Genomic DNA, 110,032 nt, shown 5'->3' with positions numbered 1-110,032 from the left:
GAGCAACGCGGGCAACCCGTCGCGCCACGGTCGGGGCGTGATGCCGAAGGCGTGGGTCAGGCTTTGCGTGCACAATCGGCTGTTCGCCGGCCGTCGCGCCGGGGTGGGCCATTCGGCGGACCCGATCGGCTCCACCTCGGCACTCGGCCCGCCGCGCGCGCAGCTTTGCGCGAAGAGCGCGCGGGCAAGCTCCGCCCAGCTCGCCGCGCCGGCATTGACGAAATGATGGATGCCCCCCGGCGCTCCCGCATCGTCGGCCATTCGGATGGCGATGGCGGCGGCGGTCTCAGCCAGGTCGCCCGCCAGCGTGGGCGTGCCGATCTGATCGGCGACGACGCGCACGCGCTGCCTTTCTGCGGCAAGCCGCAGCATGGCGGTCGCGAAATTGCGGCCATAAGGCGATATCAGCCATGCGGTGCGCAGGACGACGTGACGCGCCCCGCTCGCCGCGACCGCGATCTCGCCGCCCAGCTTGGACGCGCCATAGATGTTGCGCGGGCCGGGCCGGTCGGCCGGCTCGTACGGTTCTGGCTGGCCGCCGTCGAACACATAGTCGGTCGAGATTTGCACGATCGGGATGTCCTTTGCCGCACACGCCGCGCCAAGCGCCGCCGGGGCGAGCGCATTGACCCGCCATGCGCTCACCGCATCCCGCTCGGCCCCGTCCACATCGGTATAGGCGGCCGCGTTGATGACCGCCGCATAGCCGCCCCCGCCGATCTGCGCGGCGACTGCCTCGGCGTCGGTTACATCCAGCCCGCCGCGCCCGGTCGCCTCCACTCGCCACCCCGGCGGCAGGGCCAGCGCACCAAGCGCCCGGCCGAGCTGCCCGTCGCCCCCGGTTGCGAGGATCGTCCGCATCACGCCGCCAGCCCCCGCCGCGCCGCCGCCGACCGATCGGCAAGCAGCGGCCCCCACCAGCCCTCATTCTCCAGATACCAGTCGACCGTCTTGGCAAGGCCGCTCTCGAACGTCTCGGCGGGGGCCCAGCCCATTTCCCGCCTGATGCGGCGCGCATCGATGGCGTAACGGGCGTCATGCCCCGGCCGATCCGCGACATGCGCGATCTGCGCGGCATAGCTGCGCCCACCCCCGAGCGGGCGCAGATCATCGAGCAAGGCGCAGACCGCGCGCACCACGTCGATATTGCGCCGCTCGGCCGACCCGCCGATCGTGTAGCTGCGTCCCGGCTCGCCGCGCTCGAACACGGCGCGCAGAGCGCGGGCATGATCCTCCACATACAGCCAGTCACGCACCTGATCCCCCGCGCCATAGACGGGCAGGCTCTCACCCCGCAGCGCGCGCACGATGATCAGTGGGATCAACTTTTCGGGAAAATGATAGGGGCCGTAATTGTTCGAACAGTTGGTGACCAGCACCGGCAGGCCGTAGCTATGCCCCCAGGCGCGGACGAGGTGATCCGCGGCCGCCTTCGACGCCGAATAGGGCGATCGCGGGTCGTAGGGCGTGTCCTCGTTGAACAGCCCCTCCGCGCCCAGCGATCCGAAGACCTCGTCGGTGGAGATATGGTGGAAGCGGAAGCGCGCCTTGCCTTCACCCCCGATTCCTGACCAGTAGGCGCGCGCCGCATTTAGCAGGACGAAAGTCCCCTCTATGTTGGTGCGGATAAAGGCATCCGGCCCGTCGATCGATCGATCGACATGGCTTTCTGCCGCCAGATGGGTGACGATATCGGGCCGGAAATCGGTCAGAACCGCCGCCACCGCCGCCCGGTCGCAGATGTCGCCCCGCACGAAGCGGTAGCGGGGGTGGTCCGCGACGCTCTCGACCGACCCGCGTGTCGCCGCATAGGTCAGCTTGTCGAAATTCAGCAGTTCATGCCCGCTGTCGGCGATCAGGTGGCGGATCAGCGCCGACCCGATGAACCCCGCGCCGCCGGTGACGAGGATGCGCATCAGTCCGCCTCCCTGTCGAACGCAAAGGGCGGCGCGATGTCGGCCAGCCGGGGCAAGGCGGCATCCCTGGCCGACAGCAGCGGTGTGATCCCCGGCGGCAATGGCCAGTCTATGCCGATCGCGGGATCGTCCCACAGCAGCCCGGCGTCTCTCGCCGGCGCATAGGGCGCCGATACCTTGTAGAAGACCTCGCAGTCCGGCTCCAGCGTCAGAAAGCCGTGGGCGAAACCGACAGGCACGAAGAAGGACGCGCCCTCCTCAGCGCTCAATTCCACCCCGGTCCAACGCCCGAAGCCCGGCGACCCCGCGCGCAAGTCCACCGCGACGTCGAATATCCGCCCGCGCAGGCAGCGCACCAGCTTCGCCTGCGCATGCGGTTGCCCTTGATAGTGCAGCCCGCGCAGGGTGAAAGCCGCGCGCGAGAGCGAATGATTGTCCTGCACGAAGGCGCAGCCGATGCCGATCCGCGCGAAGGCGTCGGCCGACCAGCTTTCGGAAAACCACCCGCGCGCGTCCCGGTGCCGCGTCGCGGGCACCAGCGTCGGGCTTGTGAGGCAAGAAAGGGCGCTGTCCATGCGCCTGAGGGATAAGGGTAAATTCCCTATCAAGGATGAGCGGACGCTCCATAACGGATCGGATTGTCAGGCCGGGCCGCTGCTGCCCCGCGCGATCAGGGTGAAGAGGAATTCGGGCGCATCGCCCGCGCCGCCCGCCAGCGCATCGACCACCGATCGCCCCATATCCTCCAGCGGTTGGCGCACCGTCGTGAGCGGCGGCCAGGAGGTGAGGCTGGCGCTCGTATCGTCGAACCCCACGACGGACAGATCCTCCGGCACGCGCAGCCCGACCCGGTGCGCGAGGGTGAGGACGCCGAGCGCCATCTCGTCATTGGTGGCGAAGATCGCGCTGGGGCGCTCGGGCAACGCCAGCAGCGTCTCGCCGGCCTCGATCCCCGACGCGAAATCGAACCGGCCCGGTATGCACAGCGCGTCGTCAATCTTCAGGCCGGCCGCCTCCAGCCCCTCGCGAAACCCTTCCACCCGGCGCGAAGCGGCGCGGTGGCCGGCTGGCGGCGTGATGACGCCGATGCGCCGGTGGCCAAGGCCGATCAAATGGTCCGCCACCATGCGCCCCCCCACGCGCTCGGGCGTGTGAATGGTGAAGCTCGGCGCGCTCAGCGACCCGGCGATCCGCGCGCAGGGCAACCCCATCTCGCCAAGCCGCGCCAGCAGCGCCGCGTCGTCGGCCAGCGGCGGCACCAGCAGTACCCCGTCGGGGCGCAGCGCCGCGGCCAGCCGGTCGAGCACCTCGAACCGCTCGTCGGCTTGCGGCGACAGCGGCTCCACCACCAGATGATATCCCAGATCCCGACACCGCCACGCCGCCCCCATCTGGATGCGGCTGACATAGCCGGGCGCTGGATTATTGTAGAGGAAGGCGAGCATGAACGACTTGCCCCCCGCCAGCCGCCGCGCCGACTGGTTCGGCCGGTATCCCAGGCGTTCGATCGCCGCCTGCACCCGGTCGCGCAGGTCCGCGCTGACATTGGGCGCCTTGTTGACCACGCGCGACACGGTCTTGATCGACACCTGCGCGAGCGCGGCGACATCGTGGATGCTGGGCGTGGCCATGGCGGCGACCATGGCGGCTAGCCACCCGGATTGGCAAGAGGCTGCTGCGCGGGCTAGAAACAGGAACATGAGCAACGTCATCAACCTGCGTATGGCGCGCAAGGCCAAGGCCCGCGCCGACAAGGCCCGCACCGCCGACGCCAACCGTGCGAAATACGGCCGGACCAAAGCGGACCGGCTGGCGCAACAGGCGGACGAGGCGCGCCGCGACGCACTGGTCGAAGGCGCGCGGATCGAGGCCGCCGAGATCATCAAAAGCCCACCACATGATGGAGGCTGACACCTTGCCACGATAAGGCAGGGAGTGGAGCTTTACTCTCTGAACTCAACCCGATGCTGCGCCAGCGCAAGTCTAGTCACTTTGCCCGCAAATCATATGGCGCGGCATCCAAGTTGCGTATTCCATAAATATGCCGTTCATATCCGAAGCTGAACGTCTATTCATATACTCGTCTTGCCTTTGTCGAAACTCGCCCTGTCGCGATTCCGAACGATCATTGGGGATGAAACACGCAGTCGGTCGTTGACCTTGCGCTATGACTGATACCATTCGCTCAACCCGCCCCGCCAGGGCCGCGATCGCCGCTGTTCTGGCCTTCAGTGCAACCCCGTTGCTCGCGCAGGAAATCGTCGCCCCGCCGCCGGTCATGCCGTCGGCGACCGCACCGATGGCCGCCACCCCGCCAGCGTCCGAAGCGCCGCTATTCACGCCGAGCCAGCCGGTGGTGCAGCAGACGCCTCCAGTCGACCAGCGCATCGTCGAGGCCAGCGCCGCCGTCGAGGCGGAACGCGCGGCCGAGCGTCCAGCGCCCCGGGCCGAACGTCCGGCTCAACGGGCCCAGCGCATAGCGCCCTCGACTCCGGCCGCCGATCGGCCCGCGCCCGTTGCCGCGCCTGAGCCTGCCATTGCTCCTGCCCCTGCCCCTGCCGCGCGCCAGCAGGCGACCGACGATGTCGCTCAGCCTGCGCCGGCCATCCGCCAGCCCGCTACGGCGGCGGAATCCGCGCGCACCGATGACGCGCTCTTGTGGGCGCTGGGCGGCGGCGCGCTGCTGCTCCTCGGTATCGGCGGCACTGCGCTGATGCGCCGTCGCCGTGGCGATGCGCGCGCGCATGATGTCCAAGAGGAGGCCCCTGTCGCCATGCCGCTCACGCCGCAGATCGCTACGCCACCGGCCGCCCCCGCCCCCGTGCGCCCGGTCCTTGCCCGCGCAAGCGCGGACGTGGATCTCGACGCTATGGTCGCCGCGCCGCCGAGCGCCGACAATCCCTTCACCACGCGGACGAAGCGCCTGCGCCGCGCCAAGTTCCTGCTGGCCCAGCGCGAAGCCGCCGCCATGCCGCACCCCGCGCCGCAGACGATCGACGCGGAGCCGGCCGATGTCCCCGCGCGTGAGGATCGCAGCCAGACCGTCTATCGCTTCGGTGGCGAGCCCGTCCGCCCCGGCACGCTGCGCCCCAGCCGCCGCTGATCGCCGGACCATCCCCATCGGGGAGTCGGGCCATCCGCCCGGCTCCCCTTTTGCTGTCCGGTTGCGCTTTGGCGGCGTGCCTGATACCGGCGCGCGCATCGTTACCGCGCCGTTCCATCAGAAAGAGTCGCCGCAGCCCATGTCCGAAGCCATCAACAAGATCGTCCTCGCCTTTTCCGGCGGTCTCGACACCAGCGTGATCCTGAAATGGCTGCAACAGACCTACGGGTGCGAGGTCGTGACCTTCACCGCCGACCTGGGCCAGGGCGAGGAACTGGAACCCGCACGCGCCAAGGCGCGCCTGATGGGCGTCAAGGAAGAGAATATCTTCATCGACGACCTGCGCGAGGAATTCGTGCGCGACTATGTGTTCCCGATGATGCGCTCCAACGCGCTCTATGAGGGGCTTTATCTGCTCGGCACCTCGATCGCCCGGCCGCTGATCGCCAAGCGCCAGATCGAGATCGCGCGGGCTGTCGGCGCGGACGCCGTCAGCCATGGCGCGACCGGCAAGGGCAACGACCAGGTCCGTTTCGAGCTTGGCTATTATGGCCTCGCCCCCGACATCAAGGTCATCGCCCCCTGGCGCGAATGGGATTTGACCAGCCGCACCAAGCTGATCGAGTTCGCCGAACAGCATCAGATCCCGATCCCCCGCGACAAGCGCGGCGAAGCGCCTTTCTCGACTGACGCGAACATGCTGCACACCTCCTCGGAAGGCAAAGTGCTCGAAGACCCGTGGGAGGAGACCCCGGACTTCGTCTATTCGCGCACCGTTAACCCGGAAGACGCGCCCGACGCGCCCGAATATATCACCATCGATTTCGAGCGTGGCGATGGCGTCGCGATTAACGGCGTCGGCATGTCGCCCGCAACCCTGCTCGAAACGCTCAACGACTATGGCCGCAAGCATGGCATTGGCCGGCTCGACCTCGTCGAAAACCGCTTCGTCGGCATGAAGTCGCGCGGCATGTACGAAACGCCGGGCGGCACCATCTATCACCTTGCCCATCGCGGCATCGAGCAGCTGACGCTGGATCGCGGCGCGGCGCACCTCAAGGACGAACTGGCGCCGCGCTATGCCGAACTGATCTACAATGGCTTCTGGTTCTCGCCGGAGCGCGAGATGCTCCAGGCCGCGATCGACCATAGCCAGGAAAAGGTCACCGGGACCGTTCGCCTCAAGCTCTACAAGGGCGGCGTCTATGTCGTCGGCCGCAAGTCGCCTTATTCGCTCTACAGCGAAAAGGTCGTGACCTTCGAGGACGACGCCGGCGCCTATGACCAGCGCGACGCGGCCGGCTTCATCAAGCTCAACGCCCTGCGTCTTCGGTTGCTGGGACGGCGCGACGCCTAAATGCTCCCCTCCCGCAGGCGGGAGGGGCAGCGAGACTTGATGAGCGAAGCGAATTTAGTCGCAGCGGGGTGGGCCAGCGCGACAGTCCTGATACAATTTGCGACACATCCCCGTCACCTGTGACAAAGTTGCGGGACATTCTCCCTTCATAAACGGTTTCAAGGACGGCGATCGCGCCGGCCCAAGCAAACCCGAATGAAGGACAAGCCATGCTTCGCAACTATTTCCTGACGGTCGCGGCCGGATCGCTGTTCGTCGGCGGCCTCGCCGCCACCCATCTCGCCTTCGCCCAGCCCGGCCCCGAAGGCGGCCCGCGCGGACGCGGCGGCATGATGGCCATGGCCGACGCAAACAAGGACGGCAAGATCAGCAAGGCCGAAGCGACCGCCGCCGCGCAGGCGCGCTTCGCCCGGATGGACGCGGACAAGGACGGCCAGCTGACGGCCAAGGACCGCGACCTCAAGCGCGACCAGCGACTCGACGAGCGCTTCGCCGCGCTCGACACCGACCGCAATGGTCAGATCAGCAAGGCCGAATTCACCGCAGGCCATGAGGCACGTGCCGATCGGCGCGGCGGTCCCGGCGGCAAGCGCTGGGGCGGACGTCGCCATGGCGGTCCCGGCCCGATGGCCGAGGCGCGCAAGGACGGCATCGTGACCCGCGCGGAGTTCCTTGCCGGCGCGACCGAGCGCTTCGACAAGGCCGACGCCAACAAGGACGGCTTCGTCACCGCCGACGAGATGAAGGCGGCGCGCGACGCGATGCGCGGTCAGTGGCGCGCACGCCAGGCGCCTCAAGGCTGACAGCATAGCCGGCGGCATCGCGGCGCGGGGGTTTTCCCCCCTGTCCCCCAGACTGCCCCCGCCGGCGGTGAAGGGCGAAGGTTCCCCCTTCCTTCGCCCTTCCAACCTCTCCTAAGCCATGACAGACAGGCATCATGAGCGATCGTCCCCACCTCCTCCTCGTCGATGACGAGCGGTCCATCCGCGAGCCGCTGGCCCAATATCTCTCGCGCAACGGCTTTCGCGTCACCTCCGTCGACAGCGCCGCCGAAGCGCGCGTCCGCCTGAATGCCAACGCCATCGACCTCGTGATCCTCGATATCATGATGCCCGGCGAGGACGGCCTTTCGCTCTGCCGCCATATCCGCGCGACCAGCGAAATCCCGGTCATCCTGCTGACCGCCAGGTCGGAGGAGACCGACCGCATCGTCGGGCTTGAAATGGGCGCGGACGATTATGTGCTGAAGCCCTTTTCCCCGCGCGAACTGGTCGCCCGGATCAAGGTGATCTTCCGCCGCGTCGCCACCGGCGGCCAGCGCGTCACCGCGCCCGACGGCGCGACCTATGCCTTTGCCGGCTGGCTGCTGAAGTCGCAGGAGCGCACCCTGGTCGATGCCGAGGGCGTGTCGCTGCCACTCTCGACCGCCGAATATAATCTGATGCTCGCTTTCGCCACGCGGCCCAACCAGGTGCTGAGCCGCGACCAGCTGCTCGACATCACCCAGGGGCGGGAAGCGAACGCCTTCGACCGCGCGATCGACAACCAGATCAGCCGGCTGCGGAAAAAGATCGAGCCGGACCCGAAGAATCCCACCCTCATCAAGACCGTCTGGGGCGGCGGCTACACTTTGTCGGCCGAGGTCCGCAAACTGTGAAAAAGCTGCGTCTCTGGCCGCAGAGCCTGGTCGGCCAGATCATCCTGCTGGTCGCGATCGGCCTGTTCGTGGCGCAGGCGATCAATTTCGGGCTGCTGCTGCGAGAGCGCAGCCGGCTGGCGCTGACCGGCCAGACCGCGCCCGCCGTCTATCGCATCATCAATGCGCTCGATGCCCGCACCGAACGCTGGCAGGGGCAGGACGATGACCGGCAGCGCGGTCGGAACCGGCGCGACTGGCGGGCCGTCCGCTTCGCCGAGGGGCGCCCCGCGCTTCCCGGCAATCCGCGTCCCGACATCGAACGGCGCGCGGCCGACATGTTCTCCGACATCGGCGTCTCGGTCCGGTCGCTGGCGGCGGCGGAAGAGGCGCGGCCCGTGCCCATGCGCCGGTGGGACCGGATACGCGCGCGCGCCAATGGCGAACCCCCTGACAATCGCCCCGCCACGCGCCTCACGCTCGCGGTCGAATATGAACCCGGCCGCTGGGTGGTCGCGCAGGCACGCGGCGGCGACCGCTCGCCCCGCTTCCTTCCCTGGCTGATCGGCCAGACGCTGATCCTCTACATCATCGTCCTCGCCCCGCTCGTGTGGATCGGCCGGCGGATGGCGCGCCCGATGCGCCAGCTCACCGGCTCGGCCCAGCAATTCGCCCGCACCGGCGCGGCGGACCCGGTGGACGAACGCGGGCCGGGCGACGTGCGCGATCTCACCATGGCGTTCAACGCCATGCGCGCGCGCATCATCGCCATGCTGGACGAAAAGGACAGGATGCTGGGCGCGATCGGCCATGACCTGCGTACGCCGCTGGCATCGTTACGGGTACGTACCGAATCGGTGGAGGATGAGGGCGAGCGCGCGCGCATGTCGCAGACGATCGACGAGATGAACCGGATGCTGGAGGATATCCTCTCGCTCGCCCGCGCCGGCCGCAGCACCGAAAGCGCGCAGAAGGTCGATCTCGCCTCCCTGGCCGACGCGGTGGTGGAGGATTTCATCGAACTCGGATCGCCCGTCGATCTCGCCGACAGCGACCGCGCCGTCGCCTTCGTGCGCCCGCAGCAGATTCGCCGGGCGCTCCGCAATCTCATCGAAAACGCCATCGTCTATGGCGATGGCGCCCATGTATCGGTCACCCGCGAAGACGGCACGATCCGCATCGCCGTCGCCGACGACGGCCCCGGCATCGCAGAGGACCGCATGGCCGAAATGCTCGAACCCTTCACCCGCCTCGAAGGATCGCGCAACCGCGAGACCGGCGGCGCGGGCCTCGGCCTCGCCCTCGTCCGCGCCATCATGGCGGAGCATCAGGGCGAGCTGCGCCTCGCCAACCGGCCGCAGGGCGGGCTGGAGGCAAGCCTGGTGCTGCCGGCTTGAAGGCAGCACCCTCCTTTGTGGCCGTGCTGCCGGCTTGAAGGCAGCACCCTCCTTTGTGGCCGCGCTGCCGGCTTGACGGCAGCGCCCTTTCCCCTTGGCCGCTTTCGCTATAGGGGGAGCGCCATGACCAATATGTTTCTCGTGATGGGCGGCGGCGCGGTGGGCGCGGCGCTGCGCTATCAGCTCGGGCGCTTCGCCGGCCATATCGTGCCCGGCGCGACCTGGCCCTGGGGCACCTTCGCCGCCAACCTGATCGGCGGTTTCGCCATGGGCCTGCTCGCGGGCTGGCTGGCGCGTGGCGGGCAGGGTGCGGGCGAGCCCGTTCGCCTGCTGCTCGGCGTCGGCCTGCTCGGCGGCTTCACCACCTTCTCCGCGTTCAGCCTGGAAACCATGCTGATGATCGAGCGCGGGCAGGGGATGCTGGCGCTCGGCTATGCGCTCGCCTCGGTGGCCGGCGCGGTCGCGGCGCTGGCACTTGGCCTTACGCTGATGCGGAGCGTCGCGGCATGAAGGGCCGTCCTCCCGCCAAGGGCGTTGGCCCGCGCAAGCCCGCCACCGGCCGCAAGCCCGCAGGCCCGCGCAAGGACGCCAAGCCCGCCTTCAAGCCCCGCGCCCCCGCTGCCGCCAAATCCGCTGCGAAGCCGGCTCCGGTCAAGCCCGCGCCGGCCAAGGCAAACCCCCAAACAGGTGTCTCACTCGCTGTTCGCCAGTTCCGCGTCGGCGCGGACGATGACGGTATCCGCCTCGACCGCTGGTTCCATCGGCATTTGCCCGACGTGGGCTTCAACCTTGTTTCGCGCTGGTCGCGCACCGGCCAGCTTCGCGTCGATGGCGCCCGCGCCGCGCCGGGCGACCGCGTCGTCGAAGGCCAGACGATCCGCGTCCCGCCCGCCGACCAGAAGCCCGAAGCGCCTGACAAGCCCAAGCGAGTCCGCGTCATCGACCTCACCCCTGACGAGATCGCCTACGCGCAGGAGATGGTGATCCACCGCGACGCACAGGCCATCGTCATCAACAAGCCGCCGGGTCTCGCGACCCAGGGCGGCACCAAGACCGACAGCCACGTCGACAAGCTGCTCGACGGCCTGCTGTTCGACCTCGAAACCCGGCCCAAGCTGGTCCACCGGCTCGACAAGGACACGTCGGGCGCGCTGCTGCTCGCCCGCACCGCCCGCTCTGCCGCCCATTTCGCCAAGGCCTTCTCCAGCCGCACCGCGCGCAAGGTATATTGGGCGCTGGTGATGGGCGTGCCCAGCATCGAGGACGGCATGATCGAACTGCCGATCGCCAAGCAGCCCGGCACCGGCGGCGAGAAGATGCATGTCGATGAGGCGGAGGGGCTGCCCGCCCGATCGCGCTACCGCGTGATCGAACGCGCCGGCAATCGCGCCGCCTGGGTCGAGCTGCAACCCTATACCGGCCGCACGCACCAGCTGCGGGTCCATATGGCCGCGATCGGCCACCCGATCGTGGGCGACGGCAAATATGGCGGCAAGGAATCCTTCTTGAGCGGCACGATCAGCCGCAAGATGCACCTCCACGCCCGCCGCATCCGCGTCGATCATCCCGATGGCGGCCGCGTCGATGTCACGGCGCAGCTTCCCTCGCACTTCGCCAACAGCCTCGCCGACCTCGGCTTCGACCTTGCGCTCGGCGACCTGCCGCTCGACGACGAGATCGACCGTAGCCCCACCCGAGAGGATGAGAAGAAGGCGGCGCGTGCCCACGCCAAGCAGATCCGCAAGGGGCGCAAGGGCGAGCGCCGCGCGCGCGGGAGCACGCGCAAGGCATGACCAATCGCCCATGACTAATCGCCTTGTGGTGTTCGATTGCGACGGCACGCTGGTCGACAGCCAGCACAGCATCTGCGCCGCCATGACCCGCGCATTCGAGGAAGCGAAGCTGACCCCGCCCGATCGGCCCGCGATCCTCTCGGTCGTCGGCCTGTCGCTGCCCCACGCCATGGCGCGGTTGCTTCCCGAGGCTGCAAGCGATTTCCACGATCACCTGGCGGAACGCTACAAGCTCGCCTTCCAGACGCTGCGCCGCGCGGAGGGGGTGCAGGAGCCGCTCTATCCCGGCATCGCCGACCTGATCGTCGCACTGGACGAAGCCGGCTGGCTGCTGGGCGTCGCCACCGGCAAGTCCGATCGCGGCCTTCGCCTTTGCCTCACCCACCATGGCGTCCACGACCGTTTCGTCACGCTCCAGACCGCCGATCGCCATCCGTCCAAGCCGCACCCTTCCATGCTGCTGACCGCCATGGCGCAAGCCGGGGCCGAGCCCGAGACCACGGTGATGATCGGCGACACCAGCTTCGACATCGATATGGCGCGCGCGGCCGGGGTGCGTGCGATCGGCGTCGGCTGGGGCTATCACCCGCCCGCCGAGCTCATCGCCGCCGGCGCACGCGCCGTCGCCATGGACAGCGCGGAGCTGCGCGCCCATATCGACGCCGCATGACCGACCCTCATCCGCCCATCGACCCCGACAAGGTCGCGCGCCAGCGCCACTTCGCCATCTCGCTCTTCCGCCTGTCGGGCGCCTTCCTCGTGATGTTCGGCTTCCTCGCCATCGCCCAGCGCTTTTCCTGGGTGCAGGGGGGCAAGGCCAAGGCGTTCGGCACGATCATGGTGCTCGCCGGCCTGTTCCAGTTCGTCCTCGTGCCCCGCCTGCTCCTGGCGCTGTTCCGCAAGGGGCCGCCGCAATGAAGCGCTTCTACACCGATGTGGCGGTCGTTCCGATTGAAGGCGGCTGGACTATTCAGCTCGACGGCCGCCCGGTCCGCACCCCGGCGCGCGCGCCGCTGGCGCTTCCGACTCCGGCGCTGGCCGATGCCGTGGCGGCGGAATGGCACGGCCAGGACGAGAATGTCGATCCCGCCACCATGCCCATGACTGGCCTTGCCAACGCCGCCATCGATCATGTCGCGCCCAAGCCGGCCGATTTCGCCGCCGGCGTCGCCCGCTATGCCCAGTCCGACCTGCTCTGCTACCGCGCCGACGGCCCCGAAGCGCTGGTCGCGCGGCAGGCCGCGGCCTGGGAGCCGCTGCTCGACTGGGCGCGGGCGCGCTACGACGTCGCCTTCGCCGTGACGCAGGGGATCATTCCCGTGCCGCAGCCCGCTGAGACCCTCGCGCGGCTCGGCGCGGCGGTGGGGGCGCTCAATCCCTTTCGCCTCACCGGCCTGTCGACACTGGTGACGCTCAGCGGCTCGCTGGTCTGCGGGCTGGCGGTGGGGGAGGGCGGGCATGATCCCGCCGCCGTCTGGCTGGCGGCCGAAATCGACGAGGCGTGGCAGGTCGAGCAATGGGGCGAGGACGCCGAAGCCGCCGCCCGCAGCGCCCGTCGCGCGGTGGACTTCGCGACCGCCGCCGGTTTCATCGCCCTGTCGCGCGCCTGACACGGCGGAACCGGGAGGCTTCTTCGTTCATTCTCCCGCCAGCAGAGACGGGCTAGGTCCGCCTGCGGCCCCATTCATCGACGTAAGGAGACCCGGACCCATGGCCTCGACGGTCGCGAAATCCACCCTGGCCGCCCTGCTGGCGCTTGCTGCCCCGGCCTTTGCCCAGCAGACGCCCGAGGCGCCCCCTCCTGAAGTCGCCGCGCCGGAAGAATCGCCCGCGCCCGAAGCCGCGCCGGTCGAACCGCGCGAGTTGACGCCGAAGGAAATCGCCGCTTTCAACCAGGCGGTGAGCGACTTCACCGCTGGCCAGACCGCGCAGCAGGCCGGCGACAATCAGGGTGCGGTCGCTAAATATGACGCGGCGCTCCCCGCGATCCGCGTCGCGGTAGAGGCGGACCCGACCAAGATCGACAATGTCAATTTCCTCGCCAACGCCCTCTATGCCGATGCCGCCGCCTATATGGCGCTGGGCCAGATGGACAAGGTGGCGCCGCTTTACACGGAATCGCTGCCCCACTGGCGCAAGCTGTTGGAGGAGAAGCCCGAGGACGCGACCAGCCGCAACATCCTCGCCGGAATATTGATCCAGCTCGGCAATCAGAAACTCGCCGCCCTGGATAACGCGGCCGCCGACCCCTATTATCAGGAAGCACTGGCGCTGGGCCGCAAGGCGGTCGAAACCCAGCCCGACGACAAGATCGCCAAGAACATCCTCCTGTCAGCCCTGATCGGCGCGAGCCAGACCTCGATGGAGGAAGGGCTGCGCGACGAAACCCTCAATCTTGGCAAGGCGATGATGGCGGACGGCACGATCGACGCCGCCAACCGCCCGTCGATCGAGATACTCACCGGCGCCAGCGCGGGGTAGGTTGTATTCGTCACTCCGTCACCCCAGCGCAAGGCCGGAGTGACGGCGGCTGATAAGCCCCCTCAACCCCGCCCGATCTTGTCGGCATAGAGCATCCGCCCCGGCCCCATCATGCCCAGCACCTGCGGCACGATGTGCGGGGCGACCGCGAAGCAGCCTTCGCTCCGCCCGCACTTGCCCCAGGCGGCGACATGGTCCTCGCTCACATAGTCCGCGCCATGGATCACGATCGCGCGCGCCTCGGCGTTGCTGTTCGCCGGGTCGAGGCCATGCAGCCGCATCGACCGGCCATGCTGGCCGAAATACATCTCGCCGGTCTTGAACGCGCCCTGGCTGCTGGCGAGCGAATTGGGTTCGTTGGAAAAGCTGTGTAGCCAGCCCGAATGCGCCGGGTCCGATCCGCGCCCGTGCGACACCAGATAGCTGCTGGTCTGCCCGCCGATCAGGTCGACGATGTGCATCCGCATATCCTTTGACGGCGAATCGAAATCCACGATCGCCACCCGGTCACGCAACTCGAAGTGATGGGCATGGACATCGAGCGCCGCGCGGGCGCGCTCCAGCAGCGCCGCATAGGGTTTCTGCGCCACCGCGCGCGGCGTTGCCGGGACGGTCGGAACCGGAACCGGCGTCGCGGGTTCAGCAGGCACCGGCAATGCGGCCCTGCCCATGCTGTCGGAAAGAAACGAAAAGGCGAGTCCGCTTAAAGCGAACTTCGTGAAATTGCGGCGATCCATGACCGCAATATAGCAAAGCCGCCGCCCCGGTTGAAGTCCGGAGCGGACCTCTTCACTTGTTTGCCGTGCTCGATTCGTCCGCGGGCTGGCTCTGCTCGCCGCCTTCGGGCAGGCGGGACGTCATGCCGGTCGCTTCGGCGTCGTCCAGTATCTGCTGCTGTTCTGACACGGATGGCGGCGGCGCGGCCGGAGTCGCCACGGCGTTGTTCTGCGGTTCGGGCAGCGGCGCGTCGGGCTCTTCCACCACGACATTCTCGACCGGCGGCTCGACCAGATTGTTGGTCGCCTCCGGCTCTTCGGGCTTCTTCCCGCAGGCCGCGAGGATCAACGTGCCGGCGAGCGCGGCGAGGGCGATTTTACGCATGGGATCAATCCTTCAGGGCGATGGCGGGGGAGGGGGCGGCGGTGGGATCGACTCGGCTGCTCGACGCCTCGATCTTGGACGCCAGCAGCTTGTCCCACCCATAGGGATCGCTGCGGAAGCTGACCACGCCGTCATTGTTGGCGAAGGCGGTCCAGTAGAGCAGATAGACCGCGACCTGGTTGGGCAGCGACACGCGCTGCGTCTTGCCCTCGTCGATCATCGCCTGGATCTGGCCGTTGAGGCTGGGATCGGGCGCGACCATCAGTTCGGCGAGCGCCACCGGCTTTTCCAGCCGGATACAGCCATGGCTGGCGAGCCGATCGTAGCTCGCAAATTTCCCGCGCGAAGGCGTGTCGTGCAGATAGACGGCAAAGGGGTTGTTGAAGTCGAACTTCAGCCGCCCCAGCGCGCTGTTCGGCCCCGCCGGCTGGACGATCCGCTCGCCGCCTTCGGGCGTCTTGATGATCTTGTACCCCTGCCGCGCTAGCGCGGCGCGGCCCTTGGGGAACAGCTCGCGCTTGGCGATCGACATGGGGACGTTCCACGGCGGATTCACCACGATCGAATGGATGCTGGACGTCAGCATCGGCGTCTGATTGTCCGGGCTGCCGGTCACGGCCCGCATCGAGGTGACGGGCTGGTCGCCCTCGAACACGGTCAGCACGGCGGCGGCGATGTTCACCTGCACGCGGTTGACCGGCAGGCTGCGCGGCATCCAGCGCCACCGCTCCATATTAGCCATGATCGCGGCGATCCGATCATTGACGCCGACATTCAGCGCCTCCAGCGTGCGCGCGCCAAGCTGCCCCGTGGGTTCAAGGCCATAGCGGCGCTGCGCCCGCTGGATCACCTGCGCCAGCGGCTCGTCGCGCGTGACGCTGGGGTCTTCCAGCGCGATCCGCGCGCGCACAACATCGGCCGGGGAGGCGGCGGTCAGCGTCGGCCAGCCGCCCTTGTCGCGGATCGCTTCATATTTGGCGAGACCCCGGCGCAGTGTCTCATAACCCGACCAGGGCGGGGTCAGCCCCTTGGCCCATTGCGCCAGCGTGTCGTTGCTGACCGCCTGGGCGAGGCCGGGGCGCGGATCGAACGGGGCAGGGCGCAGCGCCCAGACTTGCAGGAAGTCGGCGGTATCCACCCGCCCGGTCGACAGCGCCTTGGCGCGATCGAGCAGCGCGCTCACCAGCGTCTCGCCCTTCAGCGGCCCGGCCGCCTTCTGCCGCGCCATCAGCCCCTGTGCCGCGCCCGACTTCAGCCACTCGTTCGCCCATGCCTCCTGCGCCGGCGACAGCGCGGGGATCGGCACCGGCGGGGGCGGCGCGGGCAAAGGCTGCACCGTAGGCGGGTTGAGCGTGGGCGCGACGGCAGGAGGCTGGGTCTGCGCGAAACTGGCGGTGGCGCCGAGCGCGACGAGCGCCAGCAGCGGGAAACGGATCATATCGGGACGGTTCATGCTGGACCAGATAGCGCAAAGTCCCCTAGGTTGGAATCGGCATAGCGGGAAAAGATGATGCTGCACCTCGTTCACCATCCCGCCTATGTCTCCCCTGCAACACCCGGCAACCCGTTTCGTTTCGACAAATATGGGCTGGTGATGCTGGCGCTGGAGGAAATCGGCGCGACCTATGTGCGCCACACGCCGGAGCCCATGCCCCGCGCCTGGATCGATGCGGTGCACGACCCCGACTATGTCGATCAGGTCGTGACCCTTGCCGTCCCGCCGGAAAAGGAACGCCGCATCGGCTTTCCCGTCACCGATCGGGTCATGCGCCGGTCGCTGCTGTCGCCCGGCGGCACATGGTTGGCGGCGAAGCTGGCGATGATCCACGGCTATGCCGCCAATGCCGCCGGGGGCAGCCATCATGCGCTGGCCGATACGGGCGCGGGCTATTGCGTGTTCAACGATCTTGCCATCGCCGCCAACCGGCTGATCGCGGAACGGGACGCCGCACGCATCCTGATCCTCGACCTCGACGTGCATCAGGGCGATGGCACCGCCTCGCTGCTCGCGGGCCGCAGCGACATCTTCACCCTCTCGATCCACGCGGAAAAGAATTTCCCGGTGCGAAAGGCGCCCTCGACGCTCGACATCGGCCTGCCCGACGGGACGGGAGACGATGCCTATCTCGCGATTCTGGCCGAAACGCTTCCCCCTGTGCTCGCCGACTTCGCGCCCGACCTCATCCTCTATCAGGCCGGGGTCGATCCCCATGGCGACGATCGGCTCGGCCGCCTCGCCCTCACCGATGCTGGCCTCGATGTCCGCGACCGTTATGTCATGCGGCAGGCGCGCGGGCGCGGCGTCCCTGTCGCCAGCACCATGGGCGGCGGCTATGGCGCGGACCGGATGGCAATCGCCCACCGCCACGCCGCCTGCATGGTCCGCATGGCGCAGGAGATCGCCTAACCTCTTGCAATGATAGGCACGGCGCGGAAAGATGCGACGGCAGGCGCATGGGGACGCGCCGCCTTGTTGGGGGTATCATGAAATGTCTCGCCACCTTGCTCGCCGCGACCAGCATGATCGCGAGCGCCGCCCATGCCGGCGACAAGCCCGTCATCGGCCCGGCACCCGCCTGGGTCGCCCCGTCGCCCGCGATTCCGCAGGCCGACACGGCAAACGAAGCCCCCGTCGAATGGCTGCTGTCAGACCAGCAGGTCAAGCTGGAGACCGGCCGGCAAATCTTCTATTCCAACGTCGCGATGCGGATCGGCACGCCGCAGGGGCTGGCGGCCGGCAATATCAGCTTCCCCTGGCGCCCCGACACGGACGAGATCAGCGTCCATAAGCTGCTCATCCACCGCGGCGACCAGGTGATCGACATACTTGCCTCCGGCCAGACTTTCACCGTCATGCGCCGCGAGCAGAATCTGGAGAACGCGACCCTCGACGGCGTGCTGACCGCCAATATCCAGCCCGAAGGATTGCAGGTCGGCGACGTGCTGGAATTCGCCATGTCGGTCGCCTCGTCCGACCCGACGCTCAAGGGGCATGTGGAACAGATTTCGGCGGCATGGAACGGCATTCCGATCGGCCGCGCGCGTCTGAAGATGCAGTGGCCCGCCAGCCTGCCCGCGCGGCTGCGCGCAAGCCCCGCGATGCCGGGGGTGAAGGCGGTGCGGAAGGGCGACATGATGACGGTCGACTATGCGCTCGACCGGATCGAGCCGATCATCCCGCCCAAGGGCGCGCCTGCCCGATATGGCATGGGCCGCTATGTCGAGGTGACGGACTTCGCCTCCTGGGCCGATCTCGCCGCCTTGCTAGCTCCGCTCTACGCCAAGGCGTCCGTCCTGCCCGCGACCGGCCCGCTCAAGGCCGAAGTGGACCGCATCACCGCCCTTTCGCCCGATCCCAAAGTGCGCGCGCAGGCGGCGCTGACGCTGGTGCAGGACCGGGTGCGCTATGTCGCGCTCGCCATGGGGGTGGGCGGCCTGACGCTGGCGGACGCGGAAACCACTTGGAGCCGCCGCTATGGCGATTGCAAGGCCAAGACCGCGCTGCTGCTGGGGCTGCTGCGCGAACTCGGCATCGCCGCCGATGCGGTCGCGGTAAACGCCCTGTCCGGCGACGGGATCGACCAGCGGTTGCCGATGGCGGGGCTGTTCAACCATGTGCTGGTGCGCGCGACCATCGGTGGCAAGACTTACTGGCTCGACGGCACCCGCACCGGCGACACCAGCCTCGATCGGGTGCAAACGCCCTATTATAGCTGGGGCCTGCCGCTGCTCGTCAAGGGTGCCGCGCTCGTGCCGATCGTCCCCCCGCCGATGACGACGCCCAATGAAAGCATCTCGATCACTATCGACGCCACCGCCGGCCTCGCTGTGCCCGCGCCCTTCAAGGTCGAAACCGTGCTGCGTGGCGACGCGGCGCTTTCAACCCGCAACAGCATGGCCGCCCTCACCGGCGCGACCCGCGACCAGGCGCTCCGCCGCTACTGGAAGGGACAGCATGATGCCGTCGAGCCGTCGAAGATGGGCGCGAGCTTCGACGCCGCGTCCGGCGAATATCGCCTGACGATGGAGGGGCTGGCCAAGATGGACTGGGACGATGGCTGGTACGAGACCGACGGGATGCGGCTCGGCTACAAGGCGGACTTCAAGCGCGAGGACGGGCAGGACAAGGCCGCGCCCTATGCTGTCGGCTACCCCTATTACAGCGTCGCGAGCGAAAAGATCCTGCTCCCCCCCGGCTTCACTGGAAAGGCGGGGGCGGACAATGCCGATGTCGAGGAGACTGTCGCCGGCATCGAATATAAGCGCCGCGCGACCCTTACCGGCAACGTCTTCCTGATCGAGAAAAGCGAACGCAGCGTGGCCCCGGAATTTTCAGCGGACCAGGCGACTGCGGCGGAAGCCGCGCTACGGCGGCTGGCGGACCGGATCGTCTATCTCCGCAAGCCGCCGGGCTATCGCCAGTCGGGCAAGGAACTGGCGGCGCTCGACGCGGAAAAGCCCGCCACCGCCGCCGACTATGTGCGCCGCGCGCAACGCCGCCCGGCCGACGACCATGCAGGCCGCGCCGCCGACCTTGCCGAAGCCGTCCGCCTCGACCCCAACGAGGTGAAGCTGTGGATCGCCAAGGCCGACGCGGAACGGATGGGCGGCGCTGCGGCCGATTCGCTCAAAACTTATGATGCGGGACTTGCCAAATTTCCCGGCAATGTCCGCCTGCTCGCCGGTCGCGGCCTCGCCAACGAGCGTCTCGGCAATGCGGATGCGGCCAGATCCGACTTCGACGCGGCCCGATCCGGGACCGACGACGCGGAATTGCTGAACGCCATGTGCTGGGAAAAGGCCATTGCCGGCCGGGCGCTCGATTCGGCCCTGCTGGACTGCGATGCCGCGCTCAAGCGTGCTGCCGGCGACACAGCGCTGCTCGACAGCCGGGGGCTTGTGCTCCTGCGCCTCGGCCGGCCCGACGAGGCAATCGCCGCCTATGACAAGGTGCTTGCCAGCGAGGGCAAATATCCCACATCCCTCTATGGCCGCGCGCTTGCCTGGGCGAAGAAGGGCGACAAGGCGAAAGCGCAGGCGGACAAGAGCGCCGCGCTGAACCTCGACCCCAATGTCGAAAAGGAATTTTCGGGCTACGGCCTGCCCTGGCCGGCGACCTGACCGGCTCTAGTGGAGCGTGCCGGCGCCGACTTTGTCAGCAGCCTTGCTCTCCATCACCTTCGCCGCGATCAGCCCGGCGGCGGCCAGCGCCACGAAATCGCTGAAGGCGAGGTAGAGGATATAACCCCAGGGGGCATGGTTGAACACGGCTTGGCCCACATGCATCCACAGCGCCGCCGCCACCGCGAAGATCACCGACGCGCGTGCGCGGCTGTCGAAATCGGGCAGGGCGAAACGCAGCGCCAGCGCGATCAGCAGCCCGACCACGACAGCCAGAATCGCGCCGCCGATCAGCGCCGCGCCGTCGGTCACGGGGAAGCCGCTGCTATTGTAGAAGATTTGCGCCACCGGCCCCTTGCCATAGAGGATGGTGCCCTGCGCGGTCGCGGGATCGGGGATGATATAGACGCCGGTGCCGCCGCTGTTGAGGCCCTGCGCCAGCGCTGCCTGAAGATTGGCGCTCGCCTGATCGTCGGCGCGGCTCAGCGCCAGCGCCGCCAGCGGCGTGCCCCAGAAGAGGAAACCGATGATGAACATCGCAAGGCCGCCGAGCAGCCCGCCGATGGTGATGCGGATCATGATGCCTCCCCCTGTCGCGATGGCGCGGAAAATCTGCGCCTCCAACGCGGAAGGATCAACTTCTTTCCCTCAGTCGGCGGGGCGAGACGCCTTTTCCGCGATTCCCGACACGCCTTCGCGCCGTTCCAGCTCGTCCAGCACCGCGTCGAACGGCACGCCCGCGTCGGCCAGCAGCATCATCAGGTGGAAGAGGAGGTCGGCACTTTCGCCGATCAGCCCGTCGCGATCGTCCGCCATGGCGGCGATCACCGCTTCAACCGCTTCCTCGCCGACCTTCTGTGCGATTTTGGCGCGACCGCGTGCCGTCAGCTTGGCGACATAGGAAGCCGACGGATCGGCGCTCCGCCGCTCACGGATCGTCTGTTCGAGGGTATGTAGGGTCGCGCGCATCGGCGGCATCAAGCGCCCGGCGCGCGACCCGTCAAGCCTTACTTGCGCTTGCGGCGCGCGAAGAAGACGCGCCCGGCGAGCACGGCCGCGCCCATGCCGAACAGCGCCATCTGCTCGGGCTCGGGCACCGGGGTCGGATCGCCGCCCGAGCTGCCGCCGCCCGACGAGCTGCTGCTGCCTCCCGAAGAGCCGCCGCACTTGCCGAACCAGCAACCCCAGAATGTCGCCTGCGCCGGCGAAGGGAGGGCGGCGGCCATCAGGCCGGCGGCGCCCATCGTCAGGAACATCTTGCCGAAACTCATCTGTGGAACCCCTTTCTAACGCGAAAACCGTCACATGTCTTTCGCAACCCGATATCGGTTAATGCACGGGGCGTGCCGACGCGCCGAAAGCCGCGCAAATCTGAAGATTTGCTGGTTAATGCCTTCGACCAGATCGTAGAATATGTAAAATCCGCCGACTCTTTCGGCGGCGCTTCACACGCGCCGTACCGAAACCCCGGCCGCCGCGAGCGCACGATGCGCGTCCGCCACGCTATGCTGGCCGAAATGGAAGATGGAGGCGGCCAGCACCGCGCTCGCATGGCCCTTCGTCACGCCTTCGACCAGATGGTCGAGCGTGCCGACCCCGCCGCTCGCGATCACCGGCACCGACACCGCATCGGCGATGGCGCGGGTCAGCGCCAGATCATAGCCAGCGCGCGTGCCATCCCCGTCCATCGAGGTGACGAGCAGTTCGCCCGCGCCAAGCTCCGCCAGCCGCACGCCATGCGTTACCGCGTCGATCCCGGTCGGCTTGCGCCCGCCATGGGTGAAGATCTCCCACCGATCCTCGCCGACCCGCCGGGCGTCGACCGATCCGACGATACACTGGCTGCCGAAACGGTCGGCGATGTCGGCCACGACCTCGGGCCGCGCCACCGCCGCGCTGTTCACCGCCACCTTGTCCGCGCCTGCCAGCAACAGCGCGCGCGCATCTTCGGCGCTGCGCACACCGCCGCCCACGGTCAGCGGCATGAAGCACACCTCCGCCGTGCGCCGCACTACATCCAATATGGTGCCGCGACCCTCATGGCTGGCGCTGATGTCGAGGAAGCACAGCTCGTCCGCCCCCGCCGCATCATAGAGCCGCGCCTGCTCCACCGGATCGCCGGCGTCGCGCAAATCGACGAAATTGACGCCCTTGACCACTCGCCCGTTGGCGACATCGAGGCAGGGAATGACACGGGTGCGGACGGTCATTGAAACAGCAGGCTCCCAAATCCATTCGGTTCGAGCTTGTCGAGAACCCTCTCGCACCGGTTCTCGACAAGATCGAACCGAACGGGAAGGGATATGCAGTTAAGCCGCCGCCTGCGCCACCGCCAAGGCGGTCTTGAGGTCCAGCCGGCCATCGTACAGCGCCCGCCCGGTTATCACCCCCTCGATCCCCTCGTCGGCGTGAAGGCTCAGCACCCTGATGTCGGCGATCCCCGCGACGCCGCCGCTCGCGATCACCGGAATGTCGGTCGCGCGGGCCAGGTCCACGGTCGCGTCGATATTGCATCCTTTCAGCAGCCCGTCGCGCCCGACATCGGTAAAGAGCAGGCTTGCCACCCCCGCATCCTCGAACCGGCGGGCGAGGTCGATGACCGGCATGTCGCTCTTTTCCGCCCAGCCGTCGGTCGCCACGAAGCCGTCGCGCGCGTCCACCGCCACGACGATCCCGCCGGGAAAGTCGCGCGCAGCCGCTTTCACGAAGGCGGGGTCTTTCAGCGCCGCCGTGCCGATCACGATGCGCGACACGCCCAGGTCGAACCAGCGCTCGACGGCGTCGCGGTTGCGGATGCCGCCGCCCAGCTGAACGTGGCCGGGGAAGGCCTCGACGATCGCCTCGACTGCCGCCGCGTTCACCGCATGGCCCGCGAAGCTGCCGTCGAGATCGACCACATGCAGATGCTGCGCGCCTGCGTCAGCAAACAGCAGCGCTTGGCGTGCCGGATCGTCGCCATAGACGGTCGCGCGGTCCATATCGCCCTCGGCCAGGCGCACGACCTGTCCGCCCTTGAGGTCAATGGCTGGAAAGACGATCAGCGACATTGCAAAATCCGTTCGGTTCGAGCTTGTCGAGAACAATCCGCCCCGTTCTCGACAAGCTCGGACCGAACGGGGGATGGTGCGATCACGGCCGCCACTCCAGAAAGCGGGACAGAAAGGAAAGGCCGTAGCGCTGGCTTTTTTCCGGATGGAACTGGCAGCCGATGATGCTGTCGCGCGCCACCGCCGCGACCAGCGGCCCGCCATGGTCGGTGACCGCGGCGACATGCGCGGGGTCGGCGGCGTCGAAATGATAGCTGTGCAGGAAATAGGCTTCCCCGCCATCCAGCAGCGCCGGCGCGCCCGCCGTCAACGTCACGTCGTTCCAGCCCATGTGCGGCACCTTGATCGTCGCATCGCCCGGCTCGATCAGCCGCACCGTGCCCGGCACCCAGCCCAGCCCCTCATGCCGCCCGAATTCCTCTCCGGCGTCGGCGAGCAACTGCATCCCCACACACACGCCCAGAAAGGGGACGCCGCGCTCCCGAACCGCAGCGCCCATCGCCTCGACCATCCCATCGATTCCGACCAGTGCATCGCGGCAGGCGCGAAAGGCGCCCACGCCCGGCAACACGATCCGGTCCGCCTTCGCCACCAGATCGGCGTCGGCGGTGATGACGACATCCTCCGCCCCCGCCTTGCGCAGCGCATTGTGCACCGAATGGAGGTTGCCCGCGCCATAGTCGATGAGGGCAATGGTCACGCCAGCAGGCTCTCCAGGGTGACGCCCGGCGCGGCCTTGACCGGCACGAACTCGATCAGCTCGAACGTCGCCACATTGTTGACGAAGAACGGGTCGCCCGCCGCCTTTTCCTGCAATTCCGCGCGCGCGCCCCGCGCCAGCAGCACCCCGCCCTCGCGCGGCTCGCGCGGGCCGGCCAGCAGCAGCCAGCCCTCGGCGATGCCCTGGTCCAGCCATTCGCGATGGGCCGCCCGGTAGCTGTCCAGCACATCGAGCGAGGCGGTATAGGTGATGGAAATCAGGAACATCGCCATGACCTTATAAAATGCCCTTGGTCGACGGGATCGCGTCGGCCTTGCGCGGGTCGATCTCGACCGCCTGCCGAAGCGCGCGGGCGAGGCCCTTGAACGCGCTTTCGACGATATGGTGATTGTTGCTGCCGTAAAGATTCTCGATATGCAGCGTGATGCCCGCCGACTGCGCGAAGCTGTGGAAGAAATGCTCGACCATCTCCGCGTCCCACTCGCCGATCTTCTGCACGGTGAAGGGCAGCTTGCACACCAGCCAGGGCCGGCCCGAAATGTCGAGCGCCACGCGCGTCAGCGTCTCGTCCATCGGCGAATAGACGCTGCCGTACCGACTGATGCCGCGCTTGTCGCCCAGCGCCTTCGCCACCGCCTCGCCGATGGCGATCGCCGTGTCCTCGGTCGTGTGATGCTGGTCGACGTGCAGGTCGCCCACCGTCTTCACGTCCATGTCGATCAGCGAATGGCGGGACAGCTGCTCGATCATATGGTCGAAAAAGCCGATCCCGGTCGACACGCTGTAGAGCCCGGTGCCGTCCAGATTGACGGTCACGTCGATCTGCGTTTCCGCAGTGTTGCGGTGAATCTCGGCCGTGCGCATGGCCGCGCTATAGCGGCTTGCGCCCATCATGCAATGACGCGCGCGGGGTTGACCCCGCCTTTCCCGCCGTTAGGACATGGGGCCATGAGCGACGACCTGCCCGACAGCCTGATTCCCTATGACGAGATCGTGCAGGAGGCGCTGCGCGCCGTCGTCGGCCGGGTGCTGGGCGAAGTGCAGACGACCGGCGGGCTGCCGGGCGTCCATCATTTCTACATCACCTTCAAGACGCAGGCGCCGGGGGTCGACATTCCCCGCCACCTGATCGAGCGCTTCCCTGACGAGATGACGATCGTCCTCCAGAATAAATTCTGGGACTTGAAGGTCAGCGACGTGCATTTCGAGGTCAGCCTGACCTTCAGCCAGGTCGCCGCCCACCTCGTCATCCCGTTCAGCGCGATCACCGCCTTCGTCGATCCGGCGGTCAATTTCGCGCTCCAGTTCCAGGTCCAGGGCGACGAAGCGCCCGAACCGCACGAAGCGGCCGAAAATGACGCGCCCCAGGCGGTTGCCGAAGACGGATCGAACGTCGTCACGGTGGATTTCGGCAAGAAGAAATAAGGGCCGCCCATTGCTCCGTTCGTGCCTCGTATCGAAGGAAGATTCGATACGAGGCACGAACCGTGTCAATATTTGGCCGTTTCTACCAAGTCGCGTCGATAAGAACCCATAAGCCCCTCCCCTTCAGGGGAGGGGTTGGAGTGGAGCGTTTCCCCAAACGCCTCGTCACGAGGATGGGCCCACCCCCGAAGGGGAGGGGAAGTCTTACTCAACGCATTACGGTTTCACCCGTTCAGATAATCCCACACTTTCGATATCACGACCGATCCTTCGCCGACCGAGGACGCGACCCGCTTGACCGACCCCGCGCGCACGTCGCCCACGGCGAAGATGCCCGGCTGCGATGTCGCATAGGTGGAGCCGGCCCCGGCCGCGTCGCCCGTCAGCACGAAGCCCTTGTCGTCCAGCGCCACCAGCCCCGACAGCCACGCCGTATTGGGGGCGGCGCCCACCATGATGAACAGGCCGCAGGTCGGCACCTCGCGCGTCTCCCCGCTCTCAATGTCGCGCACCGTCACGGCCTGCAGCGTGTCCTCACCGTGCAGCGCCACCACCTCGCTATGATAGTCGATGCTGATCGCCGGGTCCGCCTCCAGCCGGCTCGACAGATAGCTCGACATGGACGCAGCGAGCGAACCGCCCCGCACCAGCACGCGGACATGCTCCGCCGTGCGGCTGAGATACATGGCCGCCTGCCCCGCCGAATTGCCGCCGCCGATGACGATCGCCTCCGCGCCCGTGCAGTAGCGCGCCTCATTCTCGGTCGCCGCATAATAGATGCCTGCGCCCTCGAACTCGGCCAGCCGGTCGATCGGCAGGCGGCGATATTGCACGCCCGTCGCCACCACCACCGCCCCGGCGCGGATGCTGCGCCCATTGTCGAGCCGGGCGCAGAACGCGCCGTCCTCCATCCGCTCCAGCGCGGTCGCGCGGCAGGGGATGACGAAGCGCGTGCCGAACTTCATCGCCTGCACCTCGCCCCGCCACAGCAGGTCCGCGCCCGAAATGCCGGTCGGAAAGCCCATATAATTTTCGATCCGGCTCGACGTGCCGGCCTGACCGCCGATCGCGATATCCTCGACCACCAGCGCGCGCAGCCCCTCCGCCCCGGCATAGACCGCCGCCGCGACCCCGGCCGGACCGCCACCCACGATCAGCACGTCGAACGCCTCGCATTCGCCAATGTCGCGGTTGAGGCCCAGCAGTTGCGCCAGCTTGTGCGGGGTCGGCTCCTCGATCACCTGGTCGCGGCCGAAGATGACCGCCGGGCGGTCATCGGGCACCGCGCAGCTCGCCGCGACCCGGCGCGCATCCTCGCTGCCGAGCGGGTAGGAGGCGAAGGGCAGGCGGTTGCGGCTGGCGAACTCGGCGATGCAGCGCACGTCGCGATCGACCTCTTCGCCGATCAGCACCAGCGCGCCGTCCTGCATGTCGATCTGCCGCCGCCGCCGCGCGGCGATGACGGTGATGATGATGTCCGACATTTCCGGTATTTCGGACATCAGCCGCATCATCGCCGCACGCGGCACCTCGATCACCTGGGTATCGCGCGCCGCGCGCATCGGCATCGTCCACACGCCGCCGGACAGAAAGCCGATCTCCGCCATGAACTGGGTCGGGCCGAGCGTGGAGGCGACATGGCGTTCGTCGCCGAAGGGATTGACCACTTCGATCTCGCCATCCTCGACATAGACGAAACGGTCGGCCGGATCGCCCGGCCGCGCCAGGAATGCGCCGGCGGGATAATGCGCCGGCGTGCCCGCCGCGCGCAGCGCCTCGACATGCGCCTGCGCCAGCGGCACCCGCTGCATCTCGCGCAGATCGCGCCCGATCGTTTCCATGATGTGCCTCCTCGTGCCCGTTCTGCCGCATCCGCACGACGCCGCCTATCGCAATTTCAGCCGCCGGTGATGCTAGCCACGCTGCGGTCGGGGCGGAGCGCGATGGTGATGGTCGCGCGGCCCGGCATCTCTGCCAGCATATGCCGGGTCAGCCGCTCATAATGCTGGATGAACCGGGCAAGCTGGCCCACGCCCATCACCCCTTCGGCGTCGCCGACCCGCGCCCGCAGCGCCGCTTCCTGCTCCCCCCGCCATTGCGCCACCATCTCGAACCCCGGCGCGGCGAGGAGCACGAGCGCATCCAGTCGCGCGAACAGCTTGCGATAGTCGCCCGCCAGCGCCGCGTTGACATGGGCCCGCCAACGCCCGTCGCCATCCTCCTCCGCCTCCAGCCGGTTGACCGGCGTGACCAGCGCCTCGTCCGTCTGCGGCGTCGCGCCGACGCACCAGCCCTCCAGGATCAGCAGCCGCGTGCCCGCCGCCGCGATCGGCCATTCCGCCGCCGGTGCCCGATCGTCGCGCGCCTTGTCGAACCGGGGCAGCGCCGCCGCCTCGCCCCGTTCCAGCGCCGCGATCACCGACAGCCCCAGCGATACGTCATGCGTCCCCGGCACCCCGCGCGTCCGCAGCAGCGGATGCACGTCCACCGCCAGCCGCTCGCGCTCGGCCTTCGTGCGATACAGATCGTCGATCGACAGCAGCGCGCAGGGAAGGCCAAGGCCATCCATCCGCGCCTTCAGCTCCTCGGCCAGCGTGGACTTGCCGCTGCCCTGCGCGCCCGCGATGCCCAGCACCACCAGCCCGTCGCGCTGCGCCAGCAACCGATCGGCAAGCGCAGCGACAGGCTCCAGCGGCGTCATCGCCTATTGCGCCGCCACCAGCAGCTTGTCGATCTTGCGCCCGTCCATGTCCACGATCTCGAACCGCCAGCCCTGATCGTCGATATAGTCGCCCACTTCAGGCAGGCGGCGCATCAGCCACAGGACATGGCCGGCGACGGTCGCATAGTCGCGGTCCTCGGACAGGCTGATGTCGATCCGCTCGGCCAGCTGGTCGATCGCCATCTGCCCCGACACCAGCAGGCTGCCGTCGTCCCGCTCGACCAGATCGGGCTCGTCATAGGCGTCGCGGTCGGACGCGAAATGACCGGCGATGGCGGACAGCAGATCGGCCGGCGTCACGATCCCTTCGAAATGCCCATATTCGTCATGCACCATGACCATCGGTACGTCGGATCGGCGCAGCACTTCGAGCGCGTCCATCGCATCGACCTGATCGGGCACTACCTCCGCCCGGCGCATCAGCGCTTCAAGGTTCAGCCGCTCGCCCCGGAACAAGGCGGTCATGATGTCGCGCGCCTGGACGATGCCGATAATGTCCTCCACCGACCCGCGCCCGATCGGCAGGCGGGTGTGCGGCGTGTCGAGCAACCGCGCGCGGATCGTCGCCTCGTCGGCGGCGATGTCGATCCAGTCGACGTCCATCCGCTGCGTCATCACCTCGCGCACCGGCCGGTCGGCGAGCCGCACCACGCCGGAGATGATCGCGCGCTCGCTTTCCTCGATCACGCCCGACTTGCTCGCCTCGGCGACGATCAGGTGCAGTTCCTCGGCGGTCACATGGCTTTCGGATTCGCGGTCCAGGCGCAGCGCCTTGAAGATGAGGATGCTCGATATGTCGAGCACCCAGACGATCGGCGCGGTGATCCGGGCGAGCCACATCATCGGCGTCGCCACCACCACCGCGATCGGCTCGGGCGCGCGCAGCGCAAACTGCTTGGGCACCAGCTCGCCCACGATCAGCGAGGCGTAGGTGGTCAGCCCGATGACGATCGCGAAGCCGAGATTTTCGGCAAGATTGGGCGAGAGGCCAAGCCCCGCCAGCCGCTGACCCACCGGTCCGCCCAGGCTCGCGCCCGAATAGGCGCCGGTGCCGATGCCGATCAGGGTGATGCCGATCTGCACGGTGGACAGGAACTTGCCCGGATCGGCGGCGAGGCCCAGCGCGGCGCGCGCGCCCTTTCGCCCTGCCTTTTCCATCGCCTGAAGGCGCGGGCGGCGCGCCGACACCACGGCAAGCTCCGACATGGCGAATACGCCGTTCAGCGCCACCAGCACTAGGATGATGACGAGATCGACCCACGGGAAGGGCGTCGGGTTTTGGGGGGGGATCGTGGCCATGGCGGTCAGCGAATCGCTATAACCGCGATTCTGTCATTTTCACAACCTTGCCATCATGGACGGTTCAGTTCGCATGTGGAACAAAGTCCCCGCTCGGTCATTGGGGAGGTCACCCGCGGTTGATCAAAGACAAGACAAGGGAATATCGTCATGAGGATTTCACATCGCATCCTGGGCGCGGCCGGCCTCGCCGCCATGCTCGCCACCACCGCCTGCACCACTGATCCGACCACGGGCGAGCGCCGCGTGTCGAAGGCCGCGATCGGCGGCATCGGCGGCGCTCTGGGCGGCTATCTGCTGGGCGACCTGGTCGGCGGCCGGCGTGACCGTACCGAAAAGATCGTGGGTGCCGGCATCGGCGCGATCGCGGGCGCGGGCATCGGTGCCTATATGGATGCGCAGGAGCGCAAGCTGCGCGAGGAAACCGCCGGCACCGGCGTTGACGTCATCCGCGACGGCGACAATCTGCTGCTCCGCATGCCGTCCGGCATCACCTTCGCCTATGACCGCGCGGACGTGCAGCCGCAGTTCCAGCCGACGCTGAACGACGTCGCCTCGGTCCTGGCCCAATATCCCAAGACCTATATCGACGTGCTCGGCCATACCGACAGCGACGGCAGCGACGCCTATAACCAGACGCTCTCGGAGCGCCGGGCGCAGGCGGTCGCCAGCTATCTGGTGAGCCGTGGCGTCCAGTCGGCGCGGCTTGCGACGCGCGGCTATGGCGAGACCCAGCCGATCGCGTCCAACGCGACCGAGGAAGGCAAGGCCGCCAACCGCCGTGTCGAAATCAAGATCGCGCCCGTCACCGAAAACGACGTGCGGAGCTGATAGCCAGCGTCAGGGGCGGGCGCTGAGCGCCCGCGCCATCAACTCCAACGCCGCCCGTTCTGCTTGCGGATCGGGCGGCAGCCTGCCATCGAGCGCCAGCGTGGCGAGGCCATGCGCCAGCCCCCAGCAGGCGAGCGCGCCGGCTTCGGCCCGATCGGGTGCGAGTTGCGCCACCCGCGCCGCCATTAGCGAATAGCCGCCCTTGCAATCGTCAGCCGGCAGGGTCAGGCCCGCATCGTCCGCGAACATCAGCCGGAACAGCGCAGGCTGCGCCCGCGCAAAGGCGATGTAGGACAGCCCCTGCGCCGTCAGCGCGGCCGCCGCGTCGTCGCCGCTGTCCGCCTTCGCCGCATCCGCCTCCAGCATCGCAAAGCCGCGCAGCGCGACCGCCGCCATCAGCGCGCTCTTGTCCTCGAAATGGCGATAGGGGGCCATGGCCGACACGCCAGCCGCCCGCGCCACCGCGCGCAGGCTGACCTCCGCCTCGCCCTGTTCCACTAGCGCCAGGGCGCAGTCGATCAGACGCTCGCGGAGGGGAACGGCGGGGGCATCACCTTGGGGCATGTTTACACTGTAATCTTTCTTGCGTATGTTTACAGCATAAGCAGGAAGGAGCGAGTCGATGCAATCCCGCCAGTCGGTTGACCTCACCCCTTATCCCGACCTCATCGTCGTCATGCTGGGCTTTCGCGTGTCGAGCTGGCGCGGGTTCCTGTCGCTGATCGGCATCGGCAAGGAGCTGCGCGCGATCCAGGACGCGCCGCCCGATGGGCTGCTGGCGCACGAACAATGCCTGTTCGCGCTCAACCATGTCGGCATCCGCCAATATTGGCGCGACCTTCAAAGCCTGGAACGCTTCACCCGCTCCGCCCCGCACTCGGATTGGTGGCGCGATTTCGCCAAGCTCAGCAACGGCGCGGGCTTCTGGCATGAAACTTACGCGAGAAGCGGGGCGATGGAAGCGCTCTACGCGAACATGCCGGGGCCGATGGGCTTCGGCCGCTTCGCGCCGTCGCTGGACCCGGTCGGGCCGTTCCTGACTGCACGCGCGCGGATGGAGCGACGGGTGGGTTGAGGGGGGACGGGTGGGAAGCTCACTGTCAGCTTGCATGAAAATAATCGTCGACAACTAACGGTTCAGATGCATTTCCGCTAAGAAAACAGTGCAGCAACTTCGCCGATGATGCCGCTGTCCAAGACCATCTTGATTACCGGCAGTGCCACGAAAAAATGTGTCGCGGCCCATAGAGTCGATGAAGGTTCTTTCGACTTCCATAACGACACCCCAGTTATCAAAGCTCCAATGGCGTAGGCAAGCGGTAGAAGCATCAGGAAGCGCCATCCCGGTTTCAGCCACTGAACAGCCAGCCAGAAAAACAGCCCACTTTCAAAAACTGAGAATGCCAAAAACATCAGCGCCACGTTCTTCCGAACAAACCACTGATTTAGGCGATCTTCCGCAGAACCGGGTTTGGCGATCCATCCCATCGTGCATAACCTGCCGTAATTCTGTTCGCCGTTCAATGTCTGGCTCCCAGCGGTGCAACCAGCGACACCACTGGCAGTCATTAGCCGGCTTCCCCCCTCTTCCCTTGAGGGAGAGGGATGCGGAGACTTGGCAGCTTGCTGCCTAGTCATAGCTGGGTGAGGGGACTGGACGCCCTCGAAACCGCGCATCCTCCTCATCCAACTCCGCCTTAGCCGCTGGCCGGCAAGGCGGCATATCCTTCACCCTCCGGGGGAAAAGGATGGTGCGCCATTGTCCCGTTCCGAAAAGAGGGGTTCCCAAAACCCCTCAGAACGGCACTTCGTCGTCCAGGTCGTTGTCGAAATTCGGCCCGCCGGCCCGGCCGCCGCCATAATTGCCGCTGCCGCCCTGCGACCGGCCGCCGCCACTCTGGCTGCCACCGCCATAGCCGCCGCCGCTCTGGCCGCCGCCGAAATCATCATAGTCGCCGCCGCCAAAGCCGCTCGACCCGCCGCTCCAGTCGGACACGCCCTGGCCGCGCCCGCCGCCGCCCTGACCGCCACCGCCCGGCGCGCCGTCCAGCATGGTCAGCACCGCGCCCGGTCCCTGCAACACCACTTCGGTCGAATAGCGGTCGTTGCCGGCATTGTCCTGCCATTTACGGGTGCGCAGCTGACCCTCGATATAGACCTTGCTCCCCTTGCGCAGGAAGCGTTCGGCAACGCCAGCCAGCCCTTCGGAAAAGATCGCGACGCTGTGCCATTCGGTGCGCTCCTTGCGCTCGCCCGACATGCGGTCCTTCCAGCTTTCGGACGTGGCGATGCGCAGGTTGCACACCTTGCCGCCATTCTGGAAGCTCTTGACCTCAGGGTCCGCGCCCAGGTTCCCGACCAGAATGACCTTGTTGACCGAGCCTGCCATGATTCCTCCGATAGATTGATCGGCCCTTATAGTCCCGCTGCGGTCGCGGTCCAGTAAGTGATGCCCGCCGCGACATAGGCCAGGACGAACAGGTAGCCGACCATGAAGGCCGGCCATTTCCAGCCGTTCGTCTCGCGCCGGGTCACGGCGATGGTGGAGATGCACTGGGGCGCGAACACGAACCAGGCGAGGAAGGCCAGCGCCGTCGCCAGCGACCAGCGGCCCTGCAGCCGGTCGCCCAGCTGCTGGCTCACGGCATCCTCGTCATCGCCCGCGTCGATCGCATAGACGGTGGCGATCGCCGACACGGCGACCTCGCGCGCGGCCATGGTCGGCAGCAGGGCGAGCGAAATGTCGCGGTTGAAGCCGATCGGCGACACCAGCACATGGATGCCGGACGCGATCCGGCCCGCGATACTATATTCCACCTGGGCGCGCCCTTCGGGCGCCTGCGGGAAGCTGGCGAGCACCCACAGCACGATGTTGGTGGCAAGAATGATGGTGCCCGCGCGCTTCAGGAAGATCACCGCGCGCTGCCACAGCCCGATCACTATGTCCTGCGGCCGGGGCCACTGATATTTCGGCATTTCCATCAGGAACCCGCCGCTCTGCCCCTTGGTGACGGTCAGGCGCAGCGCCCACGCGGCCAGCATCGCGCCGACGATGCCGCTGACATAGAGGGCGAAGAGCACCAGTCCCTGCAAGCCGATGCCCCATCCCCCCCCCAAATCATAAACATCCCGCGCCGGGATGAAGGCGGCGATGATCAGGCCATAGACCGGCAGCCGCGCGGAGCAGGTCATCAGCGGCGCGATCAGGATGGTGGTCAGCCGGTCCTTCGGGTCCGCGATGGTGCGCGTCGCCATGATCCCCGGCACCGCGCAGGCGAAGGAGGAGAGCAAAGGGATGAACGCCCGGCCCGACAGGCCCACCTTCGCCATGAGGCCATCCATCAGGAAGGCGGCGCGCGCCATATAGCCGGTCGCCTCCAGCATCAGGATGAAGAAGAACAGGATCAGGATCTGCGGCAGGAAGACGACCACCGCGCCGACGCCGCCGACCACCCCCTGCAACAGGAAGTCGTGGACCAGTCCCGGCGGCAGGGTCGCCGTCACCGCCTCGCCCAGCGCCGTCACCCAGCTTTCCAGCAGGTCGGCAGGCGCCGTGGCCCAGCTGAACACCGCCTGGAACATCACGAACAGCAGCGCCAGCAGGATCAGGAACCCGGCCACGGGATGCAGCAGCACCCGGTCCACCGCCGACGTCAGCCGGCGCGAGGGCGTTTCGCGTACGATCGCTGCGCGGGCGATGCGCCGCGCCTCGGCACGGGTCGCGTCGAAATCGCGGCTCTCGCCGGCGGGATAGGCGCGCGGCGCGCCGTTCAGCAGCCCGTCCAGCGCCTCGCGCAGATGGTCGAGCCCGCGCTTTCGCACCGCGACGGTCGATACCACCGGCACGCCCAGTTCCCGCCCCAGCACATTGGCATCCAGCTCCAGCCCGTCGCGCGTGGCGAGATCGACCATGTTGAGCGCGACGATCGTCGGCAGGCCGAGCGCGATCAGCTCCAGCGCGAAGCGGAGATGATTGTCGAGATTGGCGGCATCGACCACGATCACCAGCGCGTCGGGCCGGCGCTCGCCCGCCTGACGGCCCAGCACGACATCGCGCGTCACCTGCTCGTCGGGGCTGGCGGGCTCCAGGCTATAGGTGCCGGGCAGGTCGACCAGCTCGACCGGCCGCCCGTCGGACAGCGCCAGCCGCCCGGCCTTGCGCTCCACCGTGACGCCGGGATAGTTGCCCAGCTTCTGCCGCGCGCCGGTCAATGCGTTGAACAGCGCGCTCTTGCCGGCATTGGGATTGCCGACCAGCGCCACCAAAGGCAGCGCGCTCATCCCCGCGCGTCCGCCTCTGTCGCAGCGCCGGTCCGCACGGTGACGGCGGCGGCATGGGCGCGGCGCATGGCTATGGTCATGCGGCCGATGCGGCAGGCGACCGGCCCCTTGCCCAGCAACCCGCCCCGGTGCAGCGCCTCGACGCTCGCCCCTTCGCACAGGCCGAATTCGCGCAACCGCTGGCCTTCGCTGGCGGACAGGAGGGTCCAGTCGATCAGGTCGACATAGGCGGGCTGGCGCAGGGGCAGGTCGGTGAGGCGCACGGGGTCAGGTCACTCGCAGGCGGTTTCTGCGACTGACTATCAATGTCGATAGCAAATGACCAGCGGGAATCTCAGACGGCCGGATAGCGCAGCCGGCCGATGAAGCGCGAAAGGCTCAATCGCTCGCCGCCGCCCGCGCCCTTCACCTGCGCCTTGATCTTCTCGACGCGCATCACATCCTCGATCCGCCGCGACAGGAAGGCGCGCGTGTCGGCCAGACCGTCGCTTTCGTCGTTGAGGAGGACGAGCAGGGTGGAGGCATAGACCGCCGACAGGGTCAGCCGCTTGCTGTAATGCGCGAAGTCGGTGGCGGTGTCGCCCGCCGCGCGCCACATCGCATCGGCCGCGCGCCAGCCGAGCTTCGCCGCGCGCGGGGCGTTGGTGGGCAGCGCCAGGATCGACCAGGCGCGGCGCAGCGCCTCGCGATCGCGCGCGATCCTGTCGATGCGCGCCTCGATCAGCGCGGTGATCCGGCGGCGGATCGACAGGGCCGCCAGCTTTTCGGGCGGCAGCGCCTCCAGCATCGCCGCGTCGATATGCGCGAACCAGGCGTCGATCATGTCCACAGCGCCGCCGGAGAAGGCGAGCGCGGCGATATCGGGGTCGACGCCCTTCTCCCGCGCCGCCATCTCCACCGCTTGGTGGCGCCAGCCATCGAAGGCGGCATGGCGCGGCAGCATGGGGGCCAGCAGGGCGCGGACTTCGTCCAGCGTCAGGTCGCTTGTCTCGGTCATGACCGCCAATCTAGGCGCGCGCGGGCAGCCGCACAAGCACCAGCGCGGCGGCGACCGCCACCAACCCGGCCATGTCCCCGGCGCTCAGCCACTCGCCGAACAGCAGCCACCCCAGCACCGCCGACACCGCCGGCTGAAGCAGGAGGCTGAGGCCAAGCACCAGTGGCGAGAACCAGCCGACCGCATAGGTCAGCAGCCCCTGTCCGACAAGCTGGCTCGACAGCGCGAGCAGGATCAGCGGCGTCCAGTTGCCCGGCATCACCTGCTCCTTCAGCGCCAGCGCGCACAGCAGCAGCGCCGGCGCGCTCGCCAGGCTGGACCCGGCCAGCACCGACCAGCTGTCCAGCCGCCCGCGCGCGCCCTGCACGATCAGCAGATAGGCGGTGTAGAACAGCCCGGCGAGGATGCAGAGCAGGTCGCCGTGGAGGTTGCGGATCGACAGTTCGTAGCTGCCCGCCATCATCACCATCATGCCGCCCGTCGCCAGCGCCAGCGCGATGGCCTGATTGCGGTCGGGCCGCTGGCGCAGCACCAGCAGCGCCCAGGCGGGCAGGAACAGCCCGCTCATATTGCCGAACACGGTGGCGTTGGCGACCTTGGTATAGAGGATGCCGACATGCCAGGCGGCCAGGTCCGCGGCAAAGACGATCCCCGACAGCGCGAGCGCACCCCATTCGCGCGCCGTCGGCGGGGTGCGCCGCCATCCCCGCGCCGCGAGCAGGCAGAGGAAGGGCAGGGCGATCGTCACCCGCCAGAAGGCGGCGGCGACCGGCCCCACATCGGCGAGCCGCACCAGTACCGCGCCCGCCGGCAGGATCAGGTTGGCGAGAATGAGCGCCGGGAACGCGAGACGGGGGGTTGCCATATGGGCGACAGGGGTTGAAGTCTGCATCGCGGCTCCCTAGCTGGCTTTCCGCAGCACGTCCCGTTGCATATTGCAACTATATTGGCATTTTGTGCGTATAAGGGGAGATTTCCGTGACGACCCTGTTCGATCCCATCCAGCTCGGCGCGATTTCCGCGCCCAACCGCATCCTGATGGCGCCCTTGACCCGCGCGCGCGGCACCCGCGATCATGTGCCCACGCCCATCATGGCCGACTATTACGCGCAGCGCGCCGGCGCGGGCCTTATCATCAGCGAGGCGATCGGCATTTCGCGGCAGGGTCTGGGCTGGCCCTATGCGACGGGCCTCTGGAACCAGGGTCAGGTCGATGGCTGGCGGCGCGTCACTGACGCGGTGCACGACGCGGGCGGGCGGATCGTCGCGCAGCTCTGGCATATGGGCCGGCTGGTCCATTCGAGCGTCACCGGCGAGCAGCCCGTCTCCTCCAGCCCCGTCGCCGCGCCGGGCCATGCCCATACCTATGACGGCAACCAGGACTATGAGACGCCGCGCGCGCTCCAAGTCTCCGAAATCCCGCAGTTGCTCGACACCTATGCCGTCGCCGCGCGCAATGCGGTCGCGGCCGGCTTCGACGGGGTTCAGCTTCACGCCGCCAACGGCTATCTGATCGACGAATTCTTACGCAACGGCGCCAATGCCCGCGACGATGATTATGGCGGCAGCCCGGAAAACCGGGTCCGCCTGCTGCGCGAAGTGGTCGGCACGCTGACCAGCGCGATCGGCGCGGACCGCACCGGCGTCCGCCTCTCGCCCAACGGCAACAGCCAGGGCACCGACGACAGCGACCCGCAGAGCGTTTTCCCGGTCGCGGCGCAGGCGCTCGACGCGCTCGGCATTGCCTTCCTCGAACTGCGCGAGCTGAAGCCCCACGGCACCTATGGCGCCAGCGAAGTACCGCCCCTGTCGCCGATCATCCGCCAGCAGTATCGCGGGCCGCTGATCCTCAACAGCGACTTTACGGCGGAAACGGCTCAGGCTGCGCTCGACAGCGGCGTCGCCGACGCCATCGCCTTCGGCCGGCCCTTCCTCGCCAACCCCGACCTTGTGGAGCGCCTCCGCACCGGCGCGCCGCTCAACGCGCCGAATCCCGCGACCTTCTACGCCAGGGGCGCGGAGGGCTATACCGACTATCCCGCATTGGCGCCGGTGGCGTAAAAGCGCCTTTTGCATCAGCCATCGCCATGCCCTATATGCGGGGCATGGCGATCTTTCCCCGTCCCGTTTCTCCCAAGAGCGCGCTCGGCGACTTCTGGAGCTATTTCCGGCAGCAGCGGAAGCATAAATGGCCGCTGCTCGGCCTGTCGGCGGCGCTGACCTGGGTCATCGTGTGGACCTTCGTCATCGACGCGAACACCAACACGATGCCGACGCGGAACAAGATCATCTATGTCGAAAGCTGGGACGCCAACCGCTCCGACGCGGCGATCATCCTCCAGCAGAAGATCGACTTCGCCAAGCGCGAAGCGGCGCTCATCAAGCAGCAGCAGAAGATGCAGGGCTTTGCCGACGCCTTCGGCATCGAATGGCGCGACGAGGAAAGGCGCAACACGGCAAAACGCAAGGAAGCGGTGAAGGCGATCGACGCGATGCTCGACGAGCGGCTGGCAAAGGCTGAAGCGGCGGAAAAGAGCCCGAAGGCCGGGGCTGCCCAGCCCTGAGCCGCCTTCCTTCACCGATGGACGACCGGCGCTTGATGGCCGCCGCCATCGCCCTGTCGCAGCGCGGACGCGGCCTTTCCACGCCCAATCCCAATGTCGGCTGCCTGATCGTGCGGGACGGCCATATCGTCGGGCGCGGCTGGACCCAGAAGGGCGGCCGCCCCCATGCCGAGGCGCAGGCGCTGGAGCAGGCGATGGACCAGGCGCAGGGGGCCACGGCCTATGTCACGCTCGAACCCTGCTTTCACCTGTCCCCGCGCGGGCCGCGCTGCGCCGACCTGATCGCGCGGGCGGGCATCGCCCGCGTGGTGATCGCGCTGCGCGATCCCGATCCGCGCACCGACGGGCAGGGCGCGGCATGGCTGCGCGACCGGGGCGTCACGGTCGAGATGGGCCTGATGGCGCAGGAAGCGGCGCGCGCCATGGCCGGCTTCGTGCTGCGGCAGACGCTGGGGCGGCCGCATGTGACGCTCAAGCTCGGCCTGTCGCTCGACGGGCGGATCGCGCTGGCCGACGGGCGCAGCCGCTGGATCACCGGGCCGGACGCGCGGGCGCATGCCCATATGGAGCGGTCCCGGCACGACGCGATTCTGGTCGGTGGCGGCACGCTGCGCGCCGATTCGCCTCGGCTCGATGTGCGGCTGCGCGGCCTTGAGGATCGCTCGCCGCGCCGGCTGCTGCTGAGCCGCAGCGATGCGCCGGCCGGATGGGAGCGGATCGCCGCTCCGGAAGAGATCGCGGGGCTCGACCGGGTGGACCATCTGCTGGTGGAAGGCGGCGCGGGCGCGGCGGCGGCCTTCCTGCGCGCGAATCTTGTCGACCGGCTGCTGCTGTATCGCGCGCCGATCATCGTGGGGGACGGGCTGGCCGGGATCGGCCACATCAACCTCACCGATCTCGGCGCGGCGCACGGGCGCTGGCGCCTGGCGGACAGGCGCGCGCTCGGCGTCGACCAGCTGGAGGTTTACGAGCGGGTTCGGAGCGCTTAAGGCCCCACGCAATTGCGGATGTGGTAACGGGGTAAGGCATATGTTCACCGGCATCATCACCGATATCGGCACGATCCGTGCCCATGATCAGCGCGGCGACCTGCGCCTTGTCATCGGCTGCGGCTACGACATGGAAAGCGTCGCCATCGGCGCGTCCATCGCCTGTTCGGGCGCGTGCCTGACCGTGGTGGAGAAGGGCGCGGACTGGTTCGCGGTCGATCTGTCGGCGGAAACGGTGGCGCGCACCGCGCCTGGCCTGTGGGACGAAGGCGGCCGGCTGAACCTCGAACGCGCGCTCAAGGTGGGCGATGAACTGGGCGGGCATATCGTCACCGGCCATGTCGATGGCCTCGGCACGGTGGTCGGCGTCTGTCCGGAAGGTGATTCGCACAAGGTCGGCTTTGCGGTGGATACGGCCCTCGCCCCGATGATCGCGGCCAAGGGCAGTATCACGGTGGACGGCGTATCGCTGACCGTCAACGACGTGCGCGATGTCGAGGGCGGCGCGCATTTCTCGGTCAATCTCATCCCCCACACCTGGGATGTGACAACGCTTGGCCGGCTGGCCGAAGGCGCACAGGTCAATCTGGAGATCGACGTACTTGCCCGCTACCTCGACCGTATGCAGGGCCTTCGCAATCGCACAATGTGATTGCGGCTTGCAATTTTCACATTACGATGTGATATGACGGCCATCCCCTTAGCGGGAAGGAGTCTTATCATGTCGTCCGCGCTTCTCGATACCGTCCGCAGCCTCGTCACCGATGGCGGCATGTCCCGATCCGGCCTGGCCCGCGCCGCCGGACTCCACGCCAATTCGCTGCGCCGGCTGGGGGAGGCCGACTGGAACCCGACCGCCGACACGCTTGGCAAGCTGGAAACCTATATCCTGAAGCGCGAGGGCGGCACCGCGCTCGCGAGTCCCGAAGAGATCATCAACGAAGCCCGCAACGGCCGCATGTTCATCCTGGTCGACGATGAAGACCGGGAGAATGAGGGCGACCTCGTCATCCCCGCCCAGATGGCGACCCCCGACGCGATCAACTTCATGGCGACCCACGGGCGCGGCCTCATCTGCCTGGCGATGACGAAGGACCGCGTCGATCATCTCGGCCTTGAACTTATGAGCCGTAACAACGGCACGCGGCACGAAACCGCTTTCACCGTGTCGATCGAGGCGCGCGAGGGCGTGACCACCGGCATTTCCGCCGCCGACCGCGCCCGCACCATCTCGGTCGCGATCGACGGGTCGAAGGGCCGCGCCGACATCGTGACGCCCGGCCATGTCTTCCCGCTGGTGGCCAAGGACGGCGGCGTGCTCGTCCGCACCGGCCATACCGAAGCGGCGGTGGACGTGGCGCGGCTCGCCGGCCTCAATCCGTCGGGCGTCATCTGCGAAGTGATGAAGGACGACGGCACCATGGCGCGCCTCGACGACCTCATCCCCTTCGCCGCCAGGCACAAGATGAAGATCGGCACGATCCGCGACCTCATCGCCTATCGCCGCCGCCACGACCATATGGTCGAACGCCGCGCGGAAACGACGTTCGCCAGCAAATGGGGCGGCGACTGGAAAGCGATCAGTTTCTACAATCGCGCCACCCGCACCGAACAGATGGTGCTGCAAAAGGGCCATGTCGTGCCCGACCAGCCGACCCTGGTGCGGATGCACCAGTTGTCGCTGATGGACGACATCTATGGCGCACAGGGCAAGCGCAGCGACCTGCTGGCGCGATCGATGGAGATCATCGGGCGCGAAGGATCGGGCCTCATTGTGCTGCTGACCGGATCGGACGAGAGTGATTTTCTGTCCCGATCGATCATGCGCTACGCGGCCAAGGGCGCGGTCCCCGGCGACATGGACGAACTGCGCAACTATGGCGTGGGCGCGCAACTGCTTGCGGAACTCGGCGTGCATGACATGATCCTGCTGACCAACAGCCACCACAGCCTGATCGCGCTCGACGGCTACGACCTCTCGGTGGTCGGGCAGCGCCCGATCGAACTCTGACCAAAGGACATAAGGATGGCGAAATTCCTGATCGTCGAGGCGCGCTTCTACGACCATCTGAACGACCTGCTGATCGCGGGCGCAAAGGCGGCGCTGGACGATGGCGGCCATCGGTACGAAGTGGTGACGGTGCCCGGCGCGCTGGAGATACCCGGCGCCGTTGCGTTGGCGGCGGAGACCGGCCGCTATGACGGCTTCATCGCGATCGGCGTGGTGATCCGCGGCGAGACCTATCATTTCGAGGTCGTCTCGAACGAAAGCGCGCGCGGCCTCATGGCGCTCAGCATGGACGGCATCGCCATCGGCAATGGCATCCTGACGGTCGAGAATGAGGAACAGGCGCTGGTCCGCGCCCGCCCCGACCAGAAGGACAAGGGCGGCGAAGCGGCCAAGGCCGCCATCGCCATGCTCGCCCTGCGCGAGAAATTCGGCGTGGCGTGAAGCGGGCCTGCCCCCTCATCGACATTCCCGAGTCAGCGGGTTGGCCGGAGGCATGTGACTTCGGCCAACGCGCCTAGGCGGGGATGAAGGGGGGAAGCCTCGGCCTACCGATCGGTCAAAGTGAAGCGCACCGTCAGCACCTTGGTGGAGGGCACCGGAACGCCGTCCCGCGTGGCGGCGCGGAACCGCCATTTCCGCAACGCGTGACGCTCGGTCGCCAGCCAGAAGCTTTCGTCGGTCGCGCTCACCTTCTCGATCGCGGTGACGCGCCCTTCGGCGCTGATGCTGACCCGCACCGTCACCTTGCCTTCCACCTGCTGCCGGATCATCGCGCCCGGATAGTCGGGCTGAAACGCGGGCAGGGCGCGCGGGTCGATCTGCGGCTCGGTCAGCACCGGATCGGGGATCGGTGGTGGAGGCGGGATATAGGGCGGGGTGAGCGGGGCGCTCCCGATCGGGTCTCCGGTGCCGGTGAGCGGCGGATCGGACGGCATCGACACCTCCGGCCGGGGGGCAGTCGGCCGCTCGGGTCGCGGCTGGGCCGGCGTCTTGCTGTCCACCGGCTGCGGCGGCGTCGGTTGTGGCTCGGGTGGCAGCGGAATATTCTCCGTCACCAGCGGCGGCGGTTGCCGCACGATGTCGATCACCTCCTTGGGAATCAACAGAAACGCCCCCACCACCAGCGCATGGACGGCAACCGTGCCGCCCAGCCCCAGCGACGACTTGCGTCCCGCGCCATATCGCCCCTGTACCATGTCGCCATTCACGCTCATGAGTCGCATCGTCCGGCTCCTCTTGTCCTGCGCATCCTCTCCTTATCGCCGTGCGCCGATGACTCGGCTTATTACCGCGATGAAATGATACAACATCATTTTATGATATGTTGCAACATTAAATTTGAGTGATCGAAAACCGCCAAACAACTGTCCAGCTCGCTGTACTGATCGCTCAGAACGCCACGTCGATCGCGTGGATCGCAAGGCCGACCAGACCGCCGACCAGCGTGCCGTTGACGCGGATATATTGCAGGTCGCGGCCCACCGCCTGCTCCAGCCGGCTCGTCACCGTGCCCGCGTCCCATCCGCGCACCGTGTCGCTCACCAGCCGGACGATCGCGTCGCCATAGCTCGCCGTCGCGCCCACCGCCGCCCGGCGCGCAAACCGGTTGATGACGACGCGCAGCCGCGCCTCCTGCTGCAATGTCGCGCCCAGCGCCCGCACCGCCTCGCCCAGCCGGCCCGCCATCGCCTGCCCCGGATCGCGCACCCCCCGCAACAGCCCGGCGCGCGCCTGCTCCCACATGCCCTCGATCCACCGCTGCATCGCCGGATTGTCGAGTATCTCGTCGCGTATGCCGGCGACCTTGGCCTGCATCTCCAGATCGAACTGAAGGTCGAAGGCGAGCTTCGCCATGCCTTCCTCGGCCTTCAGGCGCAGGCTATGTCCGGGGTCGGCGGCCATCTCCGCCAGCATCTTGCGCAGGCCCGACAGGATCGCATTTGCCAGATTTTCGTCCAGCCCGGTCCAGCGCAGCACCTTGCCCGCGCGTTCGGAGATCATCGCGCGGATCAGATGCTCGTTCGCCTCCAGCGCCTTGTCGGCCCAGTGGACGATGCCGTCCATCACCGGCCCGTGCCGCCCGTCGCGCATCGCCGCCTCGATCGCCTGGCCGATCAGCGGGGCGAGGTTGAGCGCGCGCAGCCGCTGGCCGATCGCGCCCTTGACCATCCCGCCCAGCCGCTCCTGGTCCAGCGCCTCCAATATGTCGGCGGCCAGCCGCGACGCCCCTTCGCGCAGCCGCCCGTCACCGCCGGAGGGACTGGCAAGAAACCGGCCCGCCGCCGCCGCGACATCCATGTGCCGCATCCGCCGCGCGACCACGGCGGGGGTCAGGAAATTGTCGCGCAGGAACACCGCCAGCGTATCGCCGATCCGGTCCTTGTTGCGCGGGATGATCGCGGTGTGGGGAATGGGCAGGCCGAGCGGATGCCGAAACAACGCCGTCACCGCGAACCAGTCGGCCAGGCCGCCCACCATTGCCGCTTCGGCGAAGGCCTGGACAAAGCCGATCGCGGGGTGGAGATGCGCCGTCGCCCGGGCCAAAGCGAACAGCGCAGCCATGGCGATCAACATCCCCGTCGCCACGACCCGCATCCGCCGCGCCGGGTGCGGGGCAGGGGCGTCCTTGGCGTGGGGCAGGCGAAGCATCGTCATGGCCGCATAACGGTTACGCCGCCGTTTCGTTCAGGCAAGCCCCGTTCGGCTCCCCGGCGTTATTCCGCCGGCTGCGCGGCTCCGCCGCCATGCTTATGCTCGGGCCGGTAGGTCAGCAGGCCGCGGCCTAGGCGCGGGCCGATCCACGCTTCCAGCCCGATCGCCAGGCTGAACACCGCCGGCACGATCACCAGCGTCAGCACGGTCGACAGGATGAGCCCGCCGATCACCGTAACGCCCATCGGCGCGCGCCACGCGCCGTCGCCCGAGAGCGAGATGGCGGTCGGCACCATGCCCGCGACCATCGCGACCGTCGTCATGACGATCGGCTGGGCGCGCTTGTGCCCGGCATCGATGATCGCCTCTTTCTTGGGCACCCCCTTCTCCATCTCCTCCAGCGCGAAGTCGATGACGAGGATCGAGTTTTTGGCGACGATGCCAAGCAGCATCAGCAGGCCGATGAACACCGGCATCGACAGCGGCTGGCCCGCGATATGCAGCGCGATCGCACCGCCCAGCGGCGCGAGCAGCAGCGACCCCAGATTGACGAAGGGCGGCATGATCCGCTTGTAGAGCAGCACCAGCACCGCCAGCACCAGCAGCACGCCGGAAAACACGGCGATTATGAAGTTCTGGATCATCTCCATCTGCCACTTGGCGTCGCCCGCGTTGATCTTCTGCACGCCTTGGATGCGGCCCTCGTTGATCGCCTTCATCGTCGGCAGCGCGTTGATCTTCGCCGTCGCCTGGCTGGTCACAAGCCCCGGCGCAAGGTCCGCGCCCACCACGACGCGACGAATCTGGTTGTAGCGGCGGATCTGCGTCGGCCCCGCCCCGAAACTGATATCGGCGACGACGCGCAACGGCACCGATCCGCCCGATACCGTCGGCACCGGCATGTTTTGGATGGTCGAGATATCCTTCCGGCTGTCTTCGGACAGCGACACCCGGATCGGAATCTGCCGGTCGGACAGCGAGAATTTGGCGACATTCTGGTCGATGTCGCCGATCGTCGCGATGCGGATCGACTGGCTGAGGGCAGCGGTCGTCACGCCCATGCTGGCGGCCAGGTCCAGGCGCGGCTTGATGATGATCTCGGGCCGCTGCATGTCGCCCTGCACCCGCGGATCGCGCAGCTCCTTCAGGCCCGCCATCTCCTTGACCAGCTGGTTGGCGGTCTTTTCCAGCAGCACCGGATCGTCCGACCCGAACATCATGATGACGTCGCGGCCGAAGCCGCCGCCCGACTGCGACTGGAAATTGACCCGGGCGTCGGCGATGGTCTGGAACTTGGGCGCCATTTGCCGCTCCCAGTCGACCGAAGACAGTGGGCGGTCCTTCTTGAGCGTCAGGAAGATGTCGGCGTTGGTCGTATTGATGTCGGCGAAGGCGGCATCGACCGTGTCGGTGTCGGCCGCCAGCATGTCCGCCACTTTGCGCGTGACGGCCGTCGTCTGCGCCAGCGTGCTGCCCGGCACGGTCTCGATCTTCACCTGGCTGAAATCGGTGTTGATCGTCGGCTGGAACGTCATCGGCAACGTGGCGAACGCAATGATCGTGCAGATGAAGGCGAGCACGCCCGCGCCCAGGGTCCAGACGCGATGGTCGGTGAAGAAGCCGGCGACCCGGTTGCGGAAGCCGCCCCGCGCCCGGCGTTCCTTCGCCTTGCGGTCCTCCAGCGACCAGCGCAATATGCCCATGTACCGGTCCATCAGCCAGCCTTCGCCGTGCGTCTCCTCTCCATGGGCCTTCAGGAAATAGGCCGCGATCATCGGCGTGATGAGGCGCGCGACGGCCAGGCTCATGAGGACCGAGACGACCACGGTCATGCCGAACTGGATGAAGAATTGCCCGGCAAGGCCCGGCATCAGCGCGACGGGCAGGAACACCGCGACGATCGCCATGGTGGTGGCGAGCACGGCAAGGCCGATCTCATCGGCGGCGTCGATCGACGCCTGATAGGCGCTTTTGCCCATCCGCATGTGCCGGACGATATTCTCGATCTCCACGATCGCGTCGTCCACCAGCACGCCCGCCACCAGGCTCAAAGCCAGCAGCGAAATGCCGTTGAGCGTGAAGCCCATCATGTCCATGAACCAGAAGGACGGGATCGCCGACAGGGGAATCGCGAGCGCCGAGATCATCGTCGCGCGCCAGTCGCGCAGGAACAGGAAGACGATGACGACCGCCAGCACCGCGCCCTCGATCATCGCGGACATGGCGCTGTGATATTGGCCGCGGGTATATTCGACGCTGGTGTAAAGCTCCTTGAACTGGACCTTGGGATTTTCCTTCTTCAGCTTGTCCAGCACCTTCATGGCTTCGTCATAGACGGTAACGTCCGACGATCCCTTTGCCTTCTCCATGCTGAAGCTGGTGACCTGGCGTCCGTTCATCAGCGACAAAGTGCGCTGCTCCGCATACATGTCCCGCACCTGCGCCAGGTCGGACAGCTTGACTGTGCGCCCGCCCGAAATCGCGATCTGGGTCTCGCCCAGCGACCGGGCGTTGCGCGCGTTGCCGAGCACGCGGATCGACTGTTCCGCGCCGGCAATTTCGGTGCGGCCGCCGGCGGCATTCAGGTTCACCTGCTGCAACTGGCCGTTCACCTGCGCGGCGGTGACGCCATAGGCCTGGAGCTTGGCGGGATCGAGGATGACGCGGATTTCACGGCTGACGCCGCCGCCGCGATTGACCGCCGCCATGCCGGAAATCGCCAGCAACCGCTTGGCGACCGTATTGTCGACATACCAGGACAGTTCCTCCAGCGTCATGTCGGTCGCTTCGGCGCTGAAATAGGCGATCGGCCCGCCATCCACGTCGATGCGGCGGACCTGCGGCTCCAATATGCCGTCGGGCAGGTCGCTGCGGATCTGGTCGACGGCGTTCTTGACGTCGTTGACGGCGCGGTCGACCGGGGTGCCGATCTGGAACTGGACGTTGGTCAGCGACTGTCCTTCGGACGCGAAGGACGTGATGTCCTCCACCCCGCTGATGCCGCGCACGGCGGCCTCGATCCGCTGGGTGACCTGGGTTTCGAGTTCGGTCGGCGCGGCACCAGGCTGAACCACTGTCACGCTGACCATCGGGAAGCTGACGTCGGGATTGTTGTTCACGTCCATCCGCATGAAGCTGACCAGCCCCGCCAGCACCAGCGCGGCGAACAGCACGAGCGGCGTGACCGGATTGCGAATTGCCCAGGCGGAAATATTGCGAAAACTCATGACGCGCTTCCTTTGCCGGACGCCGGTCCACCGGGCGCCCGTATCCTTCATCTGCGGCGGGTGAGCTTACGCCCGGCCCGTCAGCCGCCCTTTGCCAGTTCCGGCTTCACCTTCTGCCCCGGCGTCAGGAAGGCGCCGGCCGACGTCACGATCTTTTCCGCGCCGGTAATGCCGCTGGTCACCGCGACCCCGGCGTCGGACACCTGCCCGACGGTCACGTTGCGCCGTTCCACCTGATCCTTGGCATTGACGATATAGACGAAGCTGCCCTTGTCGTCGCTCTGCACCGCCGATTCGGGCAGCAAGGGCGCGCTGCCCGATCCGCTGGTGATGAGCGCGGACGCAAAGCCGCCCGGCCGCAAGGCGCTGTTATAGGGCAGGCCGATGCGGGCGATGCCCTGGCGCGACTGCGGATCGACCACCGGCGACACCTGCCACACCCGCCCGGTAAAACCCTGGCTCGACCCGATCGGGGTCACCGTGGCGCTGTTGCCCGGCCGGATTGTCAGCAGGTCGCTTTCGGCCACCTGCGCGCGCATCTCCATCTCCCCGCCCTTGGCGAGGCGGAAGAGGACGGCGCTGCCCGCGCTGACGATCTGGCCCGGCTCGACGCCGCGCGTCAGCACCAGTCCCGCCGCCGGCGCGCGGATGTCGAGCCGCCCGGTGCGGGCGCGCTGTTCGTTGAGCTGCGCGATGGCGACATTGACGCGCGCCTGCGCGGCGTCGCGCGTGGCAGTGCGCTGGTCGATGTCGGCGGCGCTGATGAAGCCGCGCGATACCAGCGCCTTGGCGCGGTCCAGCTGCGCCTGGGCGAGCTTCGCATCGGCGCGCGCCACCTCGACCTGGGCGGCGAGCGAGCGGACCTGCTCCGCCTGGACCGACCGTTCGACGCTCGCCAATATCTGGCCCGCGCGCACCCAGTCGCCCGGCTGCACCATGACCCGCGTCACCATCCCGCCTTCGCCGACGACGCCGACGGGCATATCGACCCGCGCCGCGAGCGATCCGGTGGCGCTGATCGTGCGCGCGACGGTGGACTGGCCGGGACTGGTGACGGTGACGACCGGCGCGGTCGCACCGGCGGCGGGCGCAGCCGTTTCCTTGCCGCCATACATCGAGATGGCGGCTGCCGCCGCGACCAGCAGGGCCGCCCCCACGCCGCCGACCAGCAGCAGCCGCTTGCGCCGCCGGCGCGCGGCGTCCTCGTCGATGACGATCATCGTGTCGCCCATCAGCTGCGTCTCGTAATTCATGCCGTATCCGTCTTTCCGGCGCATTGCCCCTGTTGCGGAGCTGTGTTATATGAATATAGCACCCCGCTCAACCCCATTTATCATGCTTCATGGGCAGACGGCAGAGCCATAATGATCCGCACGAGGGCGCTTGTGCATGGCGGAACGAAGGCGCATCCTTCGTTCGATGAGGGGTGCGTCTGTCGGGCGGGGGAGAGGAGCGCGGCATGGATTTTCTGGGATGGATATTCGTCGGCCTGCTGGCGGGTGCGCTCGCAAAGCTCGTCATGCCGGGCCGCGATCCCGGTGGCTGCGTCGTCACCATCTTGCTGGGGATCGCCGGCGCGCTGCTCGCCGGCTTCGTCGGCCGGCTGGCGGGCATCTACCGACCGGGGCAAAGCGCGGGCTTCATCGCCGCCGTTCTGGGCGCGATCGCCGTCCTCGCCATCTATCGCTGGTTTGCCGTGCGCCGATGATGCGCACAAAAAAGGGCCGCGCTTGTCGCACGGCCCTTTTGAAACAGTCTGGCGAACCGGTGCTTAGCGCACCGAGCCGCGACGCACGAGGTTGACGATCGCCAGCAGGATGATCGCGCCGACCAGCGACACGAGGAAGCTGTAGACGGTCAGACCTTCGTTGATCGAACCGCCGCTGAAGATCAGACCGCCGATGAAAGCGCCGACGATGCCGACCACGATGTTGAGCAGGATGCCCTGCTGCGCGTCGGTCCGCATGACCATGCTGGCGAGCCAGCCAATGACGCCGCCGACGATAAGCCACAGAATGATGCCCATGATACTCTCCTTGCCACGCCCCCAGCGGGTTGGGTGCAGGGTTTAACGGCCGATATTCCGTCGCGTTCCATGGTCGCAAAAATGATTCCGGCCCGGAAACCATCTGCCCCGGCCGCCGTTATTCACGCCCCCGAAACGAAAGGGGCCGCCGGACTTTCGTCCAGCGGCCCCTCTCAACCCGTCAGCGCGTGGCAGCGGTCAATATTTCTGCTGCCGTTCATAGAGGGACTTATAATATTGGATGCGCGTGACGCGCAGGCCATGCATCCCGGACCGGTCGACCGCACGCTGCCAGCCGGCAAATTCCTCCAGGGTCAAATTATAGCGTGCGCAGGCTTCATCGACGCTCAGCAGCCCGCCATTGACGGCGGCCACCACCTCGGCCTTGCGGCGCACCACCCAGCGCGTCGTGTCCGACGGCGGCAGGCTGTCCAGCGTCAGGGGCTCCCCGAGCGGCCCGACGACCTGGGCGGGCCTGATTTTCTGGTTCTCGATCATTCTTACCCTCAATATGCGGCACTGGCGTTGTCGAAATCGGCCGTGCAGACCTTGATACACATCAGCCCTGAACAGGGGCTAAAGCGCCACGGTAAACACCGCCTTCATCTTCCTTTGCCCCGATTAAACGGCTCGCGATCAACGGGTTGAAGCTTCCCGTCAGACGCACGGCTTCGATCATGCCGCCGGAGCGCGGCGCGAAAATTCCCGCCAGCTCCTGGATCCAGTCATCGCCCCCGTCCTGCCCCCGCAGAACGCCCGCCACCGCCTGCGCGGTAGGGCTGGCCGCCTGCGCCGCCGCCGTAGCGGCCCGCAGAAACGGCCAGGCCGGCACCTTTGGCCGACCGGCGGGGCGGGTTGCACCGGGCTTAAGCCCACCACCCCGGAGGAAACTGAGATCCATGGCTCCCTTCTACGCGGCAATGGATAAGGGTCGGTAAATGAGGTGAAAGGGCGATGGCTCGTCTGGACGGCGCAAACCCCCATCTGGTCCCGATCGGGCGTTTCGCGCGGAATATTTTGTTAACCTTTGCCCGAGCGGCGCGACACGGGTTCGGGCGGCATCCGGTGCGGGCGGCGCGGTCCATCACGCGCCATAATGTTCCGAAAACGGGCGCAAGCCGGCAGCCAATGCTTGGGACGGGTCGCTATCTCTCGGGCCAATCGATCTTTACAGGAGCCACAGGCGGCCTCGATCCGCCGGGGAGTAAGCATGGCGACAAGCATGGAAACGATGGTACGGCTGCGAGCGATGACGGTGGACGATCTGCGCGCCGCGCAGTCCCTCTCCAACGCCAGGAAATGGCCGCACCGGATCGAGGATTGGGACATGCTGCTCGGCCTCGGCTTCGGCTATGTCGCGGAAAGCGAGGACGGGATCGTCGGCACGGCGATGGCGTGGCTATACGGCGCGGACGCCGCGACGCTGGGCATGGTCATCGTGTCGCCGGATGTCTTGGAGCCGGGCGTCGACCGACGGCTTATGGACGCGGTTCTGGATGATCTTGGCGGGCGTACCGTGCTGCTGAGCGCGCCAGGAGAGGAGGAAGAGCGACTGTTCGCGGGAATGGGATTCGCCGGGATCGGCGCGGTGTTCCAGCATCAGGGCGCGGCCTTTTCCGTGCCGATCGCGGCGCTCCTCCCCGATGAACGGGTGCGTCCGCTCGGCGCCAAGGATATGCCGGTTCTGCACGAGCTTGCCCGCCGGGCGAGCGGCATGGACCGCGCCGCCCTGCTCGACGCGCTGGTGCCCGGCGCGCAGGCGGTGGTACTGACGCGCGACAACGAGCCGGTCGGCTTCTCGCTCTTCCGCCGATTCGGCCGCGGCCATGTCATCGGCCCGACGGTCGCGCCCGATACCGGCGGGGCCAAGGCGCTGATCTCGCACTGGCTCGGCTCGCAATCCGGCAGCTTCTGCCGTCTCGATATTCCCGAAGACAGCGGCCTTGGCGACTGGCTGGCTGAGCTAGGCCTGCCCCGCGTGGGCCAGGTGACGCGCATGGCGCGCGGCCGCCCGCCGCAGGCCGATCCTTCGGTACGAACCTTCACACTCACGACGCAGGCGCTCGGATGACCCTTTCACTCAACAATCCCGCTCTTCTGGTCCAGCACGCCTATATTGGCGGGCAATGGGTCGGCGCTTCCTCCGGCGCGACGATGCCGGTCGACAATCCCGCGACCGGCGCGATCGTCGGCACGATCCCCGATTGCGGCGAAACGGACACTCAGGCCGCGATCGACGCCGCGCGGGCGGCCTGGCCGGCGTGGCGCGCGCGGACGGCGGGGGACCGCGCCGCCTTGCTGGAGCGCTGGTATGCGCAGGTGATGGACAATGTCGCCGATCTCGGCCGCATCATGACCGCCGAGCAGGGCAAGCCGGTCGCGGAAGCCGAGGGCGAGATACGCTATGCGGCGAGCTTCATCAAATGGTTCGCGGAGGAAGGCCGTCGCATCGACGGCAGCATCATCCCCGCGCCCGAAGCCAACCGCCGCATCCTGATCCTGAAAGAGCCGGTTGGCGTGTCGGCCGCGATCACACCCTGGAACTTCCCCGCGGCCATGATCACCCGCAAATGCGCGCCAGCGCTGGCGGCGGGATGCCCGGTGGTGGTGAAGCCGTCGGAGCTCACGCCCTTCAGCGCGCTGGCGCTGGTCAAGCTGGCCGAGGAAGCGGGCTTCCCGGCGGGCGTCATCAACATTGTCACCGGCCAGGCCGCGCCGATCGGCGGGGTGCTGACCGCCAGCGAGACGGTGCGCAAACTCTCCTTCACCGGATCGACCCGCGTTGGCGCGCTGCTGATGCGGCAGAGCGCGGACACCATCAAGCGCCTCAGCCTCGAATTGGGCGGCAACGCGCCGCTGCTGGTGTTCGACGACGCCGACCTCGACCTGGCGGTGGCCGCCACGATTGCGAGCAAGTTCCGCAACGCGGGGCAAACCTGCGTCTGCGCCAACCGCATCCTGGTGCAGGACGGCGTCTATGATGCCTTCGCGCAGAAGCTGGCGGCGGCGGTTTCGGCGCTCAAAGTCGCGCCTGGCGATCAGGAGGGCAGCACGATCGGTCCGCTCATCAACCGCGCGGCGGTCGAGAAGGTCTCCGCCCATGTCGATGATGCGCTGGCCCATGGCGCGACCATCTTCGCCCAGGCGCCCGAGGGCGCGACGGGCGAGCGGTTCGCCACGCCGCTGATCCTCACCGGCGCGACGCGCGACATGCGCCTCGCCAGCGAAGAGACGTTCGGCCCGGTTGCGCCGCTGTTCCGCTTCCATGACGAGGCGGAAGGCATCGCCCTTGCCAACGACACGAGCTTCGGCCTCGCCAGCTATTTCTACACCGAGAACCTGCACCGCGCCTTCCGCGTCGGGGAACAGCTGGAGGCGGGCATGGTCGTGCTCAACACCGGCGGCATGGCGATGGAGATGGCGCCCTTCGGCGGGATCAAGCAATCGGGCCTGGGCCGCGAAGGCGCCCATGCGGGGATCGAGGAATATCTCGAGACCAAGGCGTTCCACATCGGCGGGCTGAAGCTCTAAGGGCAGGGATCACATGGCGCACACCTACAAGATTTCGGTCATTCCCGGCGACGGCATCGGCAAGGAAGTCATGCCCGAAGGCATCCGCGTGCTGGAGCGCGCGGCCAGCCTCTATGGCTTTGCGATCGAGCAGACATGGCAGGATTTCGCCTGCTGCGACTATTATGCCCGGCACGGCCAGATGATGCCGGACGACTGGAAGGAACAGATCGGTTCGCCCGACGCCATCTTCTTCGGCGCGGTGGGCTGGCCCGACACGGTGCCCGACCATGTCTCGCTCTGGGGATCTTTGCTTCAGTTCCGGCGCGAATATGACCAATATGTCAATTTGCGTCCGGTCCGCCTGATGCCCGGCGTGCCCTGTCCGCTGGTCGGGCGGGAGCCGGGCGACATCGACTTCTGGGTCGTGCGCGAGAATACGGAAGGGGAATATAGCGCGGTCGGCGGCAAGATGTTCGCGGGCACGGATCGCGAGGTCGTGATCCAGGAAACGGTCATGACCCGCCACGGCACCGATCGGGTGCTCCGCTACGCCTTCGATCTTGCCGCGACGCGGGAGCGCAAGCATGTCACCTCCGCCACCAAGTCCAACGGCATCGCCATCACCATGCCCTGGTGGGACGAGCGGGTGGAGGAGATGGCGAAGCATTATCCCGCCGTCACCCACGACAAATATCATATCGATATTTTGACCGCACAGTTCGTGCTGAACCCCGACCGGTTCGACGTCGTGGTGGCGTCCAATCTGTTCGGCGATATCCTGTCCGATCTCGGCCCGGCCTGCACCGGCACGATCGGCGTCGCGCCATCGGGCAATATCAACCCGGACCGCACCGCACCCTCCTTGTTCGAGCCGGTTCACGGTTCCGCCCCCGACATCGCTGGAAAGGGCATCGCCAACCCGGTCGGGCAAATCTGGTCGGCGGCGATGATGCTGGAACATCTGGGCGAAGGCGAAGCCGCCGCCGCGATCATGCGCGCGATCGAGACCGTGCTGGCGGAGCCGGGGCTGCGCACCGGCGATCTCAAGGGTAAGGCCACGACCGAACAGTGCGGCCGGGCCGTCGCCGACGCGCTCAGCTGAAGCGGCAGAGGCACGGCAGATTATGCCGCGCCGTTCCGGCTAAAGACGTGTGTCGCGCCGCCGCATGGCGCAACTTGGGCTTTCCCTCCGCGCCGCGCGCCTAGTCTGGTCGGCATGACCACAATGGCGAGCCCGCTCATGACGCTGCATTCCAACCGGTCGATCCTCGACATCGACCGCGACCATCTGATCCACCCCGTCACCTCCTTCCGCGCGCATGAAGCGCGGGGCGCGACCATGCTCCAGAGCGGCAAGGGCATGTGGCTGACCGACATGGACGGGCGGGAACTGCTCGATGCCTTTGCCGGCCTCTGGTGCGTCAATGTGGGCTATGGCCAGGATAGCATCGTCGAGGTCGCGGCCGAGCAGATGCGCCGGCTGCCATACGCCACGGGCTATTTCCATTTCGGCAACGAGCCCGCCGCCCGCCTGGCGCAACGGCTGGTGGACCTCAGCCCCGATGGCCTCGACCATGTCTATTTCACGCTCGGCGGGTCGGACGCGGTCGATGCCGCCATCCGCTACATCACCCATTATCACAATGCGATCGGCAAGCCGCAGAAGAAGCAGTGCATCGCGCTCGATCGTGGCTATCATGGATCGACCAGCACCGGGGCGGGCCTGACCGCACTCGCCAATTTCCACCGCAATTTCGACCTGCCGCTGCGCTGGCAGCATCATATTCCATCGCCCTATCCCTATCGCAGCGATCTGGAGGGCGATGATGCCGCGATCATCGCCCGGTCGGTGCAGCAACTGAAGGACAAGGTGGCGGAACTGGGCGCGGACAATGTCGCCGCCTTCTTCTGCGAACCGATCCAGGGGTCGGGCGGCGTGATCGTGCCGCCGGTCGGCTGGCTGAAGGCCATCCGCGCCACCTGCGACGAGCTTGGCATATTGATGGTCGCGGACGAAGTCATCACCGCCTTCGGCCGCACCGGCCCGATGTTCGCCTGCGAAGGGGAGGGGGTCACGCCGGATCTTATGACCGTCGCCAAGGGGCTGACCTCCGGCTATGTGCCCATGGGCGCGCTGCTCATGTCGGACAAGGTGTATCAGGGGATCGCGGACGGCGCCGCGGCGGACGTGGTGATCGGCCATGGCGCGACCTATTCGGGGCATCCGGTGAGCGCGGCTGTGGGCCTCGAAGTGCTGCGCCTCTATACCGAAGGCGGCATATTGGCGAACGGGCAGAAGGTCGGGGCGCGCTTCGCGGCGGGCCTTGCCGCCATTGCGGATCATCCGCTGGTCGGCGACACGCGCGGTCGTGGCCTGCTCGGCGCGATCGAACTGGTCGCGGAAAAGGACAGCAAGGCGCAGTTCGATCCGGCGCTCAAACTGCCCGATCGCCTCTTCGCAAAGGGCTACGCCAACGGCGTCATCTTCCGCGCGTTCGGCGACAATATCATCGGGCTCGCGCCCGCGCTCTGCGCATCGGACGAGGAGATGGACATGATCTTCGCGCGCATCCGCAAAACGCTGGACGACCTGCTGGAAGAGGCGGATATTCGCGCTGCGGTCAGATAAGAAAAAGGGGCAACGGGCATGCTGGGCGGACCTAAGCTGGACAGGATCGACCTCAAGATCCTCACGCAGTTGCAACAATCGGGCCGGGTCACCAATGTCGAGCTGGCCGATGCGGTCGGCCTGTCGCCCAGCCCCTGCCTCACCCGCGTCAAGCGGCTGGAGAAGGCCGGCTACATCACCGGCTATGGCGCGCATATCAACCTGCACAAGCTTGGCGAGTATCTGACCGTCTTTACCGAAGTGACGCTGGCCGAGCATCGCTCGGGCGACTTTTCCCGCTTCGAGGCGCGCATCCGCAAGCTCGACGAGATCGTCGAATGCCATCTGGTGAGCGGCGGCTATGATTATCTGCTGAAGTTCGTGACGCGCGGCGTCGCCCATTACCAGTCGATCGTCGAGGGGATGCTGGAAAGCGATTATGGCATCGAGAAATATTTCAGCTACGTTGTGATCAAGTCGCCCTTCATCAAGCATCATTATCCGATCCAGCATCTGTTCGGCGAACAGCGGCACGGGGCATGACATCGGTGAGCGATCTTTCCGATCTTATCGATCCGCTCGTCGCCTTCCGCCGCGATATCCACGCGCACCCGGAACTCGGTTTCCGCGAACATCGCACTGCGGGCCGCATCGCCGAGCAGCTGCGCGCGCTGGGGCTGGAGGTGCATGAGGGGATCGGCCGCACCGGTGTCGTGGGCGTGCTGCGCAATGGCGATTCCGGCCGCAGCATAGGCCTGCGTGCGGACATGGACGCGCTGCCGATCGATGAGCAGACCAACCTTCCCTATGCCAGCCGCACGCCGGGGCAATTCCATGGCTGCGGCCATGATGGCCATGTCGCCATGCTGCTGGGCGCGGCGCAGCATCTGGCGCGCACCCGTCGCTTCGATGGCACGGTGAACTTCTTTTTCCAGCCGGCCGAAGAGGGCCATGGCGGCGCGCGGGAAATGGTGCGGGAAGGGCTGTTCGAGCGTTTCCCCTGCGACCGCGTGTTTGCCCTTCACAACTGGCCGGACCTTCCCGCCGGCACCATCGCCACCCGACCCGGCCCGATCATGGGTGCGGCCGACAAGTTCGAGATCAGGCTGGAGGGGCGCGGCGGTCATGCCGCCATCCCGCAGGATACGCCCGACGCGATCCTTGCTGCCGCAGCATTGGTGCAGCAATTGAACGCCATCGTCTCCCGCCGGGTTGCGCCGACCGCGTCCGCCGTCCTGTCGATCACGCAGATCCATGGCGGCCACACCCATAATGTGATCCCCGCGACCGTGACCGTTTCCGGCACCGTGCGCACCTTCGACTCGGCGGTGCAGGATCGTATCGAGGCGTCGGTCCGCGAGATCGCCGCCGGCGTCGCGCTGGCGGGCGAAGTCACGGCGAGCGTCGAATATACCCGTTACTATCCCGCGACGATCAACGATGCAGAGGCCGCGCACGAAGCGCTGGCCGCCGCCGCGGCCGTCGGTGAAGCCCGGATCGCGCCCGATCCCGCCTTCACCTCCGAAGATTTCGCCTTCATGCTCCAGGCATGCAAGGGTGCCTATATCTGGCTGGGGCAGGCGAAAGCCCCCGGATCGCCGCCGCTGCACAACCCGCATTATGACTTCAACGACGATGTGCTGGAACTGGGCGTCCGCCTCCATGTCGCGCTGGTCGAGCGGCATTTGGGGGGCGGCGAAAGCGCCGCGCTATAATATTTCACGCGAGGGAGCCGGGCCGGCAGGAAGCGCCGGGCGGGGGCCAAACTCGATATACGCCGCTTTGTAACATCCGCATGATCGGCATGGAACGATGCCGCTTGGCGACAGGGGAAGGGCAGATGGCTAGCAATGCTTCGATGACACAGGCTATGGTCACTCCGGTCGCGACCCGGACGCCGGCGGCGGCAGTCGCCGGCCGGCTCCAGAATATCGACGCGCTGCGCGGCTTCGTCATGGTGCTGATGCTGCTCGACCACCTGCGCGAGACATTTTACATCCATATCCCGGTGACCGATCCGATCGATGCGACCACCATCCTGCCGGCGATGGGGTTCGCGCGGTTTGCCGTCAGCTTCTGCGCCCCGATCTTCGTCGCGCTGACCGGGCTGGGCGTCTATCTGTTCAGCATCCACCACACGGCGCAAGAAACGACCGCCTATCTGCTCAAGCGCGGCCTGCTGCTCATGGCGCTCGAACTGTTTCCGCTCTCCCTCTTCTACTGGGGGATCGTCCCTCAACCCACCTTATGGATGCAGGTCATCTGGTGCATCGGCCTGTGCATGATCATCCTGGCGGCGCTGCGACACCTGCCGCGCCCGGCGCTGATCGGCCTCGGACTCGCCCTGGTTTGTCTTCACAACCTGCTCGATCCGATCCGTCTGACGCCGGACGACCGATTCTTCCCGCTCTGGGCGATGCTGCACCAGCGCGACACCTTCCCGCTGGCATTCGGCCTTGTCGCCAAGACGACCTATCCCATCCTGCCATGGGTCGGGGTGATCCTGCTCGGCTTCGGCATCGGCCCCTGGTTCCGCGATGATGTACCGGCCGACGTACGCCAGCGGCGCTTGCTCGTGCTGGGCTTCGGCCTGATAGGCGCCTTCATCGCGCTGCGCCTGCTCAACGTCTATGGCGACAAGCCGTGGTTCGTGGTCGAAGGCGATCCGGTGCGCACGCTGATCAGCTTCATTTCGCTCACCAAATATCCGCCTTCTCTGCTGTTCCTGCTGCCCACGCTGGGCGGTGGCGCGCTGCTGCTTGTGCTGTTCGATCGCTTGAACGGCTCGGGGCTGATTGCGGCGCTCGCGGTGTTCGGCGGCGCGCCAATGTTCTTCTACATCCTCCATCTCTTCGTGCTGCGTATTCTCTACCATAGCGCGCTGGCGATCTGGGGGCCGAACCAGGGCCAGTATTTCGCGTTCGACAACTATAACTGGGTGTTTGTCTGGTACGCGGCGATGATCCTGCCGCTCTATATCCCGACGGCCTGGTATTCGCGGCTGAAGCGGCGCCGCCGCGACATCGCCTGGCTGAAATATTTCTGATCATGGACAGGCCCGTGGCGAACCTCATCTCCACCGATCTGTCCCGGCGGACGTTGCTGGGGGGACTGGCTGCGGTGGTGGCCGTGGGCGGCGCGCGCGCGGCGACCGGCCGGCCCAAAGTGGGCGGGCGCATCCGCGTCGCCAGCATCGCCGCCTCCACCGCCGACACGCTCGATCCGGCGAAGGGAAACCTGTCGACCGACTATATGCGGCTGTACCTGATCTACAGCGGCCTCACCCAATATGACGGCCAGCTTCGTGCGCTACCGGGCCTCGCCGAACGAATCGAGACGCGCGACAATATCGTCTGGCATATCCGCCTGCGCAAAGGCGTGCATTTCCATAACGGCAAACCGCTGACGGCGGACGATGTCGTCTATTCGCTGATGCGCCACCGCGATCCCGCCACCGGCTCCAAGGCGCTGGCCGTCGCCGAACAATTCGCAAGCGCCCGCAAGACCGGCCCGCTCGACCTGCAACTGCGGCTGACCGGCCCAAATCCCGATCTGCCCGTCATTCTGGCCCAGCCCCATTTCCTGATCGTCGAAAATGGCCGCCGCGATTTCAGCGTGGCGAACGGCACCGGCCCCTATATCTGCCGCGCCTTCGCGCCAGGCATTCGCACCATCGTGCGGCGCAATCCCAATTACTGGAAACCCGGCCGCCCTTATCTCGACGAGATAGAGGTGATCGCCATCCCCGACGAGATTTCGCGGGTCAACGCGCTGCTGTCCGGCGACGTGCAGATGATCAACGCGGTCAGCCCCGGATCGGTCAAGCGCCTGCGCGCCTCGCCCGGCCACGCCTTCATGGAAACCAAGTCGGGCCTGTTCACCGATCTCGTCATGCGGCAGGACAATCCGGTCACGGGCCATCCCGATTTCGTGCTGGCGATGAAATATCTGCTGGACCGCGAGCTCATCAAGCGCGCCCTATTCCGCGGCTATGCGACGATCGCCAACGATCATCCGGTGCCGCCCTTCAGCCCCTATTACAACGCCGACATCCCGCAGCGCCCGTTCGATCCCGATCGCGCCCGCTTCCTGCTGAAGCGATCGGGGCTGCTGGGTACGCGCCTGCCGGTCTATGTGTCGCCGGCCGCCAACGGGTCCGTCGACATGGGCTCGGTGCTTCAGGAACATGCCGCGCGCATCGGGCTGCATCTCGCCATCAACCGGGTGCCGAGCGACGGCTATTGGGCGTCGCACTGGATGAAGCATCCGCTGACCTTCGGCAACGTCAATCCGCGCCCCACAGTCGATATGATGTTCAGCCTCTTCTTCCAGTCCAAGGCGCTGTCGAACGAATCGGGCTGGAACAATCCGCGCTTCGACCGGCTGCTGCTGGAGGCGCGCCGATCCACCGACGAAGCGCATCGCAAGACGATCTATGGCGAAATGCAGTGGATCGTGCACAGCCACGGCGGCGTCGGCATCCCCGTATTCCAGAGCCTGATGGACGGGTTCGACAGGCGCCTCAAAGGCATATTCCCCATCCCGCTCGGCGGCTTCATGGCCTATACGTTCGGCGACCATGTATGGTGGGACGCATGAGCGGCGCGCCGGCCGCATCCCGCTGGCAGGGGCCACTGCGGCTCATCATCCAGCGCATCGGGCTCGCCGTCCTCACCCTGTTTCTGGTATCGCTTGTCATCTTCACGATCAGCGGGCTGCTGCCGGGCGACGCCGCGCAGGAAGTGCTGGGGCAAAGCGCCACGCCCGAGCAGGTGGCGGCACTGCGCCACGACATGGGCCTCGATCAGCCTGGTCCGGTCCGCTACGCGCGCTGGCTTCAGGGGATCGTCACCGGCGATCCGGGCCAGTCGCTCGTCGCTAACCAGCCGGTGGCGGAGATCATCTCCGAGCGCCTGCCCAACACGCTGACCCTCGCTGCACTCGCCGCTCTGCTATCGGTGCCCTTTGCCTTCCTGATCGGCATCGCTTCGGCGGTCGCGCGCGGGCAGAGGCTCGATCGCGCGCTCAATATCCTCACCCTGTCGATGGTCGCGCTGCCCGAATTTCTGGTTGCGACGATCGCGGTGCTGATCCTGTCGGTGAAGCTGCTCTGGCTGCCCTCGATCGCGCTGATCCCGGAAAACCCGACGCCCGGCGAGTTTCTGCGCGCCTACGCCATGCCGGTGATGGTGCTGGCGGTGGGCGTGATCGCGCAACTGGGCCGCATGATCCGCGCCGCCATCATCGCCGAACTCGACCGCCCCTATGTCGAAATGGCGCGGCTGAAGGGCGTCGCGCCGATCCGCCTCATCTTCCGCCATGTCCTGCCCAATGCGGTCGGCCCCATCGTCAACGCCATGGCGCTCAGCCTGTCCTATCTTTTCGGAGGCGCGATCATCGTGGAAACGATCTTCAGCTATCCCGGCCTCGCCAGCCTGATGGTGAACGCCGTCACCTCGCGCGATATGCCGTTGCTTCAGGCCTGCGCCATGATCTTCTGCGCCGCCTACCTCCTCCTGGTGCTGATCGCCGATACCGTCGCGATCCTCGCCAATCCCAGGTTGCGCCAGGGATGAAGCGCCGGGGTCTCCTTCGCCGCGCGGGCGCGCTGCCCCTGTCGGGCAAGATCGGCCTGGCGCTGGTCTGCTTCTGGATCGTCGCGGCCGTTGCGGGACCGTTTCTCGCGCCCTATCCGCCCGGCGCGTTCGTGAGCGAAGAGGTGTTCGCCGGCGCGAGCGGTCGCTTCTGGTTCGGCAGCGATTTTCTTGGCCGCGATGTGCTGAGCCGGCTGCTGGTCGGGGCGCAGTTCACCGTCGGCCTCTCCGCCGTTGCCGTCGCTATTGCCGCGTCGATCGGCACGGGCCTTGCGCTCACCGCTTCGGTCGGTCCGCGCTGGCTCGACGAACTGCTGGCGCGTGGCATGGACACGCTCATTTCCATTCCTTCCAAGATTTTCGCGCTGGTGCTGGTCGCCGCCTTTGGTTCTTCCCTGCTGTTGCTGACTTTGATCGTCGCGATCACCTACGTCCCCGGCAATTTCCGCATCGCCCGGTCGCTGGCGGTGGGCCTAGCGCGGCTCGATTATGTCGAGGTGGCGCGCGCGCGGGGGGAAGGGCGGCTGCACATCGCCCTCGTCGAAATACTGCCGAACATGATCCGACCGCTGTTCGCCGACATCGGCCTGCGGTTCGTCTTCATCGTGCTGCTGCTCTCGGGCCTCAGCTTCCTGGGCCTCGGCCTCCAGCCCCCCGACGCTGACTTGGGGTCGCTGGTGCGCGAAAATGTGTCGGGCCTGGCCGAAGGCGCGCTCGCGATCCTGGCGCCGGCCATCGCGATCGCCAGCCTGACGGTGGGCGTCAACCTGCTGATCGACGCCGCAACCCAAGGGGTCGTCAAATGAGCGCGGCACCGCATGTCGACGTGCACGGCCTCAGCGTCACCGTCCGGCGACCGGACGGCACGCCGCTCCGCATCGTTGACGATGTCTCGTTCAGCATCGCGCGCGGGCAGGTGCTGGCGCTGATCGGTGAATCGGGGTCCGGCAAGACGACCATCGCCCTGTCGCTGATGGGCTATGGCCGCGGCGGGGCGGTGATCGGCGGCGACATTCGCGTCGGGGACGCCCGGCTGGACGGGCAGGGCGGCGCATCGCTCGCCGCGCAGCGCGGGCATCGCATCACCTATGTGGCGCAGAGCGCGGCTGCTGCCTTCAACCCCTCGCGCCGGGTCATCGACCAGGTGATCGAGCCGGCGCTGATCCACCGCACCGCTACCCCTGCCGCCGCGCGCGGCCGCGCGATCGATCTGTTCCGCGCGCTCGCCCTGCCGGAGCCCGAAACGATCGGCAGCCGCTATCCGCACGAACTGTCGGGCGGCCAGCTCCAGCGGCTGATGGCGGCGATGGCGCTCATTACCAAGCCCGATCTCGTCATCTTCGACGAGCCGACCACCGCGCTCGACGTGACGACCCAGGTCGAGGTGCTGCAAGCCTTCCGCAAGGTGGTGCGAATGGAAGGGGCGACAGGGGTCTATGTTTCCCACGACCTTGCCGTCGTGGCGCAGATGGCGGATCATATCCTGGTGCTCAATCGCGGGCAGGTGCGTGAGCAGAATGGCGTTCACGCAATATTGGACGCGCCGGCCGACGATTATACGAGGATGCTGATGGCCGCCGCGCACCCGGTCGTCGCGGCCCGCGCCGCGCCCGCGCGCGCTGCCGATCCGCTGCTTTCGGTCGAGGGCGTGTTCGCCGGCTATGGGCCGGTGGACAAGGCTGGACGCCCCGCCAATCCGGTGCTGAGCGACGTGAGCCTCACGATCGGGCGGGGCGCTGCGGTCGGGGTCATCGGCGAATCGGGATCGGGCAAGTCCACTGTCGCGCGGGTCGTCGCGGGCTTGCTTGCGCCGACGGCCGGAACGGTCCTGCTCGACGGCGCGCCGCTCGCGCCCACCGTTTCGGGCCGCAGCCGCGAGCAACTCCGCCGCGTCCAGATCGTGTTCCAGAATGCCGATGTCGCGCTCAATCCCGCGCACAGCGTCGGCGAGATACTGGGGCGCGTGCTGCGATTCTACCATGGGCTGCGCGGGCCGGACGCGGCGCGGCGCGTGGCGCAACTGCTGGACCTCATCCGCCTGCCGGCCAGCGTCGCCGATCGCCGTTGCGCCGAACTGTCGGGCGGGCAGAAGCAGCGCGTCAATCTGGCGCGCGCGCTGGCGGCCGATCCCGATATCATCCTGTGCGACGAAGTGACCTCCGCGCTCGATACGGTGGTGCGCGGCGCGATCCTCGACCTGTTGGCGGAGCTGCGGCGCGATCTTGGCGTCGCCTATCTGTTCATCAGCCACGACATCGCGACGGTAAAGGCGCTGTGCGACGACATCGTCGTGCTTTACAAGGGCACGCGCGTCGAAAGCGGCAGCTGCGACAGTTATGCCGCAGCGCCCTTCCACCCTTATACCGACCTGCTCATCTCCTCCGTTCCCGAAATGCGGACCGACTGGCTGGCCGATGAAAGCGCGCGCGCCGCCGCGCCCTTCGCCCATCTGGACGCACGACCGGACCTATGCCGGTTCCTGCCACGCTGCCCCGTGGCGGTGCCTGGTCTGTGCGACAGCATCGCGCCGCCTCTCCGCTCGATGTCGCCGGGCAACGCCATATTGTGTCACCGCGACGAAGCGGAACTGACCCGCTGAAGGGCGCGTGTAGCACCTGCTTCGCCAGCCCCCGCAAACGGCGTATCCTGCCAAGGTCGGCCCCGAATAGGTGAATCCTGCCGATCCCGAAGCATAGGCTCGACCGCACAACAGCAGTGGAGAAATCGCGTGGCGAAGTTCAAGTCCCTTGCCTGGCCGGCCACCCTAAGCGCCGCCCTTCTGGTTCCCGCCGTCGCCCCCAATATCGCCAGCGCGCACGGCATCTGGTTCGCGCAGCGCGCCAAGCAACTGGCCGTCATCTACGGCGTCGGCGCCGACGATCTGGAAGCGGTCAAGCGCCAGCCCAACATGGAAAGCGTCCAGGCATGGGACGCCGACCTCAACCCGATCAAGGCGCAGCTTCGCACCAATGGTTCGCTGGTCGTGGTCGATACCGATGAGCCGCCGGCCATCGTCAGCGCCGTCCTCCAGAACGGCACCTGGTCCTGGGCGCCCGACGGCGAGATCGTCAAGAAGACGCGGGAGGAGCTGCCGACTTCGACCAAGACCGAGACGACGATCAAATATGCGGTGACGATCCAGGGCGCGCTGACAAAGCCGATGCCGCTGATACCCGCGCAGGCGCTGCAAATCTCGCCGGTTGGCAAAATTCCCGAAAAGCTTGGTGAGCCGCTGACCTATCGCGTGACATGGATGGGCAAGCCGGTGGCAGAGGCCGGGGTGATCAACGACATGGTCAATGATCCCGACGCGATCGAGGTCAAGACCAAAGCAGACGGCACCGTGACGCTCCCGGTCCGCAACCAGGGGCTGAATGTCATTCGCGCCGTGCTCGTCACGCCCAGCGACAATCCCGCCAGGACCGATCGCTACGAGCACACAGCGACGCTCGCCTTCACGCTGGCCCACAAGCCCGAATGATCCCGCCGGGAGAACCCACCATGAAGTTCCAGTCTTTCGCCATCGCCTCGGCGCTCGCCCTGCTTGCCGTCCCCGCTTTCGCTCATGGCGACGACAAGCCGCGCCATGGCGGCCAGGTCGCCGAAGTCGGCGATACCGTGTTCGAGCTGGTCCGCGCGCCGGGCGGCGCATCGCTCTACATCATGGAGGATGGCGACGAGGTGCCCGCTGCATCGATGACCGGCAAGCTGATCGTTACCGCCGGCACGACCAAGACCGAATTTCCGCTGGTCGCGGCCAAGGGCAACCAGTTCGTCGCCAAGGGCGCGAAGATTCCTGCCGGCGCGCGGGTCGGCGTGCTGGTAATCAACAAGCAGACGCAAGCGCGCCAGACGGCGACCTTCGCCATCAAATGAAAGGCGCGCGCGTCGCTTTTCTGGCCCTCGCCGGTGTCGCGTTGACGGCGGGCCTGCTCGATCCCGCCGCCGCGCATGGCGTGGCGGAGGGGGACAAGGCGTTCATCCAGAACAATCCCGGCGTCAACATCGTCCCCTATATCTATCTGGGTGCCAAGCATATGGTGACCGGATACGACCATCTGCTGTTCCTGTTCGGCGTCATCTTCTTCCTCTACCGGCTTAAGGATGTCGGTGCCTATGTGACCCTGTTCGCGCTCGGCCACAGCACGACATTGCTGGCCGGCGTGTTCTTCAACATCCACGCCAACCCCTTCCTGATCGACGCGATCATCGGTCTGTCGGTTATCTACAAGGCGCTCGACAATCTCGGCGCGTTTCCAACCCTGCTGGGTTTTCAGCCCAACCAGAGCGCCGCCGTGCTGGTCTTCGGCTTCTTCCACGGCTTTGGCCTCGCAACCAAGCTCCAGGATCTCATCGCCTCGCGCGAGGGGCTTATTCCCAATCTCGTGAGCTTCAACATCGGTGTCGAAATGGGGCAGTTTCTGGCGCTCAGCGTCATTCTGATCCTGATGAGCCTGTGGCGGCGCTCGCCCGGCTTCACCCGTAACGTCGTCGTCGCCAACAGCGCGCTGATGGGCGCCGGCATCATCCTCACCGGCTATCAGCTTGCCGGTTTCATGATGGAAAAGAGCCTGTGACCGCTCCTGTTTCCGCAGCACCCTATCAGGCGTCGCCCGCGACGCTCCTACGCGCCGCCGTTGCCGCCTTGGCCGGCGGCGCGGCGATCCTCGTCCTGTTCGTGCTGCCGGCCGAATATGGCATCGACCCGACCGGCATCGGCCGCGCGATCGGCCTGACGCAGATGGCAGGCGAGCAGGAGGCTGCCGAGCCGGCCATATCTCAAACGCCCGCCGCCGCTTACGTTGTCCCGGCACAGACGCAAGCCAGCATCGCCCGGGCGACCGCCTTCCGCAGCGACGAGATAACCCTCACGCTCGCGCCGCACACGGGCATTGAGGTCAAGGCGCGGATGAAGGCGGGCGACAGTTTCAACTTCCGCTGGAACGCCACCGGGCCGGTCCGCGCCGACATGCATGGCGAACCGACAGGCGGGAAGGAAGACGAGTTCACCGACTACTGGAAGCAGAAGGACGTAAAGAACGGGCAGGGCAGCTTCACCGCACCCTTCGCCGGCACCCATGGCTGGTATTGGAAGAATCGCGAGGACGTGCCGGTCACCATAACGGTCCAGACCGACGGCTTCTACGAGACCCTGTTCGAACGGAAATAAGCCCGACTTTGCACGCCGGGGGCTGCTGCCCTATATGCGCCGCCATGCAGCCCCAGTTCCAGTTGTCCGAGCCGCTCTCCGCGCGGCGTATCGTCGTCGCCATGTCGGGCGGTGTGGATTCGAGCGTCGTCGCCGCGCTCGCCGCCCGAACCGGCGCGGAAGTCATCGGCGTGACGCTCCAGCTCTACGATCATGGCGCGGCGACGGGACGGACGGGCAGCTGCTGCGCGGGCCAGGACATACGCGACGCGCGCGCGGTCGCCGACCGTATCGGCATCGCCCATTATGTGTTCGACTATGAAAGCCGATTTCGCGACTCGGTGATCGCCGATTTTGCCGACGAATATATGGCGGGCCGCACGCCGATCCCGTGCGTGAAGTGCAACATGGGCGTCAAGTTCACCGACCTGTTTGCAATAGCGCGCGATCTGGGCGCGGATTGCCTGGCGACGGGCCATTATGTCCAGCGCGTGATGGGGCCGCACGGGGCGGAATTGCACCGCGCCGCCGATCCCGCGCGCGACCAGAGCTATTTTCTGTTCGCGACCACCCAGGCGCAGCTCGACTATCTGCGCTTCCCGCTGGGCGGCCTGCCCAAGCCGCAAGTGCGCGAAATCGCCGCCGAACTCGGCCTATCCGTGGCGTTGAAGCCCGACAGCCAGGACATCTGCTTCGTCCCCGACGGCGATTATGCGAAGATTGTGCGCAAGCTGCGCCCCGACGCGGACGAAGGCGGGGCGATCGTGCATGTCGATGGTCGGGAACTGGGCCGGCACAAGGGGATGATCCATTACACGGTCGGCCAGCGCAGGGGACTGGCGATCGGCGGGCAGGCGGAGCCGCTTTACGTGGTGCGGCTGGACGCAGGCAGCCGCCGCGTGATCGTGGGGCCGAAGGCGGCGCTTGCCGTGTCAGGCGCGGGGCTGTCGGACATCAACTGGCTGGGCGGCGATTTCACCGGGCCATTGACGGCAAAGGTGCGCTCGATGGCGAAGCCCGTGTCCGCGCGGCTGGAGGGCGATAGGCTGATCTTCGATGCGCCTGAGTTCGGCGTCGCGCCGGGGCAGGCGGCCGTCCTCTATTCCGGTGACCGCGTGTTGGGCGGCGGCTGGATCGCCAGCACGGAAGGCGCGGTGGCCGAGGCGGCTTGATGTTGGGTGATTGGGATCACCGACAGGGCGCTATGACAACCGGCGCTTCCTACAGGGTGCTTCGCGCCGTTGCTGTATCCACTTCCCAAATACCATTTCAAGTAGGCGAAATCGTGAAGTTTCGGCGCGTGGATTATAGCCGCTACGACGGCTGCCATATCTACCATTTCGATACTGATACAGGGGTCAAGTCCTATTGGTTGCATGATGATGAACCTTTGGAATCACTGATAGAAGCGTTTCTCATCCAACGCGATGTCCGTTTCTGACCTTATAAGCCCCTCCCCTTCAGGGGAGGGGTTGGGGTGGGGGAGCGCGGAACAACTCAACGCGACCCATTACGACCCGCCCCCACCCCTTGGTCTCCTCCCCTGAAGGGGAGGGGATAAGGAAGCCCCAAAACCTTGCCCTTTCCCACCCCTGCGCCTAAGTCCCGCGCGTCATGACTCGCCCGATCACTTTCGCCATCCCCAAGGGACGCATCCTCGACGAGGCGCTGCCGCTGCTGGCCCGCGCCGGAATCGAGCCGGACGCGGAGTTTCACGACAAGAAGAGCCGCGCGCTCCGCTTCGCCACCAACCGACCCGACGTGTCGATCATCCGCGTGCGCGCGTTCGACGTCGCGACCTTCGTCGCCCATGGCGCGGCGCAGATCGGCATCGTGGGATCGGACGTGGTCGAGGAGTTCGGCTATTCCGAGCTTTACGCCCCGGTTGACCTGAACATCGGCCATTGCCGCCTGTCCGTCGCCGAGCCGATCGATGCGGGGGACGAGGATCAGGCGGCGATGAGCCACGTCCGCGTCGCCACCAAATATCCCCACCTCACCCGCCGCTATTATGAGGCACGCGGGCTTCAGGCCGAATGCGTCAAGCTAAACGGCGCGATGGAACTGGCGCCTTCGCTGGGCCTGTCGCGGCGGATCGTCGATCTCGTGTCATCGGGCGCGACGCTCAAGGCCAACGGCCTTGTCGAAACCGACGTCATCATGCGGATTTCCGCGCGCCTGATTGTCAACCGCGCCGCCTACAAGATGCGCTCGGCGGACCTGACTCCGCTGGTCGAGGCGTTCCGCGCCGCCGTGGGGGTGCAGGATGCCGCTTAGGCTGGACAGCCGCGACGCCGGTTTCATGGCGGCCTTCGCCGCGCTGGTCGATGCGCGGCGCGAGGCGGACGAGGATGTGTCGCGCGATGTGACCGCCATCCTGAAGGCGGTCCGCGCCGGCGGGGACGCGGCGCTCGCCGACTATACGCAGCGGTTCGACCGGCATGACCTGAATGTCAGCGGCTGGGCGGTGACCGCGGCGGAGACGCGCGCCGCGCTGGAAGGCATCTCCCCGCGCCTCCGCGATGCGCTCGAACTCGCGGCGGCGCGGATCACCGCCTATCATGAAAAGCAGAGGCCGCAGGACAGCGACGGCGTCGATTCGGCGGGGGTGCGCCTCGGCGCGCGGTGGAGCGCCGTGGATGCCGCCGGCCTCTATGTGCCGGGCGGGCGGGCGGCCTATCCCAGCTCGGTGCTGATGAATGTCATCCCCGCCAGGGTCGCGGGCGTGGCGCGCATCGCCATGGTGACGCCCACCCCCAATGGCGAGATCAATCCGCTGGTTCTCGCCGCCGCGCAGATCGCCGGGATCGAGGAAATCTGGCGCGTGGGTGGCGCGCAGGCGGTGGCGGCGCTCGCCTATGGCACGGAACGGATCAGGCCGGTCGATGTCATCACCGGCCCCGGCAACGCCTGGGTCGCCGAAGCCAAGCGCCAGCTTTACGGCGTCGTTGGCATCGACATGGTGGCGGGCCCGTCGGAAATCGTGGTCGTGGCCGATGGGGGGAATGATCCCGAATGGACCGCCGCCGACCTCTTGAGCCAGTCGGAGCACGACCCGACCAGCCAGTCGATCCTCTTCACCGACGATGTCGCCTTCGCCGATGCGGTCGCGGCTGCTGTGGCGCGGCAGATACCGGCGCTTGCCACTAATGTCGTTGCGCGGACCAGTTGGGACGCCAATGGCGCAATCATCCTGGTGCGCGATCTGGACGAGGCGATGCCGCTGGTCGACCGGCTGGCGCCCGAGCATCTGGAGCTGGCGGTGGACGATCCCGAGCCGCTGTTCGCGCAGGTGCGCCATGCCGGATCGGTGTTCCTGGGCCGGATGACGCCCGAAGCGGTGGGCGATTATGTCGCCGGACCAAATCATGTCCTGCCCACCGGCCGACGCGCGCGCTTCTCGTCGGGGCTCTCGGTGCTGGACTTCATGAAGCGTACCAGTTTCCTCAGCCTCTCGCGCGAGGCGATCGGTGCGATCGGCCCCGCCGCCGTCGCGCTGGCGGAGGCGGAGGGCTTGCCGGCCCATGCCGCTTCGGTGGCGTTGCGTTTGTCCTGACACCTACCTCGTTCGGTTCGAGCCTGTCGAGAACCGGATGGACAGGGTTCTCGACAGGCTCGAACCGAACGGATTATCTAGTCTCATGAACGACCGCTCCAAATCCCGCTCCGCCGCGCGCCTTGCCGCGGTGCAGGCGCTGTATCAGATCGAGATGGAGGGAACGCCGCTCGCCGTCCTGCTCCACGAATTCCACCAGCATCGCCTGGGTGCGACCATCGAGGATGTGACCTACGCCCAGGCGGAGGAGGCATTTTTCGACGATGTCGTGACCGGCACGGACAAGCGCCGCGCGGAGATCGACGCATTGATCGCCGCGCGCCTCTCGGCCGGCTGGAGTCTCGACCGGCTCGACAAGCCGATGCGGCAGATCTTGCGCGCCGGCACCTATGAGCTGCTCGCCCGCAAGGATGTCGGCACCGGCACGGTCATCAGCGAATATGTCGATGTCGCCCACGCCTTTTACGACAGGCGCGAGGCCGGGTTCGTCAACGGCCTGCTCGACGCGGTGGCAAAGGACGTGCGCGGCTGAACCTCGTCGCCTCGTCCTCCATGGTCTTGATGCCCCACATGCCCTAAAGCGGCGGGCGATGGCGGACGAATATGAATTCCTGAGCCTCCTGCGCGCACGGGCGACGCATGAGGCTGCGCGGGGGCTGCTGGACGATGTCGCCGTGTTGCCGGTGGGCGGGGCGCGGCTCATCCTGACCAGCGATACGATCGTCGAGGGCGTCCATTATCTCCCCGCCGATCCGCCCGCCGACATCGGCTGGAAGCTGGCGGCGGTGAACCTGTCCGATTTAGCGGCCAAGGGGGCGAAACCGATCGGCTGCCTGCTCAACTACAGCCTGTCGGGTGACCGGGATTGGGACGCGGCCTTTCTGGACGGGCTGAATCAGGCGCTGGACCGCCATGCGATGCCGCTGCTGGGCGGCGACACGGTGAAGATGCCCGAGGGTTCGGCGCGCAGCTACAGCCTGACCGCGATCGGTGAGGCGAGCGGGCTGGTGCCGGCGCGGACCGGCGCGCGAGGGGGCGATCGGCTCTACCTCACCGGGCCGGTTGGCGATGCGGGCGTGGGACTGGAACTGCTCCGCTCGGACCCTGGTGCGACCGGGCCGTTGGTCGACGCCTATCGCCGGCCGCGCCCGCGCCTTGCCGAAGGGGGGCTGCTTGCGCCGGTCGTCACCGCGATGATGGATGTGTCGGACGGGCTGCTGATCGATGCCGCGCGGCTGGCGCAGGCGAGTGGTCTTGCCGCCGTCATCGACCATATCCCGCTGTCTCGCGCGCTCGAAAAGGCCAGGGGCGCGAGCACCGCGACGCAGATCGCGGCGGCGCGCGCGGGCGATGATTATGAACTGCTCTTCACCCTGCCGCGTGGGTCGACCCCGCCGGTCCGGGCGATCCCGGTCGGCCATGTGGAGGCGGGGTCAGGGCTGACGCTGGTGATCGACGGCGCGGTGGTGCCGCTGCCCGACCGGCTGGGCTGGGAGCATGGCTAACTCCCGCCCAGCACGTTGATGGTGAAGGCGAGGATGCCGAGGTTGAACAGGAACGCCGCGAAACAGTGGAACAGCGCGATCCGGCGCATCGCTGTGCTGGTCATGCCTACGTCCGACGTCTGGAAAGTCATGCCCAGGGTGAAGGCGAAATAGAGGAAGTCCCAATAGCCCGGTTCCTGCTCGCTGGGAAAATCGAGCCCGCCGCCATCCTTGCCCGCCCTATCGGGCAGATAATAGCCATGGGCATAATGCATGGCATAGACGAGGTTGGAAAAGAGCCAGGCAATCAGCAAGGTCGCCAGCAGCAGCGCGATCGATACGGCATCGGGGCCGCCCTGCTGGCTCATGGCGACCCCCACCGCCACCAGGATGACGAGGCAGACGACGCCGGTCAGCAACAGCATGAGTTCCCGGTTGGCGTCGTTCGCCGCCGCCTTGCGTCGCATGTCGTCCGGGCGGGAGTCGATCAGCGGCACCACGGACGCCATGAAGGCAAGGGCGGCGATGTCGAACCCCGCCATCACCGCTTCGTGCCACGGCAGCCACAGCGCCAGCGGCGCCATGGCGGCGAGCAGCGCCAGGAACATGCCGTAACGCCAGGGAAAGATGGGAGACGCGTGCATCCCCCGCATCAAAGTCCCGTCGCGCTGCGATGGCAAGCGGTTTAGAGGACGGCGGCGATCAGCCCGCGCGCCTGCGCCTCATTGGCTTCCAGATACCAGTTTTCCGGCGCTTTCTGGAGCAGTTCGTCCATCGTGACGTCGGAGCCCAGGATCAGATTCTCGAACCCCTCATTCTGGATCGCGATCGAGCTTTCGATCTCGTGCAGATTGGCCTTGAGCGTCGCGATGCAGGTGGAGAGCGGGCCTGACAGGTTGATCGCCTTGGTAATGAGCCGCTCATGGATCATGAGGCGCGTGCCGCGCGTCAAATAGCGGTTCTCGGTCGCGAAGAAGCTCATGAAGGTCGCACCCGCCGAATAGACCGCCGTCTTGCCCAGGAACACAAGGCGGCGTTCGGGATAGAGGTCCGAGTGAAATCGGATATCCTCGCCCATCATCCGCGCGATTTCCGGGTCGCCGCCCAGCGTCGAAATCTCGACCACCACCAAGCCCTGCTGTGGCGCGGTGCCGAGGCAGTTGCGGAAATGGAGATACATGCCATGGTCCACGACCCCCGACAGAGTGATCGCGGGAAATTCGAAATCCTTGGGGCCAAGCAGCGGCGCGCTGGTCATCAACATGGGTTACGTCCTTTGGAATGGGAAAGTCGGGCTGCACTACGCTTGGGAGCGCAAAAGGTGCCGCGCTTTCTGGCTGGCGTGACGCGGCGGAGGCTGTAAAGAACAGATCATGACCATGGGGCGTACGGCATGATCGCGAAACTCAAAGGGCGGCTGGACAGTACCGGCATCGACCACGCCATCATCGATGTGGGCGGCGTCGGCTATCTGGTGGGTGCCTCCTCGCGCACGCTGGCGGCGCTGGGGCCGGTGGGGGAAGCGGTGACGATCCACACCGAAATGTTGGTGGCGGAGGATTCGATCCGCCTCGTCGGCTTCGCGCGGGCGGAGGAGCGCGACTGGTATCGACTGCTGACCCATGTGCAGGGCGTCGGATCGCGCGTGGCGCTCGCCATCCTGTCGGCGCTTGAACCGCTGGAGTTGCACCGCGCCGTGGCGATGGGCGACAAGGCGATGATCGCGCGGGCCAACGGGGTCGGGCCGAAGCTGGCGCAGCGGATCGTCAATGAGCTGAAGGACAAGATCGGTGCGACGCCTGCGGGCGGGCCTGTGGGCGTGGGCGGCGTGGCGGCGGTCCCGGCCGGCAGCATGAGCGCCGATGCGCTTTCGGCGCTCCAAAATCTCGGCTTCAAACCCGGTGAGGCAAGCAGCGCGGTGGCGGCGGCGGAAGAGGAACTGGGGGACGGCGCGAGCCTGGATGCGCTGGTGCGGCTGGCGCTGCGGAAGGCGGCGAAGTGAGCGACGACGACCGCCTCCTTACCCCCTCGCGCCGTCCCGAGGACGTCGACGCTGCGCTTCGCCCGAAATCGCTCGACGAGTTTGTCGGGCAGCAGGCAGCGCGGGAGAATCTGCGTATCTTCATCCAGGCGGCGAAGGCGCGGGGCGATGCGCTCGACCATGTGCTGTTCTTCGGGCCGCCGGGCCTGGGCAAGACGACGCTCGCGCAGATCGTTGCAAAGGAAATGGGCGTGGGGTTCCGGGCTACCTCCGGTCCCGTCATTGCCAAGTCGGGCGATCTTGCGGCGCTGCTCACCAATCTGGACGAGGGCGACGTGCTGTTCGTGGACGAGATTCACCGGTTGAATCCGGCGGTGGAGGAAGTGCTCTATCCCGCGATGGAGGATCGTGCACTCGATCTGATGATCGGGGAGGGGCCGTCCGCCCGCTCGGTTCGCATCGACCTGCCGCGCTTCACGCTGGTCGGCGCGACAACGCGGCAGGGGCTGTTGACGACGCCACTGCGCGACCGCTTCGGTATCCCGGTGCGGCTGCAATTCTATACGGTCGAGGAATTGGAGCTGGTGGTGCGCCGCGCCGCGCGGCTGCTCGACCTGCCCATCACCCCGGATGGTGCGATCGAGATCGCCCGCCGCTCGCGCGGCACCCCCCGCATCGCCGGCCGCCTGCTGCGCCGGGTGCGCGACTTTGCCCATGTCGCGGGCGCGCCCAGCGTCGATCGCAGGGTGGCCGACGCCGCGCTCCAGCGGCTGGAGGTGGACCAGCTCGGCCTCGACCTGATGGATCGGCGTTACCTGATGATGATTGCCGACATTTATCGCGGCGGCCCGGTTGGGGTGGAAACGCTCGCCGCCGGCCTGTCCGAAGCGCGCGACACGATCGAGGAAGTGATCGAGCCCTATCTGATCCAACTTGGCCTCATCGCCCGTACCGCGCGGGGGCGCTGCCTCAACGGCCCCGGCTGGAAGCATCTCGGCCTTAATCCGCCGCAGGATGTGCAGAACGGTCTGTTCGACTAGGTTCGTCTAAGGGCATCAATCGGGAACGGTTGGGATATATCCAAGGCTGCCGTTGTGCGTCGCTTTGATCCCCCAATTCCGGTCCTAAAAGGGCAGCCAGTTCCGCTTTTCCGAGAACTTCATGTAACCCGCATTGACGCCCAGCCGGTAGCCGACGCCAAGGCGGATGGGGATCAGTACCACATTGCCCCAGCGCAGATAGGAGGCGGTGAAGCCGCCGACCAGATAGGCGGTGCCCTCCGCCGCGGGGAAGCGATGGTAGAGATCCTGCGTGTCGTAAAGATTATAGACGAGGACGAACGTGTTGGCCGCGTTGCCGCCGACATCGAAGCCGATGGACGGGCCGGTCCAATATACTTCGCGCTTGCCCTCCACCTTGTGGTTCAGCGTGCCCGAGCCGTAGCGCAGGCCGACGACGAACGCGCCCGATGCTTCGCGCCCCGCGATATAGGCGTTGGGGCGGCCCTGGTCCTTCAGCACCTTTTCGATGAGGCCGGCGAGCCCCTCCGCGCCCTTGCCGAAAACACCCTCGGCCGCGCCGATGAGGTCGTCCTGCTGGTAGCTGTCGCCGGGCGCGATGGCGGCCGGGGGGCTGCTGGCGGTGACGGGGGCGCCGGTGGCGGTGGTGCCATCGGTCGTGACGGCGCTGTCCTGCCGGCTCGTGCCCGCGACGCTGCCGTCGGTGGCGACGCTGGGGTCGACGCCGGGATCGGTCGGCGCGTTGCGGGCGGGCGGGGGCGGGGCGAGATCCGCGTCGATCGCGGTGTTGGGATCGATAGTGCGGACCTGCGCCTGCGCCATCACGGGGGCGATCGCAAGGCCCGCCAGCCCCGCCGCGAGCGCGACCGCGCCCCCCATCCGCCGGCCCAGCCGATCGAAAATCCCGTCCATGCCCTTACACTCCCCGCAACCCGCTCGAAAAATCGCCACGGGCCCGATTATCGGCCGCCAAGCTGAAACGGCAATGAACGAACGGCCATGCGAGTCGATTCCGCGCCGGAACGAATCGCGCGGCATGCCAGGGGCCAAGAAAAATCGCCGCGCTGCCCGTTGCCATGCCGCAAAGCCCCCGCTATAGCCCCGGACCTAGCCACTGCCCGCTTGGCGACAAGCGGGCAAATTTGCGCGGAGACGTGGGTGAGTGGCTGAAACCAGCGGTTTGCTAAACCGTCGTAGCCTTAAGGGGCTACCGAGGGTTCGAATCCCTCCGTCTCCGCCAATATCCTGGAACCTCCAGGACGATCAGCGTCGATGCTTCCATTTCGGGTGGAGAAGGTCCGCCGATCAGCTTATCAAGATCGCATCGCCTGTAAGGCGAGCGCCGACCCGCCGAGCGGGCCGGCGTCCGGGCCCAGTCCCGCGAAGCATATGCGCTTTTGCAAATCGGCCGGCGCGCATTTGTGAAGATAGCCGTTCAGGCGTTCCGCTATCGTCGCATGGATGGTCGGCAGCAGCATCGGCCGTCCGAGCGCGACACCTCCGCCGAGAAGGATGCGTTCGGCAGATGTAATCAGAAGAAGCGTGGTCAGGAATTCGGCGAGATCATGCGCGACATGTGCCCATAGCGCATCGGTCGCAGGGAGTTGATCGACCGGCCCACCCGCCCGGCTGATAAGCGCGGGGCCGCTGATCAGGCCTTCGAGACAATCGCCATGGAAAGGGCAGATACCTTCGAATACATCCCCCGGCGCCCGGCGGAGCCGCACATGGCCCGCTTCGGGATGCAACGCGCCATGAAGAATCCGCCCGTCGACGACCAATCCCAATCCCACGCCCGTTCCGATGGTCAGATAGGCATGGGTGCGACAGCCCTTTGCAGCGCCCCAAAGCCCTTCGGCCAGGGCTGCGCCGCCGACATCGGTGTCGAACCCGATCGGTACATCGAAACTGTCTCTGATGTGCCGCAGCAGGTTGAAGTTGGACCAGCCCGGCTTTGGCGTGCTGAGGATATATCCAAAATCCTCCCGGTCGGCATCGAGACCCACCGGGCCGAAACTTGCAACGCCGATCGCTGCAAAAGGCGTGTCGGTCATCCATCGCTGAAGCGTCTCGACCATGAACGTCACCACTGCCTCGGGATGATCGCCGGTGGCGATACGCTCCTGCCGAAGAATGCGCGTGCCCTGCGTCAGCGAAGCGATGCATTTGGTGCCGCCCAGTTCGAGCGACGCGACGACGGGATCTCCGGTCATGCGACGATCCTGCTGCTGTCGCGGTCGAGCGCCAGTTGCAGCACCGGAGCAGGCGATCCGGCGAACGCGGATCGAGCCTCCGCCTGGTCGCGGGGAGGGGCGGCGAGACCGACCAGGTCGGCAAAGCTCCAGACACTCAGATCGTCGAGCACAAGCCAGCTATAAGCCTGAAACGGGGCTTCGGCCGGATTGGCCACGACCAACCCCGTGCCATTGAGCGGTCGCCACGGCCCCAGCAGATTCTCGCTGACCGCACCGTACAAGCCGTTCGGTCCTTTGGGACCGCCGGTCGCGAAGACCCTGGCCTGAGTCGACCAGAAGAGGTAGAAGCGTCCGCCATGGTGGACCATATGGGGCCGTTCGAGCTCGTTGTTGAGGCCATCGGCATCGACCAGCGGGGGAAGGAGCGTGCAGACCCCTCCCTCCCGCCGGGCGACCCCGATCAGCCCGTTCCAGTCGGACGTTGAGCCCGGCTTGGACGCGCTGAACAGGATATATTCTTCGCCAGTCGCCGGATCGATGACGGGAAACGGATCGCGGAACGCCTTGATGGTGCCCACAGCCCCGCCCCCCGTCATATCCGATTGATAGAAGCGATCGTCGGGCAGAAACAGGTCTTGAGGTTTCGTCCAACCCTGTACGCCAGCCCCAGCGTCTGACAGGTCGAGCGTGCCGCGCGTGAGCAGCATCCGCTGGAGAAAGCTCGGTTCATGTTCTCCGCGAACCCCTGCGGAGGTGTAGTAGAGCGAAAGCGTCCTGGCATCGTCTTCCCGCACGGCCGTCCCCGCCCATTCCCTGCTTCCCGGATTGAGATCATCGGGTAAAAGATGGCCGAAATCCAGCCAGCCCTGCGCGCTTTTCTGCATCAGCCGAAGGCGGGCCACGGCGTGACGCGCCTCCGGGTCCGGCATGACCGGCGCTGACAATGCGATGACCAGCGGGCCACCGGGAAATTCAACTGTCCGCCCCTGCCGGTCGATGATCGGCCAATGATCCCACAGGTCGATTCCGGGGAGGACCGGCGCGCATTCCCCGATTACGGGCGCCCGGTTCTCATCGCCGATTGCGGCGACATGGCCGGCGGTCCAGTGGAAGCCATGGCTGCCCACCTTGGCCGAGACCCCGTTGTCTGATGTCGCCGTCGACGTCATCGCTCAGAAGCCCACCCTGACAGCGGCAGAGATGGTGCGGCCGTTGATCGACCGGGCGCGGACGATGCCATTCGCCGGGATCGCGCCTTCTTCGGCCTCGGTGAAACCCTTGACGTTGAACAGGTTGTTGGCGTTCAGCGACAGCTGCACCCGATCGACCGGGCGATATTGCAGGAACGTGTTGACCGTCGTGTAGCCGGGCAGCTTCAACTGGTCGCTATCCTGCGCGTAGCTCGACGTCGTGCCGATGACGTTGGCGCCGACCGTCACCGGGCCGACATCGATCTGCGGCGTCGCCTGGAACACGAACTCGGCCTGACGGCGGGGAACATTGCCCACGACCCCCGGATTCAATGCATCGCTGACGATCTTGGACTTGGTCCAGGTGCCGCCCGCCGTCAGGCTGAAGACACCTGCCCGGTAATTGCCTTCCAGTTCCAGGCCATAGGCGCGGTACTTGCGATCGACGAACCGTTGCGTCGTGGCTTCGAAATTCTGCTCTTCCGTGCGGGCCCAGAAGGCGGTCGCGTAAAGGGCGAGGCCGCCCGCGCGATATTTGACACCGCCTTCGGCCTGCTTGACCATGTCGACGGCCGCGTTGGAATCGACCAGATGCCCGTCGACGGTGCTGACCGCCGGGCCGAACAGCAGGCGATCGGCATTGGCGCGCCCGCCCTGGCTGTAGCGGGCGAAGATCGCCAGATCATCGGCCAGGCGATAATTCGCGCCCAGCGAATAGGACCAGTAATGGAAATTATAGTCCACTGGCGCCGGGCTGGTCAGCGGAATGACCGACACGCGCGTTTCTGCGTCGGAAATCACGCCGTCCCCGTTCATGTCACGCGACACCGTGCCGATCCGGCCACCGCCCAGATCCGCGCCCGCGATCGACCCGTTGGCGTCTCCGAAGTCGTAGCGGATGCTGCCATCCAGCGTCAGCTTGTCCGACGCCCAGCTCAGCGAGGCGAACGGCGCATTGGTGTTATAGTCGACATTATAGCTGCGTCGGCAGCAGCCGCCGAAATAGCTGGCGCCATAGCCGTAAATGCCGTCCTGCGTCACGGGCTGGCCCGTGGCGGACGCTATGTTGACGAGCGCCGCCTTGCCGCCGCCCACGACGTCGGACAGCAGCGACGTCCAAAGCCATTCGGTATCGATCGTCTGCCGCGATTTGTAGAAGCCTGCCGTGAAGCTTAGCTTACCGCCGCCCATGTCGAAATCGCGCGTTACGCGGATGTCGTTGGTGATATTGTTGAGGCTGTTGAGCTTGGTGTCGAACACGACGATCTGGGCGAGGAGACCGTTGCCGTTCAGCGCAGACGGATTGGCGATGGCCTGCCCGGCACGGGGGCCGTTCGCGTAGCTGAGGGTCGCGCCGGCGCCGCCCATGGCCGTGGCGATGCTCGTCGCGGAATCGACATTGGCGGGGAAGTTCGAGATGAAACGTCCCGACACGTCCGAATAGCGGAAGCGCTCGGTCACCTGCCAGCCGTCGGCGATCTCGAACTGGCTTTCCAGCCCGAACGACTTGACCACGGGATGCTGGCCGTCGCGAATGTCGTTCACGACCGGGTTGTTGTTGCCGTCCAGCGTCACGTTGCGCGTGATGTAGCGTGAATGCAGCGTGTCCTGGTTGATGCTGAAGCCGGGAATGTTGCGATATTTGGGATCGCTGTTCGTGCCCGTCACGCGAACCGGATTGGGCAGGTAGCCGATGGCGCGATCATTCAGATATTTGCCGTAGAACCGGATGTAACCGCCGGTGAACTGCTTGGTGATGTTGAATTTGAGCTGCCCGCCCTTGTTGCCGTCATACCCGGCCTGGCGTGGTCCCGTGCCCTGCCGGTAGAAGCCGCCGATGTGAAAGAGCAGGTCGTCCGACAGCTTGCCGCCATAATCGACGTCAAGCCGGTAGTCGCTATAGTCGAGCCCGGTCGAAGCCTGGATCGCGCCGCCCTCGGTCTCGCCGGTCTTCGAAAGCAGGTTGATGACGCCGCCGGGCGAATTGGACGCGAAAGTGGACGCCGAGCCGCCGCGAATGGCCTCGACCCGCTGGACGTTGAAGTCGGCGCGCAGGAAGATGTCGGCGTTGCCGAAGGTGATGTCGCCATATTCCAGTACCGGCAGGCCGTCTTCCTGCAATTGAAGGAATTTGGCGCCGCCCGACGCGACGGGAAGGCCGCGCGCCGCGATGTTGGCATTGCCTTCGCCGCCTGACGATTCGGACCGGATGCCGGGAATGTTGCGGAACACTTCCGCGACCGATCGTGGGGCCGCCTGCTGAATGGCGTCGGCGCTCAGCGAGCTGACCGATACGGAGCTGTCCAGCTTGTTCTGACCCCGCGCGACTGCCGTGACGATGATTTCCGAACTATCGGCCGACGGCGATTGATCGTCCGTCGCAGCCGTTTGCGCCAGTGCCTGCGCGGGCGCGAACAGCGCGGACGTGGCCAGCAGGATTGTAAATGCTTTCATTTCATCACTCCCCAACAGGTCGGGTATGCCGACTCGGTGCATTATCTGTGTAGGGCGTGTGCAAACGTTTGCCAAGAAAGATTTGGCAAACGTTTGCACACGCCCCTATGGTGGGGATGAAGAGACCGGGCAATTCGACTCCGGCGATTTGTGTGAGAGGTGATGAACCGTGCCATATCGTACAAAGCCACATCTGAGCGCTGTTCGGATTGCCGAAATGAATCTGGGATTCTTCGGCCTCCAATTCTCCTTTGGGCTGCAACAGGCGAATATGAGCCCGATCTACAGCTTCCTCGGCGCCGATGAGGCATCGATGCCGCTTCTCTGGCTGGCGGGGCCGGTCACCGGCCTGGTGGTGCAGCCGCTCATCGGCGCTCTTAGCGATCGCACGACCAGCCGTTGGGGACGGCGCACCCCCTATTTCCTGATCGGCGCGGTCCTATGCAGCCTGTGTCTCTTCGCCATGCCCCACAGTCCCGCGCTGTGGATCGCCGCATCGCTGCTCTGGATTCTGGACGCAGCCAACAATGTCGCGATGGAGCCTTATCGCGCCTATGTCAGTGATCGTCTCGATCCACGCCAGCAAGGCGCCGGCTTTCTCACCCAGTCTGCTTTTACCGGCCTGGCGCAGACCCTGGCCTATCTGGCCCCGACTCTGCTCGTCCAGGCAGGGGTCAGCGCCGATCTCATAGACGCCAACGGTATTCCGGAGATAACGCGCATCGCCTTCCTGATCGGTGCGATCCTGTCGATTTCGACCATCCTCTATTCGGTTCTGCGCGTTCCGGAATTGCCCCTGGGGGCGGAAGACCGGCAACGCATGACGATGGAAAGGTTGACCGCCAAGGCCGCGCTGGGCGACTTCATCGAGGCGCTCCGAAACATGCCGCGCCCCATGCGACAACTGGCGGTGGCGATGCTGTTCCAGTGGTTTGCGATGTTCGCTTATTGGCAATATATCGCCTTTGCCCTCGGCCGTTCCCTGTTTGCCACGGCCGATGCGGGCAGCGCGTCGTTCCGGCAGGCTGTCCTGCTTACCGGGCAGGCGGGCGCGCTCTATAATTTCGTCGCCTTTCTCGCTGCCTTTGCGATGATGCCGCTCGTCCGGCGCATCGGCGCGAAGCCGGTCCATGCCGGGGCGATGTTGATGGCTGGCCTCGCCATGCTGTCGCTTTCGGTGGTCACTGGCAAGGCTGGCCTCGTTCCGGCGATGATCGGCATCGGCATCGGCTGGGCGAGCCTCATGGGCAATCCCTATGTCATGCTGGCGGGCGCCGTTCCGCCCGAAAGAACCGGCGTCTATATGGGCATCTTCAACATGTTCATCGTGGTTCCGATGATGATCGAAACGCTGGTGATGCCGATCATCTACCGGCCGCTTCTGGGCGGCGATCCCCGTAACGTCCTTGTGCTGGCGGGCGCGATGATGCTGATGGCCGGGCTGGCGACCCTGCGCGTGCGGGCAGGGGAAGCCGTGGCGCGACCGGCAAGTACGACGTGACCTAGGCCGTCCCGCGCAGGATGAGTTCAGGCGTCATCGCGACCGAGGCAACCGTCTCGCCCGCCATGCGGTGCATGAGCAGGTCGACCAGCAATCTGGCGCCATGGCGCATGTCCTGGCGGACGGTGGTGAGCGGCGGGACAGTGTGCGCCGAAATACTGATGTCGTCATAGCCGATGATCGACACATCCTGCGGGACACGCAGCCCCTGGTCCGCAACAGCGCGCATCGCGCTCATGGCGATCACGTCGGACGCGGCAAAGATGCCGTCTGGCGACGCATGGCTCTCCAGATAGCGCGCCATGTCCGCATAGGCGTCCTGGTCCGTCAGGTGCAGCGGCAACAGGATTTCCTCGACCTCGGGCGTGTGATTGATGGCGCTATGGAAGCCGGCATAGCGGTCGGCGAATTCCGGAACCGCCGGATCGCCCAGAAACGCAAGTCTACGCCGGCCGATGGCGATAAGGTGCCTCGCCGCCATTTCCCCGCCCTTCAGATTGTCGGTGCCGACGGTGACCTGAACCAGGTCCGGACGATGCGCGCCCCAGATGACCAGCGGTGCGAACTGCTTCGCCACGGCCTCTATGACGTCGGTCTGGTCCGATTGTCCGACCAGGATGATACCATCGACGCGACCCGACAGCGCCATATTCCTCAGCCAGTCCGCGTCGCCCGGCACGACCCTGGACAACAGCAGGTCATAGCCTTGCTCCGCCAGCGCATCGGCCAGAGGGCCGAGAAGCCCCATGAAAAAAGGGTCGGACAGGTTTTGCTGCACTTCATGACCCAAGGGGAAAACCACGCCCACGGCCCCGGTCCGGCGCTTGCGGAAAAAGCTGGCAGTCTGGTTCAGTCGAAAACCATGTTCTTCTGCAAGGGCTCTGATGCGCGCCTTCGTCTTTGCCGAAACCCGCGGATTGTCATCGAGCGCGCGCGAGACCGTCGACACGTGGACGCCGGCTATCTTTGCCAGTTCCACCAAGCCTATGGTCTTCATCGTAACGGACAATCCTCCGGCACCGGCGGTCCCATATGCCGCGCAGATCGGAATCTCGTTATCATGTTTCGATGTTCGATCCTAATGTCGCAAATCGCAACCGCGCCAAAAACGAAGGGCATCATTGGCAAATACGCTTAAGGCAATAACGCTGCCGAACATCCGGCTCCTGATTGATGCGACCGAAACCGCAAGCCTGCCCTTGTCCAGGCTCCGTCTGGGGCCCCGACTTGGCTTGCCTAACCATTAGCCGACACGCAGGGGAATAATGAGCCGAAAGGCGCTTTCATTTGCGCGTACGACCAGCCCAGATGTCTGGGATTTCGCCGACACAGCTAAGGCCGTTCGCGGATGGAAGCGATGGTGCCCGGGGACGGAGTCGAACCGCCGACACTGCGATTTTCAGTCGCATGCTCTACCAACTGAGCTACCCGGGCACGGGGATCCTCGCGGCGGGGGGCGCCGATGGAGGCGTGCCTATAGGCGTCAATCCGCTTGGCTGTCCAGCCCTTCGTCGCCATTTTTTTGCAGCAAATCGCCCGCCGATGGGCCGGGTACGCGATAGCCTTCGCCCAGCCATTGCAGCAGGTCGCGGTCGCGGCAGGCGGGGCTGCAAAAGGGGCGTGCGCCGGTTTGCGCGGGCTGGCCGCACATGGGGCAAGGGGGGGATTTAGGCGACATGCCCGCCCGATATGGCGAGCGTGGGATCGGCGCGCAAGGTCACTGCGCCGCCGCGCCGCCGCGCGAGCTGCTCGATCCAATCGGCGCGCCGATGCAGCAGATCGATGATCGCGGGCGCTGCACTGATCGTGGCCGCGCCGCCATTGCCGTGCCGCTCGGCCCGCCGCAACAGCGCCAGCGTGGCGGTCAGCACCGCGTCCTCGCGCATGATTTCCATCAGGTTCGCACGTTCGCGGCGACGGATGATCTGGAGGAAACCGAAACCGTTGACCGCCGTGCGTTCGAAGGGGAGCGGCAGATATTTGTCGATCTGCGCCGCCGCGATCATCCGCTCGTCCTTGTTGTTCATGGTGGGCAGATCGATGCCGATCGAGCCGCTGATCCCCATCCGCCGGATGGTCTGCGCGGCGAGCTTGGCGCCCTTGGGGCCAAGCTGCGCCGGGGGCAGCGATCCGTCGACGTCGATCAGGAACATCGCGGGCGTCGCGAAGAGCCGCAGCGCGGCAGCTTCGGTGCCGACCTCGCCGCTCGCCGCCTGCTCCATGAGCTCGCTCCAGCCCTGGGCTTCCAGCCGGTCCTCCTCGTGCGCGGGGCACGGTATCACCGGCACGCCGGTGGCGCGGATGCGCTGGAGAAGACTGGGGCCTGGGTGGGGCTTCACGCCCGGCGGCGCGACGCGCGCCTTGGCGCGCTTGTCGCGGCCTTCCTCGGGGATCGCTTCGCGCAGGATCTCGACCAGCACATTCGCGCCCTCGGACAGGCGCGGCGGGATCGGCTCCAGCAGCACCTCTTCGCCCGAGATCAGGCGCACGACGCCGCGCTTCTTCGGGATCAGCGTGGCGATCAGCCGACCCTGCGCGACCGCGCCGGTACGCGCCGCATCGCCCTCGCGCTCGATCTGCGCCTCGACCAGCTTGCCATGCTCGATCAGCGCGGCGCGGGCCTCGCCGATCCCTTCTTCATAAAGCCATTCAGCCAAGCGCTTTCAATCCTGTAGGTAGTCCGCTGCCTTCAGCAGCGCGCGGGTTTCGTAGAGAGGCAGTCCCATGATCGCGCTGTGGCTGCCCTGGATGGCGCGGATCAGGCCGGCGGCGCGCCCCTGAATGGCATAGCCGCCCGCCTTGCCGCGCCATTCGTCGCTGGCGATATAGGCGTCGACCTCGGCCCTATCGAGCCGCTTGAAGGTGACGATATTGACCGACAGACGATGGCGCGCGCGCCCGTCCGCGTCGATCAGGGTGATGGCGCTCAGCACCCGGTGACGACGGCCTGAAAGCAAAGTCAGGCAGGCGCGCGCTTCCTCCTCGCTTTCCGCCTTGGGTAGTATTCGCCGGCCTGCCGCGACCACCGTGTCGCCTGACAGAACCAGCGCGCCGGGATGGCGCTCGGCCACCCGCGCGCCCTTCTCCGCTGCGACCCTTGCCGCGTAATCGGCGGGTAGTTCGCCCTTGCGCGGGGTCTCGTCGATGTCAGCCGGGTCCACCGCGTCGGGCACGACGCCGATCTGTCCCAGAAGGTCGAGCCGTCTGGGGGAAGCTGAAGCCAGGATGAGCCGCATCGTGTCGCGCGGCTTATTTGAAACGGTAGGTGATCCGACCCTTGGTCAGGTCGTAAGGGGTCAGTTCGACAAGCACCTCGTCCCCCACCAGCACACGAATGCGGTTCTTTCGCATCTTGCCGGCCGTGTGGCCGAGAATTTCGTGGTCATTTTCCAACCGGACGCGGAACATGGCGTTGGGGAGAAGCTCCACAACCTGTCCGCGCATCTCAAGCAGTTCTTCTTTCGCCATAATATCCCGGAAAAGCGTAAAATCGCGCCGCCATAGCGCCAAATGGTGCAAAATGAAAGTCAGGCGTTGCGGCCAAAGGCGTCGCCGGCCCGTTCGATGGCCATAAACAACCGGTCGAGCTGATCTGCATCAAGGCAATAGGGCGGCATCAGGTAGATGGTGTTGCCCAATGGCCGCAGCAAGAGGCCGCGCTCCAGGAAAAAGGCGCGCAGCCGGGGCGCGAGATCGGACAGATAGCCCGCGTCCGCCGCGATCAGGTCGATCGCCGCGATCGCGCCCACTTGGCGCGGGTTGGCGAAGGCGGGATGGCGCGCCAGCCGCTCCAGCCGGACCGCCATGCCCTCCGCCAGCGTGGCAATCCGGCCCAGCACATCCTCCTCGCGCCAGATGGCGAGATTGGCGGCCGCCGCCGCGCAGGCGATGGCGTTGGCGGTGTAGCTCGACGAATGGTAGAAGAGCTTGGCCCTGTCGGTCGAATAATGGGCGTCGAAGATCGGCGCGGTGGCGAGCGTCGCGGCGAGTGGGATCGCCCCGCCGGTAATCCCCTTGGCCACCGCCATGATGTCAGGCGCTATCCCGGCCTGCTCGCAGGCAAAGAGCGTGCCCGTGCGGCCCCAGCCGGTCATCACCTCGTCGGCGATGAACAGGACGTCGTGCCGCCGACAGATCGCCGCCATTTCGCGCAATATGTTAGGCGAATAGGTCAGCATCCCGCCCGCGCCCAAGATAAGCGGTTCGACGATGAAGGCGGCGGGCTGCTGCGCGCAGGCGGCCTCCAGCGCTTCGAGACATGCCTGCTCCCGGCCGGGCGTGGGGAAGGGGATGGTGCCGACGTCGAACAGCAGCGGCTGCCACGCCGCATTGTAAACACCGCGCTCACCCACCGACATCGCGCCGATCGTGTCGCCATGATAGCTGTGCTCCAGCACCAGGATGCGGTGCCGCTGGGGCAGGCCCAGATTATGCCAGTAACCGAGCGCCATCTTCAGCGCGACCTCGACCGCGGTCGATCCGCTGTCGGAATAGAAGACATGCGTGAGCGAGGGCTGGCCCGGCCCGCGCGGGGCAATGTCGATCAGGCCCTGCGCGACCTCCTCGGCGGGGCCGTGGGTGTAGCCGGCGAAGATCAGCTGGTCGAGCCGCGCCGCTTGGCGGGCGATGGCGGCGGCGATGCGCGGCTCGCAATGGCCGTGGGTCGTCACCCACCAGCTCGATATGGCGTCGATTAAGGTTCGGCCATCGGCAAGATGCAGCAGCGCGCCCTCGGCGCGAACGATATGGGGGATAGGCTCGTTGAGGCCATGCTGGGTGAAAGGGTGCCAGACGGGTGAAGACATGGCCTCGCCTTAGCGTCCAATCCGGCCCGATTGAAGCATTGCACCCAAAAGAAAGGCGGCCAAGGCTGGCCGCCTCCCGAAATCGATTGTTATGCCGCGCTTATTGCGGCGGCTGAGCCGGCTGCGCGGGTGCTGCGGGTTCCGCCGGTGCGGCCGGCGTAGCGGGCTGCGCGGGGGCGGCGGGCGCAGCAGCCTGGATGCGCTGCTGGAGCGCCGGGTCGGCAGCGGCCGCCTGGCCGATCTGGTTGAACTTTTCGGGCGGCAAGCCCGATGCCTGCACTGCCGCGAGCATCTTGGGCTGCTTGTCGGCGGCGGAGATCGACGCATCCTGCTGGATCTTCGTTACCTCGACCGCAGCGGCGGCGAACTGCTTGATGTCCGCATCGCTGAAATTGGCGGGCGTGGCCGGAGCCGCAGCGCTAGCCGGTGCCGCGGGGGCAGCCGGAGCCGCAGGCGCCGCCGCATCACTCTGTGCGAGCGCCGGATAGGCGGCGAACAGGGCGGCCGACGCGATGCCGGCCTTCAGAATGTGGAAATTGGAACGACCCATCAATGTTCTTCTCCTCTCGACTGTGACAGTCTTCTGACGTCCAAGCTGTGGCTTTGGATGCGGGATGAGAAGGCTGAACGGGACGAAAAGAGCATTTCGAAGGGTAAAAGGACAGCGGGCGACGGCCGATCGCGCCTCTGGCTCGGCTGGGCGAGGCAGCGCATCATGCCTGCCCCGCCCACGCCAGGAATCACCAGATTTTGACTCGATCCTTGGGCGCCAGATAGATTTTGCCGCCCGGCGCGGGTTTGAACGCGCCATACCAGGCGTCGAAATTCCGCACGATGTCGGCGCGATATTGCGACGGCGCATGGGGATCGGTCACCAGCCGCTGGCGCAGATTGGCCTCGCGATAATTGCGCCGCCACACCTGCGCCCAGCCCAGGAAGAAACGCTCGTCGCCGGTCGTCCCGTCGATCACCGGCGCTGCCTTGCCGCCCAGCGAGGCATGATAGGCATCGAGCGCGACAGCGAGGCCAGCCAGATCGCCGATATTCTCGCCCAGCGTGAACGCCCCCTTCACATGCGCGCCGGGGAAGGGCGCGTAGGCGTCATATTGCTGGACCAGCCTGTCGGTCAGGCCCTTGAAATTGGCGACGTCCCGGTCGCTCCACCATTGGTTGAGCTTGCCGGTCTCGTCATATTTCGCGCCTTGATCGTCGAAATGATGGCTGAGTTCATGGCCGATCACCGCGCCGATGCCGCCATAATTGACGGCCGGGTCGGCGTGCGGATCGAAGAAGGGGGGCTGCAGGATGGCGGCCGGGAAGACGATCTCCACCATGCCGAAATTGGCGTAGGCGTTGATTTCCATCGGGGTCATGCCCCATTCCCAGCGATAGATGGGCTTGCCGAGCTTGCCGATGGTATAGGCGAAGTCGAACCGCTTGGCGCGCATCGCGTTGCCGAGCAGGTCGTCGCGCTTGATCTCAAGGCCGGTATAATCGCGCCACTTGTCGGGATAGCCGATCTTGGGGGTAAAGGCCGCCAGCTTCTTGTGCGCCCGCGCCTTGGCCGGCGCGCTCATCCAGGGGAGGCCGTCGATACGCCGGCCCATCGCGGCGATGACGTTCTTCACCAGCTGATCCATCGCCGCCTTGGTCTCGGGCGGGAAATATTGCGCGACATAGGCCTTGCCGACTTCCTCGCCCAGCGAATCGCTGAGGAAAGTGACGGCCCGCTTCCATCGCTCTTCGCGCTCGGGCGTCCCCGACAGGGTCGTTCCATAAAAGGCAAAGTCCGCGTTCGCGATGCTGTCGGGCAGATAGTCGGCATAGGCATGCAGGCTGGACAGCAGCAGTCCGTCCTTCAGCACCTGGATCGGCGCCTTGGCGATCAGCGCCGCTTCGCCGCTGATGGCGCTGGGCTGCGCCACCAGCAGTTCGGCGGGCGTCAACCCGTTGGCGGCGTAGAAGGCAGCGAAGTCGAAGCCTGGCGCGGCCTGCTGCAACGCCGCCAGCGTCATCTTGTTATAGGTCTTGTCGGCGTCGCGGCTGTCCACCTGGGTCCAGTGAACCTTGGCGATCTCGGTTTCGAATGCCATGAGCGCAGCGGCGCGCGCCTTCGCGTCGCTTTCGCCCGCCAGCGTCAGCATCTTTTCGAGATGCGCGACATAGGCTGCGCGGATCGCCGCCATCTTGTCCGACGGATCGAGATAATAGTCGCGGTCGGGAAGGCCGAGGCCCCCCTGACTCATCGACAGGATATAGGTGTCGGGATCCTTGTCGTCCTGCCCCACGGTGAAGCGGAACGGCCCGCGCACGCCTGATGCCGCCGCCTTCGCGGCAACGCGCGCATAGGCGGCGCGGTCGTTCACCGCCGCGATCTCGGCCAGCCATGGCTTGATCGGGGCAAGTCCCTTCGCCTCGACCGCTGCCTTGTCCATGTAGCTGGCATAGGCATTGCCGATCTTGCTGGCCGGATCGCCTTGCGCCGCTTCCAATATGCCGCGCGTGCGGTTCTGCGACAGCTCCTCCAGAACCGAGAAAGCGCCATAGTTGGAGCGATCCGCCGGGATTGGCGTGTTTTTCGCCCATGTCCCATTGGCATGATCGTAGAAATCGTCGCCTGGCGGAACCGACTTGTCCATTCCGGCCGTGTCGAAGCCGTAGGTGCCGTAAGTCGGCTTGGCCGCAGGCGCGGAAGCCTGATCGGCGTGCGCCGCGTTCGCGGCCAGGGTGAGCGCGCCGAGGGCGGCGCCCAGCAGCAAAGTCTTCATGGATGCGTCCCTTGTTCTTATCCGTGGGCCATGCCTGCGCCGGCCCGCTGAACGGGACTTGAACGCCTGTTAAACAGGCTTGTCCATGTCGTTGGTCGAAATCTGACGCAGGTTGATATGGGCGGCGAAGGCCGCGCGCAGCGCAGCCGCGTCGAGCGGATCGAGCAGCGGCAGCCGTCCGAGCGCGGGCACGCCGGCGAGGCGCGGGATGATCCGCTCATTCTCGTCATGCGGTTCGCCGATGAAGGCGATGCCCGCGATCGGCACGTTCCGCGCCTTCATCGCCTCGATGCTCAGCAGGCTGTGGTTGATCGTGCCGAGCGCCGTTCGCGCGCACAGGATTACCGGCTTGCCCCAATGCGCGAACAGGTCGGCCATCAGCAAGGTCTCCGTGAGCGGCACCAGCAGCCCGCCCGCGCCCTCGACCACCAGCGGCCCATCGACATCGGGCAGAGCCAACCGATCGAGGTCGATCGTCACCCCGTCGATCCGCGCAGCGAGATGCGGCGAGGCGGGCGTAGTCAGCCGATAGGCTTCGGGCAGAATATGGTCGGCGGGCAGGCCGGACAGCGCAGCCACCGTCTCCTTGTCGCCTTCCGGCTCGAGCCCCGCCTGCACCGGCTTCCAGTAATAGGCGCCCAGCGCTCCGGCGAGCCCGGCGGCGAACACCGTCTTGCCGATGCCGGTATCGGTGCCGGTGACGACGATAACGCTCATTGCACCAACCCCCTCAGCATGTCTCCCAGCGCTGCCACGTCGCTCCGTCCGACATTCAGCGTCAGCGATATGCGGAGCCGGCTCGTGCCCGCCGGCACCGTGGGCGGGCGAATGCCGCGCACGTCGAACCCCGCCTCCTGCAACGCGCCGGCGATCGCCATCGTGCGCTGATCCTCCTTCAGGATCAGCGGCACGATCTGGCTTTGCGGCGCCGGCAGGCCGAGCGGCGCGCAGATTGCCTCGGCCGCGTCCTGCCGCAGGATGGCGAGCCGGTCGCGGCGATCGTCCACCGCAGCGATGCGATCGAGCGCCGCCGATGCCGCCACCGCCATCAGCGGCGATGGCGCGGTCGAATAGATGAACGGGCGGGCGCGGTTGACGAGGTAATCGATATGGATTTGCGGCCCGCAGATCAGCGCGCCTTCCGCCCCCATCGCCTTGCCGCAGGTATGGAGCGTGATGACGTTGTGCCGCCCGTCCAGCCCATGCGACAGCCCGCGCCCGGCCGGGCCGAACACGCCCGTCCCGTGCGCCTCGTCCAGGATCAGCATCGCCTCGTGCGTGGCGGCGATCCGGGCCAGCTCGGCGAGCGGCGCCTTGTCCCCGTCCATCGAATAGAGCGTCTCGACCGCGATCCAAACGCGGCCCTTGCCGCCTTCGGCGCGAAAAGCGGCAATGAGGTCGGCAAAGCTCTGCACGTCGTTATGCCGGGCGAATACGGCGGTCGCCTTGCTCATGCGGATGCCGTCATGGACGCTCGCATGGACCAGTTCGTCCGCGACGATCAGGTCGCCGCGCTGGGGCAGGGCGGAAAAGAGACAGAGATTGCCGAAGAAGCCGTTCGCGACGAACAGCGCCGCCTGAGTGCGGAAGAAATCGGCGGCCTTCGCCTCCAGTCCCTCATGCTCGGGCGCATTGCCGCGCAGCAGCCGCGATCCGCCAGACCCCAGCGGCACGCCGCGCGCGACCGCATCCGCCACCGCCTGCGCGATGATCGGATCGCCGGCCAGCCCCAGATAATCGTTGGAGGCGAAGTCCCGCCCGGCATTGGGGCTGAGACGACGAAGCCTGCCGCGCTGCTCCAGCGCCGCGAGCTGCGAACGAAAGGGCTCGGCAGTCATGCCGCGCGCTATAGGCCCGGCCGGCCGGCCGGGCAAGCGCGCGCCAAGGACCGCAGCGGATCAGACGTCCAGGTTTGCGACGTTCAAGGCATTGTCCTGAATGAACTCACGCCGCGATTCGACCACGTCGCCCATCAACTGGCTGAAGATTTCGTCGGCCACGTCGGCCTGCTCCACCTCGACCCGCAACATGGAGCGATTATCGGGATCGAGCGTGGTTTCCCACAGCTGCTCGGCGTTCATCTCGCCCAGGCCCTTGTAGCGCTGAATGGCCAGGCCCTTGCGCCCCGCCGCCAGGATCGCGTCGAGCAGATCGCTCGGGGACGTCACCGTCACGCCCTTGGTCGCGACCGGCAGTTCGTCCTCGCCCGCTTCCTCCGCCGCGGCGGCAGCCTTTGCGGAAACGAGGCGGCTGGCGGTCGCATAGCTCGCCGCTTCGTCATTGGCGATGGCATGGAGCTTGCGCGCCTCTGCCGATCCGATGAACCCGCCCTCGATCACATGATGATCGGTGACGCCGCGCCACAGCCGTTCGAAATGAAATCCGCCTTCCTCGGCGATGCGGCCGGTCCAGCGCCCTTCCACGTCATGCGCGTCCATCCAGGCGACGGTCGCTGCCAGCCGCTGCGCCTGCGCGTCCTTCGACAATTCGGGGTCGAGCGCGCCATTGAGGCTCAGCGCCTCGATGATCTGCGGATTGTAGCGGCGCGGCACATAGCGCATTACCGCGCGCATCCGCCGGCCATGCTCGATCAGGCCGCGCAGATCGTCGCCGCTGCGCGCCCCGCCGCGCGTCTCCAGCACCATCGTGTCGACGCCATTGTCGACCAGATACTGCTCCAGCGCCGCTTCGTTCTTCAGATACACCTCGGACCGCCCGCGCGTCGCCTTGTAGAGCGGCGGCTGCGCGATGTAGAGGTGTCCCGCCTCGATGATCTGCGGCATCTGGCGGTAGAAGAAGGTCAGCAGCAGCGTGCGGATATGCGCGCCGTCGACGTCGGCGTCGGTCATGATGACGATCTTGTGATAACGCAGCTTTTCCAGGTTGAAGTCGTCGCGGATGCCCGTGCCCATCGCCTGGATCAGCGTGCCGACCTCCTTGGACGACAGCATCCGGTCGAACCGCGCGCGCTCGACGTTCAAAATCTTGCCCTTCAATGGCAGGATCGCCTGATTGTGGCGGTTGCGCCCCTGCTTGGCCGACCCGCCCGCCGAATCGCCCTCGACCAGGAACAGCTCGGACTTGGCCGGGTCGCGCTCCTGGCAGTCGGCGAGCTTGCCGGGTAGCGAGGCGATGTCCATCGCGCCCTTGCGCCGGGTCAGCTCGCGTGCCTTCTTCGCCGCCTCGCGCGCGGCGGCGGCGTCGATCACCTTCTGCACGATCATCTTGCCGTGGGCGGGGTTTTCCTCCAGCCACTCGGCCATCTTGTCGGCCATCAGGCTTTCCAAGGGCTGGCGCACTTCGGAGGAGACCAGCTTGTCCTTGGTCTGGCTTGAGAATTTGGGGTCGGGCAGCTTGACCGACACGATCGCGGTCAGCCCCTCGCGCATGTCCTCGCCGGTAAGGGACACCTTCTCCTTCTTGAGCGCGCCCGACTTCTCGGCATAGCTGTTGAGCGTACGGGTCAGCGCCGCGCGGAATGCAGCCAGGTGCGTGCCGCCGTCGCGCTGCGGGATGTTGTTCGTGAAACACAGCACATTTTCATAATAGCTGTCGTTCCATTCCAGCGCGACGTCGATGGTCACATCGTCGCGCGTACCCGCGATCGCGATCGGATCGGGCATCAATGCCGTCTTGTTGCGATCGAGATATTTGACGAAGGCCGCGATCCCGCCCTCGTAGAACAGCTCGACTTCCTTCTTCTCCTCATGCCGCGCGTCGACTAGGAACAGCCGCACGCCCGAGTTCAGGAACGCCAGCTCGCGATAGCGATGTTCCAGCTTGTCGAAATCATAGTCGGTCTGGTTCTTGAACGTGCCGCCATCGCCGGGCACCTTCTCGGTCGAGGCGAGGAAAGTGACGCGCGTGCCCTTCTTCCCCTCTGGCGCATCGCCGATCACCTTTAGGGGCGCGGTCGCGTCGCCATAGGCAAAGCGCATATAATGCTCCTTGCCGTCGCGCCAGATATTGAGGTCCAGCCATTCGGAAAGCGCGTTGACGACCGAGACGCCCACGCCGTGCAAGCCGCCCGACACCTTATAGGCATTGTCGTCGCTGGTATTCTCGAACTTTCCGCCCGCGTGCAGCTGGGTCATGATGACCTCGGCCGCCGACACGCCCTCTTCCTTGTGGATGCCGGTCGGGATGCCGCGCCCATTATCCTCGACGCTGACCGATCCGTCGGGATTGAGTGTGATGACGATGCGGTCGCAATGCCCCGCGAGCGCTTCGTCGATCGCATTGTCGCTGACCTCGAACACCATATGATGCAGGCCGCTGCCGTCGTCGGTGTCGCCGATATACATGCCGGGCCGCTTGCGCACGGCGTCCAGCCCTTTCAGCACCTTGATGCTGTCTGCGCCATAATCATTGCTGTTGGGGGTGTTCACGGGTTCGTCGCTCATGGCCCAGCATATAGGGACTCGGCCCACGAAACTAAAGCGAAACATGCCATCTTCCGGCCCGGGCCGGGGCAGTCTATCAGATGGCGATGCGCGCGCTTTTGATCCCCCTCCTGCTGCTGTCGGCCTGTTCCCGGACCAGCGACATTTACGAGGAGCTGCCCAACAGCTCGCTCGCCGGCGCGCCACGTGACGACGTGCCCGAAAGCCGCATGGACGCACCCGTCGCGCGGCCGGTGACGATCGGGGAGGATGGTCCCCGGCTCGACGCCTGCGGCGCGATGGGGCAGGTGACGCGCGCCGGAACCGGTGGCCTCAGCGTGCGTGCCGCGCCTTTTGCCGACGCAAAGGAACTGGCGCGGCTGGCCGAGGGGCAAAGGGCGTGGATATGCACCCGCAGCCTCGACCAGAAATGGCTTGGCGTCGTCGTTCAACCCGCGCCGGCGGCCGACGATGCGGCGCAAGCCCCCGACTGCGGGGTGACTTCACCGGTCGACCGCCGTCAGCCCTATGCCGGCCCTTGCCCGAGCGGCTGGGTGTCGAGCGCCTATGTCCGCCTGATCGCAGGGTAGGGGGCTTTTCCCGCACAACTGGCCTTTTCCTAAAGGGCCAATCGGCGATAGGACGGCGTGGCCATCAGGCCAGAATGGGAGCCAGTCCTCGTGTCCGCTTCGCTGCTTCGTCCGCCCTCCCTCCTTCGCCTCCTCGGCGCCTGGCGCGCGCAGGACAGCGCGGAGCCCGCCTATCGCCAGCTCGCCCAGGCATTGAGGATGCTGGTGCTCGACGGCCGCGTGGCGCTGAACGTCCGCCTGCCGGGCGAACGCGAACTCGCCGCCGCGCTCGGCCTCTCCCGCACCACCGTTGCCGCCGCCTTCGACCGGCTGCGCGACGAAGGCTTCCTCGAAAGCCGGCAGGGGTCTGGCAGCGTCACGCGCCTGCCCGCCGGGCGCACTGCGGCGCCGCTGCCGGACATGGACAGTGTGGAGGGGGGCGGCAACCTCCTCAACTGGACCCATGCCGCCTTGCCTGCCGCGCCCGGCGTCGCGCGCGCTTATGCCCATGCGGTCGAAGCGCTGCCCGCCTATCTCGGCGACCTTGGCTACGACCCGCTCGGCCTCGCCGTGCTGCGCCGCGCCGTCGCCGCCCACTATGATCGGCGCGGTTGCCCGACCTCGCCCGACCAGATCATGGTGACGAACGGCGCGCAGCAGGGCTTTTCGCTGCTCCTTAAATGGCTCGCCGGGCCGGGCGACCGGGCGGTGATCGACCATCCGACCTATCATAACGCCATCCAGGCGCTCCAGCGCGCGCATGTCGTGCCGGTGCCGGTCGGGCTGCCGCGCCAGGGGTGGGATATCGACGCGATGGAGGCCGCCTTCCGCCAGACTGCCCCTCGCTTCGCCTATGTGATCGCCGATTTCCACAATCCCACCGGGCGCAGCATGGACCCTGCTACCCGCCGCGCGCTGGTGGCGGCGGCGGCGCGCAGCCACACCCCGCTCATCATCGACGAAACGATGGTGGCGATGGGGCTGGACTTCGCGCCGCCCCCGCCGGTCGCGATCCACGATCCATCCGGGCGGCAGGTCATCACCATCGGGTCGGCCAGCAAGATCTTCTGGGGCGGGTTGCGGGTGGGCTGGATTCGCGCCGATCCGCAGACGATCGCGGCGCTCGGCCGGCTGCGCACGACGATGGACATGGCGAGCCCCGTGGTGGAGCAGCTCGCCGTCGCGCAGCTGATCGACGCCGATGTGGGGTTGGGCGAGCGGGCTGGCATATTGCGTGCCCGGCGCGACCATCTGATCGGATTGCTCGAACGCCGACTGCCGCACTGGTCGGTCGATGCGCCCGCCGGGGGGCTCTCGCTCTGGGCGGAAATGCCGCGCGCGGAGGCGACCGCGCTTGCCGCGCTCGCCGAAAGCATGGGCGTGCGCGTCGCGCCCGGCCCGCGCTTCGGCGTCGGCGGCGCGTTCGAGCGCTTCCTGCGCCTGCCCTTCACGCTGGACGAGCCGCAACTGGAGGCCGGGGTCGAGCGTCTGGTCGAAGCCGACGCCCGCCTCCATGCCCGCAGCCCCAAGCTGCGCGATTCGCCCGCCCTGGCGCTGGAGGCGGACCGGCTGATCTGAATCAGAAATCCTCCCCCGTGGGGGGAGGGGGACCGCCCGCGTAGCGGGTGGTGGAGGGGTGTCACCTTATCGTGAGCGTGACACCCCTCCGTCTGGCCTGTGGCCATCCACCTCCCCTTTCAGGGGAGGATGTGTTGGCGAAACCCTGCCTTACGCCGCCTTCTTGCCCTGCTGATAGCGCTCGATCGCCTCGATCGTGATGCGCTTGGCGTCCTCGGCCCCGCCCCAGGTGCCGACGCGGACCCATTTCTTCTTCTCCAAATCCTTGTAATGGGTGAAGAAATGCTCGATCTGCTCCATAACGATGCCGGGCAGGTCGTCCTTCTCCGTCACGTTGGAATAATAGGGGAAGACCGAGTCGGCCGGCACGCAGACCAGCTTCTCGTCGCCGCCCGCTTCATCCTCCAGGTTCAGCACCGCAATCGGGCGCGCGGCCACGACCGCGCCGGGGATGAAGGGCGATCGCGCGATGACCAGCGCGTCGAGCGGATCGCCGTCGGGCGACAGCGTGTGCGGCACGAAGCCGTAATTGGCCGGATAGCGCATCGGCGTGTGCAGGATGCGGTCCACGAACAGCGCGCCCGACGCCTTGTCGAACTCATATTTCACGGGCTCGCCGCCGGTCGGCACCTCGATGATGACGTTGAGGCTGTTGGGCGGATCGTCGCCGACCGGGATCAGTTCGATATTCATGGAAAACCCTTGTCCTTGCCTGTTTGCGCGTGCGGGTGATTATGTTCTTGGTTGCAGCAGCCGATCGAGGCTGCCGTCACCCCCTCCTGTCTTTTCGAGGCGCGGATAGCGTAGCCCACCCGAATAATCGAGTGTCAAAGTGCGATAATATTTGTCCTGCTTTAGTATGATCTGGATCGGCTGTTTGGCCTTGATCGCGGCTTTCCAGGCGTCGCCGGAAAATTCGTCGCCATTGACCGCCACGATCTTCGCGCCGACCGTCAGTCCCGCCTTGAACGCCGCGCTGTCCCAGATCACCGCCGTCACCTCGCCGTCATTCTTGACGATCGTGCCCAGCCCAAAACTCTGGTCGGTCATCTTGTTCGCGCCTTCGGCTGCCTTGGTATAGGCGCCCGGCTCCTCGCCATAGACGAGGGTATAGCCGCCCAGGATGAAGCCGCCCTTGGGCGTCTCGCGCGTGGGGCTATCGACATATTTCTGGAAGAAACCGGCCCAGTCATAAGGCGCGATATCATTCAATGTCTTGATGACGTCGCCGCGATTATAGACGACCTGACCCCAGTCGCCCGGATTGATCCCGAAGAAGGCCTTGGCGAAATCGTCCAGCCCCTTCTTGCCCCGCGTCGCCTTGGCGATGATCGCGTCGGCCTCCAGCCAGATCATCAGCCCTTCGTTGTAATAATCCTCCGACCGCTGCCAGCTCGGCCAGCCCTTGGGCCGGCGGGCGGAGATGATGGGGTCGTGGGTGGTATCCTCCATCGGCCGCCACTGCCGCCCCACCGCCGTGTCCAGCTTCGCCGCGATATGGGCGTAGGCGTCCAATGTCTCCTGCTTGCTGAACAGCCCCGACCGCGCACCCAGCACATAGCCCCAGAACTGCGTCTGCCCCTCATAGACCCACAGCAGATTATCCTGCATCGGCACGTTGAAATCGGGCGTCCAGAGAAGGTCGGGGCGGCGGAACTTGCCGTCCCAGCTATGGGTGAATTCATGTGGCAGCAGGTTGCGGTCGAGCAGCGCGTCGCCCTTGTCCCAGCTCTTGAAATAGCCCGGCTCCACCTGATTCTCCGAAGAGCGATGATGTTCCAGGCCAATGCCGCCCATCTCGTCGGTAATGGCGAGCAGGAAGTCATAATGGTTGAAATGGTATGCGCCAAACAGCTTGCCCGCCTCGGCCACCAGCTTCCTGTGCTTCGCGATCTGATCGGGCTTGAAGTCCAGCTCGTCGGCGTCGTCGGCGACGATGTTGAGCGTCACATTGCTCCCCAAGTCCACCGGCTTGAAATAGCGACCGGCGAAGACGGGCGAGTCCTGCAAAGCCTCATAATCGATCGTCTCATAGGCGACGGCGTTGCCATTCTTCGTGCCGCGCAGCGCGGTCGCCGCCTGCCAGCCAGCGGGATAGGTCACGGTCGCCTGTATCGGGATCTGGCGGGTATAGTAGCCCGCCGGATAGAGCGACACGCTTTCCCACTGGATGTTCAGCATCTTGGGCGTCACGACGACGCGGCCCTGATTGCCCTGCGTCGCCGACAGGAACTGGAACTGCGCCACCACCTCGGTCGCGCCCTGCGGCACGTCGATCTGGAAGGCATAGACGTTCAGCGGATCGCGCTTCCATGGCACAGGCTGGCCGTTCGCCGTGATGGTGAGGCCGGTCAGCTTCTCGATGGCCCCGCGCGGCGCATGATTGCCCGGCAGCCATTCGGGCATCAGCAGCGTCAGCGGCCCGGCCTGCGCGACGGGGATCGTCTCCTTCACGCGAAAGATGCGCTGGGTCGTATCGCTCGCGTCCACCTCCAGCCGGATCGTGCCGCCGGGATAGGGCATGTCTTTCGGCATGGGCGCGCCGCTGTTGACCGGCAGGGCGGCGGGCTTGGAGCGGATCGCGTCCTGCGCCATCAGCGGGGCGGCGATCGCGGTGGAAAGGATAAGGGCGGCAGCAAGGCTGCGGATCATGGATGTCTCCGAAAAGATGGGCGGGCGGAACCGCCCGGATGGGGCCAGCATGGCGGCAGGACGGTCGCGCGTCCACCCCTGCCGCATGAAAAGGGGGTTGATCGCCAGGCGGCTTTTGGCCATGCACCCCGCCATCGGGATCAGCGCCTTCCCGGTCAGCACCCGCGCGCCAAAGGCTGCCCCAAAAACCCCGCCTCGCGGGATGAAGGAGCCTGTTCGTGACGCCATTGCGCCTGTTTCTCTCTGCCCTTGCCCTTTCCGCTACCCTGCCCGCCGCGGCCGCCGAAGAACAGGGCTTCGCCCTCTCCGGCAATGCCCGAATTCGCTACGAGACGCTCGCCGGGCAGGCGCGCGCGGGGCTGGATGACCGCATCGACATCGTCAGCCTGCGGACGGTGCTGGCGGCCGACTGGCGACAGGGGCCAGTCCATGTCGGCGTCGAACTGTGGGACAGCCGCATCTGGGGCGGCCATCCGGGCGAAGGCATCGGCACGGGGGAAGTCAACACGATCGAACCCGTGCAGGCCTATGTCGCCGCTGACCTCGGACCGCTGCTGGGGGAGGGAAGCAAGGCGTCGGTCCAGCTCGGCCGCTTCATGCTCAACCTCGGATCGCGCCGCCTCGTCGCGGCGGACGATTATCGCAACACCACCAACGGCTATACCGGTGCGCGCGTCGACCTGGCGACGGGGCAGGGCGGCAGCGCGACGCTCATCTACGTCCTGCCGCAGCAGCGCCGCCCCGACGACGAAGCCGCCATCCTCGACAATGATGTCGCGCTCGACCGCGAAGGCTTCGACCTCCAGCTTTGGGGCGGCTATGGCGCGCAGCGCCTCAGCAAGGCGAGCTTCGCCGAGATCGGCTATTTCCGCCTGCGCGAACGCGACCGCCCCGGCCGCCCGACCCGCGACCGCGACCTCCACAGCATCAGCCTGCGCCTGATGCGCGATCCCGCGCCCCGCCGCTTCGATTATGAGGTGGAGGGCATCTGGCAGATGGGCCGGATCAGCGCCTCGACCGCCGCCGCCGCCCGCACCCTGGCCGTCGCGGCATGGTTCGCCCACGCCGACGCCGGCTACAGCTTCCCCGGCCCCTTGAAGGCGCGGCTGTCGGCCGAGTTCGACTATGTGAGTGGCGACCGGCCGGGCGGGGCGTACAATCGCTTCGACACTTTATTCGGGATGCGCCGGGGCGATTTTACCCCGGCCGGCATCTTCGCCCAGACCCACCGCGCCAACATCATGACGCCCGGCGTCCGCGTCGAAATGGCGCCCGGCAAGCGGCTCGACCTCTTCGCCAACTGGCATCCGATGTGGCTTGCCAGCCGCACCGACGCCTTCTCCACCACCGGCGTGCGTGACATCACGGGCCGCTCTGGGCGCTTCGCCGGCCACTTGCTCGACGGTCGCCTGCGCTGGTGGACCATCCCCCAGAAATTGCGCGCCGAAGTCAACGCCAGCCTGATCCTCAAGGGCCATTTCCTGCACGACGCGCCCAACGCGCCCGATACGGGCGATACGCGCTATATATCCCTCGCCATGACCGCGAATTTCTAGCGCGACCCTGTCCCAAAAAGCGTTTTCCACCGGCTCTGTTTGCCGCTAAAGGCGCTGCCCCATGGCAAAAACAGAAACGCCGCGTCCGGTGCGCGGCACGCAGGACATGCTGGGCGGCACCCCCGACGCCTTTCAGGAGCGGTTCGCGCATGTCGTCGCGACCTTCGACCGGGTCCGCCGCCTCTACGGCTTCCAGCGGGTCGAGGTGCCCGTCTTCGAACAGACCGCCGTGTTCGCCCGCTCGCTCGGCGAAAGCACCGACGTCGTCTCGAAGGAAATGTACACGTTTCAGGATCGCGGCGGCGACAGCATCACCCTGCGCCCGGAATTCACCGCCGGGATCAGCCGCGCCTACATCACCGAAGGCTGGCAGCAATATGCGCCGCTGAAAGTGGCGACCCACGGTCCGCTCTTCCGCTACGAACGCCCGCAAAAGGGCCGCTTCCGCCAGTTCCACCAGCTCGACGCCGAAATCATCGGCGCGGCCGAACCGGGCGCCGATGTCGAACTGCTGGTGATGGGCGACCAGCTGCTGCGCGAACTGAAGATTGAGGGCGTGACGCTGACCCTCAACACGCTGGGTGACGCGCAGAGCCGCGAAGCCTGGCGCGCCGCGCTGATCGCCCATTTCGAGGCGCATCGCGATCAGCTGTCGGAGGAGAGCGTCGAGCGCCTCGCCAAAAACCCGCTCCGCATCCTCGACAGCAAAGACCCCCGCGACCGCCCCATCGCTGACAGCGCGCCGGGAATAGACGCCTATCTGACCGACGAAGCCCACAGCTTCTTCGACAAGGTCAAGGCTGGACTGGATGCCGCCGGCGTCAAGTATGAGCGCAACAATCGATTGGTACGCGGCCTCGATTATTACCGCCACACCGCCTTCGAGTTCGTGACCGACCGGCTGGGCGCGCAAGGCACGGTGATCGGAGGCGGGCGCTACGATGGCCTGATCGAAAATCTCGGAGGCCCGAGCACGCCGGCGGTCGGCTGGGCGGCCGGGATCGAGCGGCTGGCGATGCTGGTGGATGGGGTTGAGGCGCAGAAAATTGATGTCGCTGTCATCCCGATGGGTGATGCGGCGGAAGCGGTCGCAACTGGTCTTGTTGCAAATCTTCGTCGTTCAGGTGTGGCGGCCGATATGGGCTATCGCGGCAACATGAAGAAGCGAATGCAGCGCGCGAATGCGAGCGGCGCTAAATGGGCTGTCATCTTGGGCGACAGTGAACTGGCTGAGAATGCCGTCATTATTCGTAACCTAGAAGCAGGCGTACAAGTGAAGCAGCCGATTGAGCATATTGGCAAGCTGCCCATGTCACTGTTGGACGGACCGCCTTTAGGCAGAAAAGGCGAGGCGACGGGAACTATCGCCGAACTGCTGAAGGATCTTGGGCAGTCTTAATGCACATCTCCGCCAATCGCGCCCACCCCACCCCGTTCGCCCTGAGCCTGTCGAAGGGCTCTTCTTTCTTCGTGAAGAAAGATAAAGGCTTCGACAGGCTCAGCCTGAATGGTATTGAGGTGCGCGCCTGATGCACATCTCCGCCGAACGCATCGCGCAGATCGAGGCGCGCCGGGATGAGGTGCAGGCGTCGATGACGCGCGCCGATCTCCCCGCCGATGCGTTCGTCAAGCTCTCTAAGGAATATGCCGAGATCGAGCCGGTCGCCGCCGCCGCGCGCGAGCTGCGTCGCTTGCGGCAGGAACTCGCCGCGCTCGAAACCATGACCGGCGGTGAGGAAGCAGACCCCCTCATGCGCGACATGGCGCAGGAGGAGATGCAGATCCTCAAAGCCCAGCTCCCCGCCGCCGAACGCGCGCTGGCGCTGCATCTCATCCCCCGCGACGCCGCCGACGCGCGGCCCGCCATGCTCGAAATCCGCGCCGGCACCGGCGGTGACGAGGCCGCTTTGTTCGCCGGCGACCTCTTCCGCATGTATCAGCGTTACGCCGACAGCCAGGGTTGGAAGCTGGAGATGCTCTCCGCCAATGCCTCCGAACAGGGCGGGTTCAAGGAAGTCGTCGCCAGCGTCAACGGCACGGGCGTCTTCGCGAAGCTCAAGTTCGAAAGCGGCGTCCACCGCGTCCAGCGCGTCCCCGCCACGGAAAGCGGCGGGCGCATCCACACCAGCGCCGCGACCGTCGCGATCCTGCCCGAGCCCGAGGAAGTGGACGTCCAGATCGCCGACGCCGACCTCAAGATCGACATCTACCGCGCGTCCGGGGCAGGGGGGCAGCATGTGAACACCACCGATTCGGCTGTCCGCATCACCCATTTGCCGACCGGCATCGTCGTCACCCAGCAGGACGAACGCTCCCAGCACAAGAACAAGGCGAAGGCGATGCAGGTGCTGCGCGCCCGCCTCTACGAAGCCGAGCGCGAGCGCGCCCATAGCGAACAGGCCGGCGCGCGCAAGGCGATGGTCGGGTCGGGCGACCGCTCCGAACGCATCCGCACCTATAATTTCCCGCAAGGCCGTGTCACCGACCACCGCATCAACCTGACCCTCCACCGCCTGCCCGAAATCCTCGAAGGCCCCGGCCTTGCCGAAGTCATCGACGCCCTCATCGCCGAGGACGAAGCGGCAAGGCTGGCGCAACTGGACGGGGTGGCGTGACGCCCCTTCTATTCCCGCTCCCGCCAGCGGGAGTGGAGGGATGAACATCCCCGCCGCATTACGCCAAACAACTGTCCAGCTCGCTGTACAAATCGATACGCCGCGCCTCGACGCCGAACTGCTGATGGCCCACGCGCTGGGCCTTTCCCGCGCCGACATGCTGCTGCGCCAGCACGACCTCCCCGTGCCTGACAGCTTCGCCGCGCTGGTCGCCCGGCGCCTCGCCGGGGAACCGATCGCGCATATCGTGGGCACCCGTGATTTCTGGACGATCAGCCTCACCGTCATGCCCGATGTCCTGATCCCCCGCCCGGACAGCGAAACCCTGATCGAGGCGGCGGTCGATCATTTCGCTGCCGGCGCGCCTGCCAGCATCCTCGACCTTGGCACCGGATCGGGCGCGCTGCTGCTCGCGGCTTTGAGCCAGTGGCCGCAGGCGCGCGGCATCGGCGTCGATGCCTCGCCGGCAGCGCTTGCCGTGGCGCGCGGTAACGCCGACCGGCTCGGCCTTGCCGACCGCGCCGATTTCCGGGTCGGCGATTGGGCGGCGGGGATCGATGGCCCGTTCGACCTGCTGCTGATCAACCCGCCCTATATCGGCCTGTCGGAACCGCTCTCCGGCGACGTTTTGCGCGATCCGCCCGCCGCGCTGTTCGCGGGCGAGGATGGCCTCGCCGACTATCGCCGCGTCGCGCCCGACCTGCCGCGCCTCATCGCGCCCGGCGGCATCGCCGCGATCGAGATCGGCCATGCCCAGGCCGCGAGCGTCTCCGCGCTGCTTGCCGATCAGGGGCTGGCGGTCGCCGTCCGGCGCGACCTGGCCGGCCATGATCGCTGCCTCGTCGCGGCACCTTCCTGTTAATGCATGTGCGTTTTCCATGCCCGACACGCGAAAATGGCTTGGTTTCTTGGTTTAAAGCCTCTACATCGGTGTCAGGACCGGTTTCCTCTCATGACATGGTCATGCGGCCATCGACGAAAAAAGGCCGGTTTCCTTAGCTCCTTATAGTCATGACGGCGCTCGCTGCAAAGGCGCCGCGGGCGGCTGGGGTAATGGTCCGGGGCGAAGGACCATGCCTGGCGGAGCCATATTCGGTCCCGATGAAGCGGGCCGTGCTTGGGGATGGCGACTGAACAGTGTTTTCAGTGAATGGTGACATAGCGAACGCAAGGATCATGTCTTGATCAACAATCGGCAGGCCGGCCGCCGCAATCGCGGCCGGAACAACAACAATGGCCGCCCCAACGGGAACAACCGGGGCGGCGGCGACAATGGCAACCGCATCGACAACCGCGCACGCGGCAATGCGGCCCAGCTTCTTGAGAAATACAAGAATATGGCCCGCGACGCGCAGATGGCGGGCGATCGGGTGAACGCCGAATATTATCTCCAGTTCGCCGACCATTATTTCCGCGTCCTTGCCGACAATCGCGCCCGGCAGGAGGAGCAGCAGCAGCGCTTCCGCCCCCGTGGCGAGGGCTATGACGAGGATGGCGACGATTTCGATACGGCCGACGATAGCGGTGACGATTATCGCGCCGAACAGCCTTCCTATGAACGCGCCCCGCGCGATCAGGGTCGGGACCAGCCCCGTGAGCAGGCCAGAGATCAGGATCGCCGCGATGACGGGCGTGAAGGCCGCGATTACCGCGAAACGCGCGACAATACGGATGGGCGCGAAACGCGCGACGGCAACCGCAACTTCAACAACAACCGCCGCGATCGCAACAATCGCCGCGACCGCTTCGGCCCGCAGGACGCCCCCGCGCAAATGGAAATGGGCGTGGAAGGCCCGATCGGCACCCCCGCCGAAGCGCCCGCGCCGCCGCCTCGCCAGGCTGCGCCCGCTCCCGCACCCGTAGCCGAAACCGCGCCTGAGGCTGAAGCCCCCCGTCCGCGTCGCGGCCGCCCGCGCAAGGCCGCCGCGCCCGCCGAAACAGCCGAGAGCTTCGACGCCGCCGTGCTGCCGCCCTCGATCGCTCGCGCCGATAACGACGCGCAGCCCGAGGCGGAGGAAGCGCCCAAGAAGCGCACCCGCCGGCCCCGCGCTGCGGCGGCCGAAGCGGCCGAATAAGCGGCTGCCACAAGATGAAGAAAGGGACGGTGCCCGGCGCGCCGTCCCTTTTTTCATGCCCGCTTTCCAAGCCTGCCGCGATCCGGCACAACGGGCCGACATAGGAGAGATGCCGATGATCGCCGCGCGCCTGCTGTCCTTGCTGTTGACCGCTCTTCCCCTCGCCGCAGTCGCGCAGGACGCCGCCGATCCCACCGGCGCGACCGCGCAGGGCGATGTCGCCGTCACCATCTACAATAATGGGCAGAGCCTGGTGCAGGACGATCGGCAACTCCCCGTCAATGCCGGTCGCAACCGCATCGAATTTCCCGACGTATCCGCCCGCATCCGCCCGGAAACGGTCAACCTTTCCGGCCCCGGCCTTTCCATCGTCGAGCAGAATTTCGATTTCGACCTCCTCTCTCCCGACAAGCTGATGGACAAGGCAGTCGGGCAGGAGGTGACTCTGGTCCGCACCAACCCCGCCACCGGCGCGGAAACGCGCGAGCGGGCGAAGGTGCTGGCCGCCAATGGCGGCATCGTGCTCCAGATCGGCAGCCGGATCGAGGTGCTGCGCGACGACGGCCTGCCGGTGCGCGTCGTGTTCGACCGGGTGCCGCCCAATCTGCGCGCCCGTCCGACCCTGTCGGTCACGGTGGAGGCAGCGAGCGGCGGCACGGTGCCCGCGCGCCTGTCCTACCTCACCCCCAATCTCGGCTGGACCGCCGACTATGTCGCCCTGTTCGATGCAGCGAAGGGCGCGATGGACATGCAGGGATGGGTGACGCTCACCAACAACACGGGCACGACCTTCACGAACGCGAAAACCATTCTCGTCGCGGGCAACCCCGCAAGCGGCGGCGGCCGGCGCAACTGGTGGCAGGGATCGAGCGGCGCGATCGACCAGGCCGGCATTGAAAGCGGCCCGCGCGAGCGCCTCGGCGACTTCTACCTTTATCCCCTGGCCCAGCGCACGACGATCGCCAACGCGCAGCAGAAGCAGGTGAGCTTCCTCGACGTGAAGGGCGCGCCAGCCCGTTCCACCTACGAATATGTCAATGGCTGGCTAGGCAGTTCGATCGAGCCGATGAGCGCGTCGAGCGTGCTCAAATTCTCGACGTCCAAGCAGGGCGGCCTTGGCGATCAGCTCCCCGCCGGCACCATCCGCGTCTATATGCGCGACGCGCGCGGCGATCCGCAGTTTATCGGCGAAAACAGCATCGACCATACGCCCATGGGTTCCTCGATGGCGCTCCGCACCGGCGAGGCGTTCGACGTCAAGGTTCGCCCGACTGTCGAGCAGCGCACGCGCAAGAGCGGATCGCGCTGGGAAACGAAAATGCGCTATACCCTGACCAACGCCCGGCCCGAGCCGGTGACAGTCGACTTGGCGCAGCAGGGCCTATGGGGCGACACCCGCGTCACCGCGCAAAGTCTGGAAGGCAAGCGCACCTCCGCCGACCGGATGGAATGGAGCGTCCCGGTGCCGGCCAACGGAACGGTCGACCTCAGCGTCACTTTCGACACGCGCTACTGAAGCGGCCAGCGATGCTGCGGCGATCCCTTGCGCTATTGTGCATCATCCTCTCTGGCCTGTCCGCCCCCGCTTGGTCTGAAACCGTCCTCTCCCCCAAGGCGGACGCCGTCTCCCTCACCATCTATCGCCAGCCCGGCCGCGCCAAAGGGGCGATCGATCTGAACTGGCCGGGCGGCTACGCGCTGGTCACGGAAACCCGCACCGTCGATCTGCCAAAGGGCGAATCGACCATCCGCTTCGAAGGCGTCGCCGAGGGATTGATGCCTGAAACGGCCGTGCTATCTGGCATGCCGCGCGGCGTGCGCGAGAAGAATCGCGACGCCCGTCTCCTCTCGCCCGCCGGCCTGGTCGACGCTTATTTGAAGCGCAGCGTCACCCTCCAGCGCACCGACCGAAAGACCGGCAAGGTGACGCGGCAGGACGCGGTCATCAGCGCCGGGCCGATGGGCGGCGTCATCCTCCGCACCGCGCAAGGCTATGAGGCGCTGGGGTGCAGCGGCCTTCCCGAACGGATGCTCTATCCGCGCGCGCCCGCCGATCTTTCCGCCCGCCCGACCCTGTCGGTCATTGCCAGCGCCGCCCGCCCGACCCGCGCCACGCTCCAGCTCACCTACCTTGCCGAGGGGTTCGACTGGGCCGCCAACTATGTCGCCGACATGAAGCCGGACGGTCGCATGCTCGACCTCATGGCCTGGCTCACGGTCGCCAATGGCGGCGTCACCGGCTTTCCTGACGCGCGCCTCTCGGTGATCGCCGGCCAGCCGAACAAGCGCGGCCGCGCGCCCCAGCCGCGCCCGACCGGCGGCCCGCTGCACCTGCAATGCTGGCCGACGGACACCACCAGCACCCATCCGGTCTGGGAGCTGTTCCCGGTGCAAATGCCCGAGCCGATGGCGGAAATGAACGGGTTGGAAGACATTATCGTCACCTCGCAGCGCAGGAACGCCGAGGCCGTTCCGGCACCGATGATGATGGCGCCACCCCCGCCGCCGCCCCCGCCGCCTCCGCCCGAGGATGTGGGCGACCTCAAACTCTATCGCGTCCCCATGGCCGTGAATGTCTCGGCCAGCGGCCAGAAGCAGGTCGCGTTGCTCCGCCAGCCCGGCGTAAAGGCGGAGCGGCTTTATGCCGCCACCGTCGGCTATGGAGGGGTGGAATCGCGCCCGATGACGCTGCGGCTGCGCCTTCAGAACCGCAAGAGCGATGGCCTCGGCCTCCCCATGCCTTCGGGTCGGGTGGCGGTGTTCGAGGATGTGGGCGATATGCGCCTCCTCGCCGGCGAAGCCGATATCGGCGACAAGGCCGAGGGCGAGCGGGTCGATTATGACATCGCCCAAAGCCCCGACGTCCGTATCGCCTCGACCCGCCTGTCCCAGACACGCGCTGCCCGTACCTGGTCGATCCGCCTTACCAACGCGCGCCCGTTCGATGTCACGGCGGAAGTCACCATCCCTCACGCCATCGATCCGCGCCCCGCCGATATGGAACGACGGGGCGACGCCTGGATCTGGCGCGTTACCATCCCCGCCAGTGGCGCGGTGGAATATGGCTATGTCGAGCGGCTGGTGCGCTGATCCTCAGCCCGTGGGCAGGGGGCGCGGCCGGTGGTCAGCATCGAGCGCCACGAAGGTATAGACCCCGCTCGTCAGTTTCACCTGCGTCTCTGCGATGCCGCGCGTCGCCACCACATCGATGCGGATCGCAACCGATGTGCGCCCGCGCCGTTCCTCGCGCGCATAGACCGACACGATATCGCCCAGCAGGATCGGCGCGATGAACTTCATACTCTCGATCGCCACGGTGGCGACTGGCCCCTGCGCGATCCGATTCGCGACGATGCCGCCGGCGACGTCCATCTGGCTCAGCACCCAGCCGCCAAAAATATGGCCGTTGCTATTGATATCGGTCAAATGCGGCATCACCCGCAGCACCGGCTCGCCCCGTCCTTCAATCATCCAACGGCACCTCGTCCTTCAGCCTGTCGATCACCTGCGCGTCATGCCCGGTCCCGTGCGACAGGAAGGCGAGCGCCATCAGCCCCGACCCCAGCATGAAGGTCAGCCACACGCCCAGCACCGTAGCGATCGTCATGTGCAGCGGCAGCATCCCCACCCACCAGTAGAGGAACAGCAGCGCCGCACCGACGCACCCCGCCCCGACGAGCGCCATCCACCCCATGATGCGGCGAAATCGCTGCCATGCGGTTGCGGCGATCTGCGGATCATCCAGGGCCTGCTTGCGCGTCATGTCTTTTCATTGGGACGGGAAAGTGGGATCATCAAGCCCCGACACGAATGATTTGCGGCAGTATAAGGAGAGCAGCCATGTCCATCGCGGCGATTTTGCAGCGTAAGGGAAGCGACGTCATCCACGTCCATCCGGGCGACAGCGTGCTCCATGCGGTCAAACTGCTCGCCGAAATGCGGATCGGCTGCGTCCCCGTGGTGGATGGCGGGCAGGTCGTCGGGATATTTTCGGAGCGCGACCTCGTCTATCGCGTGGCCCAGGACGGCCCTTCCGCGCTCGACCATGTGGTGGGAGACGTGATGACCGCGCCCGCCATCACCATCGACGATGCGACCCCGGTGCTGATCGGCCTGTCGCTGATGACCAAGCGGCGCATTCGCCATCTGCCTGTGGTGAGGAACGGCGCGCTGGTCGGCATGATCTCGATCGGCGATCTGGTCAAATTCCGCATCGATTCGATCGAGTCGGAGGCGGAGGCGCTGCGGACCTATATCCAGACCGCCTGATCGGCTGAGGCGGTATCAGGCCGGGGCAGGGGCAGGCGGAGTCCGCCGCAGCACCAGCGCGATCAGTTCGTTGAGCGTACCGCGCGCGCACAGCAGCAGCGCGCCCAGGAAAGCAATGCCGCCTGCCGGGACCAATATGCCGAGGCGAATCGGCGCGGCGAGCGGCGGCAGCAGCGCGTCGAGCGCCATGACCACGCCGGCCATCAGCACCGAACAGCCCAGGCCGGGCGCCGCCGCCGCCGCCAGATCGGCCAGGCGCAAGCCCATCGGTGCGCCCGCCAGCCGCGCCGTCACCAGCGTCAGGACCGGGAAGGCCCCGAGCCAGGCCCAGGCAAGCCCGATCGCGCCGACCTGAATCCCGATCAAGAAGGCGGCGGGCATCAGCACCGCGCCCACCGCCGCGACTCGCGCGGTCGTGCCAGGCCGGCCGAGCGCATTGCTGACCGGCGCGAACATCACCTGCACGGTCATGAACGGCATGGCGAGCGCCAGGATCGCGACGAACGGCGCCATCTCCAGCCATTTGGCGCCGAACAGGGTCTCGACTAGAGGCTCCGCCGTCACCGCCATGCCGAGGTAAATGGGGCAGGTCAGCAGCAGCAGCAGCTTCACCGCCTTGCAGAAGGACCAGGCGACTCGGCTGAGATCCTTCTGCATCCGGGCATAGGCGGGGAAGGCGACATCGTTGAGCGGCGGCACGAACTTGCTCACGAAAATCTGGGTCAGGAACAGGGCTTCGGCATAGAGGCCCAGTTGGTGCGGCTCCAGCACCCGGCCGCCGATGAAGATGTCGGCCTGGCTCTGCACGATCCAGAAAAGCTGCCCGCCCAACAGCGACGCACCATAACCGACCATGGCCCCGGTGCCGCGAAAGTCGAAACTCGGGATCGGCCGAAACCCGGTGACGACGACATAGCCCGCCGCCTTCACCCAGAAGCCCGCGATCGGCGCCCACACCAGCGTCCACACGCCCCAGCCCGACAGCGCCCCGGTCAGCGCCACGGCGGCGGACGCGGCGGCGGCGATCAGGTTGACGAGGGCAGGGCGCTTAAAATCGAGCGCCCGCCCCATGATCGCTTCGGGAATCGAGATGAAGGGGGTGGAAAGATAGAGCAGCGCCTGCACTCGCAGCAGTTGCGCCACCATGGGCTGGTCATAATAGTCGGCGGCAATGGGGGCGATACCCAGCTGGAACAGCGCCAGCGCGCCGTTCAGCAGCAGCATGATGCCGAATGCTTGGCGCAGCCGGTGCGGCTCGACCGTGTCGGACTGGACCAGCGCGCTCACAAGACCATAGCCGTTCAGGAACGTGGCGAAGTTCAGGATGACCTGGGTCATGGCGAACAGGCCGTAATCGGCGGGATCGAGCAGCCGGATGACCGCCAGCGTCACGCCCCAGCTCATCACCTGCGACAGGATCTGGCTGCCTGATCGCCAGAACAGCGCGCTCCTTATGCGCGCGCCGAATCCCGCGTCGTTCGCATCGGCATCCTGCAATCCCATGGGTCGTCTCGTCTTCCTGTATGTGCGCGCCGAGACTCGGCCTTAGCCCGCAAACCCCCAAAAATTTCTGAAATAAAATTGCAAAAAGCGTTTGACGGGTCGGGAAGCCCTCCATATATGCCCCCTCACCGGACGACACGGCGCCCTAGCGGCGCTGATCGGACGGTCGCCAACATCAGCGGGACACCCTCCCTCGGAAGCATTTTCGAGGAAGAATGGCTGTTCCGCGGAAGGTTGGAAGCTCTTTGACATTGTAGATTGATGAAGGGACATGTGGGCGGCGGCTCCGGTTGTTCATGGCTTTCGGGCATGGATTGAT

General features: G+C 66.7%; 112 protein-coding genes, 2 tRNA genes and 3 pseudogenes (1 of these 117 cut by a window edge). 60 read left to right on the top strand and 57 right to left on the bottom strand.

The annotated features are described in order from the left end of the window. The 4 genes from rfbD to ACETPF_RS14205 all read right to left on the bottom strand — a co-directional run. Positions 1–918 carry the 5' portion of a dTDP-4-dehydrorhamnose reductase gene (gene rfbD, locus ACETPF_RS14220; RefSeq protein ID WP_373935199.1) on the bottom strand. Its footprint begins 27 nt before the window's first position, so only the first 918 of its 945 coding nucleotides appear in the window; it begins with the start codon at positions 916–918; its stop codon lies off the left edge, out of view. Further along, entirely contained in the window at positions 861–1,916 is a 1,056-nt protein-coding gene (gene rfbB, locus ACETPF_RS14215; protein ID WP_373935197.1) for a dTDP-glucose 4,6-dehydratase, read from the bottom strand. Before rfbB ends, rfbD begins: the two co-directional genes overlap by 58 nt. Beyond that, positions 1,916–2,491, bottom strand: a complete 576-nt coding sequence (gene rfbC / locus ACETPF_RS14210; RefSeq protein WP_373935195.1) for a dTDP-4-dehydrorhamnose 3,5-epimerase — start codon at positions 2,489–2,491, stop codon at positions 1,916–1,918. Before rfbC ends, rfbB begins: the two co-directional genes overlap by 1 nt. A 66-nt stretch (positions 2,492–2,557) precedes the next feature. Then, positions 2,558–3,547, bottom strand: a complete 990-nt coding sequence (locus ACETPF_RS14205; RefSeq protein WP_373935194.1) for a LacI family DNA-binding transcriptional regulator — start codon at positions 3,545–3,547, stop codon at positions 2,558–2,560. A 67-nt stretch (positions 3,548–3,614) separates the two neighbouring features. On the opposite strand from ACETPF_RS14205, the gene ACETPF_RS14200 reads away from it, so the two are divergent. The 12 genes from ACETPF_RS14200 (at position 3,615) to ACETPF_RS14145 (ending at position 13,683) form a co-directional block, all read left to right on the top strand. Continuing rightward, on the top strand, positions 3,615–3,827 hold the full coding sequence (locus ACETPF_RS14200; protein WP_373935192.1) for a DUF4169 family protein: 213 nt from the start codon (positions 3,615–3,617) through the stop codon (positions 3,825–3,827). Between the two features lie 256 nt (positions 3,828–4,083). After that, on the top strand, positions 4,084–5,019 hold the full coding sequence (locus ACETPF_RS14195) for a hypothetical protein (RefSeq protein WP_373935190.1): 936 nt from the start codon (positions 4,084–4,086) through the stop codon (positions 5,017–5,019). A 139-nt stretch (positions 5,020–5,158) separates the two neighbouring features. Next, on the top strand, positions 5,159–6,376 hold the full coding sequence (locus ACETPF_RS14190; protein WP_373935291.1) for an argininosuccinate synthase: 1,218 nt from the start codon (positions 5,159–5,161) through the stop codon (positions 6,374–6,376). Positions 6,377–6,585: 209 nt separating this feature from the next. After that, complete coding sequence (locus ACETPF_RS14185) at positions 6,586–7,179, top strand: EF-hand domain-containing protein (RefSeq protein WP_373935187.1); 594 nt, start codon at positions 6,586–6,588, stop codon at positions 7,177–7,179. 134 nt (positions 7,180–7,313) lie between these two features. Beyond that, a complete protein-coding gene (locus tag ACETPF_RS14180; protein WP_373935184.1) occupies positions 7,314–8,033 on the top strand; it encodes a response regulator in 720 nt (239 codons plus the stop codon). Next, positions 8,030–9,409, top strand: a complete 1,380-nt coding sequence (locus ACETPF_RS14175) for an ATP-binding protein (protein WP_373935182.1) — start codon at positions 8,030–8,032, stop codon at positions 9,407–9,409. The genes ACETPF_RS14180 and ACETPF_RS14175 overlap by 4 nt, the downstream gene beginning before the upstream one ends. A 123-nt stretch (positions 9,410–9,532) precedes the next feature. Then, positions 9,533–9,919 (top strand): fluoride efflux transporter CrcB, encoded by a 387-nt coding sequence (gene crcB, locus ACETPF_RS14170; RefSeq protein ID WP_373935180.1) that lies wholly within the window; start codon positions 9,533–9,535, stop codon positions 9,917–9,919. Beyond that, on the top strand, positions 9,916–11,202 hold the full coding sequence (locus tag ACETPF_RS14165) for an RluA family pseudouridine synthase (protein ID WP_373935178.1): 1,287 nt from the start codon (positions 9,916–9,918) through the stop codon (positions 11,200–11,202). Before crcB ends, ACETPF_RS14165 begins: the two co-directional genes overlap by 4 nt. Before the next feature lie 10 nt (positions 11,203–11,212). Continuing rightward, a complete protein-coding gene (locus tag ACETPF_RS14160; protein WP_373935176.1) occupies positions 11,213–11,872 on the top strand; it encodes an HAD-IA family hydrolase in 660 nt (219 codons plus the stop codon). Then, entirely contained in the window at positions 11,869–12,120 is a 252-nt protein-coding gene (locus ACETPF_RS14155; protein ID WP_373935174.1) for a hypothetical protein, read from the top strand. The genes ACETPF_RS14160 and ACETPF_RS14155 overlap by 4 nt, the downstream gene beginning before the upstream one ends. Further along, positions 12,117–12,812 (top strand): ATP12 family chaperone protein, encoded by a 696-nt coding sequence (locus ACETPF_RS14150; RefSeq protein ID WP_373935173.1) that lies wholly within the window; start codon positions 12,117–12,119, stop codon positions 12,810–12,812. Before ACETPF_RS14155 ends, ACETPF_RS14150 begins: the two co-directional genes overlap by 4 nt. A 100-nt stretch (positions 12,813–12,912) precedes the next feature. After that, on the top strand, positions 12,913–13,683 hold the full coding sequence (locus tag ACETPF_RS14145) for a hypothetical protein (protein WP_373935172.1): 771 nt from the start codon (positions 12,913–12,915) through the stop codon (positions 13,681–13,683). A 62-nt stretch (positions 13,684–13,745) separates the two neighbouring features. Here the strand turns inward: ACETPF_RS14145 and ACETPF_RS14140 are convergent, their stop codons facing one another. The 3 genes from ACETPF_RS14140 to ACETPF_RS14130 are packed head-to-tail and all read right to left on the bottom strand — an operon-like array spanning position 13,746 to position 16,237. Beyond that, positions 13,746–14,420 (bottom strand): murein L,D-transpeptidase catalytic domain family protein, encoded by a 675-nt coding sequence (locus ACETPF_RS14140; protein WP_373935171.1) that lies wholly within the window; start codon positions 14,418–14,420, stop codon positions 13,746–13,748. Between the two features lie 52 nt (positions 14,421–14,472). Continuing rightward, positions 14,473–14,784 (bottom strand): hypothetical protein, encoded by a 312-nt coding sequence (locus ACETPF_RS14135; RefSeq protein ID WP_373935169.1) that lies wholly within the window; start codon positions 14,782–14,784, stop codon positions 14,473–14,475. 4 nt (positions 14,785–14,788) lie between these two features. Beyond that, complete coding sequence (locus ACETPF_RS14130; protein WP_373935167.1) at positions 14,789–16,237, bottom strand: L,D-transpeptidase family protein; 1,449 nt, start codon at positions 16,235–16,237, stop codon at positions 14,789–14,791. 57 nt (positions 16,238–16,294) lie between these two features. On the opposite strand from ACETPF_RS14130, the gene ACETPF_RS14125 reads away from it, so the two are divergent. Then, positions 16,295–17,191, top strand: coding sequence for a histone deacetylase family protein (locus ACETPF_RS14125; RefSeq protein WP_373935166.1), 897 nt, complete (start codon positions 16,295–16,297; stop codon positions 17,189–17,191). Positions 17,192–17,268: 77 nt separating this feature from the next. Continuing rightward, the gene (locus ACETPF_RS14120) at positions 17,269–19,905 is read left to right on the top strand and encodes a DUF3857 domain-containing protein (protein ID WP_373935165.1); all 2,637 of its coding nucleotides are present in this window, start codon (positions 17,269–17,271) and stop codon (positions 19,903–19,905) included. Between the two features lie 6 nt (positions 19,906–19,911). Here ACETPF_RS14120 and ACETPF_RS14115 read toward each other — a convergent pair whose 3' ends face one another. The 8 genes from ACETPF_RS14115 to hisB form a co-directional block, all read right to left on the bottom strand. After that, entirely contained in the window at positions 19,912–20,484 is a 573-nt protein-coding gene (locus ACETPF_RS14115; protein ID WP_373935163.1) for a hypothetical protein, read from the bottom strand. A 69-nt stretch (positions 20,485–20,553) separates the two neighbouring features. Then, positions 20,554–20,874 carry a phosphoribosyl-ATP diphosphatase gene (locus ACETPF_RS14110; RefSeq protein WP_373935162.1) on the bottom strand — a complete coding sequence of 107 codons (321 nt, stop codon included), beginning with the start codon at positions 20,872–20,874 and terminating at the stop codon, positions 20,554–20,556. Positions 20,875–20,912: 38 nt separating this feature from the next. Then, complete coding sequence (locus ACETPF_RS14105) at positions 20,913–21,176, bottom strand: PEP-CTERM sorting domain-containing protein (protein ID WP_373935161.1); 264 nt, start codon at positions 21,174–21,176, stop codon at positions 20,913–20,915. Between the two features lie 174 nt (positions 21,177–21,350). Next, on the bottom strand, positions 21,351–22,115 hold the full coding sequence (gene hisF, locus ACETPF_RS14100; protein ID WP_373935159.1) for an imidazole glycerol phosphate synthase subunit HisF: 765 nt from the start codon (positions 22,113–22,115) through the stop codon (positions 21,351–21,353). 99 nt (positions 22,116–22,214) lie between these two features. After that, on the bottom strand, positions 22,215–22,952 hold the full coding sequence (hisA, locus tag ACETPF_RS14095) for a 1-(5-phosphoribosyl)-5-[(5-phosphoribosylamino)methylideneamino]imidazole-4-carboxamide isomerase (RefSeq protein ID WP_373935158.1): 738 nt from the start codon (positions 22,950–22,952) through the stop codon (positions 22,215–22,217). Positions 22,953–23,034: 82 nt separating this feature from the next. Then, entirely contained in the window at positions 23,035–23,652 is a 618-nt protein-coding gene (gene hisH, locus ACETPF_RS14090) for an imidazole glycerol phosphate synthase subunit HisH (protein WP_373935156.1), read from the bottom strand. Then, positions 23,649–23,945: a YciI family protein gene (locus ACETPF_RS14085; RefSeq protein ID WP_373935155.1), complete on the bottom strand. Its 297-nt coding sequence runs from the start codon at positions 23,943–23,945 to the stop codon at positions 23,649–23,651. The genes hisH and ACETPF_RS14085 overlap by 4 nt, the downstream gene beginning before the upstream one ends. 4 nt (positions 23,946–23,949) lie before the next feature. Then, on the bottom strand, positions 23,950–24,537 hold the full coding sequence (gene hisB / locus ACETPF_RS14080; protein WP_373935154.1) for an imidazoleglycerol-phosphate dehydratase HisB: 588 nt from the start codon (positions 24,535–24,537) through the stop codon (positions 23,950–23,952). Between the two features lie 84 nt (positions 24,538–24,621). On the opposite strand from hisB, the gene ACETPF_RS14075 reads away from it, so the two are divergent. Next, a complete protein-coding gene (locus ACETPF_RS14075) occupies positions 24,622–25,098 on the top strand; it encodes an SspB family protein (protein WP_373935152.1) in 477 nt (158 codons plus the stop codon). 224 nt (positions 25,099–25,322) lie between these two features. Here the strand turns inward: ACETPF_RS14075 and ACETPF_RS14070 are convergent, their stop codons facing one another. The 3 genes from ACETPF_RS14070 to ACETPF_RS14060 are packed head-to-tail and all read right to left on the bottom strand — an operon-like array spanning position 25,323 to position 29,119. After that, the gene (locus tag ACETPF_RS14070; protein WP_373935150.1) at positions 25,323–26,939 is read right to left on the bottom strand and encodes an FAD-dependent oxidoreductase; all 1,617 of its coding nucleotides are present in this window, start codon (positions 26,937–26,939) and stop codon (positions 25,323–25,325) included. Positions 26,940–26,995: 56 nt separating this feature from the next. Continuing rightward, positions 26,996–27,799, bottom strand: a complete 804-nt coding sequence (locus ACETPF_RS14065) for a kinase (protein ID WP_373935147.1) — start codon at positions 27,797–27,799, stop codon at positions 26,996–26,998. 3 nt (positions 27,800–27,802) lie between these two features. Continuing rightward, complete coding sequence (locus ACETPF_RS14060) at positions 27,803–29,119, bottom strand: hemolysin family protein (protein WP_373935146.1); 1,317 nt, start codon at positions 29,117–29,119, stop codon at positions 27,803–27,805. 150 nt (positions 29,120–29,269) lie between these two features. On the opposite strand from ACETPF_RS14060, the gene ACETPF_RS14055 reads away from it, so the two are divergent. Then, positions 29,270–29,950 carry a YiaD family glycine zipper/OmpA-like lipoprotein gene (locus ACETPF_RS14055; RefSeq protein ID WP_373935145.1) on the top strand — a complete coding sequence of 227 codons (681 nt, stop codon included), beginning with the start codon at positions 29,270–29,272 and terminating at the stop codon, positions 29,948–29,950. Positions 29,951–29,959: 9 nt separating this feature from the next. Here the strand turns inward: ACETPF_RS14055 and ACETPF_RS14050 are convergent, their stop codons facing one another. After that, positions 29,960–30,514, bottom strand: coding sequence for a TetR/AcrR family transcriptional regulator (locus tag ACETPF_RS14050; protein WP_373935144.1), 555 nt, complete (start codon positions 30,512–30,514; stop codon positions 29,960–29,962). 58 nt (positions 30,515–30,572) lie between these two features. Between ACETPF_RS14050 and ACETPF_RS14045 the strand changes: the two genes are divergently transcribed. Continuing rightward, positions 30,573–31,025, top strand: coding sequence for a monooxygenase family protein (locus tag ACETPF_RS14045; protein ID WP_373935143.1), 453 nt, complete (start codon positions 30,573–30,575; stop codon positions 31,023–31,025). Positions 31,026–31,102: 77 nt separating this feature from the next. On the opposite strand, the gene ACETPF_RS14040 is transcribed toward ACETPF_RS14045, so the two are convergent. The 7 genes and pseudogenes from ACETPF_RS14040 to ACETPF_RS14010 form a co-directional block, all read right to left on the bottom strand. Beyond that, on the bottom strand, positions 31,103–31,438 hold the full coding sequence (locus ACETPF_RS14040; protein WP_373935141.1) for a hypothetical protein: 336 nt from the start codon (positions 31,436–31,438) through the stop codon (positions 31,103–31,105). A gap of 307 nt (positions 31,439–31,745) precedes the next feature. Beyond that, complete coding sequence (ssb, locus tag ACETPF_RS14035; RefSeq protein WP_373935139.1) at positions 31,746–32,339, bottom strand: single-stranded DNA-binding protein; 594 nt, start codon at positions 32,337–32,339, stop codon at positions 31,746–31,748. Positions 32,340–32,365: 26 nt separating this feature from the next. After that, positions 32,366–32,845, bottom strand: a pseudogene (locus tag ACETPF_RS14030) (nucleoside recognition domain-containing protein); the annotation flags it as partial. 36 nt (positions 32,846–32,881) lie between these two features. Beyond that, positions 32,882–34,231 (bottom strand): annotated as a pseudogene (gene feoB / locus ACETPF_RS14025) (ferrous iron transporter B); the annotation flags it as partial. Further along, positions 34,228–34,494: a FeoA family protein gene (locus ACETPF_RS14020; RefSeq protein WP_373935138.1), complete on the bottom strand. Its 267-nt coding sequence runs from the start codon at positions 34,492–34,494 to the stop codon at positions 34,228–34,230. The gene ACETPF_RS14020 and the pseudogene feoB, both read right to left, overlap by 4 nt. A 71-nt stretch (positions 34,495–34,565) precedes the next feature. Beyond that, the gene (locus ACETPF_RS14015; RefSeq protein WP_373935137.1) at positions 34,566–35,228 is read right to left on the bottom strand and encodes a COQ9 family protein; all 663 of its coding nucleotides are present in this window, start codon (positions 35,226–35,228) and stop codon (positions 34,566–34,568) included. Between the two features lie 10 nt (positions 35,229–35,238). Beyond that, a complete protein-coding gene (locus ACETPF_RS14010) occupies positions 35,239–36,120 on the bottom strand; it encodes a DMT family transporter (RefSeq protein ID WP_373935136.1) in 882 nt (293 codons plus the stop codon). Between the two features lie 86 nt (positions 36,121–36,206). Here ACETPF_RS14010 and ACETPF_RS14005 point away from each other — a divergent pair, with 86 nt between their 5' ends. From ACETPF_RS14005 to ribH, 6 genes are all read left to right on the top strand, one after another. Next, positions 36,207–37,289: an alkene reductase gene (locus tag ACETPF_RS14005; protein ID WP_373935135.1), complete on the top strand. Its 1,083-nt coding sequence runs from the start codon at positions 36,207–36,209 to the stop codon at positions 37,287–37,289. Positions 37,290–37,333: 44 nt separating this feature from the next. Then, positions 37,334–37,792: a hypothetical protein gene (locus ACETPF_RS14000; protein WP_373935133.1), complete on the top strand. Its 459-nt coding sequence runs from the start codon at positions 37,334–37,336 to the stop codon at positions 37,790–37,792. A 17-nt stretch (positions 37,793–37,809) separates the two neighbouring features. Next, positions 37,810–38,781 carry a bifunctional diaminohydroxyphosphoribosylaminopyrimidine deaminase/5-amino-6-(5-phosphoribosylamino)uracil reductase RibD gene (gene ribD / locus ACETPF_RS13995; RefSeq protein ID WP_373935132.1) on the top strand — a complete coding sequence of 324 codons (972 nt, stop codon included), beginning with the start codon at positions 37,810–37,812 and terminating at the stop codon, positions 38,779–38,781. Positions 38,782–38,821: 40 nt separating this feature from the next. Continuing rightward, positions 38,822–39,433 (top strand): riboflavin synthase, encoded by a 612-nt coding sequence (locus ACETPF_RS13990; protein ID WP_373935131.1) that lies wholly within the window; start codon positions 38,822–38,824, stop codon positions 39,431–39,433. A gap of 69 nt (positions 39,434–39,502) precedes the next feature. Further along, positions 39,503–40,792 (top strand): 3,4-dihydroxy-2-butanone-4-phosphate synthase, encoded by a 1,290-nt coding sequence (gene ribB / locus ACETPF_RS13985; RefSeq protein WP_373935130.1) that lies wholly within the window; start codon positions 39,503–39,505, stop codon positions 40,790–40,792. A gap of 15 nt (positions 40,793–40,807) precedes the next feature. Continuing rightward, the gene (gene ribH, locus ACETPF_RS13980) at positions 40,808–41,233 is read left to right on the top strand and encodes a 6,7-dimethyl-8-ribityllumazine synthase (protein WP_373935127.1); all 426 of its coding nucleotides are present in this window, start codon (positions 40,808–40,810) and stop codon (positions 41,231–41,233) included. Between the two features lie 104 nt (positions 41,234–41,337). Here ribH and ACETPF_RS13975 read toward each other — a convergent pair whose 3' ends face one another. The 4 genes from ACETPF_RS13975 to ACETPF_RS13960 all read right to left on the bottom strand — a co-directional run bounded on the left by ACETPF_RS13975 (position 41,338) and on the right by ACETPF_RS13960 (position 47,924). Next, positions 41,338–42,015, bottom strand: coding sequence for an energy transducer TonB (locus ACETPF_RS13975; RefSeq protein ID WP_373935125.1), 678 nt, complete (start codon positions 42,013–42,015; stop codon positions 41,338–41,340). A gap of 166 nt (positions 42,016–42,181) precedes the next feature. Continuing rightward, positions 42,182–43,447 carry a DUF445 domain-containing protein gene (locus tag ACETPF_RS13970; protein ID WP_373935124.1) on the bottom strand — a complete coding sequence of 422 codons (1,266 nt, stop codon included), beginning with the start codon at positions 43,445–43,447 and terminating at the stop codon, positions 42,182–42,184. Positions 43,448–43,506: 59 nt separating this feature from the next. Continuing rightward, positions 43,507–46,671, bottom strand: coding sequence for an efflux RND transporter permease subunit (locus ACETPF_RS13965; protein ID WP_373935123.1), 3,165 nt, complete (start codon positions 46,669–46,671; stop codon positions 43,507–43,509). 80 nt (positions 46,672–46,751) lie between these two features. Further along, positions 46,752–47,924, bottom strand: a complete 1,173-nt coding sequence (locus ACETPF_RS13960) for an efflux RND transporter periplasmic adaptor subunit (RefSeq protein ID WP_373935122.1) — start codon at positions 47,922–47,924, stop codon at positions 46,752–46,754. A 206-nt stretch (positions 47,925–48,130) separates the two neighbouring features. Between ACETPF_RS13960 and ACETPF_RS13955 the strand changes: the two genes are divergently transcribed. Continuing rightward, complete coding sequence (locus ACETPF_RS13955; RefSeq protein WP_373935121.1) at positions 48,131–48,379, top strand: GlsB/YeaQ/YmgE family stress response membrane protein; 249 nt, start codon at positions 48,131–48,133, stop codon at positions 48,377–48,379. A 63-nt stretch (positions 48,380–48,442) separates the two neighbouring features. Here ACETPF_RS13955 and ACETPF_RS13950 read toward each other — a convergent pair whose 3' ends face one another. The 3 genes from ACETPF_RS13950 to ACETPF_RS13940 form a co-directional block, all read right to left on the bottom strand. Further along, positions 48,443–48,697 carry a GlsB/YeaQ/YmgE family stress response membrane protein gene (locus ACETPF_RS13950; protein ID WP_373935120.1) on the bottom strand — a complete coding sequence of 85 codons (255 nt, stop codon included), beginning with the start codon at positions 48,695–48,697 and terminating at the stop codon, positions 48,443–48,445. A 198-nt stretch (positions 48,698–48,895) separates the two neighbouring features. Continuing rightward, a complete protein-coding gene (sciP, locus tag ACETPF_RS13945; RefSeq protein ID WP_328278998.1) occupies positions 48,896–49,195 on the bottom strand; it encodes a CtrA inhibitor SciP in 300 nt (99 codons plus the stop codon). A gap of 61 nt (positions 49,196–49,256) precedes the next feature. Continuing rightward, positions 49,257–49,598: a hypothetical protein gene (locus tag ACETPF_RS13940; RefSeq protein WP_373935119.1), complete on the bottom strand. Its 342-nt coding sequence runs from the start codon at positions 49,596–49,598 to the stop codon at positions 49,257–49,259. Between the two features lie 309 nt (positions 49,599–49,907). On the opposite strand from ACETPF_RS13940, the gene ACETPF_RS13935 reads away from it, so the two are divergent. The 21 genes from ACETPF_RS13935 to thiL all read left to right on the top strand — a co-directional run bounded on the left by ACETPF_RS13935 (position 49,908) and on the right by thiL (position 70,622). Continuing rightward, positions 49,908–50,768: a GNAT family N-acetyltransferase gene (locus tag ACETPF_RS13935; RefSeq protein ID WP_373935117.1), complete on the top strand. Its 861-nt coding sequence runs from the start codon at positions 49,908–49,910 to the stop codon at positions 50,766–50,768. Next, on the top strand, positions 50,765–52,228 hold the full coding sequence (locus ACETPF_RS13930; protein WP_373935116.1) for an NAD-dependent succinate-semialdehyde dehydrogenase: 1,464 nt from the start codon (positions 50,765–50,767) through the stop codon (positions 52,226–52,228). The genes ACETPF_RS13935 and ACETPF_RS13930 overlap by 4 nt, the downstream gene beginning before the upstream one ends. A gap of 13 nt (positions 52,229–52,241) precedes the next feature. Further along, on the top strand, positions 52,242–53,312 hold the full coding sequence (locus tag ACETPF_RS13925) for a tartrate dehydrogenase (RefSeq protein WP_373935114.1): 1,071 nt from the start codon (positions 52,242–52,244) through the stop codon (positions 53,310–53,312). A 114-nt stretch (positions 53,313–53,426) separates the two neighbouring features. Then, positions 53,427–54,839: an aspartate aminotransferase family protein gene (locus ACETPF_RS13920; protein WP_373935113.1), complete on the top strand. Its 1,413-nt coding sequence runs from the start codon at positions 53,427–53,429 to the stop codon at positions 54,837–54,839. An 18-nt stretch (positions 54,840–54,857) separates the two neighbouring features. Continuing rightward, positions 54,858–55,361: an Lrp/AsnC family transcriptional regulator gene (locus ACETPF_RS13915; protein WP_328279010.1), complete on the top strand. Its 504-nt coding sequence runs from the start codon at positions 54,858–54,860 to the stop codon at positions 55,359–55,361. A gap of 5 nt (positions 55,362–55,366) precedes the next feature. Further along, positions 55,367–56,533, top strand: coding sequence for a M20 aminoacylase family protein (locus ACETPF_RS13910; protein WP_373935112.1), 1,167 nt, complete (start codon positions 55,367–55,369; stop codon positions 56,531–56,533). A gap of 125 nt (positions 56,534–56,658) precedes the next feature. Continuing rightward, positions 56,659–57,864, top strand: coding sequence for an acetyltransferase domain-containing protein (locus tag ACETPF_RS13905; protein ID WP_373935111.1), 1,206 nt, complete (start codon positions 56,659–56,661; stop codon positions 57,862–57,864). Positions 57,865–57,878: 14 nt separating this feature from the next. Then, positions 57,879–59,417 (top strand): ABC transporter substrate-binding protein, encoded by a 1,539-nt coding sequence (locus ACETPF_RS13900; RefSeq protein WP_373935110.1) that lies wholly within the window; start codon positions 57,879–57,881, stop codon positions 59,415–59,417. Continuing rightward, a complete protein-coding gene (locus ACETPF_RS13895) occupies positions 59,402–60,394 on the top strand; it encodes an ABC transporter permease (RefSeq protein WP_373935109.1) in 993 nt (330 codons plus the stop codon). The genes ACETPF_RS13900 and ACETPF_RS13895 overlap by 16 nt, the downstream gene beginning before the upstream one ends. Continuing rightward, the gene (locus tag ACETPF_RS13890) at positions 60,391–61,218 is read left to right on the top strand and encodes an ABC transporter permease (protein WP_373935108.1); all 828 of its coding nucleotides are present in this window, start codon (positions 60,391–60,393) and stop codon (positions 61,216–61,218) included. Before ACETPF_RS13895 ends, ACETPF_RS13890 begins: the two co-directional genes overlap by 4 nt. Further along, on the top strand, positions 61,215–63,011 hold the full coding sequence (locus tag ACETPF_RS13885; RefSeq protein WP_373935107.1) for an ABC transporter ATP-binding protein: 1,797 nt from the start codon (positions 61,215–61,217) through the stop codon (positions 63,009–63,011). Before ACETPF_RS13890 ends, ACETPF_RS13885 begins: the two co-directional genes overlap by 4 nt. Positions 63,012–63,140: 129 nt before the next feature. Further along, positions 63,141–63,893, top strand: a complete 753-nt coding sequence (locus tag ACETPF_RS13880; RefSeq protein ID WP_373935106.1) for a DUF4198 domain-containing protein — start codon at positions 63,141–63,143, stop codon at positions 63,891–63,893. Between the two features lie 20 nt (positions 63,894–63,913). Further along, a complete protein-coding gene (locus ACETPF_RS13875) occupies positions 63,914–64,288 on the top strand; it encodes a hypothetical protein (RefSeq protein WP_373935105.1) in 375 nt (124 codons plus the stop codon). After that, positions 64,285–64,989 (top strand): HupE/UreJ family protein, encoded by a 705-nt coding sequence (locus ACETPF_RS13870; protein WP_373935104.1) that lies wholly within the window; start codon positions 64,285–64,287, stop codon positions 64,987–64,989. Before ACETPF_RS13875 ends, ACETPF_RS13870 begins: the two co-directional genes overlap by 4 nt. After that, on the top strand, positions 64,986–65,582 hold the full coding sequence (locus ACETPF_RS13865) for a hypothetical protein (protein ID WP_373935103.1): 597 nt from the start codon (positions 64,986–64,988) through the stop codon (positions 65,580–65,582). Before ACETPF_RS13870 ends, ACETPF_RS13865 begins: the two co-directional genes overlap by 4 nt. A 44-nt stretch (positions 65,583–65,626) precedes the next feature. Beyond that, positions 65,627–66,733 carry a tRNA 2-thiouridine(34) synthase MnmA gene (gene mnmA, locus ACETPF_RS13860; protein WP_373935102.1) on the top strand — a complete coding sequence of 369 codons (1,107 nt, stop codon included), beginning with the start codon at positions 65,627–65,629 and terminating at the stop codon, positions 66,731–66,733. A 32-nt stretch (positions 66,734–66,765) separates the two neighbouring features. Further along, positions 66,766–67,002 carry a hypothetical protein gene (locus ACETPF_RS13855; RefSeq protein WP_373935101.1) on the top strand — a complete coding sequence of 79 codons (237 nt, stop codon included), beginning with the start codon at positions 66,766–66,768 and terminating at the stop codon, positions 67,000–67,002. A 173-nt stretch (positions 67,003–67,175) separates the two neighbouring features. Continuing rightward, on the top strand, positions 67,176–67,838 hold the full coding sequence (hisG, locus tag ACETPF_RS13850; protein WP_373935100.1) for an ATP phosphoribosyltransferase: 663 nt from the start codon (positions 67,176–67,178) through the stop codon (positions 67,836–67,838). Then, the gene (gene hisD, locus ACETPF_RS13845; protein WP_373935099.1) at positions 67,828–69,117 is read left to right on the top strand and encodes a histidinol dehydrogenase; all 1,290 of its coding nucleotides are present in this window, start codon (positions 67,828–67,830) and stop codon (positions 69,115–69,117) included. Before hisG ends, hisD begins: the two co-directional genes overlap by 11 nt. 85 nt (positions 69,118–69,202) lie before the next feature. Further along, positions 69,203–69,649 carry a transcription antitermination factor NusB gene (gene nusB, locus ACETPF_RS13840; RefSeq protein ID WP_373935098.1) on the top strand — a complete coding sequence of 149 codons (447 nt, stop codon included), beginning with the start codon at positions 69,203–69,205 and terminating at the stop codon, positions 69,647–69,649. 58 nt (positions 69,650–69,707) lie between these two features. Then, the gene (gene thiL, locus ACETPF_RS13835) at positions 69,708–70,622 is read left to right on the top strand and encodes a thiamine-phosphate kinase (RefSeq protein ID WP_373935097.1); all 915 of its coding nucleotides are present in this window, start codon (positions 69,708–69,710) and stop codon (positions 70,620–70,622) included. On the opposite strand, the gene ACETPF_RS13830 is transcribed toward thiL, so the two are convergent. After that, entirely contained in the window at positions 70,619–71,245 is a 627-nt protein-coding gene (locus tag ACETPF_RS13830) for a DUF1345 domain-containing protein (RefSeq protein WP_373935096.1), read from the bottom strand. The genes thiL and ACETPF_RS13830 overlap by 4 nt on opposite strands. A gap of 41 nt (positions 71,246–71,286) precedes the next feature. Further along, positions 71,287–71,865 (bottom strand): peptidase S14, encoded by a 579-nt coding sequence (locus tag ACETPF_RS13825; RefSeq protein WP_373935095.1) that lies wholly within the window; start codon positions 71,863–71,865, stop codon positions 71,287–71,289. A 129-nt stretch (positions 71,866–71,994) separates the two neighbouring features. Here ACETPF_RS13825 and ruvA point away from each other — a divergent pair, with 129 nt between their 5' ends. Further along, complete coding sequence (gene ruvA / locus ACETPF_RS13820) at positions 71,995–72,603, top strand: Holliday junction branch migration protein RuvA (RefSeq protein ID WP_373935094.1); 609 nt, start codon at positions 71,995–71,997, stop codon at positions 72,601–72,603. Then, positions 72,600–73,622, top strand: a complete 1,023-nt coding sequence (ruvB, locus tag ACETPF_RS13815; RefSeq protein WP_373935093.1) for a Holliday junction branch migration DNA helicase RuvB — start codon at positions 72,600–72,602, stop codon at positions 73,620–73,622. The genes ruvA and ruvB overlap by 4 nt, the downstream gene beginning before the upstream one ends. 84 nt (positions 73,623–73,706) lie before the next feature. Here the strand turns inward: ruvB and ACETPF_RS13810 are convergent, their stop codons facing one another. Next, on the bottom strand, positions 73,707–74,513 hold the full coding sequence (locus ACETPF_RS13810; RefSeq protein WP_373935092.1) for a DUF1134 domain-containing protein: 807 nt from the start codon (positions 74,511–74,513) through the stop codon (positions 73,707–73,709). Between the two features lie 236 nt (positions 74,514–74,749). Here ACETPF_RS13810 and ACETPF_RS13805 point away from each other — a divergent pair. Continuing rightward, positions 74,750–74,841 (top strand) — tRNA-Ser (locus ACETPF_RS13805). Between the two features lie 73 nt (positions 74,842–74,914). Here ACETPF_RS13805 and ACETPF_RS13800 read toward each other — a convergent pair. Genes ACETPF_RS13800 through ACETPF_RS13790 form a run of 3 tightly spaced genes read right to left on the bottom strand, consistent with a single transcriptional unit; the run spans position 74,915 to position 79,440 of the window. Next, positions 74,915–75,814, bottom strand: a complete 900-nt coding sequence (locus ACETPF_RS13800; RefSeq protein ID WP_373935091.1) for an ROK family protein — start codon at positions 75,812–75,814, stop codon at positions 74,915–74,917. Then, a complete protein-coding gene (locus tag ACETPF_RS13795; protein ID WP_373935090.1) occupies positions 75,811–76,965 on the bottom strand; it encodes a glycoside hydrolase family 68 protein in 1,155 nt (384 codons plus the stop codon). Before ACETPF_RS13795 ends, ACETPF_RS13800 begins: the two co-directional genes overlap by 4 nt. A gap of 3 nt (positions 76,966–76,968) precedes the next feature. Next, positions 76,969–79,440: a TonB-dependent receptor domain-containing protein gene (locus ACETPF_RS13790; RefSeq protein ID WP_373935089.1), complete on the bottom strand. Its 2,472-nt coding sequence runs from the start codon at positions 79,438–79,440 to the stop codon at positions 76,969–76,971. Positions 79,441–79,657: 217 nt separating this feature from the next. Here ACETPF_RS13790 and ACETPF_RS13785 point away from each other — a divergent pair, with 217 nt between their 5' ends. Beyond that, the gene (locus tag ACETPF_RS13785) at positions 79,658–80,941 is read left to right on the top strand and encodes an MFS transporter (protein ID WP_373935088.1); all 1,284 of its coding nucleotides are present in this window, start codon (positions 79,658–79,660) and stop codon (positions 80,939–80,941) included. Position 80,942: 1 nt separating this feature from the next. Here ACETPF_RS13785 and ACETPF_RS13780 read toward each other — a convergent pair whose 3' ends face one another. The 13 genes and pseudogenes from ACETPF_RS13780 to gyrB form a co-directional block, all read right to left on the bottom strand. Continuing rightward, positions 80,943–81,794 carry a substrate-binding domain-containing protein gene (locus ACETPF_RS13780; RefSeq protein WP_373935290.1) on the bottom strand — a complete coding sequence of 284 codons (852 nt, stop codon included), beginning with the start codon at positions 81,792–81,794 and terminating at the stop codon, positions 80,943–80,945. 57 nt (positions 81,795–81,851) lie between these two features. Beyond that, positions 81,852–81,938: pseudogene (locus ACETPF_RS13775) on the bottom strand (hypothetical protein); the annotation flags it as partial. A 361-nt stretch (positions 81,939–82,299) separates the two neighbouring features. After that, positions 82,300–82,375, bottom strand: a tRNA-Phe gene (locus ACETPF_RS13770). Positions 82,376–82,424: 49 nt separating this feature from the next. Then, the gene (locus tag ACETPF_RS13765) at positions 82,425–82,619 is read right to left on the bottom strand and encodes a DNA gyrase inhibitor YacG (protein WP_373935086.1); all 195 of its coding nucleotides are present in this window, start codon (positions 82,617–82,619) and stop codon (positions 82,425–82,427) included. Beyond that, positions 82,609–83,598: a ribonuclease gene (locus ACETPF_RS13760; RefSeq protein ID WP_373935085.1), complete on the bottom strand. Its 990-nt coding sequence runs from the start codon at positions 83,596–83,598 to the stop codon at positions 82,609–82,611. Before ACETPF_RS13760 ends, ACETPF_RS13765 begins: the two co-directional genes overlap by 11 nt. Before the next feature lie 6 nt (positions 83,599–83,604). Next, positions 83,605–84,177, bottom strand: coding sequence for a Maf family protein (locus ACETPF_RS13755; protein ID WP_373935084.1), 573 nt, complete (start codon positions 84,175–84,177; stop codon positions 83,605–83,607). A 13-nt stretch (positions 84,178–84,190) separates the two neighbouring features. Continuing rightward, entirely contained in the window at positions 84,191–84,409 is a 219-nt protein-coding gene (infA, locus tag ACETPF_RS13750) for a translation initiation factor IF-1 (RefSeq protein WP_003049127.1), read from the bottom strand. 59 nt (positions 84,410–84,468) lie between these two features. Next, positions 84,469–85,746 (bottom strand): adenosylmethionine--8-amino-7-oxononanoate transaminase, encoded by a 1,278-nt coding sequence (locus tag ACETPF_RS13745; protein ID WP_373935083.1) that lies wholly within the window; start codon positions 85,744–85,746, stop codon positions 84,469–84,471. 100 nt (positions 85,747–85,846) lie between these two features. Beyond that, positions 85,847–86,296 (bottom strand): DUF4168 domain-containing protein, encoded by a 450-nt coding sequence (locus tag ACETPF_RS13740; RefSeq protein WP_373935082.1) that lies wholly within the window; start codon positions 86,294–86,296, stop codon positions 85,847–85,849. A 190-nt stretch (positions 86,297–86,486) separates the two neighbouring features. Next, a complete protein-coding gene (locus ACETPF_RS13735; RefSeq protein WP_373935081.1) occupies positions 86,487–88,514 on the bottom strand; it encodes a M13 family metallopeptidase in 2,028 nt (675 codons plus the stop codon). Between the two features lie 69 nt (positions 88,515–88,583). Continuing rightward, the gene (gene bioD / locus ACETPF_RS13730; RefSeq protein WP_373935080.1) at positions 88,584–89,231 is read right to left on the bottom strand and encodes a dethiobiotin synthase; all 648 of its coding nucleotides are present in this window, start codon (positions 89,229–89,231) and stop codon (positions 88,584–88,586) included. Continuing rightward, positions 89,228–90,352, bottom strand: coding sequence for an 8-amino-7-oxononanoate synthase (locus ACETPF_RS13725; protein WP_373935079.1), 1,125 nt, complete (start codon positions 90,350–90,352; stop codon positions 89,228–89,230). The genes bioD and ACETPF_RS13725 overlap by 4 nt, the downstream gene beginning before the upstream one ends. Positions 90,353–90,412: 60 nt before the next feature. Further along, on the bottom strand, positions 90,413–92,917 hold the full coding sequence (gene gyrB, locus ACETPF_RS13720) for a DNA topoisomerase (ATP-hydrolyzing) subunit B (RefSeq protein ID WP_373935077.1): 2,505 nt from the start codon (positions 92,915–92,917) through the stop codon (positions 90,413–90,415). Between the two features lie 86 nt (positions 92,918–93,003). On the opposite strand from gyrB, the gene ACETPF_RS13715 reads away from it, so the two are divergent. After that, positions 93,004–93,486 (top strand): hypothetical protein, encoded by a 483-nt coding sequence (locus ACETPF_RS13715; protein ID WP_373935289.1) that lies wholly within the window; start codon positions 93,004–93,006, stop codon positions 93,484–93,486. 90 nt (positions 93,487–93,576) lie between these two features. Further along, positions 93,577–95,043, top strand: a complete 1,467-nt coding sequence (gene yczR, locus ACETPF_RS13710; RefSeq protein ID WP_373935076.1) for a MocR-like transcription factor YczR — start codon at positions 93,577–93,579, stop codon at positions 95,041–95,043. Between the two features lie 150 nt (positions 95,044–95,193). On the opposite strand, the gene ppa is transcribed toward yczR, so the two are convergent. Next, positions 95,194–95,736, bottom strand: a complete 543-nt coding sequence (gene ppa / locus ACETPF_RS13705; RefSeq protein WP_373935075.1) for an inorganic diphosphatase — start codon at positions 95,734–95,736, stop codon at positions 95,194–95,196. A gap of 39 nt (positions 95,737–95,775) precedes the next feature. Beyond that, positions 95,776–97,695, bottom strand: a complete 1,920-nt coding sequence (locus tag ACETPF_RS13700) for a M61 family metallopeptidase (RefSeq protein WP_373935288.1) — start codon at positions 97,693–97,695, stop codon at positions 95,776–95,778. A gap of 218 nt (positions 97,696–97,913) precedes the next feature. Here ACETPF_RS13700 and ACETPF_RS13695 point away from each other — a divergent pair, with 218 nt between their 5' ends. From ACETPF_RS13695 to ACETPF_RS13660, 8 genes are all read left to right on the top strand, one after another. Next, positions 97,914–99,251, top strand: a complete 1,338-nt coding sequence (locus tag ACETPF_RS13695; RefSeq protein WP_373935074.1) for an alginate export family protein — start codon at positions 97,914–97,916, stop codon at positions 99,249–99,251. 61 nt (positions 99,252–99,312) lie between these two features. Beyond that, positions 99,313–100,650, top strand: a complete 1,338-nt coding sequence (gene hisS, locus ACETPF_RS13690; RefSeq protein ID WP_373935073.1) for a histidine--tRNA ligase — start codon at positions 99,313–99,315, stop codon at positions 100,648–100,650. Next, positions 100,650–100,781, top strand: a complete 132-nt coding sequence (locus ACETPF_RS13685) for a hypothetical protein (protein ID WP_373935072.1) — start codon at positions 100,650–100,652, stop codon at positions 100,779–100,781. The genes hisS and ACETPF_RS13685 overlap by 1 nt, the downstream gene beginning before the upstream one ends. After that, positions 100,781–101,866 (top strand): peptide chain release factor 1, encoded by a 1,086-nt coding sequence (prfA, locus tag ACETPF_RS13680; protein WP_373935071.1) that lies wholly within the window; start codon positions 100,781–100,783, stop codon positions 101,864–101,866. Before ACETPF_RS13685 ends, prfA begins: the two co-directional genes overlap by 1 nt. Before the next feature lie 40 nt (positions 101,867–101,906). After that, positions 101,907–102,728: a peptide chain release factor N(5)-glutamine methyltransferase gene (prmC, locus tag ACETPF_RS13675; RefSeq protein WP_373935070.1), complete on the top strand. Its 822-nt coding sequence runs from the start codon at positions 101,907–101,909 to the stop codon at positions 102,726–102,728. A 319-nt stretch (positions 102,729–103,047) separates the two neighbouring features. Next, positions 103,048–103,941, top strand: a complete 894-nt coding sequence (locus ACETPF_RS13670; RefSeq protein ID WP_373935069.1) for a DUF4167 domain-containing protein — start codon at positions 103,048–103,050, stop codon at positions 103,939–103,941. A 115-nt stretch (positions 103,942–104,056) separates the two neighbouring features. After that, on the top strand, positions 104,057–105,457 hold the full coding sequence (locus tag ACETPF_RS13665; RefSeq protein WP_373935068.1) for a DUF4139 domain-containing protein: 1,401 nt from the start codon (positions 104,057–104,059) through the stop codon (positions 105,455–105,457). A gap of 11 nt (positions 105,458–105,468) precedes the next feature. Beyond that, positions 105,469–107,031 carry a DUF4139 domain-containing protein gene (locus ACETPF_RS13660; protein ID WP_373935067.1) on the top strand — a complete coding sequence of 521 codons (1,563 nt, stop codon included), beginning with the start codon at positions 105,469–105,471 and terminating at the stop codon, positions 107,029–107,031. 3 nt (positions 107,032–107,034) lie between these two features. On the opposite strand, the gene ACETPF_RS13655 is transcribed toward ACETPF_RS13660, so the two are convergent. After that, positions 107,035–107,412 carry an acyl-CoA thioesterase gene (locus ACETPF_RS13655; RefSeq protein WP_373935066.1) on the bottom strand — a complete coding sequence of 126 codons (378 nt, stop codon included), beginning with the start codon at positions 107,410–107,412 and terminating at the stop codon, positions 107,035–107,037. Then, positions 107,405–107,704 (bottom strand): hypothetical protein, encoded by a 300-nt coding sequence (locus ACETPF_RS13650; RefSeq protein ID WP_373935065.1) that lies wholly within the window; start codon positions 107,702–107,704, stop codon positions 107,405–107,407. The genes ACETPF_RS13655 and ACETPF_RS13650 overlap by 8 nt, the downstream gene beginning before the upstream one ends. Positions 107,705–107,781: 77 nt before the next feature. Here ACETPF_RS13650 and ACETPF_RS13645 point away from each other — a divergent pair, with 77 nt between their 5' ends. Continuing rightward, on the top strand, positions 107,782–108,210 hold the full coding sequence (locus ACETPF_RS13645; protein ID WP_373935064.1) for a CBS domain-containing protein: 429 nt from the start codon (positions 107,782–107,784) through the stop codon (positions 108,208–108,210). Positions 108,211–108,225: 15 nt separating this feature from the next. Here ACETPF_RS13645 and ACETPF_RS13640 read toward each other — a convergent pair whose 3' ends face one another. After that, positions 108,226–109,713, bottom strand: a complete 1,488-nt coding sequence (locus tag ACETPF_RS13640) for a lipopolysaccharide biosynthesis protein (protein WP_373935063.1) — start codon at positions 109,711–109,713, stop codon at positions 108,226–108,228. Positions 109,714–110,032: the final 319 nt, after the last annotated feature.

The organism is Sphingobium agrisoli (assembly GCF_041877245.1).
In the GTDB taxonomy this organism is placed as follows: Bacteria; Pseudomonadota; Alphaproteobacteria; order Sphingomonadales; family Sphingomonadaceae; genus Sphingobium.
Note: the sequence above shows the minus strand (reverse complement) of the source record. Positions and strands in the feature narration are given on the sequence as shown.

What these genes read in the sequence shown, in the direction of transcription:
- ACETPF_RS14085 (WP_373935155.1), bottom strand. Translation starts at nt 23,945, where the DNA reads ATGGCGATGTTCCTGATTTCCATCACCTATACCGCCTCGCTCGATGTG.
- hisS (WP_373935073.1), top strand. Translation starts at nt 99,313, where the DNA reads ATGGCAAAAACAGAAACGCCGCGTCCGGTGCGCGGCACGCAGGACATG.
- ACETPF_RS13935 (WP_373935117.1), top strand. Translation starts at nt 49,908, where the DNA reads ATGGCGACAAGCATGGAAACGATGGTACGGCTGCGAGCGATGACGGTG.
- ACETPF_RS14165 (WP_373935178.1), top strand. Translation starts at nt 9,916, where the DNA reads ATGAAGGGCCGTCCTCCCGCCAAGGGCGTTGGCCCGCGCAAGCCCGCC.
- ACETPF_RS14050 (WP_373935144.1), bottom strand. Translation starts at nt 30,514, where the DNA reads ATGCCCCAAGGTGATGCCCCCGCCGTTCCCCTCCGCGAGCGTCTGATC.
- ACETPF_RS14135 (WP_373935169.1), bottom strand. Translation starts at nt 14,784, where the DNA reads ATGCGTAAAATCGCCCTCGCCGCGCTCGCCGGCACGTTGATCCTCGCG.
- ACETPF_RS13990 (WP_373935131.1), top strand. Translation starts at nt 38,822, where the DNA reads ATGTTCACCGGCATCATCACCGATATCGGCACGATCCGTGCCCATGAT.
- ACETPF_RS13725 (WP_373935079.1), bottom strand. Translation starts at nt 90,352, where the DNA reads ATGACTGCCGAGCCCTTTCGTTCGCAGCTCGCGGCGCTGGAGCAGCGC.
- ACETPF_RS13740 (WP_373935082.1), bottom strand. Translation starts at nt 86,296, where the DNA reads ATGGGTCGTTCCAATTTCCACATTCTGAAGGCCGGCATCGCGTCGGCC.
- ruvA (WP_373935094.1), top strand. Translation starts at nt 71,995, where the DNA reads ATGATCGCGAAACTCAAAGGGCGGCTGGACAGTACCGGCATCGACCAC.
- ACETPF_RS13645 (WP_373935064.1), top strand. Translation starts at nt 107,782, where the DNA reads ATGTCCATCGCGGCGATTTTGCAGCGTAAGGGAAGCGACGTCATCCAC.
- ACETPF_RS14015 (WP_373935137.1), bottom strand. Translation starts at nt 35,228, where the DNA reads ATGACCGAGACAAGCGACCTGACGCTGGACGAAGTCCGCGCCCTGCTG.
- ACETPF_RS14180 (WP_373935184.1), top strand. Translation starts at nt 7,314, where the DNA reads ATGAGCGATCGTCCCCACCTCCTCCTCGTCGATGACGAGCGGTCCATC.
- ACETPF_RS14125 (WP_373935166.1), top strand. Translation starts at nt 16,295, where the DNA reads ATGCTGCACCTCGTTCACCATCCCGCCTATGTCTCCCCTGCAACACCC.
- ACETPF_RS13650 (WP_373935065.1), bottom strand. Translation starts at nt 107,704, where the DNA reads ATGACGCGCAAGCAGGCCCTGGATGATCCGCAGATCGCCGCAACCGCA.
- ACETPF_RS14010 (WP_373935136.1), bottom strand. Translation starts at nt 36,120, where the DNA reads ATGCAGACTTCAACCCCTGTCGCCCATATGGCAACCCCCCGTCTCGCG.
- ACETPF_RS13890 (WP_373935108.1), top strand. Translation starts at nt 60,391, where the DNA reads ATGAAGCGCCGGGGTCTCCTTCGCCGCGCGGGCGCGCTGCCCCTGTCG.
- ACETPF_RS13915 (WP_328279010.1), top strand. Translation starts at nt 54,858, where the DNA reads ATGCTGGGCGGACCTAAGCTGGACAGGATCGACCTCAAGATCCTCACG.
- hisB (WP_373935154.1), bottom strand. Translation starts at nt 24,537, where the DNA reads ATGCGCACGGCCGAGATTCACCGCAACACTGCGGAAACGCAGATCGAC.
- ribD (WP_373935132.1), top strand. Translation starts at nt 37,810, where the DNA reads ATGGACGACCGGCGCTTGATGGCCGCCGCCATCGCCCTGTCGCAGCGC.
- ACETPF_RS13700 (WP_373935288.1), bottom strand. Translation starts at nt 97,695, where the DNA reads ATGATCCGCAGCCTTGCTGCCGCCCTTATCCTTTCCACCGCGATCGCC.
- rfbB (WP_373935197.1), bottom strand. Translation starts at nt 1,916, where the DNA reads ATGCGCATCCTCGTCACCGGCGGCGCGGGGTTCATCGGGTCGGCGCTG.
- ACETPF_RS14130 (WP_373935167.1), bottom strand. Translation starts at nt 16,237, where the DNA reads ATGAACCGTCCCGATATGATCCGTTTCCCGCTGCTGGCGCTCGTCGCG.
- ACETPF_RS13970 (WP_373935124.1), bottom strand. Translation starts at nt 43,447, where the DNA reads ATGACGATGCTTCGCCTGCCCCACGCCAAGGACGCCCCTGCCCCGCAC.
- ACETPF_RS13875 (WP_373935105.1), top strand. Translation starts at nt 63,914, where the DNA reads ATGAAGTTCCAGTCTTTCGCCATCGCCTCGGCGCTCGCCCTGCTTGCC.
- ACETPF_RS14120 (WP_373935165.1), top strand. Translation starts at nt 17,269, where the DNA reads ATGAAATGTCTCGCCACCTTGCTCGCCGCGACCAGCATGATCGCGAGC.
- ACETPF_RS13930 (WP_373935116.1), top strand. Translation starts at nt 50,765, where the DNA reads ATGACCCTTTCACTCAACAATCCCGCTCTTCTGGTCCAGCACGCCTAT.
- ACETPF_RS14045 (WP_373935143.1), top strand. Translation starts at nt 30,573, where the DNA reads ATGCAATCCCGCCAGTCGGTTGACCTCACCCCTTATCCCGACCTCATC.
- ACETPF_RS14205 (WP_373935194.1), bottom strand. Translation starts at nt 3,547, where the DNA reads ATGGCCACGCCCAGCATCCACGATGTCGCCGCGCTCGCGCAGGTGTCG.
- hisA (WP_373935158.1), bottom strand. Translation starts at nt 22,952, where the DNA reads ATGTCGCTGATCGTCTTTCCAGCCATTGACCTCAAGGGCGGACAGGTC.
- bioD (WP_373935080.1), bottom strand. Translation starts at nt 89,231, where the DNA reads ATGAGCGTTATCGTCGTCACCGGCACCGATACCGGCATCGGCAAGACG.
- ACETPF_RS13790 (WP_373935089.1), bottom strand. Translation starts at nt 79,440, where the DNA reads ATGAAAGCATTTACAATCCTGCTGGCCACGTCCGCGCTGTTCGCGCCC.
- ACETPF_RS14185 (WP_373935187.1), top strand. Translation starts at nt 6,586, where the DNA reads ATGCTTCGCAACTATTTCCTGACGGTCGCGGCCGGATCGCTGTTCGTC.
- prmC (WP_373935070.1), top strand. Translation starts at nt 101,907, where the DNA reads ATGAACATCCCCGCCGCATTACGCCAAACAACTGTCCAGCTCGCTGTA.
- ACETPF_RS13855 (WP_373935101.1), top strand. Translation starts at nt 66,766, where the DNA reads ATGACAACCGGCGCTTCCTACAGGGTGCTTCGCGCCGTTGCTGTATCC.
- ACETPF_RS13640 (WP_373935063.1), bottom strand. Translation starts at nt 109,713, where the DNA reads ATGGGATTGCAGGATGCCGATGCGAACGACGCGGGATTCGGCGCGCGC.
- ACETPF_RS13965 (WP_373935123.1), bottom strand. Translation starts at nt 46,671, where the DNA reads ATGAGTTTTCGCAATATTTCCGCCTGGGCAATTCGCAATCCGGTCACG.
- gyrB (WP_373935077.1), bottom strand. Translation starts at nt 92,917, where the DNA reads ATGAGCGACGAACCCGTGAACACCCCCAACAGCAATGATTATGGCGCA.
- ACETPF_RS13940 (WP_373935119.1), bottom strand. Translation starts at nt 49,598, where the DNA reads ATGGATCTCAGTTTCCTCCGGGGTGGTGGGCTTAAGCCCGGTGCAACC.
- ACETPF_RS13755 (WP_373935084.1), bottom strand. Translation starts at nt 84,177, where the DNA reads ATGCGGCTCATCCTGGCTTCAGCTTCCCCCAGACGGCTCGACCTTCTG.
- ACETPF_RS13745 (WP_373935083.1), bottom strand. Translation starts at nt 85,746, where the DNA reads ATGTCTTCACCCGTCTGGCACCCTTTCACCCAGCATGGCCTCAACGAG.
- ACETPF_RS14155 (WP_373935174.1), top strand. Translation starts at nt 11,869, where the DNA reads ATGACCGACCCTCATCCGCCCATCGACCCCGACAAGGTCGCGCGCCAG.
- ACETPF_RS13715 (WP_373935289.1), top strand. Translation starts at nt 93,004, where the DNA reads ATGCGCGCGCTTTTGATCCCCCTCCTGCTGCTGTCGGCCTGTTCCCGG.
- ACETPF_RS14000 (WP_373935133.1), top strand. Translation starts at nt 37,334, where the DNA reads ATGGCGATCTTTCCCCGTCCCGTTTCTCCCAAGAGCGCGCTCGGCGAC.
- nusB (WP_373935098.1), top strand. Translation starts at nt 69,203, where the DNA reads ATGAACGACCGCTCCAAATCCCGCTCCGCCGCGCGCCTTGCCGCGGTG.
- ACETPF_RS13655 (WP_373935066.1), bottom strand. Translation starts at nt 107,412, where the DNA reads ATGATTGAAGGACGGGGCGAGCCGGTGCTGCGGGTGATGCCGCATTTG.
- ACETPF_RS14140 (WP_373935171.1), bottom strand. Translation starts at nt 14,420, where the DNA reads ATGGATCGCCGCAATTTCACGAAGTTCGCTTTAAGCGGACTCGCCTTT.
- ACETPF_RS14200 (WP_373935192.1), top strand. Translation starts at nt 3,615, where the DNA reads ATGAGCAACGTCATCAACCTGCGTATGGCGCGCAAGGCCAAGGCCCGC.
- crcB (WP_373935180.1), top strand. Translation starts at nt 9,533, where the DNA reads ATGACCAATATGTTTCTCGTGATGGGCGGCGGCGCGGTGGGCGCGGCG.
- ACETPF_RS14070 (WP_373935150.1), bottom strand. Translation starts at nt 26,939, where the DNA reads ATGGAAACGATCGGGCGCGATCTGCGCGAGATGCAGCGGGTGCCGCTG.
- ACETPF_RS14110 (WP_373935162.1), bottom strand. Translation starts at nt 20,874, where the DNA reads ATGCGCGCGACCCTACATACCCTCGAACAGACGATCCGTGAGCGGCGG.
- ACETPF_RS13795 (WP_373935090.1), bottom strand. Translation starts at nt 76,965, where the DNA reads ATGACGTCGACGGCGACATCAGACAACGGGGTCTCGGCCAAGGTGGGC.
- ACETPF_RS14105 (WP_373935161.1), bottom strand. Translation starts at nt 21,176, where the DNA reads ATGAGTTTCGGCAAGATGTTCCTGACGATGGGCGCCGCCGGCCTGATG.
- ACETPF_RS13885 (WP_373935107.1), top strand. Translation starts at nt 61,215, where the DNA reads ATGAGCGCGGCACCGCATGTCGACGTGCACGGCCTCAGCGTCACCGTC.
- ACETPF_RS14150 (WP_373935173.1), top strand. Translation starts at nt 12,117, where the DNA reads ATGAAGCGCTTCTACACCGATGTGGCGGTCGTTCCGATTGAAGGCGGC.
- infA (WP_003049127.1), bottom strand. Translation starts at nt 84,409, where the DNA reads ATGGCGAAAGAAGAACTGCTTGAGATGCGCGGACAGGTTGTGGAGCTT.
- ACETPF_RS13955 (WP_373935121.1), top strand. Translation starts at nt 48,131, where the DNA reads ATGGATTTTCTGGGATGGATATTCGTCGGCCTGCTGGCGGGTGCGCTC.
- ACETPF_RS14195 (WP_373935190.1), top strand. Translation starts at nt 4,084, where the DNA reads ATGACTGATACCATTCGCTCAACCCGCCCCGCCAGGGCCGCGATCGCC.
- sciP (WP_328278998.1), bottom strand. Translation starts at nt 49,195, where the DNA reads ATGATCGAGAACCAGAAAATCAGGCCCGCCCAGGTCGTCGGGCCGCTC.
- ssb (WP_373935139.1), bottom strand. Translation starts at nt 32,339, where the DNA reads ATGGCAGGCTCGGTCAACAAGGTCATTCTGGTCGGGAACCTGGGCGCG.
- ACETPF_RS14160 (WP_373935176.1), top strand. Translation starts at nt 11,213, where the DNA reads ATGACTAATCGCCTTGTGGTGTTCGATTGCGACGGCACGCTGGTCGAC.
- ACETPF_RS13810 (WP_373935092.1), bottom strand. Translation starts at nt 74,513, where the DNA reads ATGGACGGGATTTTCGATCGGCTGGGCCGGCGGATGGGGGGCGCGGTC.
- ACETPF_RS14145 (WP_373935172.1), top strand. Translation starts at nt 12,913, where the DNA reads ATGGCCTCGACGGTCGCGAAATCCACCCTGGCCGCCCTGCTGGCGCTT.
- ACETPF_RS14190 (WP_373935291.1), top strand. Translation starts at nt 5,159, where the DNA reads ATGTCCGAAGCCATCAACAAGATCGTCCTCGCCTTTTCCGGCGGTCTC.
- ACETPF_RS13735 (WP_373935081.1), bottom strand. Translation starts at nt 88,514, where the DNA reads ATGAAGACTTTGCTGCTGGGCGCCGCCCTCGGCGCGCTCACCCTGGCC.
- ACETPF_RS14115 (WP_373935163.1), bottom strand. Translation starts at nt 20,484, where the DNA reads ATGATCCGCATCACCATCGGCGGGCTGCTCGGCGGCCTTGCGATGTTC.
- ribH (WP_373935127.1), top strand. Translation starts at nt 40,808, where the DNA reads ATGGCGAAATTCCTGATCGTCGAGGCGCGCTTCTACGACCATCTGAAC.
- ACETPF_RS13830 (WP_373935096.1), bottom strand. Translation starts at nt 71,245, where the DNA reads ATGCACGCGTCTCCCATCTTTCCCTGGCGTTACGGCATGTTCCTGGCG.
- ribB (WP_373935130.1), top strand. Translation starts at nt 39,503, where the DNA reads ATGTCGTCCGCGCTTCTCGATACCGTCCGCAGCCTCGTCACCGATGGC.
- ACETPF_RS13920 (WP_373935113.1), top strand. Translation starts at nt 53,427, where the DNA reads ATGACCACAATGGCGAGCCCGCTCATGACGCTGCATTCCAACCGGTCG.
- ACETPF_RS13905 (WP_373935111.1), top strand. Translation starts at nt 56,659, where the DNA reads ATGGCTAGCAATGCTTCGATGACACAGGCTATGGTCACTCCGGTCGCG.
- ACETPF_RS13660 (WP_373935067.1), top strand. Translation starts at nt 105,469, where the DNA reads ATGCTGCGGCGATCCCTTGCGCTATTGTGCATCATCCTCTCTGGCCTG.
- ACETPF_RS13870 (WP_373935104.1), top strand. Translation starts at nt 64,285, where the DNA reads ATGAAAGGCGCGCGCGTCGCTTTTCTGGCCCTCGCCGGTGTCGCGTTG.
- mnmA (WP_373935102.1), top strand. Translation starts at nt 65,627, where the DNA reads ATGCAGCCCCAGTTCCAGTTGTCCGAGCCGCTCTCCGCGCGGCGTATC.
- ACETPF_RS13800 (WP_373935091.1), bottom strand. Translation starts at nt 75,814, where the DNA reads ATGACCGGAGATCCCGTCGTCGCGTCGCTCGAACTGGGCGGCACCAAA.
- ACETPF_RS14060 (WP_373935146.1), bottom strand. Translation starts at nt 29,119, where the DNA reads ATGGCCACGATCCCCCCCCAAAACCCGACGCCCTTCCCGTGGGTCGAT.
- ACETPF_RS14075 (WP_373935152.1), top strand. Translation starts at nt 24,622, where the DNA reads ATGAGCGACGACCTGCCCGACAGCCTGATTCCCTATGACGAGATCGTG.
- ACETPF_RS14055 (WP_373935145.1), top strand. Translation starts at nt 29,270, where the DNA reads ATGAGGATTTCACATCGCATCCTGGGCGCGGCCGGCCTCGCCGCCATG.
- hisF (WP_373935159.1), bottom strand. Translation starts at nt 22,115, where the DNA reads ATGACCGTCCGCACCCGTGTCATTCCCTGCCTCGATGTCGCCAACGGG.
- ACETPF_RS13895 (WP_373935109.1), top strand. Translation starts at nt 59,402, where the DNA reads ATGGTGGGACGCATGAGCGGCGCGCCGGCCGCATCCCGCTGGCAGGGG.
- ACETPF_RS13765 (WP_373935086.1), bottom strand. Translation starts at nt 82,619, where the DNA reads ATGTCGCCTAAATCCCCCCCTTGCCCCATGTGCGGCCAGCCCGCGCAA.
- ACETPF_RS13975 (WP_373935125.1), bottom strand. Translation starts at nt 42,015, where the DNA reads ATGCGACTCATGAGCGTGAATGGCGACATGGTACAGGGGCGATATGGC.
- ACETPF_RS13950 (WP_373935120.1), bottom strand. Translation starts at nt 48,697, where the DNA reads ATGGGCATCATTCTGTGGCTTATCGTCGGCGGCGTCATTGGCTGGCTC.
- ACETPF_RS14040 (WP_373935141.1), bottom strand. Translation starts at nt 31,438, where the DNA reads ATGGGATGGATCGCCAAACCCGGTTCTGCGGAAGATCGCCTAAATCAG.
- hisG (WP_373935100.1), top strand. Translation starts at nt 67,176, where the DNA reads ATGACTCGCCCGATCACTTTCGCCATCCCCAAGGGACGCATCCTCGAC.
- rfbC (WP_373935195.1), bottom strand. Translation starts at nt 2,491, where the DNA reads ATGGACAGCGCCCTTTCTTGCCTCACAAGCCCGACGCTGGTGCCCGCG.
- prfA (WP_373935071.1), top strand. Translation starts at nt 100,781, where the DNA reads ATGCACATCTCCGCCGAACGCATCGCGCAGATCGAGGCGCGCCGGGAT.
- ACETPF_RS13665 (WP_373935068.1), top strand. Translation starts at nt 104,057, where the DNA reads ATGATCGCCGCGCGCCTGCTGTCCTTGCTGTTGACCGCTCTTCCCCTC.
- ppa (WP_373935075.1), bottom strand. Translation starts at nt 95,736, where the DNA reads ATGAATATCGAACTGATCCCGGTCGGCGACGATCCGCCCAACAGCCTC.
- hisD (WP_373935099.1), top strand. Translation starts at nt 67,828, where the DNA reads ATGCCGCTTAGGCTGGACAGCCGCGACGCCGGTTTCATGGCGGCCTTC.
- ACETPF_RS14065 (WP_373935147.1), bottom strand. Translation starts at nt 27,799, where the DNA reads ATGACGCCGCTGGAGCCTGTCGCTGCGCTTGCCGATCGGTTGCTGGCG.
- ACETPF_RS13685 (WP_373935072.1), top strand. Translation starts at nt 100,650, where the DNA reads ATGCACATCTCCGCCAATCGCGCCCACCCCACCCCGTTCGCCCTGAGC.
- ACETPF_RS13825 (WP_373935095.1), bottom strand. Translation starts at nt 71,865, where the DNA reads ATGTTGATGACCAGCGCGCCGCTGCTTGGCCCCAAGGATTTCGAATTT.
- ACETPF_RS13925 (WP_373935114.1), top strand. Translation starts at nt 52,242, where the DNA reads ATGGCGCACACCTACAAGATTTCGGTCATTCCCGGCGACGGCATCGGC.
- ACETPF_RS13785 (WP_373935088.1), top strand. Translation starts at nt 79,658, where the DNA reads ATGAATCTGGGATTCTTCGGCCTCCAATTCTCCTTTGGGCTGCAACAG.
- thiL (WP_373935097.1), top strand. Translation starts at nt 69,708, where the DNA reads ATGGCGGACGAATATGAATTCCTGAGCCTCCTGCGCGCACGGGCGACG.
- ACETPF_RS13960 (WP_373935122.1), bottom strand. Translation starts at nt 47,924, where the DNA reads ATGAATTACGAGACGCAGCTGATGGGCGACACGATGATCGTCATCGAC.